The organism is Luteibacter sp. NPDC031894, assembly GCF_050273135.1.
GTDB lineage: Bacteria > Pseudomonadota > Gammaproteobacteria > Xanthomonadales > Rhodanobacteraceae > Luteibacter.
The window spans coordinates 1-114327 of the sequence record NZ_JBNNMV010000005.1; the positions used below are offsets into that span (position 1 = coordinate 1).

97 protein-coding genes, 1 tRNA gene, 1 other RNA gene and 1 riboswitch (1 of these 100 only partly in view) are annotated in these 114327 nt (G+C 67.1%); of the genes, 40 read left to right on the forward strand and 59 right to left on the reverse strand.

Annotation, left to right across the window (positions count from 1 at the left end; all coding sequences use genetic code 11):
• Positions 1-118: 118 nt before the first annotated feature.
• An RNA gene (rnpB, locus tag ACQKIE_RS13675) (RNase P RNA component class A) lies at positions 119-484 on the reverse strand.
• Positions 485-585: 101 nt separating this feature from the next.
• Here rnpB and rsmI point away from each other — a divergent pair.
• The 3 genes from rsmI to ACQKIE_RS13690 all read left to right on the forward strand — a co-directional run bounded on the left by rsmI (position 586) and on the right by ACQKIE_RS13690 (position 3756).
• Entirely contained in the window at positions 586-1413 is an 828-nt protein-coding gene (gene rsmI, locus ACQKIE_RS13680; RefSeq protein ID WP_427459974.1) for a 16S rRNA (cytidine(1402)-2'-O)-methyltransferase, read from the forward strand.
• 144 nt (positions 1414-1557) lie between these two features.
• Positions 1558-3357 carry a penicillin-binding protein activator gene (locus ACQKIE_RS13685; protein WP_427459976.1) on the forward strand — a complete coding sequence of 600 codons (1800 nt, stop codon included), beginning with the start codon at positions 1558-1560 and terminating at the stop codon, positions 3355-3357.
• A gap of 27 nt (positions 3358-3384) precedes the next feature.
• Positions 3385-3756, forward strand: coding sequence for a YraN family protein (locus ACQKIE_RS13690; protein ID WP_427459978.1), 372 nt, complete (start codon positions 3385-3387; stop codon positions 3754-3756).
• A 16-nt stretch (positions 3757-3772) separates the two neighbouring features.
• On the opposite strand, the gene ACQKIE_RS13695 is transcribed toward ACQKIE_RS13690, so the two are convergent.
• From ACQKIE_RS13695 to ACQKIE_RS13705, 3 genes are all read right to left on the reverse strand, one after another.
• Positions 3773-4447 carry an HAD family hydrolase gene (locus ACQKIE_RS13695; protein WP_427459980.1) on the reverse strand — a complete coding sequence of 225 codons (675 nt, stop codon included), beginning with the start codon at positions 4445-4447 and terminating at the stop codon, positions 3773-3775.
• A 103-nt stretch (positions 4448-4550) separates the two neighbouring features.
• A complete protein-coding gene (locus ACQKIE_RS13700; protein ID WP_427459982.1) occupies positions 4551-7286 on the reverse strand; it encodes a putative bifunctional diguanylate cyclase/phosphodiesterase in 2736 nt (911 codons plus the stop codon).
• Positions 7287-7345: 59 nt separating this feature from the next.
• The gene (locus ACQKIE_RS13705) at positions 7346-8122 is read right to left on the reverse strand and encodes a TenA family transcriptional regulator (protein ID WP_427459984.1); all 777 of its coding nucleotides are present in this window, start codon (positions 8120-8122) and stop codon (positions 7346-7348) included.
• A gap of 219 nt (positions 8123-8341) precedes the next feature.
• On the opposite strand from ACQKIE_RS13705, the gene ACQKIE_RS13710 reads away from it, so the two are divergent.
• The gene (locus tag ACQKIE_RS13710) at positions 8342-10393 is read left to right on the forward strand and encodes a M13 family metallopeptidase (protein WP_427459986.1); all 2052 of its coding nucleotides are present in this window, start codon (positions 8342-8344) and stop codon (positions 10391-10393) included.
• Positions 10394-10458: 65 nt separating this feature from the next.
• On the opposite strand, the gene ACQKIE_RS13715 is transcribed toward ACQKIE_RS13710, so the two are convergent.
• The 9 genes from ACQKIE_RS13715 to ACQKIE_RS13755 all read right to left on the reverse strand — a co-directional run bounded on the left by ACQKIE_RS13715 (position 10459) and on the right by ACQKIE_RS13755 (position 21073).
• Positions 10459-11172 (reverse strand): ABC transporter permease, encoded by a 714-nt coding sequence (locus ACQKIE_RS13715; RefSeq protein ID WP_427459988.1) that lies wholly within the window; start codon positions 11170-11172, stop codon positions 10459-10461.
• Positions 11169-12098, reverse strand: a complete 930-nt coding sequence (locus tag ACQKIE_RS13720; RefSeq protein ID WP_427459990.1) for an ABC transporter ATP-binding protein — start codon at positions 12096-12098, stop codon at positions 11169-11171. The genes ACQKIE_RS13715 and ACQKIE_RS13720 overlap by 4 nt, the downstream gene beginning before the upstream one ends.
• Positions 12095-13282: an ABC transporter permease gene (locus ACQKIE_RS13725; RefSeq protein ID WP_427459992.1), complete on the reverse strand. Its 1188-nt coding sequence runs from the start codon at positions 13280-13282 to the stop codon at positions 12095-12097. Before ACQKIE_RS13725 ends, ACQKIE_RS13720 begins: the two co-directional genes overlap by 4 nt.
• Positions 13279-14184, reverse strand: coding sequence for a glycine betaine ABC transporter substrate-binding protein (locus tag ACQKIE_RS13730; protein ID WP_427459994.1), 906 nt, complete (start codon positions 14182-14184; stop codon positions 13279-13281). The genes ACQKIE_RS13725 and ACQKIE_RS13730 overlap by 4 nt, the downstream gene beginning before the upstream one ends.
• Positions 14181-16781: a TIM-barrel domain-containing protein gene (locus ACQKIE_RS13735; RefSeq protein ID WP_427459996.1), complete on the reverse strand. Its 2601-nt coding sequence runs from the start codon at positions 16779-16781 to the stop codon at positions 14181-14183. Before ACQKIE_RS13735 ends, ACQKIE_RS13730 begins: the two co-directional genes overlap by 4 nt.
• Before the next feature lie 45 nt (positions 16782-16826).
• Positions 16827-17990, reverse strand: coding sequence for a diguanylate cyclase domain-containing protein (locus ACQKIE_RS13740; protein WP_427459998.1), 1164 nt, complete (start codon positions 17988-17990; stop codon positions 16827-16829).
• 50 nt (positions 17991-18040) lie between these two features.
• Entirely contained in the window at positions 18041-18241 is a 201-nt protein-coding gene (locus ACQKIE_RS13745; protein ID WP_427460000.1) for a hypothetical protein, read from the reverse strand.
• An 86-nt stretch (positions 18242-18327) separates the two neighbouring features.
• A complete protein-coding gene (locus ACQKIE_RS13750; RefSeq protein WP_427460002.1) occupies positions 18328-20028 on the reverse strand; it encodes an ATP-binding cassette domain-containing protein in 1701 nt (566 codons plus the stop codon).
• Position 20029: 1 nt separating this feature from the next.
• Positions 20030-21073, reverse strand: a complete 1044-nt coding sequence (locus ACQKIE_RS13755) for a serine kinase (protein ID WP_427460004.1) — start codon at positions 21071-21073, stop codon at positions 20030-20032.
• 113 nt (positions 21074-21186) lie between these two features.
• Here ACQKIE_RS13755 and ACQKIE_RS13760 point away from each other — a divergent pair, with 113 nt between their 5' ends.
• Complete coding sequence (locus tag ACQKIE_RS13760; protein ID WP_427460006.1) at positions 21187-22713, forward strand: B12-binding domain-containing radical SAM protein; 1527 nt, start codon at positions 21187-21189, stop codon at positions 22711-22713.
• Positions 22714-22722: 9 nt separating this feature from the next.
• On the forward strand, positions 22723-23928 hold the full coding sequence (locus tag ACQKIE_RS13765) for a nucleotidyltransferase family protein (RefSeq protein WP_427460008.1): 1206 nt from the start codon (positions 22723-22725) through the stop codon (positions 23926-23928).
• 47 nt (positions 23929-23975) lie between these two features.
• On the opposite strand, the gene ACQKIE_RS13770 is transcribed toward ACQKIE_RS13765, so the two are convergent.
• Genes ACQKIE_RS13770 through ACQKIE_RS13825 form a run of 12 tightly spaced genes read right to left on the reverse strand, consistent with a single transcriptional unit; the run spans position 23976 to position 36247 of the window.
• The gene (locus tag ACQKIE_RS13770; protein WP_427460010.1) at positions 23976-25070 is read right to left on the reverse strand and encodes a glycosyltransferase family 4 protein; all 1095 of its coding nucleotides are present in this window, start codon (positions 25068-25070) and stop codon (positions 23976-23978) included.
• A complete protein-coding gene (locus tag ACQKIE_RS13775) occupies positions 25067-26179 on the reverse strand; it encodes a glycosyltransferase family 4 protein (RefSeq protein WP_427460012.1) in 1113 nt (370 codons plus the stop codon). Before ACQKIE_RS13775 ends, ACQKIE_RS13770 begins: the two co-directional genes overlap by 4 nt.
• Positions 26180-26198: 19 nt before the next feature.
• Complete coding sequence (locus tag ACQKIE_RS13780) at positions 26199-27710, reverse strand: B12-binding domain-containing radical SAM protein (protein WP_427460014.1); 1512 nt, start codon at positions 27708-27710, stop codon at positions 26199-26201.
• Complete coding sequence (locus tag ACQKIE_RS13785; protein WP_427460016.1) at positions 27707-28429, reverse strand: class I SAM-dependent methyltransferase; 723 nt, start codon at positions 28427-28429, stop codon at positions 27707-27709. Before ACQKIE_RS13785 ends, ACQKIE_RS13780 begins: the two co-directional genes overlap by 4 nt.
• Positions 28426-29640, reverse strand: coding sequence for an amidohydrolase family protein (locus ACQKIE_RS13790; protein WP_427460018.1), 1215 nt, complete (start codon positions 29638-29640; stop codon positions 28426-28428). The genes ACQKIE_RS13785 and ACQKIE_RS13790 overlap by 4 nt, the downstream gene beginning before the upstream one ends.
• Before the next feature lie 2 nt (positions 29641-29642).
• Positions 29643-30488: a class I SAM-dependent methyltransferase gene (locus ACQKIE_RS13795; protein WP_427460020.1), complete on the reverse strand. Its 846-nt coding sequence runs from the start codon at positions 30486-30488 to the stop codon at positions 29643-29645.
• Positions 30489-30523: 35 nt separating this feature from the next.
• A complete protein-coding gene (locus ACQKIE_RS13800) occupies positions 30524-31363 on the reverse strand; it encodes a Wzz/FepE/Etk N-terminal domain-containing protein (RefSeq protein ID WP_427460022.1) in 840 nt (279 codons plus the stop codon).
• Positions 31336-32517, reverse strand: a complete 1182-nt coding sequence (locus tag ACQKIE_RS13805) for a hypothetical protein (RefSeq protein ID WP_427460024.1) — start codon at positions 32515-32517, stop codon at positions 31336-31338. Before ACQKIE_RS13805 ends, ACQKIE_RS13800 begins: the two co-directional genes overlap by 28 nt.
• Positions 32514-33452, reverse strand: coding sequence for a glycosyltransferase family 2 protein (locus ACQKIE_RS13810; protein ID WP_427460026.1), 939 nt, complete (start codon positions 33450-33452; stop codon positions 32514-32516). Before ACQKIE_RS13810 ends, ACQKIE_RS13805 begins: the two co-directional genes overlap by 4 nt.
• Position 33453: 1 nt before the next feature.
• Complete coding sequence (locus ACQKIE_RS13815; RefSeq protein WP_427460028.1) at positions 33454-34704, reverse strand: O-antigen translocase; 1251 nt, start codon at positions 34702-34704, stop codon at positions 33454-33456.
• Positions 34701-35828 (reverse strand): DegT/DnrJ/EryC1/StrS family aminotransferase, encoded by a 1128-nt coding sequence (locus tag ACQKIE_RS13820; RefSeq protein WP_427460030.1) that lies wholly within the window; start codon positions 35826-35828, stop codon positions 34701-34703. The genes ACQKIE_RS13815 and ACQKIE_RS13820 overlap by 4 nt, the downstream gene beginning before the upstream one ends.
• Positions 35822-36247 (reverse strand): sugar 3,4-ketoisomerase, encoded by a 426-nt coding sequence (locus ACQKIE_RS13825; RefSeq protein WP_427460032.1) that lies wholly within the window; start codon positions 36245-36247, stop codon positions 35822-35824. Before ACQKIE_RS13825 ends, ACQKIE_RS13820 begins: the two co-directional genes overlap by 7 nt.
• A 138-nt stretch (positions 36248-36385) precedes the next feature.
• On the opposite strand from ACQKIE_RS13825, the gene ACQKIE_RS13830 reads away from it, so the two are divergent.
• The 8 genes from ACQKIE_RS13830 (at position 36386) to dusB (ending at position 43195) form a co-directional block, all read left to right on the forward strand.
• Positions 36386-36934, forward strand: coding sequence for a cytochrome b (locus ACQKIE_RS13830; RefSeq protein WP_427460034.1), 549 nt, complete (start codon positions 36386-36388; stop codon positions 36932-36934).
• A gap of 56 nt (positions 36935-36990) precedes the next feature.
• A complete protein-coding gene (locus tag ACQKIE_RS13835) occupies positions 36991-38331 on the forward strand; it encodes a cytochrome C (RefSeq protein WP_427460036.1) in 1341 nt (446 codons plus the stop codon).
• Positions 38332-38351: 20 nt separating this feature from the next.
• Positions 38352-38753 carry a c-type cytochrome gene (locus ACQKIE_RS13840; protein WP_427460038.1) on the forward strand — a complete coding sequence of 134 codons (402 nt, stop codon included), beginning with the start codon at positions 38352-38354 and terminating at the stop codon, positions 38751-38753.
• Between the two features lie 38 nt (positions 38754-38791).
• The gene (locus tag ACQKIE_RS13845) at positions 38792-39577 is read left to right on the forward strand and encodes a TorF family putative porin (RefSeq protein WP_427460040.1); all 786 of its coding nucleotides are present in this window, start codon (positions 38792-38794) and stop codon (positions 39575-39577) included.
• Between the two features lie 62 nt (positions 39578-39639).
• Positions 39640-40236, forward strand: a complete 597-nt coding sequence (locus ACQKIE_RS13850) for an RNA polymerase sigma factor (protein WP_427460042.1) — start codon at positions 39640-39642, stop codon at positions 40234-40236.
• Entirely contained in the window at positions 40233-40871 is a 639-nt protein-coding gene (locus ACQKIE_RS13855; RefSeq protein WP_427460044.1) for a zf-HC2 domain-containing protein, read from the forward strand. The genes ACQKIE_RS13850 and ACQKIE_RS13855 overlap by 4 nt, the downstream gene beginning before the upstream one ends.
• On the forward strand, positions 40868-42190 hold the full coding sequence (locus ACQKIE_RS13860) for a S8 family serine peptidase (RefSeq protein WP_427460046.1): 1323 nt from the start codon (positions 40868-40870) through the stop codon (positions 42188-42190). The genes ACQKIE_RS13855 and ACQKIE_RS13860 overlap by 4 nt, the downstream gene beginning before the upstream one ends.
• An 18-nt stretch (positions 42191-42208) precedes the next feature.
• A complete protein-coding gene (gene dusB / locus ACQKIE_RS13865) occupies positions 42209-43195 on the forward strand; it encodes a tRNA dihydrouridine synthase DusB (protein ID WP_427460048.1) in 987 nt (328 codons plus the stop codon).
• 14 nt (positions 43196-43209) lie between these two features.
• On the opposite strand, the gene dctA is transcribed toward dusB, so the two are convergent.
• The 7 genes from dctA to ACQKIE_RS13900 form a co-directional block, all read right to left on the reverse strand.
• Positions 43210-44502 (reverse strand): C4-dicarboxylate transporter DctA, encoded by a 1293-nt coding sequence (gene dctA / locus ACQKIE_RS13870; RefSeq protein ID WP_427460050.1) that lies wholly within the window; start codon positions 44500-44502, stop codon positions 43210-43212.
• Positions 44503-44525: 23 nt separating this feature from the next.
• The gene (locus tag ACQKIE_RS13875; protein WP_427460052.1) at positions 44526-45398 is read right to left on the reverse strand and encodes an amidohydrolase family protein; all 873 of its coding nucleotides are present in this window, start codon (positions 45396-45398) and stop codon (positions 44526-44528) included.
• Between the two features lie 4 nt (positions 45399-45402).
• Positions 45403-46092, reverse strand: a complete 690-nt coding sequence (locus ACQKIE_RS13880; protein WP_427460495.1) for a 4-carboxy-4-hydroxy-2-oxoadipate aldolase/oxaloacetate decarboxylase — start codon at positions 46090-46092, stop codon at positions 45403-45405.
• Complete coding sequence (locus ACQKIE_RS13885) at positions 46092-46814, reverse strand: PIG-L deacetylase family protein (protein ID WP_427460054.1); 723 nt, start codon at positions 46812-46814, stop codon at positions 46092-46094. Before ACQKIE_RS13885 ends, ACQKIE_RS13880 begins: the two co-directional genes overlap by 1 nt.
• A 20-nt stretch (positions 46815-46834) precedes the next feature.
• The gene (locus ACQKIE_RS13890; RefSeq protein WP_427460056.1) at positions 46835-47917 is read right to left on the reverse strand and encodes a 4-oxalomesaconate tautomerase; all 1083 of its coding nucleotides are present in this window, start codon (positions 47915-47917) and stop codon (positions 46835-46837) included.
• A gap of 138 nt (positions 47918-48055) precedes the next feature.
• Positions 48056-48964, reverse strand: a complete 909-nt coding sequence (locus ACQKIE_RS13895; RefSeq protein ID WP_427460058.1) for a LysR substrate-binding domain-containing protein — start codon at positions 48962-48964, stop codon at positions 48056-48058.
• Positions 48965-49028: 64 nt separating this feature from the next.
• A complete protein-coding gene (locus ACQKIE_RS13900; protein ID WP_427460060.1) occupies positions 49029-50351 on the reverse strand; it encodes a carbohydrate porin in 1323 nt (440 codons plus the stop codon).
• Between the two features lie 297 nt (positions 50352-50648).
• On the opposite strand from ACQKIE_RS13900, the gene ACQKIE_RS13905 reads away from it, so the two are divergent.
• Together ACQKIE_RS13905 and fdhD are read left to right on the forward strand one after the other, a co-directional pair.
• Entirely contained in the window at positions 50649-52985 is a 2337-nt protein-coding gene (locus ACQKIE_RS13905; RefSeq protein WP_427460062.1) for an FdhF/YdeP family oxidoreductase, read from the forward strand.
• Complete coding sequence (gene fdhD, locus ACQKIE_RS13910; protein WP_427460064.1) at positions 52975-53790, forward strand: formate dehydrogenase accessory sulfurtransferase FdhD; 816 nt, start codon at positions 52975-52977, stop codon at positions 53788-53790. Before ACQKIE_RS13905 ends, fdhD begins: the two co-directional genes overlap by 11 nt.
• A gap of 12 nt (positions 53791-53802) precedes the next feature.
• Here fdhD and ACQKIE_RS13915 read toward each other — a convergent pair whose 3' ends face one another.
• From ACQKIE_RS13915 to ACQKIE_RS13930, 4 genes are all read right to left on the reverse strand, one after another.
• Positions 53803-54138: a DUF7009 family protein gene (locus ACQKIE_RS13915; RefSeq protein WP_427460066.1), complete on the reverse strand. Its 336-nt coding sequence runs from the start codon at positions 54136-54138 to the stop codon at positions 53803-53805.
• Complete coding sequence (mobA, locus tag ACQKIE_RS13920; RefSeq protein ID WP_427460068.1) at positions 54135-54692, reverse strand: molybdenum cofactor guanylyltransferase; 558 nt, start codon at positions 54690-54692, stop codon at positions 54135-54137. Before mobA ends, ACQKIE_RS13915 begins: the two co-directional genes overlap by 4 nt.
• Positions 54693-54738: 46 nt before the next feature.
• Positions 54739-56808, reverse strand: coding sequence for an elongation factor G (fusA, locus tag ACQKIE_RS13925; RefSeq protein WP_427460070.1), 2070 nt, complete (start codon positions 56806-56808; stop codon positions 54739-54741).
• 243 nt (positions 56809-57051) lie between these two features.
• Positions 57052-59439: a membrane-bound PQQ-dependent dehydrogenase, glucose/quinate/shikimate family gene (locus ACQKIE_RS13930; protein ID WP_427460072.1), complete on the reverse strand. Its 2388-nt coding sequence runs from the start codon at positions 59437-59439 to the stop codon at positions 57052-57054.
• Positions 59440-59539: 100 nt separating this feature from the next.
• On the opposite strand from ACQKIE_RS13930, the gene ACQKIE_RS13935 reads away from it, so the two are divergent.
• From ACQKIE_RS13935 to ACQKIE_RS13945, 3 genes are all read left to right on the forward strand, one after another.
• On the forward strand, positions 59540-60517 hold the full coding sequence (locus ACQKIE_RS13935; protein WP_427460074.1) for an aldo/keto reductase: 978 nt from the start codon (positions 59540-59542) through the stop codon (positions 60515-60517).
• Positions 60518-60666: 149 nt separating this feature from the next.
• Positions 60667-61884 carry a methionine adenosyltransferase gene (gene metK, locus ACQKIE_RS13940; RefSeq protein WP_427460076.1) on the forward strand — a complete coding sequence of 406 codons (1218 nt, stop codon included), beginning with the start codon at positions 60667-60669 and terminating at the stop codon, positions 61882-61884.
• Positions 61885-62007: 123 nt separating this feature from the next.
• Positions 62008-62520 (forward strand): DUF4142 domain-containing protein, encoded by a 513-nt coding sequence (locus ACQKIE_RS13945; protein ID WP_427460078.1) that lies wholly within the window; start codon positions 62008-62010, stop codon positions 62518-62520.
• A 31-nt stretch (positions 62521-62551) separates the two neighbouring features.
• Here the strand turns inward: ACQKIE_RS13945 and ACQKIE_RS13950 are convergent, their stop codons facing one another.
• From ACQKIE_RS13950 to xylA, 5 genes are read right to left on the reverse strand one after another with little or no spacing between them, the layout of a single operon-like run.
• A complete protein-coding gene (locus ACQKIE_RS13950) occupies positions 62552-63697 on the reverse strand; it encodes a sugar ABC transporter permease (RefSeq protein ID WP_427460080.1) in 1146 nt (381 codons plus the stop codon).
• Between the two features lie 40 nt (positions 63698-63737).
• Positions 63738-65285: a xylose ABC transporter ATP-binding protein gene (locus ACQKIE_RS13955; RefSeq protein WP_427460082.1), complete on the reverse strand. Its 1548-nt coding sequence runs from the start codon at positions 65283-65285 to the stop codon at positions 63738-63740.
• A 10-nt stretch (positions 65286-65295) separates the two neighbouring features.
• Positions 65296-66309, reverse strand: a complete 1014-nt coding sequence (gene xylF, locus ACQKIE_RS13960; protein ID WP_427460084.1) for a D-xylose ABC transporter substrate-binding protein — start codon at positions 66307-66309, stop codon at positions 65296-65298.
• A 16-nt stretch (positions 66310-66325) separates the two neighbouring features.
• Positions 66326-67846 carry a xylulokinase gene (gene xylB / locus ACQKIE_RS13965; RefSeq protein WP_427460086.1) on the reverse strand — a complete coding sequence of 507 codons (1521 nt, stop codon included), beginning with the start codon at positions 67844-67846 and terminating at the stop codon, positions 66326-66328.
• 12 nt (positions 67847-67858) lie between these two features.
• The gene (gene xylA, locus ACQKIE_RS13970) at positions 67859-69175 is read right to left on the reverse strand and encodes a xylose isomerase (RefSeq protein WP_427460088.1); all 1317 of its coding nucleotides are present in this window, start codon (positions 69173-69175) and stop codon (positions 67859-67861) included.
• Between the two features lie 172 nt (positions 69176-69347).
• On the opposite strand from xylA, the gene ACQKIE_RS13975 reads away from it, so the two are divergent.
• The 3 genes from ACQKIE_RS13975 to ACQKIE_RS13985 all read left to right on the forward strand — a co-directional run bounded on the left by ACQKIE_RS13975 (position 69348) and on the right by ACQKIE_RS13985 (position 73532).
• Positions 69348-70526, forward strand: a complete 1179-nt coding sequence (locus ACQKIE_RS13975) for a XylR family transcriptional regulator (RefSeq protein ID WP_427460090.1) — start codon at positions 69348-69350, stop codon at positions 70524-70526.
• Between the two features lie 23 nt (positions 70527-70549).
• The gene (locus tag ACQKIE_RS13980; protein ID WP_427460092.1) at positions 70550-71593 is read left to right on the forward strand and encodes an aldose epimerase family protein; all 1044 of its coding nucleotides are present in this window, start codon (positions 70550-70552) and stop codon (positions 71591-71593) included.
• Between the two features lie 70 nt (positions 71594-71663).
• On the forward strand, positions 71664-73532 hold the full coding sequence (locus ACQKIE_RS13985; protein WP_427460094.1) for an ATP-binding cassette domain-containing protein: 1869 nt from the start codon (positions 71664-71666) through the stop codon (positions 73530-73532).
• A 35-nt stretch (positions 73533-73567) separates the two neighbouring features.
• On the opposite strand, the gene ppc is transcribed toward ACQKIE_RS13985, so the two are convergent.
• Complete coding sequence (gene ppc, locus ACQKIE_RS13990) at positions 73568-76273, reverse strand: phosphoenolpyruvate carboxylase (protein WP_427460096.1); 2706 nt, start codon at positions 76271-76273, stop codon at positions 73568-73570.
• Positions 76274-76368: 95 nt separating this feature from the next.
• Positions 76369-76449, forward strand: a riboswitch (S-adenosyl-L-homocysteine riboswitch).
• Between the two features lie 18 nt (positions 76450-76467).
• Here ppc and ahcY point away from each other — a divergent pair.
• The 4 genes from ahcY (at position 76468) to ACQKIE_RS14010 (ending at position 80418) form a co-directional block, all read left to right on the forward strand.
• Positions 76468-77898 carry an adenosylhomocysteinase gene (gene ahcY / locus ACQKIE_RS13995; protein ID WP_427460098.1) on the forward strand — a complete coding sequence of 477 codons (1431 nt, stop codon included), beginning with the start codon at positions 76468-76470 and terminating at the stop codon, positions 77896-77898.
• 120 nt (positions 77899-78018) lie between these two features.
• A complete protein-coding gene (metF, locus tag ACQKIE_RS14000) occupies positions 78019-78849 on the forward strand; it encodes a methylenetetrahydrofolate reductase [NAD(P)H] (RefSeq protein WP_427460100.1) in 831 nt (276 codons plus the stop codon).
• Positions 78850-78912: 63 nt separating this feature from the next.
• The gene (locus ACQKIE_RS14005; protein WP_427460102.1) at positions 78913-79407 is read left to right on the forward strand and encodes a DUF4124 domain-containing protein; all 495 of its coding nucleotides are present in this window, start codon (positions 78913-78915) and stop codon (positions 79405-79407) included.
• A gap of 93 nt (positions 79408-79500) precedes the next feature.
• Positions 79501-80418 (forward strand): branched-chain amino acid transaminase, encoded by a 918-nt coding sequence (locus ACQKIE_RS14010; protein ID WP_427460104.1) that lies wholly within the window; start codon positions 79501-79503, stop codon positions 80416-80418.
• Between the two features lie 41 nt (positions 80419-80459).
• Here the strand turns inward: ACQKIE_RS14010 and ACQKIE_RS14015 are convergent, their stop codons facing one another.
• From ACQKIE_RS14015 to ACQKIE_RS14050, 8 genes are all read right to left on the reverse strand, one after another.
• Positions 80460-81335: a hypothetical protein gene (locus ACQKIE_RS14015; protein WP_427460106.1), complete on the reverse strand. Its 876-nt coding sequence runs from the start codon at positions 81333-81335 to the stop codon at positions 80460-80462.
• A 12-nt stretch (positions 81336-81347) separates the two neighbouring features.
• Complete coding sequence (locus ACQKIE_RS14020) at positions 81348-82862, reverse strand: esterase-like activity of phytase family protein (protein ID WP_427460108.1); 1515 nt, start codon at positions 82860-82862, stop codon at positions 81348-81350.
• Positions 82862-85171, reverse strand: coding sequence for a TonB-dependent receptor (locus tag ACQKIE_RS14025; RefSeq protein WP_427460497.1), 2310 nt, complete (start codon positions 85169-85171; stop codon positions 82862-82864). The genes ACQKIE_RS14020 and ACQKIE_RS14025 overlap by 1 nt, the downstream gene beginning before the upstream one ends.
• Before the next feature lie 211 nt (positions 85172-85382).
• Positions 85383-86666: a sensor histidine kinase gene (locus tag ACQKIE_RS14030; RefSeq protein WP_427460110.1), complete on the reverse strand. Its 1284-nt coding sequence runs from the start codon at positions 86664-86666 to the stop codon at positions 85383-85385.
• The gene (locus ACQKIE_RS14035; protein ID WP_427460112.1) at positions 86650-87336 is read right to left on the reverse strand and encodes a response regulator transcription factor; all 687 of its coding nucleotides are present in this window, start codon (positions 87334-87336) and stop codon (positions 86650-86652) included. Before ACQKIE_RS14035 ends, ACQKIE_RS14030 begins: the two co-directional genes overlap by 17 nt.
• A gap of 194 nt (positions 87337-87530) precedes the next feature.
• Positions 87531-88466, reverse strand: a complete 936-nt coding sequence (gene rimK / locus ACQKIE_RS14040; protein ID WP_427460114.1) for a 30S ribosomal protein S6--L-glutamate ligase — start codon at positions 88464-88466, stop codon at positions 87531-87533.
• Positions 88463-88912 carry an ATP-dependent zinc protease family protein gene (locus tag ACQKIE_RS14045; RefSeq protein WP_427460116.1) on the reverse strand — a complete coding sequence of 150 codons (450 nt, stop codon included), beginning with the start codon at positions 88910-88912 and terminating at the stop codon, positions 88463-88465. The genes rimK and ACQKIE_RS14045 overlap by 4 nt, the downstream gene beginning before the upstream one ends.
• A 209-nt stretch (positions 88913-89121) precedes the next feature.
• Positions 89122-90420: an MFS transporter gene (locus ACQKIE_RS14050; RefSeq protein ID WP_427460118.1), complete on the reverse strand. Its 1299-nt coding sequence runs from the start codon at positions 90418-90420 to the stop codon at positions 89122-89124.
• 368 nt (positions 90421-90788) lie between these two features.
• On the opposite strand from ACQKIE_RS14050, the gene katG reads away from it, so the two are divergent.
• Positions 90789-93074: a catalase/peroxidase HPI gene (katG, locus tag ACQKIE_RS14055; RefSeq protein WP_427460120.1), complete on the forward strand. Its 2286-nt coding sequence runs from the start codon at positions 90789-90791 to the stop codon at positions 93072-93074.
• A gap of 57 nt (positions 93075-93131) precedes the next feature.
• Here katG and ACQKIE_RS14060 read toward each other — a convergent pair whose 3' ends face one another.
• Positions 93132-94019, reverse strand: coding sequence for a LysR family transcriptional regulator (locus ACQKIE_RS14060; RefSeq protein WP_427460122.1), 888 nt, complete (start codon positions 94017-94019; stop codon positions 93132-93134).
• A 66-nt stretch (positions 94020-94085) separates the two neighbouring features.
• On the opposite strand from ACQKIE_RS14060, the gene ACQKIE_RS14065 reads away from it, so the two are divergent.
• Positions 94086-94538, forward strand: coding sequence for a DOPA 4,5-dioxygenase family protein (locus tag ACQKIE_RS14065; RefSeq protein ID WP_427460124.1), 453 nt, complete (start codon positions 94086-94088; stop codon positions 94536-94538).
• Here ACQKIE_RS14065 and ACQKIE_RS14070 read toward each other — a convergent pair.
• The gene (locus tag ACQKIE_RS14070) at positions 94535-95866 is read right to left on the reverse strand and encodes an acetamidase/formamidase family protein (RefSeq protein WP_427460126.1); all 1332 of its coding nucleotides are present in this window, start codon (positions 95864-95866) and stop codon (positions 94535-94537) included. The two genes, ACQKIE_RS14065 and ACQKIE_RS14070, sit on opposite strands and share 4 nt — an antisense overlap.
• Before the next feature lie 200 nt (positions 95867-96066).
• On the opposite strand from ACQKIE_RS14070, the gene ACQKIE_RS14075 reads away from it, so the two are divergent.
• On the forward strand, positions 96067-96573 hold the full coding sequence (locus ACQKIE_RS14075) for a winged helix-turn-helix transcriptional regulator (protein WP_427460128.1): 507 nt from the start codon (positions 96067-96069) through the stop codon (positions 96571-96573).
• A gap of 17 nt (positions 96574-96590) precedes the next feature.
• Here the strand turns inward: ACQKIE_RS14075 and ACQKIE_RS14080 are convergent, their stop codons facing one another.
• On the reverse strand, positions 96591-97772 hold the full coding sequence (locus ACQKIE_RS14080; RefSeq protein WP_427460131.1) for an MFS transporter: 1182 nt from the start codon (positions 97770-97772) through the stop codon (positions 96591-96593).
• 178 nt (positions 97773-97950) lie between these two features.
• Here ACQKIE_RS14080 and ACQKIE_RS14085 point away from each other — a divergent pair, with 178 nt between their 5' ends.
• Positions 97951-98889 (forward strand): alpha/beta fold hydrolase, encoded by a 939-nt coding sequence (locus ACQKIE_RS14085; protein ID WP_427460133.1) that lies wholly within the window; start codon positions 97951-97953, stop codon positions 98887-98889.
• Positions 98890-99238: 349 nt separating this feature from the next.
• The gene (locus ACQKIE_RS14090) at positions 99239-102055 is read left to right on the forward strand and encodes a TonB-dependent receptor plug domain-containing protein (protein ID WP_427460135.1); all 2817 of its coding nucleotides are present in this window, start codon (positions 99239-99241) and stop codon (positions 102053-102055) included.
• 539 nt (positions 102056-102594) lie between these two features.
• On the opposite strand, the gene ACQKIE_RS14095 is transcribed toward ACQKIE_RS14090, so the two are convergent.
• Positions 102595-103323, reverse strand: a complete 729-nt coding sequence (locus ACQKIE_RS14095) for a DUF6624 domain-containing protein (protein WP_427460138.1) — start codon at positions 103321-103323, stop codon at positions 102595-102597.
• 80 nt (positions 103324-103403) lie between these two features.
• Positions 103404-103477: transfer RNA gene (locus tag ACQKIE_RS14100), tRNA-Gly, on the reverse strand.
• A 134-nt stretch (positions 103478-103611) separates the two neighbouring features.
• Between ACQKIE_RS14100 and ACQKIE_RS14105 the strand changes: the two genes are divergently transcribed.
• The 3 genes from ACQKIE_RS14105 (at position 103612) to ACQKIE_RS14115 (ending at position 107167) form a co-directional block, all read left to right on the forward strand.
• A complete protein-coding gene (locus ACQKIE_RS14105) occupies positions 103612-104307 on the forward strand; it encodes a hypothetical protein (protein WP_427460140.1) in 696 nt (231 codons plus the stop codon).
• A 170-nt stretch (positions 104308-104477) separates the two neighbouring features.
• Entirely contained in the window at positions 104478-105188 is a 711-nt protein-coding gene (trmB, locus tag ACQKIE_RS14110) for a tRNA (guanosine(46)-N7)-methyltransferase TrmB (protein WP_427460142.1), read from the forward strand.
• Between the two features lie 161 nt (positions 105189-105349).
• Entirely contained in the window at positions 105350-107167 is a 1818-nt protein-coding gene (locus ACQKIE_RS14115) for an SLC13 family permease (protein WP_427460499.1), read from the forward strand.
• Between the two features lie 71 nt (positions 107168-107238).
• Here the strand turns inward: ACQKIE_RS14115 and ACQKIE_RS14120 are convergent, their stop codons facing one another.
• Positions 107239-107580, reverse strand: a complete 342-nt coding sequence (locus tag ACQKIE_RS14120; RefSeq protein WP_427460144.1) for a Rieske (2Fe-2S) protein — start codon at positions 107578-107580, stop codon at positions 107239-107241.
• An 81-nt stretch (positions 107581-107661) separates the two neighbouring features.
• Between ACQKIE_RS14120 and ACQKIE_RS14125 the strand changes: the two genes are divergently transcribed.
• The 4 genes from ACQKIE_RS14125 to ACQKIE_RS14140 all read left to right on the forward strand — a co-directional run bounded on the left by ACQKIE_RS14125 (position 107662) and on the right by ACQKIE_RS14140 (position 110263).
• Positions 107662-107937, forward strand: a complete 276-nt coding sequence (locus ACQKIE_RS14125; protein ID WP_427460146.1) for a hypothetical protein — start codon at positions 107662-107664, stop codon at positions 107935-107937.
• A 69-nt stretch (positions 107938-108006) separates the two neighbouring features.
• Positions 108007-108885, forward strand: a complete 879-nt coding sequence (locus ACQKIE_RS14130) for a methylated-DNA--[protein]-cysteine S-methyltransferase (protein ID WP_427460148.1) — start codon at positions 108007-108009, stop codon at positions 108883-108885.
• Positions 108886-108953: 68 nt separating this feature from the next.
• A complete protein-coding gene (gene yedA, locus ACQKIE_RS14135; RefSeq protein WP_427460150.1) occupies positions 108954-109868 on the forward strand; it encodes a drug/metabolite exporter YedA in 915 nt (304 codons plus the stop codon).
• Between the two features lie 188 nt (positions 109869-110056).
• Positions 110057-110263: a hypothetical protein gene (locus ACQKIE_RS14140; protein WP_427460152.1), complete on the forward strand. Its 207-nt coding sequence runs from the start codon at positions 110057-110059 to the stop codon at positions 110261-110263.
• Between the two features lie 21 nt (positions 110264-110284).
• Here the strand turns inward: ACQKIE_RS14140 and ACQKIE_RS14145 are convergent, their stop codons facing one another.
• Positions 110285-111055 (reverse strand): SDR family NAD(P)-dependent oxidoreductase, encoded by a 771-nt coding sequence (locus ACQKIE_RS14145; protein ID WP_427460154.1) that lies wholly within the window; start codon positions 111053-111055, stop codon positions 110285-110287.
• A gap of 158 nt (positions 111056-111213) precedes the next feature.
• Between ACQKIE_RS14145 and ACQKIE_RS14150 the strand changes: the two genes are divergently transcribed.
• Complete coding sequence (locus ACQKIE_RS14150; RefSeq protein ID WP_427460156.1) at positions 111214-111888, forward strand: AraC family transcriptional regulator N-terminal domain-containing protein; 675 nt, start codon at positions 111214-111216, stop codon at positions 111886-111888.
• A 15-nt stretch (positions 111889-111903) separates the two neighbouring features.
• Complete coding sequence (locus ACQKIE_RS14155; RefSeq protein WP_427460158.1) at positions 111904-112176, forward strand: helix-turn-helix domain-containing protein; 273 nt, start codon at positions 111904-111906, stop codon at positions 112174-112176.
• On the opposite strand, the gene ACQKIE_RS14160 is transcribed toward ACQKIE_RS14155, so the two are convergent.
• Positions 112106-113428: an ABC transporter permease gene (locus tag ACQKIE_RS14160; RefSeq protein ID WP_427460160.1), complete on the reverse strand. Its 1323-nt coding sequence runs from the start codon at positions 113426-113428 to the stop codon at positions 112106-112108. The two genes, ACQKIE_RS14155 and ACQKIE_RS14160, sit on opposite strands and share 71 nt — an antisense overlap.
• Before the next feature lie 11 nt (positions 113429-113439).
• On the reverse strand, positions 113440-114327 hold the 3' portion of the coding sequence (locus ACQKIE_RS14165; RefSeq protein ID WP_427460161.1) for an ABC transporter permease. Its footprint extends 279 nt past the window's final position; the window shows 888 of its 1167 coding nt (coding positions 280-1167); its start codon lies off the right edge, out of view; the stop codon is at positions 113440-113442.

The window sequence follows — 114327 nt, forward strand, 5'->3', positions numbered from 1 at the left end:
CTTGCGCAGGTTGTTGGGCATCACCTGCTGGACGAAGTCGCGGGCGTCGTTGAACAGCGATTCCTCATCGATGAGGATCTCGCCGATATCGTTGTCCCACAAAAGCACACGAAAGAAGAAAAGGAGTCGGCCTGTAAGCCGGGTTCTGTGCGTCTTGCGACGTGACAGTCATTCTTCTCGGCCTGGCGTCGCCGCCAGGCTCTAGCAACCTACCCGGGAACGACGCGGGCCGCGTCATGGTTCCCTTATTTGGTCTTGCTCCGGGTGGGGTTTACCGTGCCGTGCGACGTTAGCCCCGCACGCGGTGCGCTCTTACCGCACCCTTTCACCCTTACCTGATCCCCTTGCGGGGCCATCGGCGGTCTGCTCTCTGTTGCACTGGCCGTCAGCTCACGCTGCCCAGGCGTTACCTGGCACCCTGCCCTGTGGAGCCCGGACTTTCCTCGATGCGCACGAGGCGCAACGCGACTGTCTGGCCGACTCCATCGCGGAGTATAGCGCAAGCGCTCACCGAGCCCCTGTAGGAGCCGCTATAGCGGCTCCTACGTAGTTAGAATCACCTGTTTCCTCGCCTCGGCCTCTCCCATGTCGTCATCACGCCCCGGCATCCTCCATGTCGTCGCCACGCCGATCGGCCACCGCGACGACATCGGCGCGCGCGCCGTCGAGACGCTGCGGCGGGTGAAGGTGATCGCTGCCGAAGACACCCGACACACGCGCCCGCTCCTGCAACACCTGGGGATCGATACCCCGCTGGTGGCACTGCACGACCATAACGAGCGCCATGCCGTCGACGGTCTCGTCGAGCGGCTGCGCGGCGGCGAGGACATCGCGCTGGTCTCCGACGCCGGCACCCCGCTGATCAGCGATCCCGGCTTCCGCCTCGTCCGCGCGGCGCGCGCCGCCGGGCTCAGGGTGAGTCCCGTGCCCGGCCCCAGCGCGGTGGTCGCGGCGCTGTCCGTCGCCGGGCTGCCGAGCGACCGCTTCGTGTTCGAAGGTTTCCTCCCCGCGAAGGCGGGGGCTCGCCGCTCGCGCCTAGCTGAACTCGCCGGGGAGACTCGGACGCTGATCTTCTACGAGTCCTCGCATCGCATCCTGGAATCGCTGGAAGACATGCGCGACGCCTTCGGTGCCGACCGCGAAGCCGTGGTGGCCCGCGAGCTGACCAAGATGTTCGAGACCGTGCTGGACGGCACGCTCACGGCCCTCGTCACCCAGGTGGCGAGCGATCCGAACCAGCAGAAAGGCGAGTTCGTCGTCATGGTCGCCGGTCGCGAGGCGGGGGAGGACGAGCGGCTCGCGGAAGGCCTGCGCGTGTTCGCGATCCTCAAGGACGAACTACCGCCCGCGAAGGCGGCGAAGCTCGCCGCCGCGATCACGGGCGCGCCGCGCAAGGCGCTTTACGGCGCGTGAGTGTGCGGATCGTTCGCGAGCACCCATCGCAGGCACATCCGGCTCCGCGAGCGACCCACCTCACGCCGGCCTCGCGAAACGATGGGCTATGATCCGGACGTTTCGGCGCCCGAGGGCGCCTGTGCAGCCAAGGACCACCTTCCGATGCGATCGATTCGTGCGACTACCCTCGGCCTCCTGCTGTCCGCCGGCCTTGCCGGCTGCGTGACCCAGGGCGGCGTGCAGCATGCCCCCGCTCCTTCGGGCGCGGCGACGCAGGCGGCGCAGGCGCTGTACACCAAGGGTCAGTTCGACCAGGCCGCACAGGCCTATCTCGCCCTGGCGGACCAGGACAGCAGCCACCGCGACTACTACCGGCTGCTGGCGGCGGAGGCGTATCGCCAGGAGGGCGCCCTCGATCGCGCGGCCCCGGTGGTCGCCGACATCCGCCGCTCCCGACTGGAAGGCGAGGACGCACTGCGTTTCGATGCGCTCCGCGCCGAGATCGCCCTGAAGAACAACGATGCACAAACGGCACTGTCGCTGACCGGCAAGCCGTCGGCTCGCGTTTCGCCGCAGATCGACCAGCGCCTCGCCGAGCTCAGGGCGCGGGCCCAGGCCGCCGCGGGCGACCCGTGGAGCGCGGCACAGACGCGCATCGAACTCGACGGCCAGTTGCGGGGCATCGATCGCGAACAGAACCGGCGGGAAATCCTCGCCCTGCTGACCGGTCTCGGCGCGCAGCCGCTTGCCGAACGCGGCGCTGCCTTGCCCGCCAATGATCCGATGAAGCCCTGGGTGGTCGAGGCGCAGGCCCAGCTCGGCAGCATCACTCGCTCGCCGGCCGTGCTCGACCAGGCTGTCGGCACGGTGACGGGCGACAAGGGCGTACGCGAGGGCTACAAGGTACCGACGAAGGTCGCCCTGCTGCTTCCGCTCTCCGGCCCGCTCGCCGGTGCCGGCGCCGCCATCCGCGACGGTTTCTTCGCCAATTACCTCGAGGCCGCGCACAACGGCGCGCCCCGCCCCGAGGTCGCGGTGTACGACTCCGGCAATGACGCACAGCACGTGGTCGCCGCTTACGACAAGGCCGTGGCCGAAGGCGCGCGATTCGTCGTCGGCCCGCTGAACCGCGACGGCGTCTCCGCCATCTTCGCCAAGGGCGCCCTTCCGGCGCCGATGCTCACGCTGAACTATCCCAACGACAACAAGAACCTGCCGCCGGCGGGCGCCAACGAGTTCGGCCTCCTCCCGGAGACCGAGGGCGCGCAGGTGGCCGACCACATGGCCGATCGCGGCATGCGGCAAGCCACGGTGATCGTCTCCACCGACGATTTCGCCCGCCGCGCCGGCAACGCGTTCAAGGCCGAGTGGCAGGCACGCGGCGGCACGCTCGCGGGCCAGATCACGCTCGATTCCGGCAGCATCGACTTCGCGTCGCAGCTTTCCGAGCCCGTCGGCCAGGATCCGGCGACGAGCGGCGTCTTCATCAGCATGAAGCCACAACAGGCCCGCCTGCTCCTTCCGCAGTTGCGCCTGGCGAAGAACACCTTGCCCGTGTTCGCCACCTCGCATGTCTATGCGGGCGGCGACGATCCGACGGCCGATCGCGACCTCGAAGGCGTGGAATTCTGCGATGCCCCCTGGTTGTTCGATGCGCAGTCGGGGCTGCCTCGCCGCGCCGCGCTCGCCGACGCGTTGCCGGCGACCAAGGGCGTGGCGGCGCGGCTGTTCGCCTTCGGCATGGATGCGTGGGGCCTCGTGCCCTACATCGACTGGATGCGCGGCCATCCGGGCAGCTACCTTCCCGGCGCCACCGGCCAGCTCGTGGCGGACGAATTCGGCCGCGTGCGCCGCGTACTCATCTGGGCGCGCTTCGCCGACGGCGTGGCTCGCCCGGTGGCGGGTAGCCTGGAACTCGAAGCGCCCGCGACGGCCCCGAACGTGGAAAGCGGCGGCGGCTGATCCCGCGAGCGCGAACGGAGAGTTCGCGTGACCCGCACCACGACCAAGACCACCCCGCTCCGCGCCACCGGCAATCGCTTCGAGGAAGCGGCGCGCGACTTCCTCGAAGCGCGCGGCCTGCGCCTCGTCCGCGCCAACTTCCTGTGCCGGCACGGCGAGATCGACCTCGTCATGCGTGATGGCGACGTCCTCGTCTTCGTCGAGGTCCGCTATCGTCGCAACGGCGCCTTCGGTGGCGCGCTCGGCTCGGTCACGATGGCGAAGCGGCGCAAGCTGGTGAGCGCCGCGCACCTCTGGATGGCATGGCACCCCAACGACGCCCGCCGGCCCAGCCGCTTCGACGTGATCGCTTTCGAAGGCGACGACGTGGAATGGGTACGTAGCGCCTTCGACGCCTGAGCGCCGATATCGAGGGTCAGGCCGTAACGAGGAAGTCCTCGCGGCGCATCCGCGCCAGCTCGGCCACCGTATCGACCGTGATATCGGGCGGCGTCTCCTCCAGCTCCTTGCCCGCCGCGGCGGCGTAGTGACCCTGCTTCACGAAGACCGTGGTGACCTTGTCGCCGAGCAGTTTCTTCATCGCGACCAGGATGCGCGGCTTGTCGTCGACCATCACGTAGTGGTCCGCGGGGTAGCGCGCACGTACATCGTCGAGCATCTCTTCCTTGTGGATGTAGATCAGCACGTCTTCCTGGAAGATGTCCCAGAGGCCAGCGCGGCGGACCTTGCGCGGCTGGAAGACGGTGTCGCCGTCGGACAGGATGACCGGGCGGCCCATCGTGCGCAGGTGCGCCACCGTTTCCGGCACGCCGGGGAAGCGGCGCTCGTCGAAGGGGTAGTCGAGCAGGAAGAACGACAGGTGCATATACGCCGGGTCGCCGCCCTTGCCGCGCAACCGCTGCAGCACGCCGAGGTAATCGGCGTAACCCACTTCCGCACGGAGGTCCTTGTCGATGGCGGCATAGCGCGCCGGCCCGTCCGGACCCAGCTCGCGCTCGAGTCGCGCGGCGAGATCCGCGCCGAAGCGGTCGTTGTCGATGAGCGTGTTGTCGACGTCGAAAAGGAAAACGATGGGGTCGCGGGTTGGCACGGGGAGTCCTTGCACGGTAGACGATGAGCGTCACATGGGGGCGGTCAGTCTGATGTGTAGGGGACGCAGTCTCTTGGTCCAACCTACCTTCCGGGCGACGTCGTCAGGCTCGTTTCGGCGGCACCAGCGACAGGCGCTTGCCGCCGGTCGTCTTGGGCGCCAGCAGGCGGGCGATCTCGTCGGGCGGCATGGGGCGGGAATACAGGAAACCCTGGCCTTCCTGGCAACCCGCGCGGAGCAGGAACTCGTGCTGCGCCTCGGTCTCGATGCCTTCGGCGATCGTGTGCAGGTCCAGGCTGCGGGCGATCGCGACCATCGCTTCGGTGATCGCCACATCGTTCGCGTTTGCCGGCAGCCCGGTCACGAAGGAACGATCGATCTTCAGGTAGGCCACCGCGGGCAGCTTCAGGTAGGCGAGCGACGAGTACCCCGTGCCGAAGTCGTCGATGGCCACGGCGATGCCGAGGTTGTGCAGGGACTGCATGGCGCGATGCGTGTCCTCGCCCAGGCGCAGGATGGCGCTCTCGGTCAGTTCGACGAGCAGGCGATTCGGAGACACCCCACTGTCGCGCAGCGCCTGGCTGACCCCGTGCAGGAAATCCGGATGCCCGAACGAGCCCGCGGACACGTTCACCGCCATGCGCAGCGCCGGCAGGCGCGCCTCATCCCACGCCACGAGCTGTCGGGATGCGGTCTCGAGCACCCACTGGTCGATCTGGCGGATGAGGCCGAGGCTTTCGGCGATGGGGATGAATTCGTCCGGCGCGATCTGCCCGCGCTCCGGGTGGCGCCAGCGGATCAGCGCCTCGACGGCGACGATGCGCCCGCTCTTCATTTCCACGCTGGGCTGGTAGACGAGCTCGAATTCGCTCCGCACGAGCGCCTGGCGCAGTTCCGACGCAAGCTTCAGGCGCCGCCGCGCGTCCGCGTGCATCTTCGGCGTGTAGAAGCGAAGCGCGTTGCGTTCCTCGGTTTTTGCCACGTACATCGCGGCATCGGCATTGGCAATCAGGGTCACCGCGTCGTTGCCGTCCAACGGATAACCGGCGATGCCGATGCTGGCGCTGACGAAGAGCTCGTAATCGCCGAGGTCGAACGGGCGTGCCAGCGCGGCGAGCATCGCCTCCGCCACCAGTAACGCCTCTTCGCGCGAGCGCAGGTCCGCGAGCAGCACGGTGAACTCGTCCCCGCCGATGCGCCCGGCCACGTCGTGCGGGGCGAGCTGGCCACGGATGCGCTCGGCCACGCGCATGAGAAGCGCGTCGCCGATCGCGTGGCTGTAGCTGTCGTTGACGACCTTGAACGCGTCGAGGTCCACGAACAGCACCGCCACGGCGCCGCGCTCGTGCGCCGCGCGGGTGATCGCCTCGGCGCAGCGGCGTTCGAACTCGGAGCGTGTCACCAGGCCCGTCAGCGGATCGTGCGTGGCGAGGTGCTGCAGGCGCTGGCGGTCCGCCTTGCGCGCGGTGATGTCCGACACCACGGCCACGTAATGCTGCGGGCGACCGTCGCGGTCGCGGATCGTGCTGATGCTCATCAGTTCGGGATAGGTCGTGCCATCGGCGCGGCGGCTTTCCACTTCGCCCAACCAGTTGTCGCCCGCCGCGATATCGTCCCAGAGGCTTTGCGGCAGCGGGCGGCCGTCGGGTAACGTCCGAGTGGCGTCGAAGCGGCTGCGTCGCAGTGCCTGCGCGGGGAACCCGGTGAGCTTGGCGTGCGCGGCGTTGGCCGTCGTCACGCGCCGATCCGCATCGGCGATGATCACGCCCTCGGCGATGCTCGCGAGCGCCTCGGCGGCGATCTTGCGTTCCTGCTCCATGGCCACGCGGTCGGAGACGTCGCGGACGATGGCCTGCGAAACCTGGCGCGCCCCCCATGCGACGAGGCTGCTCTGCGTTTCCACCGGACGGGTCCCCCCGTCCGCGTCGCGGAGCAGGCCCTCGCCCGAATCCGGCGATCCCTCGGCGAACAGGCTGGCCAATTCCACGCCGGTCAGCTCGGCGCGCGAACAGCCTAGCCAGGTGGCCGCGCGGTCGTTGGCGTCGAGGATGCGGCCGCTCTCGCGATCCACCATGAAGATCGCGTCCGCCGCACTGTCGAAGAGGAGGCTGTAGCGCTCCTCGGTGCCGCGTATTCCGGCGAGGATGCGCTGGGCCATGCGCATCCAGAGCATCGAGGCCAGCGCGGCGACGCCCAGCACGGTGAAGAAGAGCACGCGCCCCAGCCAGGAAGCCCCATTGGCGATGTTGAGCGAGAAGGCCTTGGCGCGCGGCTCGATATAGTCGTTCAGCGTCGCGATGCGATTCCGCTCGGCCGCCGAGGCAGCGTCGTCCAGTGTCCCGGAGCGATAGCCCTGTTCGAGGCGGTCGGCTATGCCCGCCAGTTCCGCGATGCTGGTGTCGACGGAACGCCACTCGGCCACGGCTTCGCGCACGTAGGGCATGCCGGAAAAATACTGGAAGATGAAGACCATGCCTGGGATGGCCTCCCGGATCACTCCACCCCGGGCGAAGGCGTCCTCGACCTCGGTATGGGAAAACTTGCCGCTGGCGATGGCGTCACGGGCCTGGCGGTCGGCCATCAGTACCGCGTAGTTCCGGCGGAAGCTGTCGAGGTCCCCGGGCCGACCGTGGGCGGCGTACATGTCCAGGTCGATGACCGCCTGCTTCTGCGCCTTGGACCAGAGACTCTCGCCGTTGAGGAAACCGGCGAGGGTCACCTGGGTCTGCAACGCGACCCACGTCAGGGCAAGGACCAGTCCCACGACTGCGACGAGCGCATAGGCCAAGGGCCTGAGGCGCCGCGACAGGAGTTGTTGGTGGCTGGCCTCGGCGCGCATCGGATCCTCTTGTTCCAGAACCTGACGGATAGTGCGCTACTTGGCGCCCAACTTGCGAGTTACGCGGCCGCCTCGTTCCACTTGTGGACCTGGCCCACCGCGTCCATGCAGCGGTCGAGGGTGATGCTCATGCTCACGTAGCTCCGGCGTACACACTCCCTGACGTGCTCCACCTGGTCCGCCGGCGGGTTGCTTCCGAGCAAGGTGCACACGATTTCCAGTGCTTCCCATGGATGGGTATCGTCATAGGCGGCATGCAGCTGGAGCCAGCGAAGGCCGGCTTTTCTGCCGGAAATCGGCAGGCTTTCCGCATAGGTCGTGCTTTCATAGACGATTTGCGACCAGTCCCCGGTCGCGCCCTCCACCGCGTAGTTGGTCGCGGCGATGCCGGCGGCCAGCGAGTCGTTGCGGCTCACCTCCTCGCACCAGTCGGCCAGGGCCTGGCTACCCTTCGGCGGCTCGGCGGCCAGCACCTCCGCCCGCGATACACCCGCGCTTTCGGCCCAATTGAGCCAGTACTCGGCATGGTTCTGCTCCACCCGGATGTTGCGGACCAGCCAGCGCCGGGCGAGGTCGTCGCCCGGGCTGCGGCCAAACCGGGTCTTCAACAGGCTGTGCGACATGTAGCCCGGGAACCGTTCGATGACGGGCCACACCCCCACCATGAAGTTGCGGGTTGTCTGACGGTCGAGTGTGGCGGCGCACATGGCGGCCCACATCTCATGGCTCACGATACCGCGGCGTGCATCCTCACAGGACGCGACCATGTCCTGTGCCCAGGCGGGATAGCTGGCGATATCGGTCTGCGGACCGGTCAGTTCGAAACGTGCGTTCATATAGATCTCCCTAAAGATCTGCCAAGGATGGTCGGGCGAGCCCGGGCGACCCGCGGCCCGCCCAAATCGGCCCCATTGCGGGACCGGCGGCCATTAGGGCACATCGACCGTGCGGCTTTGTTGTGATCTCGGGTGGCCTTGCGCCTAGTCCATCGGTCATGGACACAAGTCCAACGGCGACGACTATCGTGGGCGAACCAACCAGACAGGGCTCCCTCCATGGCCACCATCCACCGGCTCCTCGCCGTCTCGATCGCCTGCGGCCTCGCGTCCACCGCCGCGCACGCCGCCCAGCCGTCGGGCATCGATCTCAAGGGCATCGACCACGGCGTCCAGCCGGGCGACGATTTCAACGGCTACGCCAACGGCGCCTGGGAGAAGACGGCCGAGATTCCCGCCGACCGGGCAAGCACCGGCGTATTCCTCGAGGTGTTCCAGAAGGCCGAGAAGCGCAATGCGGCGCTGATCAAGGCAGCGGCGGAGGGCCAACCGGCCGCGGGCAGCAACGAGCGCCTGATCGCCGACTATTACAAGGCGTACATGGACGAGGCCGCCATCGAGAAGGCCGGCCTCAAACCGCTGGAGCCGGCGCTGTCGACGGTCGATGCCATCAAGGACAAGCGGCAACTCTCCACCGCCCTGGGCGCCCAGTTGCGCGCCGACGTGGATCCGATCAACGCGACCAACCTCGACACCGAGCACCTGCTCGGCCTGTTCGTGGCACAGGGCCTGGAGGATCCGTCGAAGAACGTGCCTTACCTGCTGCAAGGCGGCCTGGGCATGCCCAACCGCGATTACTACCTGAAGAACGACAAGGACATGGTGGAGGCGCGTACCAAGTACGAGGCCTATGTACAGGCCATCCTTGCCCAGGCCGGCACGCCCGATGCGGCGGCGAAGGCCAAGGCCGTCGTGGCGCTGGAAACGAAGCTGGCCCAGGCGCAGCAGTCGATCGTGGAGAGCGAAGACATCCACAAGGCGAACAACCCGTGGCCGCGGACCAGCTTCGCCACGAAGGCGCCGGGCATCGACTGGGATGCCTATTTCAAGGCGGCCGGCCTGGACGACCAGCCGACCTTCATCGTCTGGCAGCCCGCGACGGTCACGAAGTTCGCCGCGCTCGTCGCCAGCGAACCGCTGAATACCTGGAAGGCGTGGCTACGCTTCCACACCATCAACGAAAACGCAGCGGGCCTGCTGCCCAAGGCCTACGACGACCTCGCCTTCGGCTTCTACGGCAAGACCCTCACCGGCACGCCGAAGCAGCGTGATCGATGGAAGCGCGGTTTGGGCCGGGTCAACGTCGACCTCGGCGACGCCGTGGGCCAGATCTACGTGAAGAAGTACTTCCCGGCCTCATCGCGCGCGGAAGTGCAGGACATGGTGAAGAACATCCTGAAGGCGTTCGACGAGCGAGTGGACACGCTGGACTGGATGTCAGCCGCCACGAAGCAGAAGGCGAAGGCGAAGATCGCCACGATCAAGGTGGGCGTCGGGTATCCCGATACCTGGCGCGACTATTCGAAGCTCGAGGTCCGCCCGGACGATCCGCTCGGCAACCACCAGCGCGCAGAACTGGCGGAGTACCGGCACCAGGTCGCCAAGCTCGGCAAGCCGGTGGACCGCAACGAGTGGTGGATGACCCCACAGACGGTGAACGCGGTGAACCTGCCCCTGCAGAACGCGCTGAACTTCCCGGCCGCGATCCTCGAGGCGCCGTTCTTCGATCCGAAGGCCGACCCCGCCTCGAACTACGGTTCCATCGGCGCCGTGATCGGCCACGAAATCAGTCACAGCTTCGACAACACCGGCGCGGAATTCGATGCCCAGGGTCGCCTGGCGAACTGGTGGACGCCGGCCGACGAGAAGCATTTCAAGGAAGCCGGCCAGCGGCTGGTCGAGCAGTTCAACCAGTACGAAGCACTGCCCGGCCTACACATCAATGGTCAGCAGACACTGGGCGAAAACATCGCCGACGTATCGGGCCTCGCCATCGCCCACGCGGCTTATAAGGAGAGCCTGGGCGGCAAGCCGGCCCCGGTGATCGACGGCCTGACCGGCGACCAGCGCTTCTTCCTGGCCTTCGCTCAGTCGTGGCGCACGAAGACCCGCGATGCCGCGCTGCGCCAGCAGGTGATCGGCGACGGCCACGCGCCCGGCCAGTTCCGCGCGCAGACCGTGCGCAACCTCGACCCGTGGTACGACGCGTTCCAGCCAAAGCCGGGGCAGAAGCTGTACCTCGATCCGAAGCAGCGCGTGCGGATCTGGTAAATAACCGAGACTCGGCAGGATTGGCTCGGTGGGAGCCGACAGGGTCGGCTCCCACCGGGCAAGCATCACCGCTGGCGGCGCACCCGTCGTTCGACGGTCCCAAGCATGGCGTCCACGCTCAGCGCCAACGCGCCGACCAGCAGCGCGCCCTGCACCACATACGCGGGGTTATTTCCCACCAGCCCTTCCACGATCGGTGAGCCGAGCGTCGTCGCGCCAACCGCCGAGCCGATAGTCGCCGTGCCGACGCCGACGATGGCCGACAGGCGCACGCCGGCCATGATGGGCCCGGCGGCCAGGGGTAGTTCCACGTCGAGCAGGCGGCGCCAACGACCGTAGCCCATGCCGTCCGCGGCATGGAGCGCGGCAGGCGGCACCTGGTCGAGACCTGCCACGGTCTGGCCCAGCACCGGCAGCACGCCATAGAGCACCAGCGCCAGCAAGGTAGGCGCGGCACCGAATCCCAACAGCGGGACCGCGATGGCGAGTACCGCCACGGGCGGAATCGTCTGGCCGATCACCGCCACCGCGCGGACCGTGGGCAACAGTGAACGTCCCGCGGGACGCGTGGCGAGTATGCCCAGCCCGAGGCCGATCACGACGGCAATGAGCGTGGCCACCACGACGAGGCCGAGGTGGGCCAGGGTCAATATCGGGAACGACGTCCGCGTGTACAGCGGATGCGACAGGTCGGGTTGCCAGGCATGGAACCACGCACCCGCGTGCGGCAGTCCGAGCAGCAGCAGGACCAAGATCGCAACGGGAACGAGGATCCTCATGCGTCGCGAGCCACGAGGTCGACGAGGGCGATCGCCCCCACCGGCTGCCCGTCCTGGAACACCGGCAAGCGATCGCGCCGCTGCGTCAGCATCGCCCCCAGCGCATCCTGCAACGAGGCGTCGGCATCGACCGGTTCGCCTTCCGCCCGCTCGCCGCGACGCATGGACTGCCCGACCGTCCGCACCGCGAGTTCACGCAGGCGCGCACGCGCACCGCCGACGAAGTCGCGCACCCGTTCGTCGACAGGATCATGCAGCAGTTGCAGCGGCGTGCCCACCTGCGCGAGGCCGCCATCCAGCATCAGTCCGACGCGATCGCCCAGGCCGAACGCTTCGTCCATGTCGTGCGTGACGAAGAGGATTGTCGTACCCATGTCGCGCTGGATCGTCTTCAGGCTCACCTGCAGCGATTCGCGGGTGAGGGGATCGAGCGCGCCGAACGGTTCGTCCATCAGGACGATGCGGGGGCGGGCCGCAAGGGCGCGTGCAACACCGACACGCTGCTGCTGGCCACCCGAAAGCGTCTCCGGGTAGCGTGCGGCGATGCCGGGTTCGTCAAGGCGAAGCAACGCGAGGAGTTCGTCGACGCGCGCGCGGATGTCGGCCTCGGGCCAGTGCAGCAAGCGCGGCACCGTGGCGATGTTCTCCGCCACGGTGCGATGCGGGAACAGGCCGACCGACTGGATGGCATAGCCGATGCCGCGACGCAGGGTCTCGACATCGAGCGTCGCGATGTCCTCGCCGTCCACGCGAACGGCGCCTGCGTCGACGGGGACCAGTCGGTTCACCGTGCGCAGCAGCGTCGACTTGCCCGATCCCGAGGGGCCGACCAGAACGAAGAACTCGCCGTCCTCGATGCGCAGGGACAAGTCGTCGATCACCACACGGTCGCCGAAGCGCTTGTGGACGTGGTCGAACTCGATCATGCGCGGCGCTCCGTGAGGGCCAGCAGCCCCTGGAAAAGAAGATCGCTCGCCAGGGCGAGGACGATGATGGCGAGCGTACCCAGCAGCACCATGTCCATGGCGCCCTGCCCGATTCCGAGGAAGACGAAGCGCCCCAGTCCGCCTGCGCCGATAAGCGCCGCGACGGCCGCGAGACCGATGGTCTGCACGGCGACGATGCGCAAGCCGGCGAGCAAGACCGGCCATCCCAGCGGCAGCTGCACACGCCACAGGAGTTGCCCACGGCTCATGCCGAGGCCGCGTGCCGCTTCGCGCGCATCCGCGGGCACGGCGTCGAGTCCGGCGATCGTGTAACGCACGACGGGAAGCAAGGCGTACAAGAGCAATGCGAACACGGCAGGCGCCGCCCCGGTACCGCCGAAGCCCAGGCCACCCAGTGCCGGCCACGCGTGCGCGAGCCAGGCGAAGGGGGCGATCAGCAAAGCGAACAGGGCCAGCGACGGAACCGTCTGCAGGAAGGCAAGGACGCCGACGAGCACACCGTCGCCGCGACGGGTGCGCCAGACCCACCAGCCCAAGGGTGCTCCGACGAGCAGGGCCAGCAGGAGCGTCACGGCCGCCAGTCGCAGGTGTTCCACGGTCGCCGTGGCGAACGGTGCCCGCTGCGCCTGCCACTCGCGTACCAGCGCAAGACCGTCGAATTGGCCTGCCATTGCGGCGGCGACAAGGAGTGACGCGATCGCGAGCCACACGCCGGCCTGCACGGCCTTGGACATGGCGCGCAAGCGATCGAGGAGGAGCAGCGCGCCCGCGAGCCACGCGAGCCAGAAGCCGGCGCCGAGCTGCACGCGCGTATACGGGCTGGCCCGCGCGAGGATCTGGCGCGCCTCGGCACCCGCAAGCAGTGGCAAGCCGATCACGGCGAGACATGCGAGCGCGACGAGGAACCATCGACGACCGGGTAGCGGAAGGATCGCTGTGGCCATGACCAGCAGCCATCCGCCCGCGAGCGGCCACATGTGAGGGTTGAATGCCTCGCCCGTCAGCAGGCGGTTCGGCGCGATGCGCAGGAACGTCGGCAGGACGGCGGCGACCAAGCCAATGAGGGACAGCACGATGACGGGCAAGGCCGTGCCGTTCGCGGCCAGGGCCGCTGCTACCCCGCGGTAGGACGCGCCGGATCGCGAACGGTATCCCGGCATCATCGAACGAGCCCTTCGGCCCGCAGGTAATCCGCGGCCACTTTCGCCGCATCCTCCCCGTCGATCTGCGTCCGCGCGTTGAGCCGGCGCAACATGTCCACGGTCAACGGCCGGAACGCCGCCTCGAGCGGCGCGCGCACGGCCGGATAGCGCTGCAACGCCTCTTCGCGGAACACCGCCGCCGGCTGGTAAGCCAGCTCGACATGCGCCGGGTCGTCGAGCACCACCAGACCGGTAATCGCGATCGCGCCGTCGGTGGAATAGACCATGCTCGCGTTCACGCCGGAAATGCCCTCCGCCGCCGCCTTGATCGTCGCCGACGTGTCGCCACCCGCCAGCACCAGCAACTGGTCGCCGCGCAGGTTGAAGCCATACGCCGACTGGAAGGCCGGTAGCGCCGCGTCGCTCTCCACGAATTCCGCCGAACCGGCGAGCAGCACGTTTCCGCCGCGATTCACCCAGCGCGCGAAGTCGCGCAAGGTACGCAAGCTTTCGCGCGTGGCCACGTCGCCGCGCACGCCGATCGCCCAATGGTTGTCCGCGGGCGCCGGTGCGAGCCACACGAGGTGGTTCGCCGAGTGGTCCAGCGAGGCGGCCAGCGCATACGCCTTGGCAGCGTCACGGAATGCCGGATCGCTCTCGCGGTGGAAGAAGAACGCGGCATTCCCCGTGTACTCCGGGTAGACGTCGAGGTCGCCGTTGAGAAGGGCACGACGGACGATCGAGGTCGGGCCCAGCTGGGTGCGGTCGACCACCGGCACACCGTGATGGCGGAGCACCTGCAAGACCACCTGCCCGAGGAGTGCGCCTTCGTTATCCGCCTTCGAACCTACCCGCAGGGGCTCCTGCGCGTGCACCGTGCAAACGATGAGAGCGAGCAGGACCGCGGCGAGACGACGCCTCATCGTCCCAGCCGGTCGATGAAGCCGCGCTTGAACGACTCGTCGATGGGCGTCGCGCCGACGCTCGCGGGGAGCGCGGCGAAGCGCGCCTCGAACGTCTTTACCGCCGCCGTGAAGCGTTCCGCCCTGCCCTCGTCGTCGCCTTCGTCCACGGCATAGGCAAGCACGCGCGCGGCCTGGCCGGCCAGGTCGATATCGTCGGGCAAGGCCGAGATGTCGCCCCATACCTGCTTCAGGTAGGTCACGGCGTCGGCGGCGCGGCGCATGCGGTGCAGCAGGCCGTCACGGGGCGCATGCTCGGGCGCGAAGCGCGCAACGACGTCCTGCGCCTCCTCCACCGGCACCGGGCCCAGGTCGACGCGGATGCAAAGCCACGCCGGGTCGAACAACCAGGTGCGCGGCTGCGGTTCCGCGCTGTATGGCAGCGCCTCGCCATTGACCTCCACGCTCTCGGGAATGCCTGCATCGAGGAACTCCACGACGTAGGCGCGTCGATCGGGACGGCCCTCGTAGCGACCGTCCATGCCGCCGATGCGGACGCAGTGCATGCGCTCGTCGCGGCGGCTGAGGACCTGGGTACGCGCGAAGTCACCGCGCTGGTAGCCCTGGCTCGTACCGTCGTCGTCGTAGAGCGCCGTTGCGCCTTCGGCACCGGGGAACACCTGCAGGATCAGCGCATCCGGCACGCCGGCGAGGTCGCGCAACCCCTCCGGGTACAACGGCACGACACTGCCCGGGCGGACGAAGATCGGTATTTCGCCCAGCGTATACGAGCGTTCGAGGACGGCGCCGCCCTTGAATGACTCCGCGCCGTCGCGGCTGTACCAGAGCCCCGGCGGAAGCCAGACGGGAAACAGCGCGCTACCGTCCGCACCCACCGGCACCGTCACCGGCGCGACGAGGACGTCGTTGCCGAACATGTACTGGCCCGGATACGCATACGCTTCCTCGTGTTCCGGCCAGTCGTAGTACATGGGCCGCACGATCGAGATGCCCGTGTCGTAGGCGTGGCGTGCCGCGGCATAGATGTACGGCGCCAGCTGGTAGCGCAGGCGGATCGCCGCGAAGATCGCGTCGCCATACGGCGGGGCGAAATGCCACGGCTCCTTGTGCAGGCTCGCCTCCTTCGCCGAATGCGTTCGCAGCACCGGGCTGAACACGCCGAGCTGCATCCATCGGGCGTAGAGCTCCGGGTCGAGGTGGCGCTCGGGGCGCGGGATGCGCTTGTCGAAGGTGTGCCCACCGATGTCGTGGCTCCAATACCCGTAGAGCACGTTGGAGGCCATCGACGTGAAGTGCGGCTGGTAAGCCAGCGACGTCCAGGATATGACGCTGTCGCCGGAGAAGCCGATGGGGTAACGGTGGTTACCCAGGCCGCCCCAGCGGTGGTAGATGAGTCCGCGGCGATCGCGGTCGCGCTCCATCTCGGTGAAGAACACATGGTTGAGCCACCAGGTGTTGGAAAGGCCGGGGTGCGCTTTCGACTCCGGCCATTGCTGCCAGTCCAGCCACCAGAAATCGACGCCCTGCGCTTCCAACGGGCGGAGCACGCTGTCGAACAAGGCGCGCATGTACGGCTGCGAGGCGCCTTCAAACGGTATCGGCGCCTGCGTGGACGTATCCCATGACAGTGCGGCGGCCATGGCTTCGTACCGTTCCTCGTGCGGCATCATGCCGGAGGCGGGATGGAGATTGAGAGTGATGCGCAGGTTCTGTCCGTGCGCCCAGCGCATGAAGGCCTTCGGGTCGGGAAAGAGACTGCGGTTGAAGGTGTAACCGGTCCAGCCCGAGGCTTCGCCGAAGACATCCTTTTGCTCGTGTCCGGGGCGCAGCGACAAGCCCGGCGTCGTGTGCCAGTCCATGTCCAGCACCAGGACGTCGAGCGGAATGCGCTCCTTCACGAAGCGCGCGCCGAGCGTGCGCAGTTCGTCGTCGGAATAGTTCCAGTAACGCGACCACCAGTACCCGAACACGAAGCGCGGCGGGATCGGCTGCGGTCCGGCAATGGCCGCGAAGTCGGCGAGCGCCGCCCGGTAGTCGCGTCCATAGCCAAAGAAATAAAGGTCCTGGCGCTCGCCCTGCGGCCTCTCGACGACCCAGCCCTCGTCGTCGATGCCGAAACCGTCGGTGTCGTCGATCACATGCCAGCCGTCGCGAGCGATGAGGCCGTCTTCCAGCGGAAGCTTGCTGCCGTCCTGCCAGGTGTCGCCGTCGTAGCGGTCGAGCGTGCGATACGTGCCGCCGAGGTTCGCCTTCTGCGCGTCGCCGGGATTCCACGTCACCGGGTCGCCGTCGCGGCGCACGAGGATCGCGAGGTTGGCGGCGCCGAACCGGCCGGTGTCCTTTTCATAACGAACGCGCAGCGGGCCCGTGTCGATCTCGATGAAGCGCTCGTCCTCCACGAAAGTGAACGGCGGCACGTCCAATGACCGCTGCACGACGATCTGGGTGCGGCCATCGCGAAATTCGGCGTTGGCGCTCCATTCCAGGCGGACGAGGCGTGGCGTGAGCACGGTGAAGCGGACCGGGCCGCGCTCGACGGTCGCCTCGGGCCGGGCTGCCGCGCCGGCACCGGTGCGACTTTCTTTCGTGGCTTTCATGGGCTGGCGTCACCTCTTTGCGAAACGGAGGTGGGCCATTATGACTCAGAGGAGCACGCAGCGATTCCGGCCCGCCCTTTTCGCCGCGTAGAGCGCGCGATCCGCGCGGTCGAACGCATCCGCCGCTTCTTCGTGCGCCGCGAAGCGCGTGACGCCGCCGGACATCGTGACGGTGACCGGCCGGGAACTGGCGTGGAAGGCCAGCTTCTCCACGGTGTCACAGAGGCGCTGTGCCAGCGACTCCGCCTCGGCAGGCGACAGGTGGCGAAACACCACGACGAACTCTTCGCCGCCATAGCGGGCGACGAAGGCACGGCCTTCGAGTTCGCGCGCCAGTGTCTGGCCGACAATGCGCAGCACGGCGTCGCCGGCCGCGTGGCCATAGGTGTCGTTGATCGACTTGAAGTGATCGATATCGAAGGCGCCGACACAGGTCATGCCACCGTTGCGTACCTCGGGCGCCACCTCGGCCATGTGCCGTTCGTACGCCAGCCGGTTCGGCAGGCCGGTGAGGCCGTCCGTCAAGGCGAGTTCATGTTCACGGCGCAACGAATCCTGCAGGGTGCTGGCCTGGCTTTCCAGTTCCTCGACGCGATCGCGCATGCGTTCCGCGCGGTCGCGATAGGCGGCGAGCCTGGCATCCTCGCGTTCGCGATAGTCGCTGAAGTGCCGGTCGATGAGGGACAGCCTCGCATTCACTTCGGTCTGGAGGCTGGCGAGATCGACCGCCGCCAGCGTCTTCTCGCCGAGCTCGCGCATCGCCTCGCGGACCCGGGCATCGAGTTCGCGACTCCCCGCCGCTTCCGTTCCGGCCTGTTCCAACTCGCCCGCCAGGTAACGCGTCATGTCGCCAAGGCGCGCGCCCACCACGGACAGCAGTTCCTGGAGGCGCGCGATATCCGCGCGCAGGGCATCGACGGTGGCCGCGTCCGCCACGGGATCCGGGGCGGGCGCATCGTCGATGCGGGTGACGGCTTCGGCCAGTGCGTCGAGCAGCGGTTCGATCACCGCCGGCGACGGCGTGCCCCGCAGTTCCGCGGTCAGGCGTTCGAGCAGGCTTTCCACCGGGCCGCCGGACGGCCTCGCCAGGGCGACGAGACGCAGCGCAAGGCGGCGCAACATCTCTTCGACGGCGCGAAACGCGCGCTCGTCGCTTTCCATCCGTTCCAGCGCAAGATGGTATTTGCGCTCCCAGACATCGCGTTCCAAGCAATTCCCCGATCCCGTGGCCCTGGCGGCATCGTACGACGAAGCAGGCCTCAGCCGTTCACCGGGCGGAGCATCCGGCAGATGCCGGTGATCGGTCGGTGCGGTCCGCACGGGTCCATCCGCCAGGGATCGCTCGTCCGGTGCCCGGCCAACGCGTCGAAGGACGGACGAGCGGCGCCTCCCGCCGCGCCGCAGGCAAGCGACAGCATGATGCCCATGACGAGTGCGACGGTCCGGATCCCGATGCGCATGGCCTTCTCCCCTGGTTGCCATGCCGACGTTAGGGCCCGCGGCCGCGGCAGACAATAGACCGAACGTCCGGTGCCACCCGGCCGGCTCAGGCCGTCACTGGGGTGACGTGCCGCCGGACGACGGCCTGCTCGGCATCGATGGCGACGGACTGCTCCGCCAGCGCCGCGACGCCGGGTCGATGCGACACCACGAGGAGGATGGTGTCCGGCAAGCGACGCTTCAGGGCCGCCAGCACGTTCAGTTCGGAGGCCGCGTCCAGGGCGCTGGTCGCCTCGTCCAACACGGCCAGGCGCGGCTGGCGAAGGATGACCTGGGCCAACAGGAGGCGCTGCAGTTCACCGCCGGAAAGGCGGCTCGACGCGTCCGCCAGCGCGGTGTCGAGACCCGTCGCAGTGTCGTCCAGGCGGCGGTCCAGCCCGACATCGGCGAGCGCCCGACGCAACGTCGCGTCGTCGGCCTCCGGGGCTGCCCACGCCAGGCATTCGCGCACCGAATGCTGCCACAAGCGAACCCCCTGGCTGACGTAGGCACCCTTGCGGACCAGGAGGCGGTACGCCGCGACATCGAGCGGCCCGTCGACGGTATGCGCCGAGAACGTTTCCGGCGGCGCCATGCCGGCGAGGACGTCCACGACGCTTGTCTTTCCGATGCCGGAGTCGCCGCAGACGAGGGTCAGCTCTCCGGGCACCAGCGTCAGGCCCGCGACTTCGATCCCTCGCATGGGCGGTCGCACGAGCACGCGGTCGATGATGATGGTGACGGCAAGGGAGGGCGTTTCCGCGGCCGCAAGCACCGACGCGGCGGGGAGTGCCATGTACCGCTGCCATAGATCGAGGGCAGGCACCGCCGCGCGCAGTTGTTGAAAGCTCTGCCGCGTGGTCGCGACATAGGGCAGCAGGCGTCCGAGCAGGAGGCATACGGCAACCAGCGAGGCGCCGTCGATGCCGTGCCAGCGCCGCGCCAGCAAGAACAGGCCGGCGATGCCGGCGGCGGACACCAGTTCGAGTACCAGCCTGCCGGAGGCGATCAGTTCGAATTGCCGCGCATAGCCGTGCGCAAGTCCCGCGGCCACGTCTCCGTAGCTCGCCTTCTCCGCCCCTTCGCGCCCGAAGGAACGGACGTGGCGCAGTCGGCGAGGGAGGTCTTCGCTATGCCAGAACAGACGGGTCATGCCGGCGACATACGCCCTCGCCACCTCGGTCTGTTCGTGACCGAACGCACGCGCCGCCAGCAGCCCCGCCGCGGCGAACAGCGGCACCGCGAGCATCAGCGGGGGCGACACCCAGAAGGCGAAAGCGAGGTTGACGGCCGCGGTCGTGCCCGCCACGAGCAGCTGTTGCAACGCACTGAAGCCCTGCACGGCGACCTCGGTGTTGTGCGTGAGCACGTTTGCGATCTCGGCCGAGGTGGCATCCGCGAGCGCTGGCAGAGGGGCATCGACGAGGCGTGCCTGCACGCGGCGCCGCAGCACCATGCCATAACGCGCCGTGAGTCGCGCGCCCCGGCGCGAGGCTTGCCAGCGCAGGAGCGCGAAGCAAGCGATCGCCACGGCGAAGAGGACCGCCGGCGCGTCGCCGTCGCGCGCCGGAAGCAGGAAACGCGGCAAAGAAAGGTCGTGCGCGGGTTGCACCAGCGGCACCAGCAGCAACGCGGCGACGCTTCCCGCGAGCGCCGAGCCGAGCGAGAGCGCGACGTAGATGGCGACCTTTCCGCCATCGCCGCGCGGCAAGGTTTCCAGCAAGGCGCGCAGTGGAGAACGATGTCGCGTGGGCAGCGTGTCGGCCATGTCAGCCGGGCTTGTCGCAGCGGTCGAGGAGCCGGTCGAGTGCACGTATCCCATCGCGAGGGTGCTCGCCGCGGCGCAGTTCGTGGATACCTGCACGCGTGATCCGCGACACGAAGCGATCCCATCCCGCGTGTCCCGCCGCGTAGCGCTGGTCGGCGGCAAGCATCGGCGCGGCAAGTTCCCATGGCACGGGCTGGAGCAGCTCTGCCCGATCGCCCGCGGGCTTGTTCGAGACGAACACCGCGCCCGCGAGCCGCAGCGGGGCGGACGCGGCCGACGCGGGCCGCGCACGCAGGTCGGCTTCGTACTTGGCGACGCCGCTGCGCCTGCGGATGACGGTCGAACCGCCGATCCATCCTCGCGCCGTGGTGTCGTCGACGAAACGCAACGTGTCGTCCTTGACGTGCAGGAAATTCGCCACGCCTGTCGCAAGGAGGGTTTCGGCGTGCACGAAAACGCTGTCTTCCGCCAGCAGCTCCATGCCGTCGAGCACGCCTTGCAGCGCCAGGGTCGACTTGCCCGCGCCGCTGGCGCCGAGGAGCAACACGCCCACGCCGTCCCTGCCGATGCACGCACCGTGCAAGGGCACGAGGTCCAGCACGCGCGATGCCAGGAGGAACACGGCGAATTCGATCAACTCGTAACGCACGTGGTACGGGAAGGCGAGCATGTCCTCCGAGACGACGATGAGCGCACGCCGCTGCGCAGGCGACAGCACGAGGTAGTTCGCCGCGTCGACGACGCCACAAAGCAAACCCTTGCCTCCTTGCATGCGGACCGGCGCCGGCTCCTCCGGAACATCGCCCGGCGCGCGTGCCACCACGCGTAACTCGATGTGGAATTCGGGCGAGACTCCGGGCAAGCGATGCGCGGGGAGACCGCCGTACGCCGCTTCGACCATCTCGAGCAAGGCGATGCTGTCGCTCTCGAAGCGAAAGCGGCCGCCGAGGACGTGCCGGCTCATGCAGATCGCCGGACGCACCCTCTCGCCGAAAGGATCGGACAAGGGATCGTCGCGCAGGGAGACAGGGCTGGGGAACATCATTGCCGGTCGATCATCTTCTGGTCGCAACACTGGACCGTGGGTGCCACGCGTCCCTGGAATGGTTGTCCCTCCCGACAACGCAACCTCCCGCCGGGGGCCCGGCACTTACGACCATGGCAGCGTCGCCCACGCGGCGTCCCGATGGTTTCGTCCAAGGCTTCCAACCGATGCTGAAGATCCAGGTAGGCCACTCCTATTTCCTCCGCTACGACAGGAAACAGTGGGAGCGCGGCAAGCCCTATCCGCCCCTGGCGACGATCCAGGTGGCCGCGCTGCTGCGGCGCATGGGCCATTCGCTGTCGTTGTTCGACGCCATGCTTTCCGACGGTGTCGAGGCGTACATGCCGGCATTCCGCGCGGCGGGCCCCGACCTCGTCGTCTTCTACGAGGACAATTTCAACTTCCTCACCAAGATGTGCCTGGGACGGATGCGCGAAGCGGCGTGCCGCATGATCGCGGAGGCCCGCGCCGCCGGCGCCCGCGTCATCGTCGCGGGCTCCGATGCCTCCGACCAGCCCGAACCATTCCTTGCCGCGGGAGCGGACGCGGTCCTCGTCGGCGAAGGCATCGGGGCATTATCCGCGCTCGTCGAGCGGCTGGAACGACATCCGGATATCGACGACGAGGCATGGACCGCCGGCCTGTCCGGCGTCGCCACCCTCGTCGACGGCGCCGTGCGGACTGGTCGTATCGGACCACAACCACCGGACCCGCGCGTGGTGGGCCAGCCGGCCTGGGATTTGCTCGACATCGAGCAATACCGCGATTTCTGGCGTGACCGGCACGGCTACTTCAGCCTCAACATGGCCGCCTCGCGAGGGTGCCCCTTCCGTTGCAACTGGTGTGCGAAACCCATCTGGGGCAATCACTACAACCAGCGACCCGCGCAGGAAGTGGCGGCGGAAATGACCTGGCTGAAGCAAACGTACGCTCCGGACCATATCTGGATGGCCGACGATATCTTCGGCTTTCGCGCCGACTGGGTAAGCGAGTTCGCCGAACACCTGCAGCAGGAGGACGGATCGATCCCGTTCACCATCCAGACGCGCGCCGACCTCGCCAGCGAGCGCATGTGCGCCGCCCTCGCGAAGGCCGGTTGCTCCGAAGCCTGGATCGGCGCGGAGAGCGGAAGCCAGCGCGTGCTCGACCGCATGACGAAAGGCACCCGCGTGCCTGAGCTCATCGGGGCCCGGCATCGCCTCGGCGACCACGGCATCCGCGTGGGCTTCTTCATCCAGCTCGGCTACATCGGCGAGCAGCTCGACGACCTGCTCGCCACACGCGAACTCGTGGCGGAGGCCGCGCCGGACGACATCGGCGTCAGCGTGTCCTATCCCTTGCCCGGCACGAAGTTCTTCGAGGAAGTGAAGGCCCAGCTCGGCCGCAAGACGCACTGGGAAGACAGCGCCGACCTGGCCATGATGTTCCGCGGCGCGTACGACTCCGACTTCTATCGCGCCTTCCGCGACCTCCTGCACGACCAGGTCACGCTGCGACAGAACGGCCCCGACCAGATCGCCGAGGCGTCGCTACGCCAGCGCTGGAACGCGTTGATCGCGAGCGAACGATCGCACCGCAGCGACGAGCCCACGTTGCCGTCGTCCACGGCATGGCAGAGCGTCGCCCTGCCTATCGTCTGAGGCCACACCATGTCACCTCCGCTCAAGCTCGTACGTCGCGGCCTCCAGGACACCACCGAGGTGCTCGCCATGGAACTGGCGCTGGCGCTGCCCGGCACCGAGATGCCGCGCTGGAACGAACTCGAGTGGCGGCTCGCGACCGCGGCGGCGGTAGCCCATGGCATCTCGCCGCTGCTGTGCCGCTTCTCCACATGGCAGCGGCCGGCCTGGCGGCGTTTCCTCGTCGAGCAGCGCGGACACGTCGCGCAGCGGCACGAACGGATCGCCGCGTTGCTTCGCCGCATCGACGACGATGCCCGCGTCGCCGGAGTGCCTCTCATGGCATTGAAGGGCGCCGCGCTGCATGCGCTCGGCCTGTATGCACCGGGCGACCGGCCGATGGCGGACATCGACCTTCTCGTCGACGATGCCAACGTCGACGCGGCTACCGCACTGCTCACCGCCCTGGGTTACGAAGCGTCCTTCGTACAGTGGAAGCACCGCGTGTTCAAGCCGGCCGGCCTGCCGCCGGTAACTGGCCTGGGCGAACACCGTGACACGCCGATCAACATCGAGCTGCACACGCGCATCCACGAACGCCTGCCGGTCGCAACGGTCGACATCACCGCGCAGGTTCGTCCGCACGCCGCGCAGCCGGGTCTCAACGCCTATCCCTCCGCGGGAGCGCTGATGAACCATCTCCTCCTGCATGCCGCGGGAAATATCTGCGGACGCAGCCTGCGCCTCATCCACCTCAACGACATCGCGCTGCTGGCCACGCGCATGGCCCCTGGTGACTGGGCACCGCTTTGGGCCGACAGCGCACCGTGGTGGGCGTTACCTCCGCTGCGACTGGTCGCGCGTTATTACCGGGACGCGGTGCCCAAGGCCGTGTTGTCCCGACTCGAACGCGCTTGCCCACCGCTGCTCCGGCTCTTCGCGAGGCGACAGACGCTGACCCGTCTTTCCTGCTCGAACCTTTGGTTGAACGCCCTGCCCGGCCTGGAGTGGTCGCGCTCGCCCGCCGACGCCGCGCGTTACCTGAAGAATCGCCTTCGCCCCACGCAGGAAAGCATCGAGGAGCGTGCGGACATGGTCCGCACACAGGCGTGGTTGCAGGGCCAGGACTGGGTCACGCTCGGCCATCGCCGGCGCCTCCTGACCTGGCTCACGCGGCCGGTGCCGCGCATGGACACCTTGTACGTCGTGGGCAAGGCGCTGGAATACGGAACCTGATCGTCGACCTGACGCGAGGTACGCTTCCCTCGCCGCCATGGCGGCTCCTACACCAGGTTCGCGTAGAGCGCCTGGAAGGATGCCGCCGTGTGATCGGCGTCTTCCGCCAACGCCCGGCGCTGTGCTTCCGCCGCGATGCGCATGCGCAGGCCGTCATCGTCGGTGAGCTGGGAAATGGCGTTCGCGAGGGCGTCGGCATCGCCCACCGGGACGGCGAGCGCCGCGTCCGGTGCCCACTCGACGAAATGGCCGACCGCGGTTCCCACCGAGGGCACGCCGGCCACCGCCGCCTCGAGGAGCGCCAGCGGCCCCGCTTCGTGCAGTGACGACATGACGAGGAGGTCGGCCGATGCCATCAGCGGACGCAATTCGCGCTGGGTTCGAAAGCCGAGGAAATGGATGCGCTGCTCGAGACCGAGGTCGCGCGCCAGATGGTGGATGTCGCCGTCCAGCGTGTCGACGCCGACGATGCGGAGTTCGAAGTCCACGCCGGCCTTCGCCAGTTTCGCCAGCGCCCGCAGCAAGGTCGGCTGGTCCTTCACGCGATTGAGGCTGGCGACGTGGACGAACCGGATGGGGCCCGACCCGCGAGCTCTCGGCGCAAGCGTCTCCCAGTCCGCCGTGTCGACGCCCAGCGGTACGCGTTGTGCCCGGATTCCCAGTCCCGACAAGGCGGCGAGGATCGGTGCGCTGGCGGCCGTGACGACATCCGCCGCGCGCAACACCAGGGCTTCCCGTAAACGGCCGCGCCACTTTCGGCGCCCGCCGTAGTCGATGGACGCGAGGGCTACGAGCTCGCCTCCTGCGATGTGCACCAGGCTGGGACGGCCTAGCAGCTTAGCCGCGGCGACCGCGATGAGACCGCAATGACCGGAGAAGATCGCCTGCACCACGTCGAACGGCCCGAGGTGGTGCTCCGCCCGGATGGCCTGGATGGCGCGCCAGACGGTGCGTCCCGCGCCGATGTTATGGATCGTCGCCCCGACCAGCGACCACGACGCCGGCAACGGCTCCTGGTGCAGGGCGAAGACATGCACCGAGTGCCGACGCGCCAGTCGCGCGATCAGCGCGACGAACGCGGGGATGATCCGCTCTTCGCCGCTTCGATCCACCCCGCCGGGAAGGACGATCGCGATCTTCATCGCGCCTCCTTGGCCGCGATCAGCGCCGCATAGGCCGAGGCCCAGCGCGCGCCCAGCGCGTCGAACGAAAGGGCGCGGTCGAAGTGCCCGCGCACGGCGCGTCGATCGACCGGCGCTTCCACGGCGGCAACCAGTGCCTTCGCCAGTGCCGCCCCGTCACCGCATGGCCAGAGCTTCCCGATACGTCCATCCGCCGTCATGGCCCTGAACGACGGGATATCCGTCACGACCGGGACAGCGCCGCAGGCGATCGCTTCCAGCAAGGCGTAACCGGCGCTCTCGGAGAGGCTGGCCGAAACAAAAAGATCGGTCGCGCGCATGAGCGCTTCGATGCGCGCATGTGGCACGTCGCCGAGGAGATGGACGCGCCCCGCCAGGCGAGGATCGGCCTCGATCCGCCGCCGCACGTCGTCGAGCAGGGGCGCGGTGCCGTACGCGCAATACAGCTGGAGATCGGGCAGGCGCTCGACGGCGCGGGCGACGCCGTCGAGCATCGTCATGGGGTCCTTGCCGGGAGCGAGGTGGCCCACGGAGAGGACGCAAGGGTCGCCACGCAATCCCGTCGCCGCGCGGGCTTCCATGCGATCGCCAGGCGTGAACCGGTTACTGCTTTCCGGAATCGCGAAGAGCTGCGTCGTGCTGGAAAAGAGGCGCTGTCGCAGGAAAGGGTCCGCCTGGCCCGGCGACGTGAACGCGATGCCCGATGCCGATCCGTACCAGCGGCGCCACGCGAAGCGGCGCAAGCCCGCGGGCACGCCGTCCGCATGGTCCTGGAGCAGGACGGGCGTTGCCGGTTGGGCGCGCGACTGGGCCGATGCGCAACGCGCATAGGCCAGGCTGTGCACGTGCACGACGTCCGGGCCGAGCGTGGCGGCGACCCGCGCGGCATGACGACCGAGTCTCCTGGCGTGGCGCGCATCGTCCGCGTCGACGAAACGGTAGTCGACGCCGTCGCGAGCCACCTGCGCATCGAAAGACGCCATCTGCACGACGGTCACGCGCGTGCCACCGCGAGCGACGATCTCGGCGATATCCACGAGCGAACGCCAGCGCGCGAGGACGTCGTCGACGGCAAGCCCTCGCGGCGCACAGCGAAAGTTGACCATCATGGCGTGCAACGCGGCCGCCTCAGAGTCCGGAAACCTGCGGGAGGCGCAGGCGCACCAGGCGATTGGCGAGGTTCAGTTCCCACGGCTTGTCGTAGCTTCGCCGGCGATACCGCCACGCCGCCATCGCGCTCAGGCCGCGCTTCGCCCACGTGGGAGAGCGCAGGTCCTGCACGGTCGGGAAGCGGCAGCGCAACACCGTCACGAAGTCCTGGATATGCCGACGAAGGTCGTCGGTCAGCCAAGGGGCATCCGCATGACAGGCGTAGTCGACCCAGCGCTTCTCCGTCCATTCTTCCGGCGTCGCGGGAAAAATGACCGGCTCGCCGTGCAGGTCGAGCAACGGCATCGACGCGCGCTTGCCGCGATCCTTCTCGTGCTTGCTGCCCTCCGGCAGGGGCGTGTAGATGTAGACGATGATTTCAGAGTGCGGATTGATCTTCTTCAGTTCGCGAATGAACTCGAACGTATGGATGGTCTCCTCTTCCGTATTCACCGGGGGCGCCACCATGAACGATAGTTCCGGGATCACGCCGTGCCGGCGGCAGAGCTCCGCCACCTCCAGCGTCTGGTCCGGGCGCGTGCCCTTGCGGATCTCCTTGAGCATTGCGCCGCTCGGTGATTCCGCGCCGATGTACGCCATGCGCAGGCGACTCTTGCGAACCAGCTTCCATGTCGACTCGGAGAGATTGAGCAGTGCATCGGAGCGGGCGTAACACCACCACGGAAGCTCCAGCTTCGCCATGATCTCCAGCAGGGGGATCATGTCGGCTTCCCTGTCGAAGAAGTTGTGGTCGAAGAACTGGATCGAATCGGCGCCCAGGTCATGCTTGAGGTAGCGGAGGTCCCGTTCGAGGCGTGCCGTCGTGGGCAACGTCGTGGCACCACCGAACATCGCCGCCACGCCACAGAAGGTGCAACGGAAGCGGCAACCGATGGCGGCCTGGTGGGCTGCCGTGCGGCGACCGAGGAAGGTGCGCGCGAGGTAGCGTCGCGGATCCCCGAGCTTGTCGTACGGAAGCACGATGCCGCTGTCGCCCAGCGAGAAGCGGCGGTTCGGGTTATGCACGACAGCGCCATCGTGCTTCCACGACAACCCCGCGATGCGGGACACGTCGCGATCCGGGCGACGCAGCGCCGCCAGCAGTTCCGGCAGGCTCTCCTCGCCCTGGCCGCGGATCGCGTAATCGACGTAGGAGGCGGACAGCGCCGTGTCGGTGTAAAGCGTCGGGAAGTAGCCGCCCCAGACGATCGGCAGGTCGGGACGGCGCTCGCGTATCGCCTTCGAGAGGGCGATCGACGGCGCCATCTGTGGGCCGCCCATCACGCTGATGCCCACGGCGTCGAAGTGCTCCTCCCCGATCGCCTGGAGCGTGGCGGCGACCACGTCGCGATCGACGTTGCCGTCCACGATGCGACTCGTCCCATGCACGTCGAGCGCGGCGGACAAGTGCAGCAGCGACAAGGGGAACCGGGCGCTCGCGCGCGAGGTAATGGTCGGGTTGACCAGCAGCGTGTTCGCGGACGGTGTCATGGCAACGGCCCGGGCAAGGGAATGGGGAGCCGGCGCAACTGGAAAACCAGGGCGACAGGCAGGTCGAGCGCCCGACGATCGAAGTGCGCACCGTCAGGGATGTCGATCGGGTCGAGCATCGGCTCGAGCACACGCTCGATCGCCAGCCCAAGCCGGAGGCACGCCGCATGCCAATCGCTATAGAGGTGCGGCGTGTGGCGCGCCGCAAAACGCTGGCCCCCCGCCTTGAAATCACGCAGCCATCCGAGGGCATGCCCTGTCGGGTGCACGTCGCTGCAGAGGATGCGTCCTCCGGGTTGGGTAACACGCCGCAACTCGCCCAGGGCCGGCTCGAGTTCATCGAGGTGGCCCACGGAGAGCCCGCACAAGGTCATGGCCGCCATGTCGTCCGGCAAGGGCAAGGCTTCGAGGTCGCCCTGGACGAGATCGACACGGGAGGCCGTGTCCACGCCGGCGAGCGCTTTGGCGGCACGCGCTAGCATTTCCGGGGAAATGTCCACGCCGTGCACGCGAGCGGCACCGCGCGCGAGCGCGTGTCGCACGTAGCGCCCGCTGCCGCAGCCGGCATCGACCACGGTGATGCCACGCAGATCAGAAGGTAGCAAGCCGAGCATGGCGCGCTCTTCGGCACGCATGACCGGATTGTGCGCCTGCGCCGGATACGTCTCGGCCCAGAGTGCATAGGCCTCCACGGGGTCGAGTATCGGGATTCCGCTCACGCCCGCTCTCCCACGCGCCGCGAGCTGCGGCCGGTCGACGCCGCCGGCTCGAGCCCGGGCTCCATCGCCAGCAGATCGGGATCGGCGAAGGCTCGCGCGAGCAGCTTCGGCTTGCCATCCAGCGTGACCGCGATGGTGTCGACGTTCGCCGCCGCGAACCAGTCGGCGAAGTCGGGATCGGCCAGGCATGGCAGGCCGTCGCGCACCACGGCGCGAAGCTCCGCACGCGTGCGGCCGACGAGGTTGTCCGCACCGGCGGCGCCGCGATCCTCGACGATGACGAGGTCCGCCACGCAGCCGGCATCGAGGTGCCCGCGGGCGGGCAATCGGAGCAGGCGCGCCGCGTCGGCGGTCGCCAGCCCGAGCAGGTCCTCGCTCGAGAGTTCGCCGCGCAAGGCTTCCTCGCGCAACTCCTCGAGCAGGTCGCGCTCGCCGCTCACGCGCGAATCGCTGCCGAGTGCCAGCCGGCCGGCGGCCTGCAACGATCGCGGATCGAGCGTGCGACCGAGGAGACGCCGGTTGCTGCCCGGGCACCAGACGACACCGGCGCCCGCGGCGATCACGCGCTCGATGTCGCGCGTGCCCATGCCGACACCGTGGACGAGCACGGTGTTGGCGGCGAGGCAGCCCATGCGATCGAGCTCGTCCAGCTCGCCCGCGGCCACGGCGTCCGTGCCTTCGGCAAGGTGGATCATCCAGGGCCTGCCGAAGGGCGTCGCCGCGAAGCTGGCCTGCACCGGTGGGCCGTACGCCGGACCATGCAGCGCATAGCTCCAGCCGTGGTCACGCAGGACGCTCACGGGAAAGTCGGGCCCGTCGAGCACCGGATGCCACGGATCGTGCTGGGCGACGCAAGTGACCCCGGCGAGGAGGTTCTTGAGTCCGCCGTGGCGCATGCGCCTTGCCTTCGGTACCGCGAGCGCGGCTACCGTCGCGGGATCCGCGAAGTGCGCCTGGAAGGCATCGATCCAGTCGTACGCATTGCGGAACACCGCGTCGCCTGGCAGAGGCGGCACGGTGTTCACCTGGAGGTGTTCGTGCGCGTTCACCAGACCGGGAAAGACGATGTGGTCGCGAAGGTCGAGCGGAAAGGCACGCGTCCCCGCCCGCGCGGCGATGCGGCCGGCACGAAGCTGGAGCGGCCCTCGTGCGCCGCCGGCCAAGGACACGCCGGTGAGGGTGAAGCCGGGAATGGAGGCCACGCCACGCATGCTCAACGCCGCTGCATCACGATCAGGAAGTGGTCGCCCATGTCCCGTAGCACAGGGAGGTGGCCGAGGCGGTCGTCCATGCGACCGAGCCGCTCGTACCAGCCCGGATGGCGCCGGTAGCGGTCGACCATGTACGGCGGCGGCAGGAACACGCTCAACCCGCGGTAGCTGGTGAGCGTGAAATGCTCCGCGAACGCCGCGTGGAACTCTCGCGGCATGTAGTACCAGGTCCAGATGGTGTGGCCGTTCATGCCCACGGCGCGCACGCCCTTCCCGAAGCGCACGCCCGCGCGGCGGAAACGACGGCGCAGCGCGTAATGTCCCAGTTCCCAGGGGCAGATGCGCCCCATGACGGAGAAGACGAGGCTGCCACCGGGACGCACCAGTCGCGCGCATTCGTGGGCGACGGCATGCAAGTCCGGCGCGCAGTTCAGCGGACCGAAGTTCGAATAGACGCCATCGAACCGGCCACCCAGCAGGTGCAATTGCTGTATGCCCAGGTGGACGGCGCTCAACCGCGATTCCACGCCGGCCTCGACGGCACGGGCGCGCGTCCGCTCGATCATCTCCGGCGACCAGTCGCTTGCGACGACGTGGTACCCGTGCCGGGCGAATTCCACGGCATCCAGGCCCGTGCCGCAACCCAGGTCGAGCAAGCGCGAGCCGGCAGGCAGTTCCGCACCGACGGTGTTCCACATCGTCGTGCGCATCCGCTGGATCAGTTCGTTATTGCCGCGCGGGCCGTCGTAGTCGGGCGCGACGCTGTCGAACGCCCGCTGCGTATCGAGCAGGCGCGTCTCGTCGAAGGGTTCGGGTACGGCCTGCGAGGCCTCTGCGTGTCGGTTCATGCCCGTATGTGCCGACGCGCGGGAATTCGGTTGAATCAGGCGGCGTGGACGGACACGCCGGCGCGCACCGGCCGCACCCGCAACGCATGCCGCGCCACGGCCGCCAGGCTCGCGAGGAACGCCGCGGCGAGCAGACCTATGCCAGCCGTGAGCAGCGTGTTGGGGAACACCCGGTCCTTCGGCGCGTAAACCGGCCATGCCGTCGACGTCTCGTACGTGTAATTGGCGAGCAGGCGGCTCGCGAGGTCGGCGCGCGCGTGCTCAAGGCCCCGGATCTCCGCATTGTTCGTTGCGAGGGCGATCGCGGCGAGTGCCGCGGTGTCACCCTTGCCCGTCGCCTCGGTCGCCAGGTGGCGGCGATTGGCCTCTGCCTCCTTCAATTCCGACTCCAGTGCGTCGAGTCGATCCCTGGCGAGCGCCAACGGCATGGCTCCGAGTCGCGAGTGGACGTCCTGGAGAACGGTCGCTGTCGCGGTAGCCAGTTGCTTCGCATCTTCCGGCGAGTAGCCGCGTACGCGCAACTTGATGATGTTGGCGTACGCCAGCTGCTCGATCTTCATGCTGCCGCGGTAGAGGCGGCCGGCGGGCCCGTCGACCGGCACGCCGACGCTGTCCAGCACGGCATCCTGGAAGTTCCTCGTCTCCAGCCGTTCGACGGTGCGCGAGAAGGCCTCGACGTGCGGATCCTGCCCCACGGGCGCCGATCCCACCTGGCCGATCTGTATCCAGGCGGTGGCTTCCCACTGGCTGCGGGCGTGGTGGAGATAGGCGAATGTCGCGGCGACGACGATGAGGCCGACACCGATAAACCAGCGCCATTCACGGACGACGATGCGCCACATGTCGATCAGGTAGATTTCGTCGTCGTTTGCCATGCCGGGAACTCGTGGTGTGGTTCGGGAGGGAGAGAGCGGGCCGCGCGCCGGTCCGGCAGCAGGGCCGCGAGAAGTTGCAACAGGAGACAGAGCGCCAGGAACCCGCCGTTCATCCAGATGAAGATCTGCGGTGCGAAGGGCGCCATCACGGAAACGTAGGCGATGCGCAGGAACATCAGCAGGCCGAACAAGGAGACGCCCTCTCCGAGCCGGCGCACGCACCAGAGGAGCAACGCATAGGCCGCGACCATGGAAGCGACCGCGCCGGCCGCACCCCATGCCAGCAGGAACGGGAGGTATTCGGTACCGACATTGATGTTCGCCGCATCGAACGGGATATCGGTGTCGGCGGTCAGCAACGGGCCGCTGCCGGGCACCAGCTGGTGGACGAGGAAGTCCGCGTTGGCGTAGTGCTTGGCGAGCATCGACGCGAAGTTGTACGGGCCCGCGCTGATGTACAGGAGCAACCATTTCACGCCTTGTGGCGCCGCCTGGTAGAGGTCGCCGAAAGGCAGGGTCACGTGCTCGATGGAGCCGGAACGCAGCGCGCCGAGCACAGAGAAAACCACGCAGCCGGTGAGCGACAGCGCGCCGATCGCCTTCCACGGCAGCGGGCGGGACGCGTCGCGGCGAAACGCCAGTACGAAGGCGATCGAAAACAGTCCCGCGAAGATGCGGTTGCGATCGATGACAAGGATCGGGAACACGAGGCCCACGGTGAGCAGGCCGTAGCGGAGCGCCCGGTGCCGCGCGCATAACAAGCCGATGACCGGCAGTGTCCAGCACATGTCGGAGATGTGCCGCAGGTGCTCACGGCCGGGCTCGAGCGTGGCGTACGACGACGGGTCGTCGATCAGCGGCACCGGGTACAGCGCCACGTCCAGCAGGCAGAAGACGACGACGACTCCCGCGAACGCGAGGGCCACGAACGCCTCCCGTGTACCCTCGTAGCGCCGCTGCCGAAAGCGTTCCGCGATGGGCAGCCTCGGTCCGAACAGCATGTCCGCGAGCATGATGCCCATGGCGGCGAGCACCAGCAGCAGGATGCCCTGCCCATAGCCCGCGGGCAGGTCGTACGTGAGGCAGGTCATGCCGCAGGCCAGGAGCATCGGCAGGCACAGGTAGGCCGAAGGCATGCGTAGGAGCGCTTTCATGCCGCGCCTATGCGGTGACGTCCGTGGCCGACGCGCAGCCTCGACATGGCCAGCAGCGAGAGGTACGCGGCCATGTGCACGGCGACGGGCCAGATCCTGCCCTGGAGGAAGGCGATCTTGGCGCCGATCCGGCAGGCCTCCGCCCGCAGTCGCGTGCGATCGGGCTCGGCGAACATGCACACCCGCCGCAAGGCGACCTCGCGCGCCTCGGTCAGGTTCACGATGCGCGTGGCGGTGTGCCGGGTCTTGCTGAAGTTCGCGCCGTGCAGGCGGTACGCGCACACCTTGACGTCGATGAACCCGATCGCGTCCCGCGCGGCAAGACGCAGGAACAAGTCCCAGTCATCGATGCGCAGGCCTTCCGTCCAACGCGCCACGGTCTCGAGAGCGCCCTTCCGCAGCATGGTGACCGGCCCGCCGATCGCCCAGTGACTGATCACCGCGCGTCGGATGCCCTCGTCGGAGCGGTACAGCCGCTTGTCGGCACCGTGCAGGTCCGACATGCCGCTATCGAGGATCTTCGTGCCCTCGCGATCGACGACCACGCAATCGCCGATGGCCGCGCCCTTCCCCGGGTGTGCCATGAGGTAGCGCACCAGCGCCTCGCAACCGCCCGGGAGGAGGAGGTCGTCGCTGGCACCGATGCGCAGGAATTCGCCGTGGGCGCGGGCGGCGAGTTCATTGAGGGTGGCGGCGATGCCCTTGTTCTCGCAGCGCACGTATTCCACCGGGATGTGGTCGCGGTGCAGCGCCAGCCATGCCTCGATCCGTGCCGCGGTGCCGTCGGTCGAACCGTCGTCGATGATGACGATCTCTTTGGCCGGATACGGGTCGGCGAGGATGCTGTCCAGGCAGTGCTGCACGAAGGCTTCGTGGTTGTATGCCGGCACCAGCACCGACACGAGCGGCATCGCGGGGAGCGTCGGCGTGGTCATGTCACAGGGTCCCCAGGTAGCGTCGCGCCACGACGAGGTTGAAGAGCAGGTACACCGCATAGTTAGCGGCGAACGCGTACATCGCGCCGATGAGCCCGAACTGCGCGGTGAACGCATGCACCAGAAGGAAATACGTGGCGGCGAAGACCAGCTCGGACACGATGAACAGTCGGGTCATGGCCTTTGCCAGCATCAGGTACGCCAGCACGAAGGACGCGACCTTCAGTACATCGCCGACCAGCTGCGGCGCGTACAGCGCATTGGCCGCGACGAAGTCGCCGCTGAAGAGCACCCGGGTGACGACGTCGCGCATCAGGTAGATGACAGCGGCCACGAGGGCTACCGCAGGCAACAGGTAGCGCCACGCCTCACGAAGCGCCGCAACCAGCGGCGCCCTCGCCTTGGCCGCCGCGAGCCGTGGCAGGTAGTGGATGTTGATCGCGGTGACGATGAACAAGAGGTACGCATCGGAAACACGCGTGACCGCCTGCCAATAGCCGACCTGCTCCCAGCCGAAGCGGGCCGCGAGGTCGTCGCGGACGGCGATGTTGACCAGGGGAGGCACCAGGGCCGAGGTGAGGGTCATCGTCGAGAAAGCGGCAAGGCGCCCGGTCATCTCGCGGTCGAAGCGCATGCGCAGCATGCCGCGGCTGAAGTAGGGACTGCGCCACCAGGCGGGAAGACCGATCACAAGCCACAGCACCTGGCCGAGCACGAGGGACAGCAGCGCGCCGTACAGGTGCAGCCAGCGTGAGAGCACGAGGGCGACCAGCATCGCCAGGATCGACCCGACGACCTGGATGAGCGCCAGCCGGCGCACGTCCATGAATCCGTTGACGACGGCGAGGATGTAGTTGACGACGGCGACGCCGAGCTGGGCAACGGCAAGCACGCGAACGAGCCCCGCGTAACCCGCGTCGCCGAGCAGCCAGGTGGCGATCCTCGCACTGAACGACCAGGTCACCAGGCCCATCGCGCAGGACGCGATGAGGGCGTACCACAGCGCGGCGGCCAACAGTCGTGACAGGCGGGCATCGTCGTCGCGGTACTCGGCCACGTACTTCACGACGGCGGAACCGATGCCGCCGCCGGCGAAGACAGCCAGAAGGGACATGAGGCTGATGAACTGCCCGAGGCGGCCGACGCCGGCGGGACCGGCGAACGAGGCGACCAGCTTCACCACCAGCAGCGCCGCGAGCAGGCGTGCGGCCGTACCGGCCGCCGCGTAGACGCCGGAGCGAAGGACATTCATGGCGCGGGGAACGCCAGGCAGGCGTCGACCACCCGTTCGACCTGTTCGTCGTCGAGGCGGGGCGACATCGGCAGGCTCAGCACCTCGTCGTGCATGCGCTCGGCAAGCGGCAGCGACAGGTGCCGCAGGCGCGGGTAAGCGTCCTGCCGGTGCGGGGGGATCGGGTAATGCACGAGCGTCTGTACGCCCGCCTCGGCAAGGTGCATGCGCAATGCCTCGCGCCATGCGCTGCGCACCACGAAGAGGTGCCAGACGTGCGCGCCGGGCGTGCCCTCCTCCGGCAGCCGGATGGCCGGGTGGGCGATTGCTTCGCGATAGGCGGAGGCGATGCGCCGGCGGGCCGCGTTCTCGCCATCGAGGTAGCGCAGCTTCACGCGCAACAGCGCCGCTTGCAGCTCATCCAGGCGCGAATTCACGCCTTCCCGCGCGTGCCGGTACTTTTCGAAGGACCCGTAGTTGCGCAGCGAGCGCACGGTGTCCGCTAACGTGTCGTCGTCGGTGACCACGGCGCCGGCATCGCCGAGCGCACCGAGGTTCTTGCCGGGATAGAAGCTGAAGGCGGCCGCGTCCCCGAACGAGCCCGCCTTGCGGTCGCGCATCGTGGCACCGTGCGCCTGGGCCGCGTCCTCGATCAGCAGCAGGTCATGGCGCCGCGCGATCGTGGCGAGCGCCTGCATGTCGGCAAGGCGTCCGTAAAGGTGCACGGCCACGATCGCCCGCGTGCGACGGCCACTAGCGGCCTCGATGCGTGCAGGGTCGATATTGAACGTGGCGTCGTCGGGCTCCACGGGCACCGGCACCAGGCGGTTGCCGCTCACCGCGAGGAAGGTCGCGATGAAGGTGTTGGCAGGAACGATGACTTCGTCGCCCTCGCCCAGTGCACCGAGCTCGACGTAAGCACGGAGGATCAGCGACAGCGCATCGAGCCCGTTGCCCACGCCGACGGCGTGACCGACGCCGCACCACGCCGCGAATTCGTCCTCGAATGCCGCCAGTTCGTCGCCGAGGATGTAGCGGCCGGAGTCGACGACGCGCGCGACCGCCTCTTTCAGCTCCTCCGCGTGCGCCGCGTTGACGGCGCGCAGGTCGAGGAAGGGTACGTGCTGCGAAGCAACGGCTACCACGCGGTGCCCCCCAGCCTTGCCTCGCCGCGCACTTCGTCGAGGAACTCGTCGTAATCGGTGATGTAGTCGGCCGGGTCGTAGGGCTGGTCGGCCAACACCATCAGCACGCAGTCATCGCTGAAGTCGTAGAGGTCGCGCCACACCATGCTTCCCAGGAGCAAGCCCTGCGTGGGGTCCTCGAGCGTCACCTCCGCGGGACCGGTGCCATCGTCGAGCAGGAACGTGACGCGGCCGCGGACGGCGATCGCCATCTGGTTCAGCCGTCTGTGCGCGTGCATGCCGCGATGCACATGGGCGGTCGTCGCGAAGAGGTAGTACACGCGCCGGATCGGAAAGGGAACGTTCCTTTCCTGCTCGAGCGCGACGAGCATCCCTCGGCTGTCGCCATGCGTCTGCAGGAGGATCGGTTGGATGTCCATGTTCGGGCGACCTGCTGTGCTGGCGGCGGACTCGAGCTTGAGTGCCGCGGGGCATGGCAAAAGGTTGCCCCGCCATGGCGCAACCTTCTGCGGGTCGACGGGCACTCAACCGGACATGGCTCACGAGGATGGCTGGCGATGGCGACACACGAACCGGTACCGGCGCGCCCACGAAAGCTGGTGGCGCTCCACTGGCTGACGGTCCTGTGTGTCGTTGCGGCCGCGACCCTGATCCTGCTCTGGAACGAACTGGACGGACGCGCCCTGCGCCAGTGGCTGCTCGAAGGCCATCGCCATGCGGGATTGCTGGTGCTCCTCCTCTTCTTCGCCCGCGTCGGTCTCCGCATGCGCTACGGAAAGCTGCAGCCCGGTGGCGACCATCCGCGCATCGTGCGCATCTGCGCCGGGCTGACGCATGTCGCGCTTTACGCGCTGCTCCTTGCCCTCCCGCTGCTCGGCTGGGCCATGTCCAGCGCCGCCGGGACCCCGGTGCATTTCTTCGGCCTTACCCTGCCGCCGCTCGTCGGGGAAGACGAAGACCTCGCCGATGCCTTGCAGGCCTGGCACGTGGACGCCGCATGGGCCTTGCTGGTGCTCGTCACCCTGCACCTCGGCGCCGCGCTCTGGCACCACTTCGTGCTGCGCGACCACACGCTTCGCATGATGCTACCCGGGCGCCGCCGCTGATGGGCGCGGCTCCCTGCTCGTTGCGACCCATCGACAACAGGAAGAAGGACCAGACCATGCTGCCGTTACCCAGCCGACGCCCGAAGCGCAGGATCGACACATTGCTATTCGGCGGCCTCGTGGCCGTCTTGTTGCTGTTCGCCACGACGACGGCCCAGGCGATTCCCGCCTACGCACGACAGACCGGTGCCGCCTGCGCGGACTGCCACGCGGGTGCATATGGTCCGGCGCTGACACCCTATGGCATGCGCTTCAAACTCGGCGGTTATACCGACACCGACGGCAAGGGCACCAAGATCCCGCTGGCCTTGCAGTTGACCGAGACGCACAACAATCCGGCCCGGGGGGATAGCAGCACGTCCCTGACGGAGGGCGACCTTTACCTTGCGGGCCGCCTTACCGACCAGGTCGGCGGCTTCGTGAAGGTCGAGGCCGATCACACCGGCCACAACACATACAACACCAAGCTCAGCAGCGTGGACCTGCGCTTCGTCGCCAAGGAACTGAAGATCGGCGGCAAGGACGCGCTGTTCGGCGTGAGCGTCAACAACAGTCCCGGCTTCAACGATCCGATCGCCGCCCTGCCCTCCGCGAGTTTCCTCGGACCCGCCGGCGTCACCGGCTCCCTGCTCAATCCGTCGAGCCCGAACTCGCTGGCCAACCGCGTGATCGGCGCGACCGCGTACGCGCTATTCGACGACAACTGGTATGGCGAGGTGGGTAGCTATCGCTCCTTGCCAACCTCACAGCAGGACCATCTCGGCTACAACATCGGCGGCGACCCGGGACGGCTCCGCGATACGGGGTATGCCCGCTTCGCCTATATGAAGGACATGAAGCGGCAGTTCTTCTCGGCGGGTGTCGTGGGCCTGACGACGAAGCGGCAACTGCCGCGCTCCGGACCCAGCGACGACATCACCGACCTCGGCTACGACCTGACCTACCAGTACCTTGGTAACCGCGAGCACATCGTCCAGCTCGCCTACGTCAACATCCTGGAGAAGCGCGACTACGGCAGTACCCCGATCATCGGCGGCGTGCTCGCGCGCGATCGCGGCATCGTGCACGACCAGACGATGACCGTGACCTACACCTTCAAGCAGACGTATGGCGTGACCTTCACGCACTTCAAGAGCACGGGCTCCACGGACCTCGCGCGCTTCGGACCCTCTGGCGATCCGGACACGACGACCAACCTCATCAGCGTCTATTGGGCACCGTTCGGCAAGGACGATTCGTATACCTCCATCGCCAACCTGAAGCTCGCCGCGACCTGGTTCCGCTTCACCCGCTTCGCCGGCAGGGAAGACGACATCTTCTTCGCGCCACCGGGAACGCAGCGCACCGACGCGCGTGACCTGAACGCGTTCTCCCTCTCCGCCAGCATCGCCTTCTGACCATGACGGGAACCCATCGCGTGTCGACACACAACTCGCGGCATCCTTTTCGATTCGCCCTCCTCGCCCTGCTCGTTGCCGGCTGGGCATCGACATCACCGCCCTCCAGGGCCGGCGATGCCGATGCCGGCAAGGACGTCTTCAAATCGGAATGCGCCGAATGCCACGCGGTGAAGGAGGGCCGCAACAAGAAAGGGCCCAGCCTCTTCGGCATCGTGGGCAGGAAGGCGGGCAGCGTGGCGGACTACGACTATTCCGACGCGCTGAAGCACAGCCCGTGGACATGGACGGCGGAGCAGTTGCACACCTACCTGTCGCAGCCGGCGAAGAAGGCCAACCCCGGCACGAAGATGAAATACGACGGGCTGGACAACGCGAAGGACCTCGACGACCTGATTTCCTATCTCGACACGCTGCACTAGAGTGTGATCCGCGTGCTCACGGCACCCGGATCGGCCGGATGCCGCCGATGGAGGATGGTCCCGCGTTCCTGCCTGCCCCGCACCGCCGACAGGTCACCGTTCCCCGGGCGCGCCGTTGTGCACGCTCGGCCGGCGTCGTCGTGACCGCTGCGGTGGCGATGGCGTGCCAGACGGTCCATGCGCAGGCCTCGCCCTTGACCGGCACCATCGCCCTGAACTCACAACTGGTCGACCGCGGGGTCGCGGTCACGCGGCCCGGGCCCGTCCTGCAGGGCGCACTTGCCTGGACGTCGCCCTCGGGATGGTCCGCCGGCGTCTCGGCCAGCGCCCAGCTCCGCACACCGCGCGGCTTCGCCAGCTTCGTCGCGCAGGTGGCGCACTCCTGGTCGCTTTCCGCCGACTGGCAGATGCAGGCGAACCTGCTCGGCTACCGTTATCCGAGCCACGGGCGGGCGCGAACGTACGACCGCACGGAGCTTGGCGTCAGCTGGATCTATCGCGACGTGCTGACGGTGGGTCTCTCGGCCTCGCACATGAACCATTACGGCGGCCAGCGTCCGCGCGGCGCCGCCGACATCGGCGTGCGGTGGCCATTGGCCGGCGGCTTCTCCCTGGCGGCCAGCGCCGGGGTCGCCCAGGAGCTGGTACCGCCCCGGCGTGCCGGCTATGAACGCCGCAACCACTACTATTACGGGCACGCCGGCCTCACATGGGATAACGGGCCATGGCGGGTCGAGGTCGCCCACATCGCCAGCAACCGCGATCGTCCGGCCTACCAGCCCAGGGTCTCACCCTGGACAGCGACGATTTCGCGGGCCTTCTGAGGGCCGGCGCGGTCTGCGCAACCTTTGGGCTCCCGCCGGGAACTCACGGGTCATTCGAACCAATGGGCCAGCCCATGAGCGACGCCGACAACGAGTCCGACGCGACCGACCGCCAGCTGCTGAAGCGCATGGCGGACGGCGACCGGAGTGCGCTCGCGACGATGTATCGCGGCTATCACGGTCGGCTCTGCCGGTTCCTGTCGCGCCTCACCCGGCGGCCGGACATCGTCGAGGAGGCCATCAACGACAGTTTCCTGGTCGCCTGGCAGAAGGCCGGCACGTTCCAGGGCGACTCCCGGGTCTCCACCTGGATCATGGGCATCGCCTACCGCTGCTGCCTCAAGGCCCTGCGCCAGCACGGCAGCGAGCCGGTGGACGAGGACAACCTGCCCGAGGACCGCACGCCATCGCACGACCCGGATGACGACCGTGTGCTGCGCGACTGGCTGGGCAAGGGCCTCGACAGGCTTTCCGCCGACCAGCGGGTCGTGGTCGAGCTGGTGTACGGCGTCGGCCACACGCTCGACGACGTCGCTTCGATCATGCAGTGCCCGGTGGGCACCGTGAAGGCCCGACTTTTCCACGCGCGGGTGAAGCTGCGCAACGTGCTTCCCGGCCTCGGCGGGGAGCGGAACATCACCAGAGAGAGCGCGCCATGACCCTCCATAAGGATGCCGGCAGGGACTGCACACGAGCCTGGGACGCCATGCCCTGGGTCCTCCGGGGCGACGCTCCGGCCGCCCAGGACGAGTGGCTGAAGTCTCACCTCGCCGGCTGCCCGGCCTGCCGTCAGGAATTTGCCCAGCAGGAACGCCTGCGCAGGGCGCTGTCCCTCCCGACCGATCTGCCGGTGGACGCGGAGGCGGGCCTGGCCCGCTTGATGGCTCGCATCGACGAGTCCGAAGCGCGACCGCCCGTCGCACGCCGGTTCGCGTCGGGTTGGGTCGTTCGCGGCCTCGTCGCCGCGGTGCTGGTCCAGGCGATCGGCATCGGCGTGCTCGGGATGAAACTGCGCGGCGAGGAGTCGCCCGCGCCGGCCTACCGCACATTGAGCCAGCCGGAAGCCCCGGTGCTCCCCGGCTCGTTGCGCGTCGTTCCGCAGTCCGCGATGAAGGTCGCCGAATGGAACAAGCTGCTGCAGGACCTGCACCTCCGTGTCACCGGCGGTCCCAATGACGTGGGCGCCTATACGCTCGTCCCGGACGACGGCAAGGCCGCCTCGAAGGAGACGCTGGAGCGCCTGCGCGCCACGCAAGGCATCCGCTTCGCGGAGCCCGTCAGCGGAGCGCCATGAAGCAGCTGCTTGTCGCGGTCGCCACGTTGCTCCTGCTCCCGGCACTCGGCGGGTGCGCATCCGTGCGCGCGAACGATGGAACATCGGTGGGCGCGCGCGCTTCCGGTAGCGACGTCGGCGCCATGGACAGCCAGCGCGACATCGTCCTGGCCGTCGCCAATCCGCTGGAGCCCGCGGCGACCCATGCCGGCTCCAACCTCCTCGGCTACACGCCCGCCGCGGGTTACAGTGCCGGCCAGCGCGCCGCCTCGGCGCTGGCCGACATCGAGAAAGCGTATGGCGTCCGCACGATCACCGGCTGGCCGATCAAGGCGCTGGGTCTCTACTGCGTCGTGCTGCAGCCGCCGCCCGGGGCGGATCGCGACGCGCTGATCGCGCGGCTGGCGGCGGACAAGCGCGTGCAACTGGCACAGCCGCTCCAGGAATACGCCGTCTACAGCGACGCCGACGCCACACCGCCGGCGGCACCGCCAGACGGCCGACAGTACAACGACCCCTATACCGATCTGCAGCGCGGGTTCGTGGAAACCCGGGCGGCTGTGGCGCATACCACGACCCAGGGCGACGGCGTGCATATCGCGGTCGTGGACACGGGCGCGGACATGGGCCACCCCGATCTGAAGGATCATGTCCGTGACGGCGGCGATGCCGTCGACGACGACGCGCATGCGTTCAACAGTGACCGCCATGGCACGGAAGTGGTGGGGATCATCGCCGCGGAGGGCGACAACCACCAGGGCATGGTCGGCATCGCGCCGAAATCCCGCATCAGCGTCTACAAGGCCTGCTGGTACCCCGATCCGGCCAAAGGTGCGCGCTGCAACTCGTTTACGCTGGCCAAGGCGCTCGCCGCCATCGACGATACCGACGCACGGATCATCAACATGAGCCTGGGCGGTCCGGCCGACCCACTCCTCGGCAAGTTGCTCGGCCAGTTGCTCGGCCAAGGGCGCATCGTCGTCGCCGCGCTCCCGCCCGAAGGCGGGACCGGCGGTTTCCCCGACAACGCCCCCGGCGTCATCGTGGTCCGCTCGAGCGCCGCCGGGCCGGCGGCCGCGGGCGTGCTGAGCGCGCCGGGCAAGGACATCCTCACCACCCAGCCCGACGGCGGTTACGACTTCACCTCGGGCTCGTCGATGGCCGCGGCGCACGTCAGCGGCATCCTCGCCCTGCTCCTCTCGATGTCGCCCCGCCTGGATGCGACCACCGCACGCGACATCCTGCTGCGGACGAGCCGGGTCACCCAGGGAATGCGCGAGGTGGACGCGGCCGCCGCGGTCGCCGCGCTGGCCGCCGAGCGGGGAACCCGCGCCCGCTGATCGTGTAAAATCAAGGCCATGCGCATCGGCCCCTACACCATTGCGCCCGCCGTGGTGCTCGCGCCCATGGCCGGCGTCACCGACAAGCCGTTCCGGCTCCTGTGCAAGCGCATGGGCGCCGGTCTTGCCGTGTCTGAAATGACCACGGCCGATCCGCGCCTGTGGAACACGCGCAAGTCGCTGCGGCGGATGGACCACGACGGCGAGCCCGAACCGGTAAGCGTGCAGATCGCCGGCTACGACCCCGGCATGCTCGCCGAGGCGGCGAAGTACAACGCCGACAACGGCGCGCAGATCGTCGATATCAACATGGGCTGTCCCGCGAAGAAGGTCTGCAACGTCTGGTCAGGGTCCGCCCTGCTCCAGGACGAACCGCTCGTGGCGCGCATCCTCCACGCCGTGGTGAAGGCGGTCGACGTGCCGGTCACGCTGAAGATCCGCACGGGATGGGATCGCGAGCACCGCAATGCCCTGACGATCGCGCGCATCGCGCAGGACGCCGGCGTCGCCGCGCTGTCCGTGCACGGCCGCACCCGCGCGGACAAGTACGAAGGCGAAGCCGAGTACGCGACCATCGCCGCGGTGAAAGCCAGCGTCTCGATCCCGGTCCTCGCCAACGGCGACATCGTCGATCCGTTAAAGGCACGCGACGTGCTCCGCCTGACGGGCGCCGACGCCGTGATGATTGGCCGCGGCGCCCAGGGGCGCCCGTGGATTTTCCGCGAGATCGCCCACCACCTCGATACCGGCGGCTTCCTCCCGGAACCCACGCCCGGCGAAGTGCGCGACATCCTCGCGGGCCACCTCGAACACCTCTACGCCTTCTACGGCGAGAAGATGGGCGTGCGCATCGCCCGCAAGCACCTGGGCTGGTACGCAAAGGATCGCCCCGAGAACGCCGCGTTCCGCCATGTCGTGAACAAGGCGGAAGACGCGGCGACACAACTACGGCTGACGCGCAACTACTTCGACGCGCTGGAAGCGGGCGTCTCCCTCGCCGCCTGATATCTGTTGTGGGCTTATGCCGCCTTCAACACCGCTGCCATTCTCGGACGATCCAGTTCGCGCTCCCATGCGCATACCACGATCGCCGCGACGCCGTTCCCCACGAGGTTCGTCATGGCGAGGCCCGTGCCGAGGAAGCGGTGGATGCCGAGGATGAGGACCATGCCTGCGACCGGGACGACAGGCACCACGCTCAGCGTCGAGGCGAGCATCACCAGCGCAGCTCCCGCGACGCCGCTGGCACCCTTCGACGTGAGCATCCCCACGATCGCCACCGTGATCTGTTGCTGCAGTGTCAGGTCGATGTTCAGGGCCTGGGCGATGAACAGGATCGCCATGGTCAGGTAGATGTTGGTGCCGTCGAGGTTGAACGAGTAGCCGGTCGGCACCACCAGGCCCACCGTCTCCTTCGGGCAGCCAAGGTCTTCCATCTTGCGCATGAGCGGAGCGAGCACGACCTCCGAGGAACTGGTGCCGAGCACGATCAGCAGCTCGTCCTTGATGTAAGCGCAGAAGCGCAGGATGCTGAACCCCGCGAGGCGGGTCACGGCACCGAGCACCAGGACGACGAAGAGCACGCAGACGAGGTAGAAGCTGCCAATCAGCTCCATCAACGGCACCAGGGAGACCACGCCGTACTTGCCGATGGTGAAGGCCATGGCGCCGAAAGCACCGATCGACGAGACCGCCGTGATGTAGTGGACGATCTTGAAGAAGACCTGCGCGCCCGCCTCGATCACGTCGTACACCGGCTTGCCACGCTCGCCCACGGATGCCAACGCGCAGCCGAACAACACCGAGATCAGGAGGATCGAAAGCACGTCGCCTTTCGCGAAGGCGCTGACGAAGGTCGAGGGAATGATCGACAACAGGAAGCCGATGGACTCGATGTTGTGGCCTTGCGCGACGAGGTTGCCGACCTCGCCCGCTTTCAGCGTGCCGGGATCGACGTTGAAGCCCGTGCCCGGGTGGAAGACGTGCGCCGCGACGAGGCCGAAGAACAGCGCGAACGTCGAGATCATCTCGAAATACAGCAACGCCTTGCCGCCCACCCGTCCGACCTTGCGCATGTCGCGCATACCCGCGATGCCGGTAACGACGGTGCAGAAGATGATCGGGCCGATCACCATCTTGATGAGGGCGATGAAGCCGTCGCCCAGTGGCTTCATCGCCACGGCGTACTTCGGCGACAGGTAGCCGAGGATGACGCCGATGATCACCGCCACCAGCACCTGCACGTAGAGCTGCCGGTAGAACGGCTTGCGCGGCTTCTGCGACGAGGGAACGGTGGCGGCGATATCGGGCATGGGATTCTCGGGGCGTGGATCGATCAGGCGAAGTCGTAAAGGCGGGCGGGGTTGTCCACGAGCAGGCGCCTGCGCATCGCCTCGTCCGGACAGAAACGGAACATCAGGTCGACCAGACCGCCGTCGTTCGGCATGTCCTTCGAGATGTTCGGATGCGGGAAATCCGTACCCCACAGCACACGGTCGGGCGCGGCCTCGATCAAGGCGCTGGCGAAGGGAATGGCATCGTCGAACGGACGCTTGCCCACGGAGACACGTTCGGCCCCGCAGACCTTCACCCACGCCAGCGGATTGGTCCTCATGAGTTCCAGCAGCAGCCGGAACGGTTCCTGGTCCAGGCCTTTCGCGGCCTGCACGCGACCCATGTGGTCGATGACGAAGGGCACGCGGATCTTCGCGAGTACATCGTCGTTCAGTTCGACGATGTCGTTGGCATCGAGGTGGAGTACGACGTGCCAGCCCATCTCCGCAACCTTGTCGAGCACGCGCCAGAACACCTTCATGTCCGGCCGGCCGCCCAGGTGCTGTACGAAGTTGAAGCGGACACCGCGCACGCCGCCGTGGTCGAGTGCCTCGAGTCCCTTGTCGTCGATGCCATCGTCGACGATGGCCACGCCACGATAACGGCCTTCGCCACGCGCGATCGCGTCGAGCATCGCCGTGTTGTCGGTCCCGTGGCAGCTGGCCTGGACGATCACGCCACGGGCGAGCCCGAGGAAGTCGTGGAGCGCGACGAGGTGTTCGTAAGGCGCGTCGGGCGGCGTGTAACTGCGGTCGGGGGCATAAGGGAAGCGGTCGGCGGGGCCGAACACATGGCAATGCGCGTCGCAGGCCAGCGGGGGAAGCGCGTGCTGCGGCTTGGTGGGATGGGGATCGGGGGGAAGACAGGACTTCATGGGATCACTCGTTCGGAAGGTCGTCGACGTAACGGAGGCCGGCGGCGGCGAGCTTCGGGCGCATCTCGTAGATATCGAGGCCGAGTTCTCCCGCCGCAAGGCGCTTGCGCTTCTCTTCTTCGTTCAGCATGCGCTTCCGCGACGCGGCGATCGCGGCATCCACGGTCGGGTACCGCACGACGACCACGCCGTCGTCGTCGGCAACGATGGCATCGCCAGCCCTCACCCGTTGGCCGCCGATGACCACGGGCACGTTGACCGAACCCAGCGTGGCCTTGACGGTGCCGCGCGCGTGCACCGCGCGCGCCCAGACCGGGAAGCCCATGCGACGCAGTTCCGCGCTGTCGCGGACGCCGGCGTCGATGACCAGGCCGGCGACGCCGCGCGCCATCAGCGACGTGGCGAGGAGATCGCCAAACATGCCGTCCGTGTTCTCGGTGGTGCAGGCGACCACCAGCACGTCGCCCGGGCGGCACTGCTCCACGGCCACGTGCAGCATCCAGTTGTCGCCCGGCTGCGCCAGCACGGTCACCGCGGAACCGGCGATCGAGCGGTCGCGCTGGATCGGGGTGATCGGCGGCTGGAACAAGCCGACGCGGCCCTGGGCTTCGTGCACGGTGGCCACGCCGAGGGCGGCGAGCGTGCTGGCCTGCTCGGCGCCGATCGCCGGGCGGTTGCGGACGACGACGCCGATCACGCGAGGGTCCCCTGCGTCACGTGCGGGAACACGCGCTGGAACGCTTCCGCATAGGTGATCTTGGCGTCCGAATTGCGTGTCGCCTGGGCGCCGCGCTGCAACCCGACCCGCGTGTAGTACTCCCAGAGGTGCTCCTGGGCGCGCATGGTCTCGAAGGCCGCCCGCTTCTTCTCCCACACCGGCGTGATGTCGAGGAACAACTCCGGCTTCCACTCGCACTGCTCCGGCTGGTGCGGCTCGAAGAGGAAGACCGGCGGCGCGCCGATCACCGGAACCTGCGGCTCGTGGCCGTGTGCCTGGGCGACGACGCGCGCCTCCTGGGCGACGTGCGTGGCGAGCGGGTGGTCGAAGTTGTACGGGTCTTTCAGCGAATGGCTGAGCACGAAGGACGGGCGCAACTCGCGGTACACCTTGGCGAGGTGGAACACCACGTCGAGGTCGGCGCGCATCGGGTAGTCGCCGATGTCGAGGAACTCCACGCTGGCGCCGAGGATGTCCGCGGCTTCCTGCGCTTCGGCGCGGCGATCCGTCTTCACCTTCTCCATCGTCATGCCGGGTTGGCGCCACAGCTTCGCGGATTCGCCCCGCTCGCCGAAGGACAGGCAGACGATATGCACGCGCCAGCCCTTGGCCACGTGCAGCGCGATGGCGCCGCCGGCGCGCCAGACGAAATCGGCGGAGTGTGCGCTCACGACGAGCGCGGTCTTCTGTTCGGACATGGCGATTTCCAGGTGATGGATCAGGCGGCGGGGCCGCGCCAGATCGAGGGGGAGACGGGAACGGTGCCGCGCATCAGCAAGCGAGCGGTGCGCAGGAGGGCCGCGCGGACCACGCGCGTGCCTTCCATGCCGACCTCGACGCTGAATTCGCCGGTGGGATGCTCGATCGACAGCGTGCGTACCTCCCTCTCGCCCGGCGTCGCGACGTCGAACGCCACGGAGCCCGGCAAGACCGCCGCGGTCGCAACGGTGACGGCACCGAGGACGCCGATCGAGGTGTGCACGTCGTGGGGAATGAAGGTGCGCGTGGCGAGGGTTCCGCCGGCGCGCGCAGGCGAGACGAGGGTGATCTTGGGCACCGGCTTGTGGGTGACGTCGCCGAGGTTCATGAGTGGCGCCGCCTGCAGGCGCAGGGCCTCGATGCGGGCCTTGAGCGCGACGTTGGCCTCGAGCTCCTCGGGCCGCTCGTCACCGCGCACGCCGAGCGCGGCGGCCGCGATGATCATCACCGGCATGCCGTTGTCGATCAGCGTCATCTCGACACCGTCGACGGTGTCGCGTGCGTTGCCGGTGGGAAGCAGGCTGCCGGTGAGCGAACCTTCGGTGTCGAGGAAGCCGCAGGTCACGGGCGCTGCCGGACGCGGCACGCCATCGATGCGCGCGTCGCCGTCGTAGACGGGCCGACCCGATGGCGTTTCGATCGTGATCTCCGCCACGACGCCGGTATTCACCGTGCGCACCCGGCGTGTCGTGCTGCCGTCGTCACCCGTGAGGAGCCCGGCCTCGATCGCCGCGGGCAACGCGGCCGCCAGCATGTTCCCGCAGTTCGGCGTCGTGTCCACGCTGGCGTTGTCGATACCGACCTGACCGAACAGGAAATCGAGGTCGGCCGCGCCGTCGTCGGGAATCGAGAGGATGCCGACCTTGCTGGTGAGCGTTTTGGCGCCGCCAAGGCCGTCGATCTGTCGGGGGTCGGGAGAGCCCATCACCGAGAGGATCACGGCGTCACGGACGGCTTGGTCCGCCGGTAGGTCGCGGGCCAGGAAGAAGGGCCCCTTGGAGGTGCCGCCTCGCATGTACCAGCAGGAAATCTCGTGTGCCATGGCGCTCGACCGGAAGATCAATGCAAAGATGGTCTTCCCGCCGAGAAGCGCGAACAACGCGATCGGACGCCTATCTGATATGCACGATAGTCATAACCAGTCGTGAGAATTGCGTTTGGTGCAATGCACAACGCCCGGCTACTCGGCCGGGTCGAGCTTGCCTTCGGCGATCAGCTCGTCCACCAGCGCCAGCGCTCGCTCGGTAATCGCGCTCATCGGACGCTGCGTCGGCGTGGCCACCACGAGCCGGGTCACGATATTCGGCATCACGATCGGCACGGCGCGAAGGTGCTGCGAGCCGCGCCGGGCCAGCACCGCATTGCGTGAGAGCACGCCGTAGCCGACGCCCCGCTCCACCAGGTCGAGCAACGAACGGACCGAGTCGATTTCCAGGCGGATGTCGAGCGACACGCCGTAACGCGCGGCGTCCGCTTCGATGAGTTGCCGCACGGAATGCAGCGGCGACGGAATGATCAGCGGGTATTGCCCGAGCGTCGCCAGCGGCACGCTGTCCGGTAGCTCGCTGCCGTCCTTGACGCTGCCGATGAGGTACAGCTGCTCGGAGTGCACGTGGCGGAAACGCATATTGGCGTTGACCGCCGGGTTGTACAGCAGCGCGCAGTCGAGGCGGCCAAGTTGCAACCATTCGAGCAGGCTGGCGCTGAGCGCCTCCACCACGCTGATCTGGGCGGCCGGGTACCGCTCCCGGAAGCGCATGACCAGGTCGACGGTGAGGAGACCGCCCACGCTGGGCGGCAAACCGATGGCCAGCTTGCCCCCGACGACGCCGCGCGCCTGGCCGAGTTGCATGCGCGCCACTTCCACCTGGCGCAGGATGCCGCGGCCATGCTCCACCAGTTCGCGTCCCGCCTCGGTGGCGACGACGCCACGACCATTGCGCTCCAGCAGGTGGGTGCCGAGTTCCATCTCGAGCTGGCGCACCTGCCGGCTCAGCAACGATTGCGACACGTCGAGCGTGGCGGCCGCCCGCGTGAGGCTGCCGAACTCGACGATGCGAATGAAGCTCTGGAGGTGTTTCAGGTCCACGGAAGGGTCACGCGCCGGGCGGCCAGGATAGCCCGATTATGTGCCGATCCGGGCCGCGCGCGTTTCACTGGCTGCCTGGCCCGCCCATGTTCACCATGACGCGGAGGCCCACGACGATGGCATTGGCCGGCACGCGCCTTGCGCCCGCCGTATTGCCGAGGACGTCCGGGTGCACGATGTACTGCAGGTTGGGGACGAGGCTCACCGCGGGGAGCAGCTTATAGCTGTAGTTCAGTTCGGTCATCCACTCATTGCGATCAAAATGGTCGTTCGAGCCGCCGTTCTTGTGGATGACGTCGTCTTCGAAGCCGACGGCCTTGCGGCTGAAGCGGAACAACGTGGCCTGGAAACCGAGTGAGTCCGTCGGACGGGCGGCGAACGGGCCGGTCCAGAGCATGCCGACCGTCGATTGCAGGGTGTAGTTCTCCGCGTTGTCCAGCGGGCCGGTGACCGAACCGAACAGCGCGAGGTTGCGCGTATTGCGGGTCGGATCGGGCTTCCAGACGACCTGGTCGGCAAGGAGGTAAAGACCGTAACGGCCTCCCTCGTAATCGCGTGCCGCGCCGCCGACGAGCCCACGGTGCAGGCCGCGCGTGTTGAGTTCGGGATCGGTGAACCGGGCCGAGTTGTACCAGCCGCCGATCATGAGGTGCCTCGGATAGGGGTCGGTGGCGAACGTCGTGCCGTAGCCCACTTCCACGGGAATCAACACGCCCGTCGCGTTGTTGAGGCCCCAGTCCAGGCCGTTGTTGTTGCGTCGCTCCGGATTGATCTCGAACGCGCCGATCGACACGTAGCGCGCATCGGGCTGGTACTTCACGCGCGCGCCCCAGTTCACATACGGAAAGCCCGTGAAGCCGCCGGACGTATTGGTGAGCTGGTAGGGGCAATCGGGTGCGCTGACGAAACGGCATCCATACGTCGACCGCGCGAACTGCCACGTGGCATTGATGCGCCCGGCCAGCACATTGATGTGGCTGCTCGAGAACTGCTGCTCCCAACTCAGCTGGGCCAGCTCCCACTGCCGCTTCGGATACCAATAGCCCTGGATCTTCTGGACGACGCCGATATCGTCCGCCGCGACGCTGTGGCCGTAATAACGCGCGAACGTGATGTGCATCTTGCCGCCGTCGATGCCGGCAAGCTTGCCCATGTCGAGATCCGCGCCGCCCACGGCGCCACCGCCATTTGTCGCACCGAGGCGTTCGCCGCCGCGTACGCTGCCGGCCCAGTCGTTGGCCCAGACGAAGCGCAGCGACACACCCTCATCGCGCAAACGATCCACGGGACCCTTGTCGTCGCCGGAGGCGACCGCATCGGTCTGCGCGATGGCAGCGGAGGCGGCGAGCGTGGCGAAGACGGCGATGGCGAAACGACGGAACATCATGGCGGAACCCCCGAACCCGCCGAACTGCCGACGGAGCGGCCCCGATGCTCGGCGCGACGCACGCCCGGAACAACGCGATCGAGAAACTATCAGGTATGCATTCCACGCATACCTGCGCTCGCGCCATGACTATTGTGCATTGCACAATTCCGGCATGCGCCGAACCAGCGCCGATCGCGGTCGCCGCTGCGGCACCGCCGCACGGACGCGGGCGCACCGTACCTTCGTGCAATTGCCCCCGCGCACCACCGCGTAGAATGATCGGACGGTGGGCACCTTCACTATCGAGCGACGACCATGAGCGACAAACCCGTTCCAGGCTTCGAACCCTACGATGGCCCGGCGGGAGGCTGGGGTGCCCTGGGCGCCGTGGCCAAGGCCATCAGCGGCCAGATGGCCATCGCACGCGAATCCATGGCCCTGCACAAGGTCAACCAGCCGAAGGGTTTCGACTGCCCTGGCTGCGCCTGGCCGGACCCGAAGGAGACCTCCTCGTTCGAGTTCTGCGAGAACGGCGCGAAGGCGGTTTCCTGGGAAGCGACCGCGAAGCGTGTACGCCCCGAGTTCTTCGCCAGCAACACCGTCACCGATCTCTGGAACCTCACCGACTACGCGCTCGAAGGGTTGGGCCGGCTGACCCATCCCATGGCGTACGACCGCGCGACGGACACCTATCGCGCGATCGCGTGGGACGAGGCGTTCCAGCGCATCGGCGCGGCGCTGCGCGCCCTGCCCGACCCGAACATGGCCGAGTTCTATACCTCCGGCCGTGCGTCGAACGAAGCGGCCTTCCTCTACCAGTTGTTCGTCCGCGAGTACGGCACGAACAACTTCCCCGACTGCTCCAACATGTGCCACGAGGCCACCAGCGTCGGCCTGCCGCAGTCGGTCGGCTCGGGCAAGGGCACCGTGACGCTGGACGACTTCGACCATTGCGACGCGATTTTCTGCATCGGGCACAATCCGGGGACCAACCACCCACGCATGCTGTCGACGCTTCGCGAGGCGTCCTTGCGCGGCGTGCCCATCGTGGTGCTTAACCCGCTGCCGGAACGGGGCCTGGAACGCTTCACGTCACCGCAGCACCCCGTCGAGATGCTTACGGGCAAGTCGGTGCGCATCGCCTCCACCTACTACAAGCTGAAGATCGGCGGCGACGTCGCCGTGATGAAGGGCATGATGAAGTCGCTGCTGGCCGCGGACGAACGCGCGGTGGCCGCCGGCATGCCCGGCGTGCTCGATCGCGCGTTCATCGCCGCCAACACAACGGGATTCGAAGGCCTTGCCGACGACCTCGCGCGCACCTCATGGGACGCCATCGAACGCCATTCGGGACTGACTCGCGCCGAGATCGAGGACGCGGCGGACATCTATGCGAAGGCGAAGAACGTCATCGTCTGTTACGGCATGGGGATCACCCAGCACGCGCACGGCACCGAGAACGTCCAGCAGATCGCCAACCTGCTCCTCCTCCGCGGCAACATCGGCCGCCAGGGCGCGGGTATTTGCCCCTTGCGCGGCCACAGCAACGTGCAAGGCGACCGCACGGTGGGCATCACCGAAAAGCCGAACGACGAGCTCAACGAGGGCATCCGCCGCACTTACGGCTTCGCGCCGCCGGCCGAGCACGGGCATGACGCCGTCGCCGCGGTGATCGCCATACGCGAGGGCCGCTCGAAAGCGTTGGTCGCCCTGGGCGGCAACCTCGCCGTGGCCATGCCCGACACCGCGGAAACGTTCGACGCGATGCGCAAGCTGGACCTGGCGGTGCACGTCGCGACGAAGCTCAACCGCTCGCACCTGATCCTGGCGAAGGAGTCGATCATCCTCCCCTGCCTCGGCCGCACCGAACTGGACGTGCAGGCCACCGGCCCGCAGGCGGTGACGGTGGAGGACTCGATGTCCATGGTGCACGCCTCGGCCGGAACGCTCTCGCCGGCGTCGGAGCACCTGCGCTCGGAGCCCTGGATCGTCGCCGGCATCGCGAAGGCGACCCTGCCGCACACGCGCGTCGACTGGGACCGCCTCGTCGGCGACTACAACCTCATCCGCGACGATATCGAGAAGGTCTTCCCGATCTTCCGCGACTTCAACCGTCGCGTCAGCGTCCCGGGTGGTTTCCGGCTGCGCGTCGCCGCCAGCGAACGCGACTGGGCCACGCCGGACAAGCGCGCGCACTTCCTCCTCGCAAGCGGGCTCGACGAAGATGCGCCGCTGGATCGCGACGGGTTGATCCTCACGACGATCCGCTCGCACGACCAGTACAACACCACGATCTATGGCCTCAACGATCGCTATCGTGGCGTGAGCGGACGGCGCGATGTGATCTTCATGCACGCGAAGGACCTCGCCGCGCGAGGGCTCGCGCATGGCGACCGCATCGACGTGTTCGCCACCGGCGTGAACGCCGCCGATGGCAAGGAACGCGCGGTACGCAATTTCATCGCCGTCGCCTACGACATCGCGGAAGGATCGGTGGCGATGTACTACCCCGAGGGCAACGCGCTCATCGCATTGGAAAGCCACGACCGGCGTTCCGGGACACCGGCGTACAAGTCGGTGCCGGTCCGCATCGAAGCCGCGGCCGCGCCAACCTCCCGTCCCGCCGCGCCGAAGGCGGAACATGCCGCCTGAGCGGCAGCCCCCACCGGGCTGCGCCACGCGCCCGGTGATCCGTTACGAACGCGGGCGCCGCATCGAGGCCGACGACCGGCTGGCGGAGGAAGTGCCGGTCGCGATGCATTTCGACGGCGAGCCGTTCGCCGTGATGATGGCGACGCCTGCCGACCTCGCCGATTTCTCGCGCGGCTTCGCGCTCACCGAAGGCAAGGTCGCCACGGTGGAAGACATCGTCGCCATCGACGTGCGCGAGGTGCTGGAAGGCATCGTCGTCGACGTACGCACGGCCGCCGGACTATCGTCGCAGCGCACGAGTACGCGCGAGCTCCCTGGCCGCAGCGGCTGTGGCATATGCGGCAGTCGTGAGCTGGAGGACGTCGTGCGCCATCCCGCGCCGGTGGCGGCCGGTCCGGCGGTGGGCGCGGATGCCATCGAGCGGGCCCTCGAAGCCTTGCGCTCGAGGCAGCCCATCAACGCCTTTACCGGCTCGGTGCATGCCGCGGGCTGGGCGTTGCCGGATGGAACGATCGTCGACGTGCGCGAAGACGTCGGCCGGCACAATGCCCTCGACAAGCTCATCGGCGCGATGCTGCTCGCGGGCACCGACCCTCGCAACGGCTTCCTCGTCATCACCAGCCGCGCCAGCTATGAAATGGTGACCAAGGCCGCCGTGGCGGGCATGACCATCGTCGTCGCCATCTCGGCGCCAACGGCGCTCGCCGTGCACCTCGCCGCGGATTGCGGCGTCACCCTCCTGGGCTTCGCCCGCCCCGGCCGATTCAACCTCTACAGCCGGCCCGAGCGCATACGCGATCCCTAGGGCCGAGCCACATCAACCGCGGCGGCGGCGCAGGCTGTCCTTGACGTCCACGTCGAAGCGGACGGTCGTCGCCACGATGTCATAACCGGGAATGTCGAACACGAGGCCGTCCTTGCTCGGCAGGCGCGATTGCAGGTCGCGTAGCGCCTCGCGCGGCACTTCCATGCGCCACTCGTGCGCCGTGCCGGACAAGGTGCAACCGTTGTCGGTGGCGTCGATCGCGTAGCGCATGGTGAAAGCCGTGCCGAACGCCGTGGAACCCAGCAAGGCGATATCCTGGAGCAACTCGTCCAGCTCGTCCTCGTCGATCCGCACGCGGATCGTGTCGTCTTCCAGCTGCACCCTCATGCGTTCGCCTCGCGCCATTCATCGGGAGTATTGCAGTTGACCAGCCGGCGCGTGTCGAGACCGTCTAGCGGTAGCGCGGTGGCACCAAGCCGTTCCTGCAATGCCGCGATCGAACACGCGCGACCAGGGCGGGTCATGAGTTCGGCCAGCGCTTCGCGCGCGGCACGGCCCATGGTCAGGCGCATGGGCAAGGGATGGCCCTGCCAGTGCGCCGTCGCCGCCCGACGCTCCGCCAGCAGCGGCGCCAGCACGTCGACGCCGAGGCGCGGCATATCCACGGGTACCACCAGCCATTCGCCGTCGGGCAACACGTGCATGGCACTGGCGATACCGCCGACCGGGCCGGTGCCCGGCCAGCGATCCGCGATGCCGCCGGCGCGGTCGCCGCTGATCGCCACCTGTTCCGCCCCGACGTCCCGCAGGGCGCGAACCGAAAGGTCGAGCAGGCTCTGTCCGGCGATCCGCAACGTGGCCTTGTCTTCGCCCATGCGCGAGGAGCGGCCACCGGCGAGGACGAGGCCCACGATGAGGGGCATGTCGGCACGCAACGTCATGGCCGCAGCGTAACGTGCCGACACACCGCCGGATAGCGCCTTCACCTCATGCCGAACGGCGCGACGGCTCCTGCACCACCGGACGATAGGCATGGAAGGCCACCGTCGCCGAAGCGCGGCCCTGGCTCAGGGAACGCAAGGCCGTGCTGTAGCCGTCCAGTTGGGCCAGGGGAACGTCGGCGTCGATCTCCGTCCGCTCCTGCCGGTCGACGAGGTTCACGATCTGCCCGCCACGCCGCTGGAGGTCGCCAAGCACGTCGCCGACCGCCGTACCCGGCGCACTGACCGACACGCGCATCACCGGCTCGAGCAGCACCGTGCCCGTCGCCTCGAGCGCGGCCTTCACGGCCATCTGCGCCGCGCGATGGAAAGCCGCTTCGTTCGAGTCGACGGCATGCGCCTGCCCGTCCAGCACGACCACCGAGGCACCGACCACCGGATAACCACGCGGCCCTTCCAGCAGCGCCGAGTGCGCGCCCTTCTCCACGGCCCCTTGGAAGGCCTTGGGGATCACGCCCCCGGTGGTGCGGTCCTCGAACGTGTTGCCATCGCCACCGGTCGGGGTGACCGACAGCACGACGCGCGCGAACTGTCCGCTGCCGCCGGTTTGCTTGGCGAGCTTCCCTTCCACCGCGCCGGACGGCGACGCCGGGGTTTCCTGGTAGGCCACGCGCGGGGAACCCGTACGCACCTGCACACCCCATTCGCGGCGCAGGCGTTCCACCATCACCTCGAGGTGCAGTTCGCCCATGCCCCAGACCAGGGTCTCGCCGGTGTCCGGATCGGTGCCGACGCGGAAGGACGGATCCTCCTGCGCGAGGCGCGCCAGGCCGTTGCCGAGCTTGAGCAGGTCAGCCGAGCGCTCGGGCGACAGCCGCCAGGACAACACGGCGGGCTGCGCCTGGATCGTCTCCAGCCGGACGTGACGGTGGGCGTCGGCAAGGGTCTCGCCCGTCGCGACGTCCTTCCAGCCGGCGATGGCGACGATGTCGCCCGCCTCCGCCGATTCCACCGCCTCGGTGTCTTCCGCGCGGACGACGGCGAGGCGGCCGACGCGCTGCACACGGTCGGTGCCGCTGCGCCACACGGCGTCGCCGACATTCAAGCGGCCGGCGTACAGGCGCACGAAGGCCAGGGGGCCATGCGCCTGGTTCACCACCTTGAAGACGAGCGCGGCCAGCGGTGCCTCCGCGTCGGGTGCCAGCATCGTGTCGCCGTCCTCCGTGTGCGCAACGACGGCCGGTCGATCGAGCGGCGACGGCAGGTACGCCACGAAGGCGTCGAGCAACGGCTCGATGCCGACGTTGCGGAACGCCGAACCGGGCAGCACCGGCGAACCGAGGCCCGCGAGCGTGCCGCGGCGCAGCGCCGCCGTGAGCGTCGCCGCGTCGATGGGCTGGTCATTGAGCCACAGGTCCGCCAGCGCCTCGTCGCGATCCGCGACGGCGGCCACGAGTTCGGCCCGTGCGCCGGCATACGTCGCCCGCTCGGTCTCGTCCCATGCATGCGACTCGGGCGTGCCGGCGTCGTCATAGCGCCAAGTGCGCCCGGCGACGAGGTCGACGAGACCGGTCATGTGTTCGCCCTCGATGACAGGTCGCGCGACCACCCACGGGTTCGCACCGAGCTTCTCGCGCATCTGCGCGACCACGGCGTCGAAATCGGCGCCCGGTCGGTCCATCTTGTTGACGAACGCCATGAGCGGCACGCCGTGGCGGCGCGCCTGGTGCCAAACCGTTTCCGATTGCGGCTGCACGCCCGCGACGCCGGAGAAGACCGTCACGGCGCCATCGAGCACGCGCAGCGAACGCTCGACCTCGATCGCGAAGTCGATGTGGCCCGGCGTGTCGATGAGGGTCAGGCGGTGCGCCTGGCCGCCTTCCGGCGTCCAGTTCGCACGCACGGCGGCGGCGCCGATCGTGATGCCACGCTCGCGCTCGAGTTCCATGTGGTCCGTCGTCGTCGCGCCATCGTGCACCTCACCGGTGCGATGGATCGTGCCGGTCTTGTAGAGGAGGCGCTCGGTGAGCGTGGTCTTGCCGGCATCGACATGGGCGATGATGCCGAGGTTGCGCCAACGGTCGACGGGGATGCGGGAGGCTCGGTCGGTACTCATGGTTGTCACTCCTGAAGGCAAAAAAAAAGCACCCTTGCGGGTGCTTGAGGTTCCAGTAGACGGGCGGATCGCCTTAAGGCGAACCACCTCCACGCACGGCGCGCGCGCACCCGCGACGCGCCCGTGGGGCCATCGTTGGGAGGTGCGTCAAATCGTGCTTGCAGCGGAACATGCGTGGGGTCTCGTGGGTGTTGGGAGGCATCTGTAGGCGGCGGTGCCGCCTTTCAAGAGGCATGTCGACGGTCACGGCAATGCGTAAGCCATCACGTAATCGCCGGACCGCGTGCCGAGACCGCTGTGACCGCCCGCGGCGATGACCACGTACTGCTTGCCGTTCACCGCGTAAGACATTGGATTGGCTTGCCCGCCGGCCGGCAGCCGGGCCTTCCACAGTTCCTTGCCCGTGCGCTCGTCGATCGCGCGCAGGTAATCGTCCGCGGTCGCCCCGATGAAGACGAGTCCGCCACGCGTGGTCATGTTGCCGCCGATATTGAAGATGCCTGTCGGCAGCGGCGCATTGAAGTGGGTGCCGAAAGGCCCGGTATCGCGGGTGGTGCCCAGTGGCCGCTCCCAGACCAGCTTGTGCGTCACCAGGTCGATGGCCGCGAGCGTGCCCCACGGCGGCGCGTTGCAGGGCACGTCGATCGGATTCAGCCACGGGTGCACCTTGCCCACGTACGGCGTGCCGTACTGCGGGGCGAGGCCGCCGCCGACCGGCGGCTCATTGCCGGACCCGTCCCACGGTTTCACCAGCCCCTTGGCCTCGGCCTGCTCGCGCGGCGCGAGGCTGATGATGAACGGGATGTAGTTGGCGTTCGCGATAAGCAGCTTGTTGTACGGATCGATGGAGGCGCCATGCCAGTCGATCACGCCGTCGAAGGCCGGATACACGATGGTGTCCTTCAGCTGCGGTGGCGTGAACTGCCCCTTGTAAACGGCCCTGCGGAACTCGATGCGGCACATCAACTGGTCGAACGGCGTCGCGCCCCACATGGATTGCTCGGTCAGGTCCTTCGGCGCCAGCGAGGGCATGCCCACCGAGTACGGCTGCGTGGGCGAGGTGAAGTCGCCAGGGACGGCGCCTTGGGGCACCGGCTTTTCGCGCACTTCCGTCAGCGGTTTTCCCGTGCGCCGATCGAGCACGAAGAGTTCGCCGCGCTTCGTCGTCTGCACGAGCGCGGGGACGCTGCCGCCCTGCCCGTCCGGCAGGTCGACGAGCGACGGTCCGGTCGGCACGTCCATGTCCCAGACGTCGTGATGCGTGTTCTGGAAGACCCATTTCGGTGCGCCGGTCTCGATATCGAGCGCCACGGTGGAGCTCGACACCTTCTCGTCGATCGCACGGCGGTGTCCGCCGAAGTAATCGGGCGTGGCATTGCCCATGGGCAGGTAGACCATGCCCAGGTCGGGATCGGCGGTATACACGCCCCACGCGTTCGGTGTGCCGCGTGTCAGCTGTTCGCCCGGTCCCGGCGTCCAGTTCTCGGGGTCGTGCCCCACATCCCACGCCCAGACGAGTTTTCCCGACATCGGATCGAAGGCGCGCACGGCGCCCGAGGGTTCGCCCTCCGCCTGGTTGTCATAGACCCAGCCGCCGAGCATCACGCGGTCCTTGATCACGAGCGGCGGTGACGTGACGAAGTGGAACCCCGCCGGCACGTGGCCGAGGTACTGCGTGAGCGACACGAAGCCGTGCTCGCCGAAGTCCTCGCAGGGTTTGCCGGTGTCGGCGTTCAACGCCATGAGCCGCGCGTCCAGCACGGGCGCGATGATGCGGCGCGGACAGTCCGTCCGGGTTCCCTGCGGCGCTTCGTAATAGGCGACGCCGCGACAGGCGAGGTAGACGTCCGGCTCCGTGTTCGCCTTGGGATCGAACGTCCATTTCTTCTGGCCCGTGGCGGCATCGAAGGCCACCACCCAGCTATGGCCCGTGCACACGTAAAGCGTGTCGCCCACCTTGATGGGGGTGTTCTCGAAGTTGAACTCGTGGCCGGCGTCGGTGCCGCCCTTGTCTTCGCCGGGACGCATGGTGTCGCCGGTGCGCGCGCTCCATGCCAGCTTGAGGTCTTTCACGTTGCGGGTGTCGATCTGGTCCAGCGGGGAGAAGCGGTCGCCGCGGGGCGTGCGCCCGTAGAACAGCCAGTCGTCGTCCGGCACCGATGCATCGTGGCCGCCGGCGTCGTTGCGCACGACCATGTCGCCGCGCGTGCCGACGGGCTGCATGAACCCCGCGACGCCCACGCCGATGCCGAGCAAGGCCGCCACCAGCAGCGCGACGACGCCACCCCGCGCAGGCGGCAGGCGCCGCGTGACCCAGGGCATCGCCAGGTAGATGGCGAGCAGCACGGGCAGCAGAAGCCGCGGTTCGAGCTGCCACCCGATGAAGCCCACTTCGGCCACGGCCCACGCGACGGTGCCGAGCAGCACGATCGCGTAGAGCCACAGCGCGGCGGATGAGCCGCGGGCGAGGAGGACACCCGTGACCAAGACAGCGACCCCGGCCACGAGGTAGTAGAAACTGCCGCCGAGGATCGCAAGCCAGGCGCCCCCGAAAGCGAGGGCCAGCCCGAGTATGGCGATGACAATGCCGGTGATGCGTGGCGGCCGCAGGAATGCGCGGGTGGACGACATGGTGCTACTCCGCAGGTGCGAGACCATTGAAGATAGCCCTGGCAGGTATATGTAACGTCTACGCCATTCCGCCAAGCGTGCACTTCCAACGGAGTTCCCCATGCGCTACGTGAAATTGGGCCGCACCGGCCTCGACATCTCCCCCCTCGTCCTAGGTTGCATGACGTACGGCGTGCCCGGCCGTGGCAACCACGCCTGGACGCTCGACGAGGAGCAAAGCCGGCCCTTCATCCGCAAGGCGCTGGATCTCGGCATCAACTTCTTCGACACGGCCAACGCCTATTCCGACGGCACGTCGGAAGAAATCGTGGGCCGGGCCCTGAAAGATTTTACGAGGCGCGACGAGGTCGTGCTGGCGACGAAGACCTTCTACCGCTGGCGCGACGCACCGAACACCGGTGGCCTCTCACGCAAGGCCATCTTCCATTCCGTGGACGACAGCCTGCGGCGCCTCGGCACCGACTACATCGACCTGCTGCAGATCCACCGCTTCGATACGACGACGCCCGTCGAGGAAACGATGGAGGCGCTGCATGACGTGGTGAAGGCGGGCAAGGCGCGCTACATCGGTGCATCGTCGATGTACGCCTGGCAGTTCGCGAAGATGGTGTACACCTCGCGCCTGCACGGCTGGACCGAATTCGTGAGCATGCAGGACCACTACAACCTGCTCCAGCGCGAGGAAGAGCGCGAGATGATCCCGTTCTGCATCGACCAGGGCATCGCCGTCCTTCCGTGGAGCCCGCTCGCGCGAGGCCGTCTCACACGAGACTGGGAAGAACGCAGCGCGCGGCAGGACAACGACCTGTTCGGCGGCACGCTGTACAACGCGACCGAGGAATCGGACCGGGCGATCGTGGCCGCGGTGAAGAAGGTCGCGGAGGGTCGCGGTGTGCCGCGGGCGCAGGTGGCCCTGTCGTGGGTGGCGCACCGCCAGGGCGTCACGGCGCCGATCGTCGGGGCCTCGAAGCCCCAGCACCTCGACGACGCGGTGGCCGCGATCGACCTCGTGTTGAGCGAGGCGGAGACGGCCGAGCTCGAGGCGGCCTACGGCCCGCATCCCATCGCGGGCTTCTGACCGCGGGTCCCGCGAGGGCCCAGGCCCCTGAACCACCATGCAATCGTCACCCCTGGCGGGTACCCTTTCCGCTGCAAAACGGACCGGGGGCGTGTATTATGGCGCGCCCCATTTATCTCTTTATCCGTAAAGAAGGATATATCGCCCCGATGAGCAACTACCTCTTCACCTCCGAGTCGGTCTCCGAAGGCCATCCGGACAAAATCGCCGACCAGATCTCGGACGCCGTTCTGGACGCCATCCTGGCCCAGGACCCGCGCGCTCGCGTGGCCTGCGAGACGCTGGTGAAGACCGGCGTCGCCATCGTCGCGGGCGAGATCACCACCAGCGCGTGGATCGACCTCGAGGCCCTGACGCGCAAGGTCATCCTGGACATCGGCTACGACTCGTCCGAGGTCGGCTTCGACGGCGAGACCTGCGGCGTGCTGAACCTCATCGGCAAGCAGTCTCCGGACATCAACCAGGGCGTGGACCGCAAGAAGCCGGAAGAACAGGGCGCGGGCGACCAGGGCCTCATGTTCGGCTATGCCACGAACGAGACCAGCGAGTACATGCCGGCGGCGATCCACTACGCCCATCGCCTCGTCGAGCAGCAGACCAAGGTCCGCAAGAAGAAGAACTCGCCGCTGCCGTGGCTGCGCCCCGACGCGAAGAGCCAGGTCACCCTGCGCTACGAGAACGGCGAGGCCGTGGCCATCGACGCCGTCGTGCTCTCCACCCAGCACGATCCGGACGTGAAGCAGAAGGACCTCGTCGAAGGCGTGCGCGAGCTGATCCTCAAGCCCGTGCTGCCGGCCAAGCTCCTGCACAAGGGCACCAAGTTCCACATCAATCCGACCGGCAAGTTCGTCATCGGCGGCCCGGTGGGCGACTGCGGCCTGACCGGCCGCAAGATCATCGTCGACACGTACGGCGGCTGGGCCCGTCACGGCGGTGGTGCGTTCTCGGGCAAGGATCCGTCGAAGGTCGACCGCTCGGCAGCCTATGCCGCGCGCTACGTCGCCAAGAACATCGTCGCGGCCGGCCTGGCCGACCGTTGCGAGATCCAGGTCAGCTACGCCATCGGCGTGGCCGAGCCCACCTCGATCTCGGTGACGACCTTCGGCACCGGCAAGATCTCCGACGAGAAGATCGAGAAGCTGATCCGCAAGCATTTCGACCTGCGCCCGTACGGCATCATCAAGATGCTCGACCTGGTCCACCCGATGTACCAGCCGACCGCCTCCAACGGTCACTTCGGCCGCAAGCCCTACGAGATCACCGACAAGAACGGCAACACGTTCACGGCGTTCTCCTGGGAGAAGACCGACAAGGCCGAGATCCTGCGCGATGCCGCGGGCCTTGGTGCGAAGATCGGCCGCAAGTAAGCCGGGCACCATCGCGAATCGAACGGGCACCTTCGGGTGCCCGTTTTTTTTGAATCGCATGCTGTCACGAGCACTTCATCGTCGTGGTGCGACACCTAGGGCTTCCACACTGGAGACCGCGCCATGACCCGCCGCCCTGCCCTCGCCTTCGCCTTCCTCGCCGCCACGCTGGGCCTCGCCGCGCAGGCCCAGGAAAAGGACAGCCAGGGAGGCACCGCCACCGATTCGGGGTTTTTCAAGAACGCGGGCGCGTCAGGACTCGCCGAGGTCAAGGCCGGTCAGTTGGCGATGGAACAAGCATCGTCGGCGAAGGTGAAGAAATTCGCGCAGCAGATGGTCCAGGACCACACGCGCGTGAATGAAGAACTCGAGACGCTGAAATCCGGCGACAAAGGCTACGCCCTCGTGCGCTCGGCGAAGCCCGACGACGAGAAGATCATCGACGCGCTGTCGCGCATGAAGGGTGCCGAGTTCGACAAGGCCTACGCGAAGATGATGGTCGCCAACCATGAAGAAGCGGTGGCGATCTTCGAAACGGAGATCGAGAAGGGGTCCAGCCCCGCGTTGAAGGCCTTCGCGAAGAAGACCCTGCCGACGTTGAAGCATCATCTGGAGATGGCAAGGAAACTGCCCTAGGCGCCGGCTCCCACGGAGCCGCTTCCTGTCCTCACGCGTTGCGGTTCGAGCCCGATAGCACATCCACCCAAACGGCCAGGACCAGGATCACGCCCTTGATGATCATCTGCCAGGAGTTGTCCACGTCCATCAGCTGCATGCCGCTGTCCAGGCTGGCCATGACCAGGGCGCCGATGAGCGCGCCGTAGACGGTGCCGGAACCGCCGCGCATGGAGGTGCCGCCGATGAAGCAGGCCGAGATGGCGTCGAGCTCGCCGCCCGTGCCCGCCGACGGCGATCCCGAGCCGGTGCGTGCCACGGTGATGATGCCCGCGAACGCGCACATCAGGCCCATCAGGGCAAACACCACGAGTTTCACCCGCGCCACGTTCACGCCCGAAAGGCGCGTGGCTTCCATGTTGCCGCCCACGGCGTAGATGTGCCGGCCGAACACGGTCTGCGTCGACACATACGTGAAGGCAGCCAACAGTCCGAGCAGGATCATCACCGGGATCGGGATGCCGTTGGCGTCGTTGAGCATGCGGATGAAGCCCGCGATGAACGCGCCGATCGCCGCCAGTCGCGCGATATCGATCCACAATGCGCCCTGCTGCAAACCGAGCTTCGAACGGCGCACGCGACGGCGCACGGTGAGGCCGACCATCACCAGGAAGATGACGGCGCCGATCCAGCGCGACAGCGCCACGGGAACGAAACCCTGGCCGAGCGCGATGAGGTCGTCGGGTGCGGGAGCGATCGTCGAGCTGCCGGTGACGTAGAGCACGATGCCGCGGAACGCGAGCATGCCGCCCAGGCCGACGATGAACGACGGCACGCGCATCTTCGTGACGATGAAGCCGTTGAAGGCGCCGAGCAGGAGGCCGAGGACGAGCACGGCGCCGATGGCGGGCCAGGTGCCCCAGCCTTCGTTCACGGTGAGGATCGCGACGACGCCACCCAGGAGGCCGAGCAACGATCCAATGGAAAGGTCGATCTCGCCGGCGATGATGACGAACACCATCCCGCACGCGAGCATGCCGGTGATCGCCATCTGCCGGAACAGGTTCGACAGGTTGCCCGGCGTGATGAAGGCCGCGTCGGTCTTCACATGGAAGAACACCCAGATGATCGCGACCGCGATGAGCAGCGCGAGGATCTTGTAGCGGACGAACAGTTGCTGGACTTTCTGGGCCTGCATAGGTGCCTTTCCTGATGGCGCGATAACGGATGGAACGGGGTCAGGCCGCGTGCGCGGGCCCTTCGGCGGCATGCGAGATGGCGGCGGCGAGCACCTGCTCCTGGGTGAGGCCGAGGCTGGGGAAGTCGCCACGCAGCTTGCCCTCGCCGACGACGAGCACGCGGTCGCTCACGCCGAGTACCTCGGGCATCTCCGAGGAAACCATGATGATCGCCACGCCCCTCGCGGCCAGTTCGAACATCAGCTTGTAGATGTCGTACTTGGAACCGACGTCCACGCCGCGGGTCGGCTCATCGAGGATGAGCACCTTCGGGTCGGGCAGCAGCATCTTCGTCAGGACGGCTTTCTGCTGGTTGCCGCCGGACAGTCCGACGATGGGCAGCTCGGGACTCGCCGTCTTGACGCGCAGGCGCCGGATTTCGGCTTCCACTGTCTGCAGCTCCGCCTGCCGGTCGATCTGTCCCGCGTGCGAGTAATGCCACAGCGTCGCGAGCGTGATGTTGTCGCCGACGCCAAGCAGCGGCACGATGCCCTGGCGCTTGCGGTCCTCGGGGACGAGCGACAACCCGGCCTTGATCGCCTGCTCGGGCGAGCGCACCTTGATCGGCCTGCCCTCGAGCAGCAGCTCGGCCTGGTAGCGCCCGGGGTATGCGCCGAAGATGACCGAGACGAGCTCGGTGCGGCCCGCGCCGACAAGACCGGCGATCCCGAGGATCTCGCCGCGGCGCACCTGGAAGGAGATGTCGTCCACCCGCTTGCGATTGGGATTGGCGACGTCCCAACAGGTGACGTGCCGCGCCTCGAACACCACCTCGCCGATGGCATGCTCCACCTTCGGGAAGAGGTTCTCGATGTCGCGGCCGACCATGGCGGTGATGATCGCGTGCGTCGTCATCTCGGCCATGGGCTTCGTGAGGATGTGCTTGCCGTCGCGGATGACGGTGACCGTGTCGCAGACGCGCGCCACCTCGTCGAGCTTGTGCGAAATGTAGACGCAGGCCACGCCATCGCGCTTCAGGTCCTCGATGATCGACAGCAACGTGTCCGTTTCCGACGAGGTAAGCGACGAGGACGGTTCGTCGAGGATGAGCAGGCGCGCGTTCTTCGCCAGCGCCTTCGCAATCTCGAACAACTGCTGGTAGCCGCCACCGTAGTTCATCACCGGGGCGGCCACGTTGACGTCCTTCAGCTTCAGGCGGGCAAGCAGCGCTTCCGCCTTCGCATACATCGCGTCGTAGTCCATCAGACCGCCGAAGCGGCGGATCTCGTTGCCGAGGAAGATGTTCTCCGCGACCGACAACTGCGGTACGAGCATCAGTTCCTGATGGATGATGACGATGCCGGCGTCTTCGCTGTCGCGCACCGAGGCCGCCTTCAGCGGCTTGCCGTCGAACAGGATCTCGCCCTCCCAGGTGCCGTACGGGTACACGCCCGACAGCACCTTCATGAGGGTGGATTTCCCCGCGCCGTTCTCACCGCAGAGGCCGACGCACTCGCCTGGCCGCACGGCCAGGTCGATGCCATTGAGCGCCCGCACGCCGGAAAACTCCTTGACGATGCGGCGCATCTCGAACAGGTAATCGCTCATGGCCGTGGAATCAGGGGCCGACCTGCGCCTGCGTGTAGAAGCCGTCCTTCACCACGAGGTCGACGTTTTTCTTGGTCAGCACCGTCGGCTGCAGAAGGATGGTGTCCACGTCCTTCTTCCCGTTGTTCATCTTCGAGGTGAACGACGGCGTGCCGCCCTTGGCCATCGTCACGGCGAGGTTGGCGGCGTCGGTGGCGATCGTCTTGATCGGCTTGTACACCGTCATTGTCTGCGTGCCGGCCTTGATGCGCTTGATGGCGGCGAGGTCGGCGTCCTGCCCCGACACCGCGACCTTGCCGGCCAGCTTCTGGCCGTTCAGCGCAGCGACGGCGCCGCCGGCGGTGCCGTCGTTGGAGGCCACGATGCCCTGGATGTTGTTCTTGTTCGCGGTGAGCGCGTTCTCGATGATCGACTGCGCGTTCGACGCCAGCCACTCGTTCGTCCATTGCTGGCCGACGATCTTGACGTCGCCCTTGTCGACCAGCGGCTTCAGGACCTTCATCTGGCCCTCGCGCAGGATCTTCGCGTTGTTGTCGGTCGGCGCGCCGCCGAGCAGGAAGTAGTTGCCCTTGGGCGCGGCATCCACGACGCCCTGCGCCTGCATCTGCCCGACCTTGTCGTTGTCGAAGGAGATGTACGCGTCCACGTCGGCGTTGAGGATCAGGCGATCGTACGAGATCACCTTGATGCCGGCGCGCTTGGCTTCCGCGACGACCGTGGTCAACGTCTTCGCGTTGAACGGCACGATGACGATGACGTCGACCTTGCGCGAGATCAGGTTCTCGATCTGCTGGATCTGCTTTTGCTCGTTGGCATCCGCGGACTGCACCGAGACAGTGGCCCCCTTGGCTTCGGCGGCGGCCTTGAAGTAGTCGCGGTCGCGCGTCCAGCGCTCGACGCGAAGGTCGTCGATGGAGAAGCCGATCACCGGTTTCTCCTTGCTCGCATGCGCCTGCGGTATCGCGAAGACGCCGGCGGCCAGCATGGCGACGGTAAGAACGGTGTGCAGGGGCTTCTGTTTCATGTGCTTCTCCATACGGTCATGGCACGGCCCTCAAGGACGGGCCGAGAGCGTCGCCGGCGACGGCGTCGGCATACAGGGGCTTCAGTTGTTCGTACGAGCGGCGGAACAGAGGGTGGCGCGTTTGCAGGAAATAAGCATGACGCGCCGCATCGGGCTCGAAGGCGGCCGTGACCGGCGGCATCGGGCAGACCTCCGCCAGCGTCGCGCCCGGATCGGCGGCGAGGCGCCCCAGACGGGCCGCGCCCAGCGCCGGGCCCACGTCGCCGCCGCTGCGCAGCACGAGCCGCTTCCCGAGGATGTCGGCGAGCATCTGCGTCCAGTAGGCGCTGCGCGAGCCGCCGCCGATGACGGTGATTTCGTCGGCGACGAGCCCCGTGGATTCCACGGCGAGCAAGCCGTCCAGGAGACCCAGGCCCACGCCTTCCAGCGTCGCGTTGGCGAGGTCGGCGCGATCGGTGTCGGGCCCCAACTGCGTGAAGGAGCCACGGGCGTGGGGGTCGTTATGCGGCGTGCGCTCGCCCGTGAGATAGGGGAGGAAAAGAGGGCCGTGCGTCTCCAGCCCCCGGGACTCCGCTTCCGTGAGCAGCGCGGGGACGTCCGCCTGCCCGGTAAGCCTTGCGGTGAAATCCAGGCAGCTGGCGGCATTGAGCATCACCGACATCAGGTGCCACGTGTCCGGCACGGCGTGGCAGAACGCATGCACGGCCTGCTCGGGACTCGCGCGAAAACCGTCGGAGACGGCGAAATAGACGCCCGACGTACCGAGGGAGAGCATGGCCTGCCCGCCGCGCACGATGCCCACGCCAACCGCGCCCGCCGCGTTGTCGCCGCCTCCGGCCGCCACGGGCACGGTGTCCATGCCCCAGCGCTCGGCAAGCTCACGACGCAGGCGTCCGGCAGGCTGCGTGCCTTCGCAGACGAGGGGCATGTGCGAACGGTCGAGACCGGTGGCCGCCAGCATGGCGTCGCTCCACTCGCGCTTTTGCACATCCAGCCACAAGGTGCCCGCGGCATCCGAGGCATCGGTCATGTACTCGCCCGTCAGCCGCAGCCGCAGGTAATCCTTCGGTAGCAGTACTTTCGCGACGCGAGCGAAAACCTCCGGCTCGTGCCGTCGCACCCAGGCGAGCTTCGGTGCCGTGAAACCGGGCATGGCGAGGTTGCCCGTGATGGCCCGGAAGCCGGGGACGCGTTCCAGTTCGGCGCATTCGACATCCGAGCGGCCGTCGTTCCAGAGGATGGCGGGACGGAGGACGGTGTCAGATGCGTCGAGCAGCGTGGCGCCGTGCATCTGCCCCGAAAGACCCGTCGCCACGATGCGGCGAGGGTCCACGTCCTTGAGGACTTTCGCCACGGCCGACTCCGTCGCGGCCCACCAGTGCGCCGGGTCCTGCTCCGACCAGCGAGGCCTTGGGTGGGACACGGTGAGCCCGCTCGACGCACTGGCGCGCACCGTGCCGGCCTCGTCCATGACGACCGCCTTCACCGAAGATGTGCCCAGGTCGATGCCCAGGTACAGGCGCGCCGATGCATCCATGTCGTATCTCATTCACCCGTAGATATAGCGGTTGACGATGTTCTCGAGCAACTCCTGGCTGCCGGAAACGTGATCGGGATGGATATCCTGCGCGAGCGCTTCGTCGGAAAGCGAGGCGAGAGTGAAGCCGCCTTGCAGGATCTTGCTTCCGAAACCGCCATCCCACCCTGCATAACGCTTCGCCTTGAAGTCGGCCAGAGCATCCCGTTCGATCATCTTGGCGGCGCGCTCGAGGCTGAGCGCCAGCGCGTCGATCGCGCCGATATGGCCATGGAAGAGATCTTCCGGCGCGCTGCTCTGCCGGCGCACCTTGGTGTCGAAGTTGAATCCGCCGGTCGTGAAGCCGCCCGCTTTCAGGATCTCGTAGGTGACCAGGGTCAGCTCTTCCACGCTGTTCGGAAACTGGTCGGTGTCCCACCCGTTCTGGGGATCGCCGCGGTTGGCGTCGATCGAACCGAACAGTCCCAGCGAGATCGAGGTCGCCACCTCGTGGTGGAAGGAATGCCCGGCGAGCGTGGCGTGGTTGGCCTCGAGGTTCGTCTTCACCTCGTTCTCCAGGCCGAATTCCTTGAGGAAGCCATAGACGGTGGCAGCGTCGTAGTCGTACTGGTGCTTGGTGGGTTCCTGCGGCTTCGGCTCGATGAGTAGGGTGCCCTTGAACCCGATGGCGTGCTTGTGCTCGACCACCATCTGGAAGAAGCGGCCCAGCTGGTCGCGCTCGCGCTTGAGGTCGGTGTTGAGCAGGGTGTCGTAGCCTTCCCTGCCACCCCAGAGCACGTAGTTGGCACCGCCGAGGCGATGCGTCGCCTCCATGGCGTGGCGCACCTGCGTCGCCGCATAGGCGAACACCTCCGGCTGCGGATTGGTCGCCGCGCCGGCGGCGTAACGCGGATGGCTGAACAGGTTGGCTGTACCCCATAGCAGTCGCATGCCGGTGTCCGCCTGCTTCTGCTCGAGGACGTCCACCATCGTCGCGAAATTCTTCTGGTAATCCGCGAGACCGGCACCCTCCGGCGCCACGTCGGTGTCGTGGAAGGTGTAGAACGGCGTGCCAAGCCGCGAGAAGAAGTCGAAGGCCGCGTCCGTTTTCTCGCGCGCACGGACCATCGGGTCCCCCGGCTGCTGCCAAGGCCGTCCGAACGTGCCGGCACCGAACACATCGGAGCCCGGCCAGACGAACGTATGCCAGTAGCAGGTCGCCAGGCGCAGATGGTCGGCCATGCGCTTGCCCAGGACGACCTTGTCGGGGTCGTAGTGACGGAACGCGAGCGGGTTGTCGCTGCCGGGACCTTCGTGACGGATTTTGGGAATATCGGAAAAGTACGACATAGGGCTTTCCTCAACGACGGTGGCGGCGGAATCCAATGATCGTGACCAGCCGGACCGGTTCCGCGCAATTGCGATTTCCAGCGGGCGCCGGGTCTTTTTCGATGCCGCGCTGCGTCATTGACGTCGTGGCGATCCCTGCTAGCTTGAAGCGGCCCGTCGTCCCCGGAAGACCATGACTCCGCACCGTATCGCCCTGCTGTTCAACGCCAACAAGGTGTATGACCGCCAGGTGATCGCCGGCATCGGTCACTACCTGAACAGCACGCGCGTGGAATGGGACCTCTTCATGGAAGAGGATTTCCGCAGCCGCATGCGCGACATCCGCCAGTTCAAGGGCGATGGCGTCATCGCCGACTTCGACGATCCGGAAGCGCCCGACGCGTTGCGCGACCTGCACATACCGGTGGTCGCGGTGGGTGGCTCGTACCATGACTCGTCGGCGTACCCGGCCGGCATCCCGTATATCGCCACCGACAACGCGCGCCTCGTCCGTCTCGCCTACGACCACCTCATCGAGCAGGGCCTGGGCCGCTTCGCCTTCTACGGCCTCCCGGCACATCCCGGGAGCCGGTGGGCACAGGAGCGCGAGCAGGCCTTCCTTGCCATCGTCGAAGAAGAAGCGGTGGAAGCCACGGTCTACCAAGGCTCGCCCACCAGCGCCGGCGGATGGGGCGAGGCGGTGGAGGAGCTCGTCGCGTGGCTGACCGCCCTGCCCAAGCCCGTCGGCATCATCGCCACGACCGACGCCCGCGCGCGCCAGCTCCTGCAAGCCTGCGTGATCGGCGACCTCGCCGTGCCCGAGCAGATCGCCATCGTCGGCATCGACAACGATCCCATGGCCCAGCTGCTCAGCCGCATTCCCCTCACCTCGGTGATCCAGGGCGCGGAAGAAATGGGACGCACGGCGGCGCACGTCTTGCACCAGATGCTTCGCGGCGTGGATTGTTCGGGCACGCGCGTGCTGGTGCCACCGGTGGGCATCAACGTGCAGGTGTCGAGTCGCTACCAGCCGATGCGCAGCCCGCATGTGATGCGTGCCAGCCATTACATCCGCCAGTACGGCTGCCTCGGCATCAAGACGGAACAGGTCGCGGACTACGTGGGCGTGTCGCGCACCGTGCTGGAGGAACACTTCAAGCGGGAGCTGAAGCAGACCGTGCACCAGGTGATCCTCAAGCACAAGCTCGACACCGCATGCGACCTGATCGTGCATACGGATACGCCGCTCGCCGACATTGCACTGCGCTGCGGTTTCACCTCCTTGCAATACATGTATGCGGTATTCCGGCGCGAGTACGATTGCACCCCACGCCAGTACCTCGACAACCATCGGACGACGGGGGCGACGTGATCGCCATCCGTCCGGAACGCTCCATGCCCGTATCCCAAGCCACTGCCTGGGGCCATATGCCCGACGGCCGCCCGTTGCATCGTTGGACGTTGCGCAATGCGAGTGGCGCGCAGGTCGAGATCAGCGACCTCGGCGGCACCCTGCTCTCCTGGCAGACACCCGACCGCCAGGGCCGCCTGGGCGAGGTCCTGCTGGGCCATGCGGACGCACGGCAGTACCTGGACTCCAACGCATACATGGGCGGCATCGTCGGTCGTTGGGCCAATCGCATCCGCGGCGGCCGGTTCCGTCTCGACGGCATCGATTACAAGGTCGATCGCAACGACGGTGGCAATCACCTGCACGGTGGCAACGACGGTTTCCACCGGCAGCGCTGGGACGTTGAACCGGAGGGCGACCACCTCCTCCTCTGGCTCGTCTCGCCGGAGGGCGACGGGGGCTTCCCCGGCGAGGTGCGCGTCGAACTTCAACTGCGGCTCGAAGACGACGGCACGCTGGACCTCCGGTATGCCGCCACGAGCGACGCCCCGACGCCGCTGAGCCTCACCGCGCATCCGTACTTCAACCTCAACGACCGGCGGCCGGACATCCGCGACCACCTGATCCGGATCGAGGCCGAGGCCTTCCTCGCCATCGACGCGGGCGCGATACCCATCGGGCGGCAGCACGTGGCGGGCACCGCCTTCGACTTCCGCGAGGCGGCACCGATCGGCTCGCGCCTGCATTGGCCGGATCCGCAACTCCGGCTCGTCGGCGGTTTCGATCACTGTTATGTCCCCCTAGGGGAAGCGGGCGCCGAGCCGCGGGTGGTCGCCGTCGTCACCGAGCCCTCCAGCGGCCGCCGTCTCACTGTCGAGAGCGATCGTCCGGGCCTGCAGTTCTACAGCGGCCAGAAACTCACCGGTCAGCCGGGACGGCACGGAGACGTTTATGGCCCGTTTGCGGGGTTCGCCCTGGAAACCCAGGCGTTCCCGGACCAGGTGAACGGACCGGACGCGGCGTCGGCGATCCTGCGGCCCGGCACGGTCTGGCGCCAGCACACGCGCTATCGGGTCGACACGGCATAGCACCCCCTGTACGAGCCGCTATAGCGGCTCCTACAGGAAGCGGCATCCGGCAAGCAGGTACAATGGGCGGATGTCGCTTATCCAACTGCTCAACGTCGACTTCAGCGTCGGCGGCCCGCTCCTGCTCGAACAGGTCGACCTCTCCCTCGATACCGGCGAGCGCGTGTGCATCGTCGGGCGCAACGGTGCCGGCAAGTCCACGCTGCTGAAGCTCATCGCGGGCGAACTGCACCCTGACGACGGCGAGATCCGCCTGCAGGGCGGCACCCGTATCGCGCGGCTGACCCAGGAAGTCCCACAGGACACGGCAGGCAGCGTCTTCGACGTCGTCGCCGACGGCCTCGGCGAACTCGGGCACCTGCTCGCGCGCTACCACCACCTGCTCGACGAAGGCGACATGGATGGCCTGGGCGACGTGCAGGCGCAGATCGAGGCGCAGAACGCGTGGGACCTCGACTCCCGTGTGCAGCAGGTGATCGAACGCCTGGAACTGCCCGCACACACGGATTTCTCCGAACTGTCCGGGGGCATGAAGCGCCGCGTGTTGCTCGGCCAGGCCCTGGTGCGCGACCCGAACCTGCTCTTGCTCGACGAACCGACCAACCACCTCGACATCGAGGCGATCGCCTGGCTGGAAGGCTTCCTCAAGGGCTTCGCCGGCAGCATCGTCTTCATCACCCATGACCGCAGCTTCCTGCGCGCACTGGCGACGCGGATCGTCGAGATCGACCGCGGCGCGGTCACCAGCTGGCCAGGCGATTACGACAACTACCTGCGCCGCCGCGAGGAACGCCTGCATGCCGAGGCCCAGGCGAACGCGCATTTCGACCGCAAGCTCGCCCAGGAAGAAGTGTGGATTCGCCAGGGCATCAAGGCGCGGCGGACGCGCAACGAGGGCCGTGTGCGCGCGCTGAAGGCGATGCGACGCGAGCGGTCGGAGCGTCGCGAGCAATCCGGCAACGCACGCATCACCCTGGCCACGGCGCAGTCGTCGGGGCGCAAGGTGATCGAGGCGAAGCACGTCACCCAGGCGTATGGCGGTCGTACGCTGCTGCACGACTTGTCGACCACCATCATGCGCGGCGACCGGGTCGGCATCATGGGACCCAATGGCGCCGGCAAGTCGACCCTGCTGAAGATCCTGCTCGGCGAACTGAAGCCGCAGGAAGGCGAGGTCACGCTGGGCACCGGGCTCGAGGTCGCGTATTTCGACCAGCACCGTTCCGTGCTCGACGACCGGCTGAACGCGTTGGACAACGTGGCCGAAGGCCGCGAGTACATCGAACTGAACGGCCAGCGGAAGCACATCATCGGCTACCTGCAGGATTTCCTGTTCTCGCCCGAGCGCGCCCGCGCGCCGATCACGCGCCTCTCCGGCGGCGAGCGCAATCGCCTGCTGCTGGCGAAGCTGTTCGCCCAACCGTCCAACCTGCTCGTCATGGACGAGCCGACCAACGACCTCGACGTCGAGACGCTGGAGCTCCTCGAGGAGCTGCTCAACGAGTACACCGGCACGCTGCTGCTGGTCTCGCACGATCGCGACTTCATCGATAACGTCGTGACCAGCACCCTGGTGCTGGAAGGCGACGGCGTCGTGGGCGAATACATCGGCGGCTACAGCGACTGGCTGAGACAGAAGCCCGTGGCGCAGCCCGCGAAGCAGGCACCAGCGAAAAATGCCTCCGCCTCGGCCCCCGTGGCGTCCGCGCCCGCCGCGCCGAAGAAGAAGCTTTCCTTCAAGGAACAGCGCGAACTCGAACTGCTACCCGCCAAACTGGAACAGCTGGAAGCCGAGATCGCCAGGCGCACCGAAGCGATGAACGCACCGGGCTATTTCCAGCAGGACGCCGCGACGATCACACGCGGCAACGAGGAACTGGCGAAGGTGCAGGCGGAACTGGAAACGGCATTCGCGCGCTGGGAAGAGCTGGAAGGCTGATCGCGAGCACCCTTCGCCGCTGAAGCGGCGAAACGCTAGCCGGTATTCTGCAACCCCTGCGACACGCCATTCACGCAAGCGACCAACGCAGCGAGCAGGGCATCGTCCTTGCCGCCGGTCGCGCGCCAGCGGCGCAGCAAATCGACCTGCAGCAGGCTCATCGGATCGACGTACGGATTCCGCAGGCGAATCGACGTCGCCAGCCGCGGATCGCCCGCCAGCAGTTCCCTCGCCCCCTTCAACTTCAACACCCAACGCACCGTCCGCTCGAACTCGTCACGCAGCATCGGGAAGAAGCGGTCGTGCAACGGCCCGGCGAGCCGGGAGAAGGCCTCGGCGATATCGATGTCGGCCTTGGCAAGCACCATCTCGACATCGTCGAGCATCGTGGAGAAGAACGGCCAGTCCCGCGCCATGTTCACGAGTGTCTGCTCCCCGCAATCCTTGGCGACGGCATCCAGCGCCGCGCCTAGCCCATACCAACCGGTAAGGACCGCGCGGCACTGCGTCCACGAGAAGACCCACGGAATCGCACGAAGGTCTTCGACCCCCTTCATGCTGCGCCGACGTGCGGGTCGTGAGCCGAGCGTCATACGTTCGATGACGTCGATGGGCGTCGCCCCACGGAAGTAGTCGACGAAGCCCTCGGTATCGACGAAAGCGCGATACGCCTTGCGGCTCTCGTCCGAGAGCCGCGCCATCGTCTCTTTCCATGCCTGCTCGCGTGCCTCGCTGTCGCGCGGCCGCAGCGAAGCACGCATCACCGCGCCCAGCGTCTGTTCGAGGTTGCGCACCGCGAGCGCACGGATACCGTACTTCCGGTGGATGACCTCGCCCTGTTCCGTCACGCGCAGCACGCCGCCGACGGATCCGCGCGGCGACGCCATCAAGGCCGGCGTGATGCGGGAACCGCCTCGACTGGCCGAGCCGCCGCGGCCGTGGAAGAACGCCACGCGGATGCCTGCTTCCGCGGCCACCTCGAGCAGTTCCACCTGGGCTCGCTGCAAGCTCCACTTCGACGCGACCGTGCCGCCGTCCTTGCCGCTGTCGGAATAGCCGAGCATCACCCACTGACGGTCGCCGCGCGCCTTTAGGTGAGCTCGATAGACGGGATCGTCGAGCAGCGTGCGCAGGGTTTCCGCGCCGCCCGCGAGGTCGTCGATTGTCTCGAAAAGCGGAGCGACATCCAGGGGGACGCCACCGTCGTGCAACAGGCCGCCGTGGCGAGCGAGCGCCAGCACGGCAAGCACATCCGCCGCCGATTCCGCCATGCTGATGATGTAGAGGCCCGTTGCCTCGTGCCCGTAGCGCTTGCGCGAATCGGCGAGCGTGGCGAACACGTCGCGCAGCATCGTCGCGGCCTCGTTGCCGGTGCCCGCGTCGAAGCTGCGCTCCCCGGACGCGTAGGGGCGAAGGGTGCCGGCCCGCGACGCGGCATCGCGGTTCGCCCACTCGCCATCGTCGAGCAGCGCACCCAGCGCTTCGTCGTGGACGCGTGCGTCCTGGCGAACATCCAGGCGCGCGAGGTGGAAACCAAACGTACGCGCGCGCCAGAGCAACCGCCCCACGGCGTACGCACCCGCGTGCCGCCCGCCATGCGCCAGCAGGCTGTCCTCGACGAGGACGATATCGTCGATGAATTCATCGGCGCAGGCGTAGCGGCCATCATGATCGCGAAGGGTGGCGTCCAGGCGTTCGGCGACGAGGGTGAGGAAACCGCGATAAGGCATGTCCGCATGCCGCGGCCGGATGCGCGCCACGGCCTCGGGAAAACGTTCGCGGTACGCGACGATGCGCTGGCGCAGCGCATCGTCGAGCTCCACGCGATCCTCCGTCTGGCTGAGCAGGCGACCCAGCGCGCCCACGTCCTCCATGTATCGCTCCAGGACGAGCGAACGCTGGGCGGAGAGGGTCGCCGCGATGGTCTCGGCGTTGACGTTGGGATTGCCGTCCATGTCGCCGCCCACCCAGGTGGCGAAACGAAGGAGGCGCGGAATCGCGATGCCTTCGCCGAAGGTGTCGGCGAGCGCCTGCTGCAGCGCTTCGTACAACGCGGGCAACACGCGGTAGATCGGTTGCGCGATGTAGAAACCCACGTGGTCGAACTCGTCCTGCACGCTCGGACGCACCGGCGACGCCTCGGCGGTCTGCCAGCCGGCCGACAACGCCATGAGGATGCGCGCGTCGTCGTCGCGGCGCTCCTGCGGCGTGCGGCTCGGGTCGAACTCGTCGACCAGCGCGCGGACGATCTCCTGCTCCTTTTCGAGCAGCGAACGGCGCACGGCTTCGGTCGGGTGGGCGGTGAACACGGGTTCCACGTCGAGCTGCCCGAGCAGGCGACCCAGCTCGTCCCGGTCCACGCCTTCCTCCTTCAGCCGGGCGAGCACGGCGGCCAGGGATTCCGGCTGCGGCGCCCCGCCCTCGCGCTGGTAATCGCGGCGGCGGCGGATCCGGTGCACGCGCTCGGCGGTGTTCACCGCCTGGAAGTACGTGGCGAAGGCGCGCGCCAGCGCCTCGGCGTCGGCCGCGTCCAGGCCGGTCAGGGAATCCGCCAGGGCATCCACCGACGCGCCGCTGCGGCGCCGATGGATCGCCGCGGTACGCACGTGCTCCACCCGCTCGAAGAAGCCCTGGCCGCCCTGCTCCGCCAGCATCTGGCCGACCAGCGCCCCAAGGCGGCGCACGTCCTCGCGCAGGGGACCGTCGTGGGGCAGGAATTCGGGGTCTCGTGCGGCTTCCATCGGGTTCTCTCGGCGAGGGGGAGCCACGAGAGTACCGCACGAGGGTGATTCATCCGTGCATCCGGATTCCGCGATATAATGATCGGACCGTTTTGCCCGCCGAGGGGCGCTGCGACCATGGGATCACCCATAGGCCAGGCTCGGCGCGGCGTCCCACCGAACGGCGCCCCCGTGAATTTCCGGAGCTACGCCAGATGAACGCCGTCACCAAAGACACATCTTTCACTGATTTCAAGGTCCGCGATATCTCGCAGGCCGACCTCGGCCGCCGCCGCATCCGCATGGCGGAAGAGGAAATGCCGGGCCTCATGCAGATCCGCGCGCGCTACGCCAAGGAGCAGCCGCTCAAGGGCGTGCGCCTCTCCGGCTCGCTGCACGTCACCAAGGAAACCGCCGTGCTCGCGGAGACCCTCCGCGAACTGGGCGCTTCCGTGCGCTGGGCTTCGTGCAACATCTTCTCGACCCAGGACGACGTCGCCGCCGCACTGGCCGCCGGCGGCCTGCCGGTGTTCGCCTGGAAGGGCGAGTCGCTGGAGGAATACTGGGAGTGCACCCTGGACATGCTCACCCACCCGGGCGAGCTCGGTCCGCAGCTGATCGTCGACGACGGCGGCGACGCCACGCTCTTCATCCATAAGGGCGTCGAGCTCGAAGACGGCAGCGACTGGGTCAACACCCCGAGCGGCAATCACGAAGAGCAGGTCATCAAGGACCTGGTCAAGAAGACCGCCGCCGCGCGTCCGGGCTGGTTCAAGAAGATCGCCGCGGAATGGAAGGGCGTGTCCGAGGAAACCACCACCGGCGTGCATCGTCTCTACCAGCTCGCCGAAGCCGGCAAGCTGCTGGTGCCGGCCATCAACGTCAACGACTCGGTCACCAAGAGCAAGTTCGACAACCTCTACGGTTGCCGCGAGTCGCTGGCCGACGGCATCAAGCGCGCGACCGACCTGATGGTCGCCGGCAAGGTCGCCGTGGTCTGCGGTTACGGCGACGTGGGCAAGGGTTGCGCGCACTCGCTGAAGGGCTTCGGCGCGCGCGTCATCGTGACCGAAATCGATCCGATCAACGCCCTGCAGGCCGCGATGGAAGGCTTCCAGGTCACCACGATTGAGGAAACCCTCGGCACTGGCGACATCTACGTCACCACCACGGGCAACAAGGACATCATCACGCTCGAGCACATGGCGGCGATGAAGAACAACGCCCTGGTCTGCAACATCGGCCACTTCGACAACGAGATCCAGATCGACCGCCTCAACGCGGCGAAGGACGTCACCCGCGAGACCATCAAGCCGCAGGTCGACCGCTACACCTTCGCTTCGGGCCGCAGCATCTACATGCTCGCGGAAGGGCGCCTGGTGAACCTCGGCTGCGCCCATGGCCATCCGAGCTTCGTGATGTCGAACAGCTTCTCGAACCAGACGCTTGCGCAGATCGACCTGTGGACGAACAAGGACACGTACGAGAAGACGGTCTACCGTCTGCCGAAGAAGCTCGACGAGGAAGTCGCCCGCCTGCACCTCGAGCAGATCGGCGTGAAGCTCACCGTGCTGACCAAGGAACAGGCGGACTACATCGGCGTGCCGGTGGAAGGTCCGTACAAGGCTGACCACTACCGTTATTGATCGCTGGTCCGCGAACGAAAAAGGCGCCCTGGTGGCGCCTTTTTCATGTCGGGATGCACAGCCATCTTTCCATCTGGATGGAAAGATATCTATACTGCGGGCGTCCAGACGAGAGCGCCCATGCCCGCCATCAGCTTCGAGTTCTTCCCGCCCAAGACCGACGAGCAGCGCGAACAGCTCGATGCCGCCGTCGGCCGGCTCAAGGGTCACGCACCGGAGTACGTGTCCGTCACCTTCGGCGCGGGCGGCTCCACGCTCAGCTATACCGACGAAACCGTGCGGCGCCTGCGGGCCGACCACGGCCTTTCCGTGGCGCCGCACCTGTCGTGCATGGGTGGCACGCGCGCCGAGATCGCCGCCCTCCTCGATACCTACAAGGACTCCGGCTGCCGGCGCATCGTCGCCCTTCGCGGCGACCTCCCCTCGGGCATGGCCACGCCGGGCGACTTCCGTTACGCGTCGGAACTGGTCGCCTTCATTCGCGAGCACAGTGGCGACCACTTCCATATCGAGGTCGCCGCGTACCCCGAGACGCATCCGCAGGCGGAGAACGCGCTCGTCGACCTGCGCCACTTCAAGGCCAAGGTGGACGCGGGCGCCAATGGCGCCATCACGCAATACTTCTTCAACCCGGACGCCTACTTCCGCTTCGTCGACGATGTGGCGAAGCTCGGGGTCCGCGTGCCGATCGTCCCCGGCATCATGCCGATCGCCAATTTCAGCCAGTTGCGACGCTTCTCCGAACAGTGCGGTGCGGAGATCCCGCGCTGGATCGTGAAGCGCATGCAGGCGCACGGGGACGACGCTGCCGCCGTGCGCGAACTCGGTGCCGACGTGGTGGCGGACCTGTGCCGCCGCCTGTTGGACGGCGGTGCGCCCGGCCTGCACTTCTATACGATCAACCGTGCCCGGGCGACGACGTCGGTGCTGGAGCGCCTCGCCGCGCGGTAACGTGCGCGCCGTCACCCCTCGGAGATGGGGCGACGGGGATGATGGCGCACCGCCAGCCACCGCGTGCCATCCGTGATCCGCGCCATCGTCCTGCTGCTCCTCCTGTTCGTCGCCTTGCCCGCCGCCGCGCAGACGGCGATCTATCGCTGCGTCGGTGCCGACGGAAGCCCGGTCTTCAGCGACCAGCCGTGCGCGAACCTGGGCGCGACCTCGCTGCTGCCGGTGGCAGCGAGGTCGGCCGCCGGACCGACCGCGGGCCTGCTTTGCGCGAAGGACATGGCGGAGCTACGCGACGGACTGGCCCAGGCCTTCGCCGCGCGCAGCGCCAACCGTGTCGGCGGCCTGATCTTGTGGAACGGTTACGGAAGCGCGAGTGCCGTGGACAACCTGCGGGCGATGGAAGCGCTGGTTCGCCGGCCGCTGGTATCCCTCGAAGGCAATGAGGGCGCCGGGATCGACGCCGTGACCTCCATGCCGGGCGCAGACGGCGCCACCCGCCGCGCCCATTTCGCCGTCGTCCGCGACTCCGGCTGCCTATGGCTGAGGCCACCGGGCTAAGGCGGCGAGCCATCCGCAGGCGCACTGACGCAACGCGCCATGTGGCCCGGGGCGGCACCCGTTATCATGGGCGGTCCCCTCCGGAGCGCTCCCATGTCGCAGAACTACCCCGAATGGATCTGGCAGAACGGCCAGATCAAGCCGTGGCGCGAAGCCACCGTCCACGTGATGGCGCATGCGCTGCACTACGGTTCGTCGGTGTTCGAAGGCATTCGCAGCTATGAAACGCCTGATGGCGCCGCGATCTTCCGCCTGACCGACCACCTGAAGCGGCTCTACCTCTCCGCCAAGATCTACGACATCGAGATTCCGTACTCGGTGGACGAACTGGCCGACGCCTGCCGCGAGGTGATCAAGAAGAACGACCTCCGGGCCGCTTACCTTCGGCCGGTGGCCTTCCGCGGCCTGGGTGGTTTCGGCCTCTCCGCCGATTGCCCCACCGACACGGCCGTGGCGACCTGGCCCATGGGGCCGTACCTCGGACCCGAGGCACTGGAGAACGGCATCGACGCCTGCGTTTCCAGCTGGCAGCGCTTCGCGCCGAACACGATTCCGGCGGGCGCGAAGGCCGGCGGCAATTACCTCTCTGGCCAGCTGATCGCACGCGAGGCACGCCGCCTCGGCTTTGGCGAGGGCATCGCCCTGGCATCCACGGGCCTGCTTAGCGAAGGCGCGGGCGAGAACCTGTTCCTGGTCTTCGACGGCGCACTGCACACCACGCCCGCCAGTGCCTCCATCCTCACCGGCATCACGCGGCACACGTTGATGTGCCTCGCGCGCGAGGAAGGCATCGAGGTGGTCGAGCGCGACCTGCCGCGCGAATACCTCTACCTCGCCGACGAGATCCTGATGTGCGGCACCGCGGCGGAAGTCACCCCGATCCGCTCGGTGGACGGCAAGAAGATTGGCACCGGAAAGGCGGGCCCCATCACCCGCCGCCTGCAGGAGCTGTACTTCGGCCTGTTCAACGGCAAGACGGCCGACCGCTGGGGCTGGCTCGAGCCGCTCTGACACCGTTGCAGGAGCCGCCATGGCGGCTCCTGCAGTCGGGTTTAGTTGCAGAAGCCGTTCGGATAGGCCGTCGAACGATAGGCGTACAGCCAGCTCGTCTTGCCGCCGTCGTTCGCGATGTTCCAGCCATTGCCGATGGAGCCGATGGCTTTGTTGAGCACCTGCGAGCGATTGAGCACCGGCGTCGTGAAGTAGTTGTCCTCGTCGGCTTCGACGCGGAACGAGAGTTCGGCCAGCGCGGGCGCGGCGGCACCATTGACGTACCACAGCGTGAGGGTGAACTCGGCCACCGATTCGCCGATGTCCGATTCGGGGCCGTCGTATTCCTGCTGCGTGACCGTGACACCCGCCACCGGAGACAGCCCGGCGCTGGAGATGTCCGAGAGTGCCGATGCTCCCGGGAACTGCTTGATCAGCGCCGCGACCGTCGTGGGCGTGGTGGTCGCATCCTGCTTGGTTGAGTGCGCGAGCACGAGGTTGCCGGGCGTCACGTCCGTTTCGAGCTTCGTTTCCTTGTTCTTGCCCGCACCGCTGACGTCGGTCCAATACGACAGTTCCTCGTCCGGATGGCGGAACTTGAACTGGATGTCCGCGTGGTCGCCGGCACGCGTGCGAACCGAGTAACCGCGATTCATCAGCGTGCAGCTGTGCGGCGTGTCGTAATAGGCAAGCGTGTCGCGATCGCCCGCGCTGAAGTTGCCGGTGACGGTCTTGTCGAAGCCGAGCGTCGACAAGCGCGCGGATACGTCGTGCAGGAGCGTGGCGGCGGCGCTGGAGGGGTTGCTGGCAAAGCGCGTGGCGTCCAGCAGCACCTTGTACTCCTTGCTGTCGACATAGGCCGGCGAATTGGCGTGGCTGGCCGTCGCACCCAGAAGCAGGGTGGCGGACAGCAGGGAGAGAACCGTACGTTTCAGCATGCGCATGACCCTTCAGTGGTGGTGGGAAGCGGTGGTGGAACGCGCGACCGGCAGGCTCAGCCGGTACACGAGGATGCGGTTGTCGTTGTCGAAGGCCGAATCGCAGCGCTTGCCGTCCATGACGCAATGCCTTGCGATGAAATCGTTGTCGTTGCCGACGAGCAGGAACCAATCGTCGGGGTGGCCGGGGTCGAGCGCCGGCACGAGGTCCATGGCCTCCCATTTCTCCGAGAGAAGCGCCTTCCCCTTGGCGTGCGGGTCGAGCGACAGGCCGACGCGGGCGAGGTCCGCCGGGTCGAGCAGGTTGACCAAGGGGACCCAGGTCGCCGTGACGATGCCGGAGCGCAGCTCGCCACCATCCCCCCGTAGCGACGCCGTGCCATGCTCGTACGCCGTGCCCGCGAGATTCGTCGCACCGGAGGTGTCGACCAGCAGCACGCTCTTGAACACGATCGGCTTGCCGCCTTCCGCGCCCAGTCCGGCGCCATCGCGCGCCAGCATGAGGAACCTCCGATCGTCGAGGACACGGATCTCGCTCTGCGCCGCTGTTCGGTTCGCCGCGCTGCGCACGCCGTCGGCATCATACGCGGGGAGGCGAACCACGTAGTGCGCCATCGGCCGCCGGGGTGTCGCGTCGCGGCTCACGTCGTAGACGAGCACGCGCGTCAGCGTGCGGCCCGCGGCGTCGCCGGGTTTCGTGTCCTGTATGAGCGCACTCTGGAGCACGACGAAGAGCCGCGTTCCATCGGGCGACAAGGCCATGCCCTCCACGCCCTGGTTGTTGCGACGCCCGCTCGCCGGAGGGCGCAGCGACGTGAAATCCGGCTTGCCGCCGGCATCCAGCGGACGCACCGCGCGCGGCGGCACGATCACCCCGGTCAACCCGCCGTCCTTGTCGAACCGATAGACGTTGGCGGCGTACTCGTCCCCGACATAGAAGGCGCCATCGCGGGTGAACTGCAGCGACTCGGCATCGAGCGATATCTTCCCCGCACCGGCACCTCCCACCGGCGACGGAAGGACGATGCCCCGCTCGCTGCGCGTCCCGGTGCCCGGGTCCGCGCCCGTGAATGGCCTTCCACGGAAGTCGCGAAGCTCGCGGCCACCGTCCGGCGTAAGAACGACCCGCGCCGCCTCACCCGCTTCGTCAGCCATCGTCATCCGGAAACGGAACCGGTGCAGTCGCCCTTTGTAGTCGAAGAACAGCCCGTGCTCCGGATCGTTGCGACCGCGATCCGGCAGCGTCCAAAGCACACCGGTATACGTATCGCCGTCCCGCCTCCACGTTCCTGGCTCGATCATCAGCGAGGAGAACGAGCCCAGCGTGTCGCCAAGGAAATCGATCGTGCCGGCCGGCAGCGAGCCGGCTGCGACCAGTCCCTTGTCCACATAGGTGGCGCCGCCCGCCTCCACCGCCCGCGGCAGCGGCGTGGCGGTGATGTCCGGCACGAGCACCACGCCATGCTGCGCGGCGGCCGTGCTCCCGAACAGGAAGAGGACGGCGAGGCCGGCAAGCGGACGCAGCATCAGAAGCGCACGTCGAGCGTGGCGAAGTACTGGCGCGGCGCGGACGCGTGGAACACGTACGCGGTGCCGGCCGGATCGCTGGGTACGAAGGCGCTGGAATCGAAGTTGCTGGCGTAGCGTTTGTCGCCGAGGTTCGTCACGTTGAGCGAAAGGCGGACGTCCTTGGCCACCGACACCGGACCGAAGTCGTAGCCGCCGGAGAGGCCCCACACCGTGAAGCCACCGAAACCCTGGTCGTTCGTGTAGGTGTAGAAGCGCTTGCCCGTGTACTTGCCACGCAGCGACGCGAACCACGGACCTTCGGACCAATCGATCTGCGTGGCGAACAGCTTGGTGGGCGTATCCGTCTGGATCTTGCCCTTCGTGTGCTGGACCGTGCCGGCTTGCACGTAGTCGCTGGCATAGGTGGAGCGGTTGTACGACGCCGAGTTGTACCAGCGCAGGTGGTCCGTCGGCGTCCACACGAAGGTGAGCTCGACACCGTGACTGTCGACGCCGCCGACGTTGTAGAAGCGGTTACCGCAAGCGGGGCCCACCGGCTGGCGGGAGTCGCAGGGGTTGTACTGCAGGAGGCGGTTGTCGAAGCGAACCTTGTACACCGCGAGCGACGCGGCGACCGGGCCGGTCTCAATGCGATAGCCGGCTTCGAGGCTGCGCGACTTCTCCGGCTTCAGGTCGCCCTGCGTATCCCAGGTCGCCTGGCTGACCGCCTGCGGACCGAGCTTGAAACCGCCCTGGAACATGGCGATGTTCTTCGCGAAGCTCGCGAACGCCTCTTGGCCGTCCGCGATGCGATAGCGCACGCCGAACTGCGGAAGGATGGCTTTGCTCGCGCTGAGCTTGCCGCTGGCGAACTGGTTGTTCGACGTCGGCTTGATCGGCTGTACGGCGTCACCCGGAAGCGCGGTGGCCTGCGACGTCACGTGCGGGCTCTTCACTCCCACGTCGACAGTAAGGGCGTCGTCAAGGAAGCGGATGGTGTCCTGCAGGAAAGCCTGACGCGTGTTCCATACGGTGCGCTGGTCGAAAACACCGAGGTCCGGCGTGGTATCGATGGGTCCGCTGAGGTCGCGAGGCCCGGTGACGTAACTGCTGTAGCGAGCGGCACTGGACACGTTGTGCTCGTACCACACGCCGCTTTCGACGTGCTGGTTACCCACGTCCCACGAGGCCGACAGGATCGCGCCGGACCGGTTGATCGTATACAGCGTGTTACGGAAGATGATCGGCAACTGCCGCGTCGTGCCCGGATAGGAGTACGTGCCGCTGTTCCAGTTATGGCCCTCGCCCGCATCCTCGTGGTGGTACACCTGCGCGTGGATCGTCACCGCATCGCTGGGAAAGAAGTCGCCAGCGAGGTAGTAGAGGTCGTCGCTGCGGAGGATCTGTCCGGCGGTGAACGCGCCATCCGCGTCCTTGTCGGCACCACTGCTGTCGCAAAGCTTCGCGTTGAACGTACCCGCGTTGCAGTACGCCTTGCCGACCGCGCGCTGCCAGTTCGGTGCATAGCCGCCCCAGTCCCAACCGAGGCCACGGGCGAGTTCGCTCTTCGAGAGGTAGAAGTAATCGGCCTGTGACGTCCTCGACGTGTCGGCGAATCCGGTGATGCGGCCACCGTCGAAGTCCCACACGGCCTTGCCATTGAACTGCTTCGTGGTCGAGCCGCTGTAAGCGTCCTGGTGGTTGAACAGGTCGGACGTGGTGCGAGCGCCCGACAGGTACATCGAGAAGCCATGGTATTCGCCCGTATCGAATCGGGCGAAGGTGCGCCGGTTGTTGTCGCTACCGAAGCTCTGTACGACGCGACCGCCCATGGTCTTCGCCGGATCGTTCGACGCGTAGGCGATGGTGCCGCCCAGGTTGCTGGTGGACGGTGTACCGAGGTTCCCGATGCCTTCCGAAAGCTCTGCGCCAGCGAAGTTCTCGGAAATCAACGCGCGGTTGATCGTGAGGCCGTTGTAATTGTTGTAGGCACTGTCACCCAGCGGCATGCCGTCGAGCGTATAGCCGAGGCGCGTGCCGCTGAAGCCGCGCAGGCTTAGCGTCATCGACTGCTCGTTGCTGCCCAGCGCGTCCACCGACTGTGCGTTCACACCCGGCAAGGTGTTGAGGGCCTTTTGCAGGCTGGTTCCCGGCGGCAGCACCTTCTGGTCGGCGGGACGCAAGCGCTGCACCTGCCGCGTTTCGCCGCTGCCGATGACCGAGACGGCATCGAGGTCTTGCGCCTTCGCGCGGTTGGCCGCGGCGGGATCGGTGTCGGACGTGGGAACGGTGTTATCGGTCGCCCACGCGACGGACGCGAAGGCCATGCCGAGGGCGGCGGCCAGAACGGTCTGCTTGAACAAGAGGCGATGTCCTTCCTTGCGCTGACACGCCGCAGCCAGCCTCCCCTGAGGCAGCCCGGTACGCGCCGTGGAAGCGCCGCATGTTCGGACGTCCGAATGAAGATCTGATGACAGTTGAGATGACGGCGGTAACATTCGCGTTTTCCTGCGAATGGCGGTTCCTACAACGGACCGGTCAGCGGAAGTCGATCGTGGAGATGGCGCCGGCCATCTCGGGCCGCGGGCGCAGGGAGACGTCCCAGCCGTAGAGTTCGCACAGGCGGCGCACGATCGCCAGGCCGAGGCCGGCGCCACCACCGGTGGCGCTCTCGCCGCGGATGCCGCGCTGGAACAACTTTTCCGCATCCTCGGGCTTGATGCCGGGACCGGTGTCGATGACGTCGATGCGGCCGTCGAGCACGCGCACCGTGACCATGCCTTCCATCGTGTACTTGATCGCGTTGCCGATCAGGTTGGTCAGGGCGACCGATACCACCGAGGCCGGCGCGTTGACCGTGACAGAGCCGTCCGACACCAGTTCGATCTCGATCGGCTTACCGCCCATCTGCGGACGCTGGCTCTCGATGACGTCGGCGGCGACCTTGGCCACATCCGTCGTCTCGCCGCGCGTGGGGCCACGGCGTTCGGCGCGCGACAGCAGCAACAAGGCTTCGATCAATTCGGTGGCCTGGCGCGACGCGCGCTCGATGCGCTTGAGGCGCTCGCGCAGCTTGTCGGTCAGGTCGGGCGAGCCTTGCAGCAATTCCGTCGTGCTCGCGATGACCGCGAGGGGCGTGCGCAATTCGTGGCTGACGTCGGAGTTGAATTCCCGATCGCGCTCGACCACCGAGGTAAGGCGCATCGCGTACTCGTCGAGCGCCACGGCGAGTTCACCCACTTCGTCATCCGCAAAGTGCGGTGCCAGTGCCTCGGCCTTGCCGACACGGCGGAAGTCGCGCAGGCGGCGCGCAAGGTCGGTGACCGGACGCAGCACGCGGGACGACAGCCACACGCCGATGACGAGCGACATGAGGCCGAACAGGAACACCGCGGCGATGACGCTGGTGACGAGCTGGCGCTTGCCGAGTTCGTCGCGCGACACGTCGAACTGCAGGAAGCTGATGATCCCGCCCTCGCGACGCACGGCCACCTTGTAGTGGTGGCTCTTCTCGTCCTTGTCGGTCTCGTAAAGGTCGTGCACGCCCGTGGCGAGCGACTGCCAGTTCAGCGGCGCCTTGTAGATGGTCCGGTCGCTGAAGGTGGCACCCTTCACGATCTCGAATGGCGGGGGCTCGTTCGGGTTCGCCCGCACCTTCGCGTTGAGCGAATCGACCTCGTCCTGCAAGGCGGAATTGATCAGCTGTTCTTCGACGCGTTCGCGAATGTTGAGGGCGGCGAACGCGAACAACGCGCTCAGCCCGAATCCGAACAGCGTGAAGGTGACGATCAGTCGGAAACGGAGCTTACGCCTGGACCGCATCCGGATCGACCATGCGGTATCCGATACCGTGACGCGTGTGGATCAGGGGTTTGTCGAAGGGCTTGTCGATCGCCGCGCGCAATCCGTGGATGTGCACGCGCAGCGAATCGGAATCGGGAAGCTCCTCGCCCCAGACGCGCTGCTCCAGGTCCTGGCGGGTGACGACCGACGGGCTGGCCTCCATCAGCGCCTGCAGGAGCTTGAGGCCGATGGGGTTCAGCTGGATCGACTTGCCTTCGCGGGTCACGGTCAGGGTATCGAGGTTGTAGGTGAGACCACCCACCTTCAGCACCCGGCTCTGCGGGCCCTTGCCACGACGCGCCAGGACTTCGAGCCGCGCGGCCAGTTCCTGCAGCGCGAAAGGCTTGGTCATGTAGTCGTCGGCGCCGGATTCGAAACCGGTGAGCTTGTGCTCCAGCGAGTCGCGGGCCGTGAGCATCAGCACCGGCGTCTGCTTGTGCGCCTCGTGGCGGAGCTTCTTCGCGACATCCAGGCCGTCCATGCCCGGCAGGGTGAGGTCGAGGACGATGACGTCGAAGTCGTGCACCACGGCCAGGTGCAGCCCGGTGACGCCGTCGCCGGCGAAGTCCACGACGTGGCCGCGGTCCTCGAGGTAGTCCCCGATGTTGGTCGCGATGTCGGTATTGTCTTCGATGACCAGAACGCGCATGCGGCACTCCGTTGTGCGGTCGCTTTGAGTCTTATAAGTATTGCGACTGCAAGCTTAACGGGGAATTCGTGAAGCGGACAGCGGCAAAAGAGAGGCCCGGGCGGGAGAACCCGCCCGGGCCGAAAGAACTACTGCCCCGATACCGTCACCCCGCGTCGCGGAATCACAGTGGGACCTTTATAGGGGAGCGTCCTTTAAAACGCCGTTAACCCCTTGGCGGACCGGGCCTTGCGGGGCTTGGGAACGACCGGACGGCCGGCCAGGCGCGCTTCGCAATGGGCGACGATGGCATCGGCGACGTCCACGCCGGTGCTCCCCTCGATCCCTTCCAGCCCCGGGGAGGCGTTGACCTCGAGGAGGAGCGGCCCGCGCGAGGAACGCAGCAGATCGACGCCGGCCACCTCGAGTCCCAGGGCCGTGGCGGCCTCGACGGCCACCCGGCGCTCGTCTTCGGACAGCTGGACGGCGGCGGCCGAGCCGCCGCGGTGCAGGTTGGCGCGGAACTCACCCGGCGCCGAGGACCGTTGCATGGACGCCACCACCTGGTCGCCCACGACGAAGCAACGCAGGTCCTGGCCATTCGCCTCGCGGATGAACTCCTGGACGAGGAAGTTGGCATAGAGGCCGCGGAAGGCCTCGATGACGCTCTGCGAGGCCGACCGCTTCTCCGCCAGGACCACGCCGGCGCCCTGCGTCCCCTCGTTCAGCTTGATGACGTGCGGCGGGTCGCCAAGCATCGCCATCAGGTCGGACGTGTCGTCCGGGTTGTCGCCGAAGGCGGTCACCGGCATGTCCACACCACGGGCCGCGAGCAACTGCAGGCAGCGCAGCTTGTCGCGCGCGCGGAGCACGGCGTCGGAAGGGTTGGGGGTGTACACGCCCATCAATTCCAGCTGACGGAGTACCGCCGTGCCGTAGAACGTGCTCGACGCACCGATGCGCGGGATCACGCAATCGATGGGCCCCAGGGGCTTGCCCTTGAAGTGGATGGCGAACGATTGCGGCGCGATGCACATGTAGCAACGCAGAGGATCGATGACGCGCACCGTGTGCTTGCGCTTGCGCGCCGCTTCCACCAGGCGCTGGGTGGAATACAGCCGCGCGTTGCGCGACAGGATGGCGATTTTCATGAAGGGTCCCGGACGGCGCGGCGCGGCGTCTGCGAGTAGGAAAGCGAGGGATCGACCACGAAACGCCCCTCGAGGGCGGTGCGGCCGAGCAGGAGGGGAAACAGCATGTGCCGCCGGTCGGTCAGGTTCACCTCCGCGGTAAACCGGCGCCCGGCCAGCTCCACTTCGGTCTGGATGAACCAGCGCGTCGTCGTATGCCCGCCCGAATCGGTCACGGAACGGCGTCCGGTCGCCCGCGCCTCACAGGGCGCGGACAAGCCACCCTTGCGCGACGTGCGGACCTGGAATCGCAGCCAGGTGCCGTCGGCTCGCTCTTCCACGTCGAGCCACTCGACGTGCAGCGACGACGAGCGCGCGCCCGTATCGAGCTTGGCTTTCAGGACAGGAACGCCGAACGACGGAAGAGCGAGCCGTTCGCGCCAGCCTAGGGTGATGACGTCAGTCATGGGTCTGGAGCGACGGTGGGAGGACGACGGTGGGCCGCGGGGAACGACCCGGTGTGCGCGACGGCATCGCCGCGATGGGAAAAGGATGCCCAACGCGCAGGGCCGGCGCAACTAGGACGAAGCGGCGACCCTGCCGGCCCGTCACAGCCATGAAAAAGTCGTGAAGCGATCAGGTCATGAAGGCGACGGCGTCATGCCCTGCAGGCGGTTCATCCGCGAGAACGTGCACGCATCATGTAAACGGCGCTGCCGACACCGATCAACGCCACCAGGCCCACATAATGGGCCGGACCGAGTCCGCCCGCCGTCTTCGCCAGGTAACCCACGAGCACCGGCGTGGCGGCACCACAGATGGCGTAGGCGATGTTGTACGAGAGCGAGATGCCGGAGAACCGGATAGCGGGCGGAAACGCCGCGACGAGCACGGCGGGCACGATGCCCGCCACGCCGGCGAACAAGCCCGCGAGCGCGTAAAGGACGAACAGGTTCGTACCGCCCGCCTTGAGGTCCATGTACAGCGCGTAGGTGCTCACGGCCAGTCCGACCGACGCGAGGAGCATCGCACGCGCCTTGCCTTGCCAGTCCACGAGCAGACCCCCGAGCACGCAGCCGATGCAGAGCGCCAGCGCAGCGAGGCTGCCCGCGGTGAAAGCGCGGGACGGCGCCACGTGGAATGCGGTCTGCATGAGCGTCGGCGTCATCAGGATCACGACGACGATGGCCGCGGTGAGCACCCACGTCACCACCATCGACAGCAACACCGATGGCAAGTGGTCGCGCAACACCACCCACGCCGGCAATTCGGTCGTCAGCTCCTTCCGTTCGCGCATGCGCGCGAACACCGGTGTTTCGCTGAGCCAGCGGCGCAGGTAGACGGCGAAGAAGCCGAACACGCCGCCAAGGAGGAACGCGATACGCCACCCATGGTCGAGCATCTCCGCCGGCGACATCCTCGCATTCATGCCCGCGGCCACGAGCGAACCGATGAGGATGCCCACGGTGAGGCCCGCACTGAGGCTGGCGCATGCCAGGCCGACGCGGTGCCGCGGCACGTGTTCCGCCACGAATACCCAGGCGCCGGGCACCTCGCCGCCGATGGCGATGCCCTGTACCACGCGCAGCATCGTGAGCAGCACGGGGGCGAGCACGCCGATGCTCGCGTAAGTGGGAAGCACGCCGATGATGAGGGTGGGGACCGCCATCAGGAACACGCTGAGCGTGAACATGCGCTTGCGTCCGACCCGGTCGCCGAAGTGCGCCATGACGAGACCGCCGAGCGGCCGCGCGAGGTAGCCGACCGCGAAGATGCTGAAAGCCTGCAGCTGCGCCACCCAGTCCGACGTCCCTGGCGGAAAGAACAAGTGACCAAGGGTCTTCGCGAAGTACGCGAAGATGACGAAGTCGTAGAACTCGAGCGCGCCGCCAAGCGCGGAAAGGATCAGCGTCTTTGCGTCACTGCGATTGAGCGGTCGGGTGTCGGTGAGGTCGGTATCGGCGATGGCGCTCATGGGTACGCTTGGCAAAAGGGAGACGGACCAAACGGGTATTAGCTGCTCCGGACCACGGGCGGTCAAGTCAGACGCCGGTCTTTGGACGAAACTGCCGACACCACTCGCCCTGCGTCGTGCCGATGGGGTGGGTGAAAACGCGCCGCAACGCGGCAACGGACTGGTATCCCACCGATCCGGCCACCGACCCGGTCGACTGGCGGGAATGCTTCAAGACATTCGCCGCCACGATAGGCCCAGCCTCTCGCCGTCATCGGATCAATCAATTTTCGCAATGGGATTGCGAGGCCTAAGATCCGGCGAGGAGTTTGATTTCACGAATCGCCCACGAGGCCATTCGTCCGTGGCAGCACAGAGGAGAGGCGCCCATGTCGACCGAAGCAAAATGTCCCTTTAAACATACCGCCGGGGGCGGCACGACCAACAAGGACTGGTGGCCGAAGCGCTTGCGCGTCGACCTGCTCAACCAGCATTCCTCGCGATCCAACCCGCTCACGCCCGACTTCGATTATGCCGAGGCGTTCGCGACACTCGACCTGGCGGCAGTGAAGAAAGACCTGGCCGCCCTCATGACCGACTCGCAGGACTGGTGGCCTGCCGACTTCGGTCATTACGGCCCCCTCTTCGTCCGCATGGCATGGCATAGCGCCGGCACCTATCGCATCGGCGACGGACGCGGCGGTGGCGGGCGCGGGCAGCAGCGCTTCGCTCCGCTAAACAGCTGGCCCGACAACGTCAGCCTCGACAAGGCACGCCGCCTGCTCTGGCCGATCAAGCAAAAATACGGAAGCAGCCTTTCCTGGGCGGACCTCTTGATCCTCACCGGCAATGTCGCGCTCGAGAGCATGGGCTTCAAGACATTCGGATTCGCCGGCGGGCGCGAGGACACCTGGGAGCCTGACGAAGACGTCTACTGGGGCAAGGAAGCGGAATGGCTGGGCGGCGACCATCGCTACGGCAAGGTCCAGCCCGATGACGAGGGCGTCCTCGTCGCCGATCCCCACCTGCATGGCACGGAGGAAGACCGCACCGAGGACGGACGCGACCTCGAGAATCCGCTCGCCGCCGTGCAAATGGGTTTGATCTACGTCAATCCGGAAGGCCCGGAAGGCAATCCCGATCCGCTGGCCGCGGCCCGCGACATCCGCGAAACCTTCGCGCGCATGGCCATGAATGACGAAGAGACCGTCGCGTTGATCGCGGGTGGTCATACGTTCGGCAAGACGCACGGCGCGGCCGATGCCGCGAACGTCGCCGTGGAGCCGGAAGCCGGCGATCTCGAGCAGCAGGGCCTCGGCTGGAAGAATGCCCATGGCAGCGGCGTCGGCGCCGACACCATCACCAGCGGCCTCGAGGTGACCTGGACGCAGACGCCCGCCCAGTGGAGCCATCACTTCTTCGAGAACCTCTTCCGTTACGAGTGGGAACTCACGAAGAGTCCCGCCGGCGCCAACCAGTGGGTGGCGAAGGACAGCGACGCGGTCATCCCGGATGCCCATGGCGGTGCGAGCCGCCGGCCCACCATGCTCACCACCGATCTGTCCCTGCGCGTCGATCCGGCGTACGAAAAGATCTCTCGTCACTTCCTCGACCACCCCGAGGCGTTCGCCGACGCGTTCGCGCGGGCCTGGTTCAAGCTGACCCATCGCGACATGGGACCGCGCTCGCGATACCTGGGCCCGGATGTGCCGGACGAAGAACTCATCTGGCAGGATCCGCTGCCCAAGGTCGATCATCCGCTGGTCGGCGAGCACGAGGTCCAGGCCCTGAAGGACAAGTTGCTCGCCTCGGGACTCAGCGTCTCCGAACTGGTATCCACCGCGTGGGCCTCCGCAGCCACGTTCCGCGGCGGCGACAAGCGCGGCGGTGCCAATGGCGCACGGATTCGCCTCGCGCCGCAGAAAGACTGGCCGTCGAACCAGCCGGAGCGCCTGGCAAGGGTGCTCGATCGGCTGGAAGAGATCCGCGCCGAATTCAATCGGGTGCAGGCGGGAGGCACGAAGGTTTCGCTCGCGGACCTGATCGTGCTCGCCGGCAACGCGGGTGTCGAAATGGCGGCGAGGGAAGCCGGTCATCCTGTGTCACTCCCCTTCGCCCCAGGGCGCACCGATGCGTCGCAGGAACAGACGGACGTCGATTCGTTCGTCCCTCTCGAGCCGGTCGCCGACGGCTTCCGCAATTATCTCAAGGGCGCGTACAGCGTGCCGGCCGAAGCGTTGCTGATCGACAAGGCACAACAGCTGACCCTCACCGCGCCGGAGATGACCGTGCTCGTGGGCGGCCTGCGTGTCCTCGGTGCGAACGTGGGCGACAGCAAGCAAGGCGTGTTCACCCAGCGGCCCGGCAAGCTGACCAACGATTTCTTCCGTAACCTGCTCGACATGGGCATCGCGTGGAAGCCGACGTCACCGGCGAGGGAATCGTTCGAAGGCAGCGACCGTCGCACCGGCGACCTGAGGTGGATCGCCAGCCGCGTGGATCTCGTCTTCGGATCCAACTCGGTGCTGCGAGCCCTGGCCGAGGTATACGGCAGCGCCGATGCGGAGGAGAAGTTCGTCAAAGATTTCGTCGCCGCGTGGACCAAGGTGATGAACCTCGATCGTTACGACCTCAAGCGGCGAAAGGAGCCAGCCACGGAGTTGGAGGCCGCGTAAGTCGGTTCGTCTCTTGCAGTCCTGGCGATCGCCGGGACTGCAAGCACGGCGGGCTACTCAGATGCCGAAGCGCGCCATGAGGAAATCCACGGCGCTGCGCAGCTTCGCACTGGGCCGTGCGTCTTGCGCGTAGATCAGGTACATGGGCGATGGCTTCAGCGACCAGTCCGCCAGCACGGGCATCAGCCGGCCCGATGCGAGGTCATCGGCGAGGACTGCCTCGGGTTGCAGGACGATGCCCATGCCGTGCAGCGCAGCCATGCGCAATGCCTCTCCTTGCGTCGCGGCGAAGCGACCCGTCACGGTCACGCTGGTCGTCCGTCCGTCCGTCGCGACCAGTTGCCACTGGTTATGCCTGCGCCAGTACGACGGTCCCAGACACAGGTGCCCGGCCAGCTCCTCAGGTTCCGTCGGCGCCTTGTGCCGCCGCAGATACTCCGGCGATGCCGCGAGGATGCGCCGGTAAGGCCTCAGCGGACGCGCGACGATACCCGGCTCGCTAGCCTCTCCGATGTAGATGCCCAGTTCGAAGTCGCCCTCGACAAGACTCGGACGGCGGTTGTCCAGGACGAGATCGACGGTGACGTCAGGGTGCAACGCCATGTACTCGCCCAGTGCAGGCACCATGCAATGGCTTCCGAAGCCGACCGGCGCGACCAGCCTCAGGTTGCCGCGAGGGCTCTCCTGCAATTCGAGCGCACTCGCCTCGGCGCGCTCCACTTCAGCCAGCGCGCGTTTGCAGCGTTCGTAGTACACCCGTCCGACGTCGGACAGTTGCTGGCGCCGGGTCGTACGGTGGAGCAGGCGAACGCCAAGCCGCTGTTCGATGTCCGAGACATGCCTCGCGACCATGGTGGGCGAGACACGGGACAACTCCGCGGCTGCCGCGAAACTGCCGGCCTCCACGACGCGGACGAACATCTCCATGCCGGCCAGCTTGTTCAAATTCGCAACCTATAGGTTCGGAATGCCCGGCATATTCCCATATTTATCGGGCGACGGGCGGCGCGCATGATGCTGAGGGATCGCAACCTCGCCTCCCCCTGGATGACCAAGCGCATGAGCCACGAGCACCTTCCCAACCAGCCGTACCATGCCCATGTCTACTTCGACGGCGACAGCCGCGACGTCGCGGAGGCCCTGAATGCCGCCCTCCGCACGCGCATGAAAAGCGGGAACCTGCCAGGCCTGCTCTTCGTGGGAAGCCTGAAAGAAGGGAAGGCGGGTCCGCATCCCAAGCCGCAGTTCGAAGTGCACTTCATGGCGAACACCGTGGCCGCCATCCGCGAAGCCATTGTGGCGAGCGGCCTGACCGCCCTCGTCCATCCGTTGACGGACGATGACCTGGCCGATCACACGCGACTCGCCGATTGGATCGGTGAGCCACTGGCCCTGGACCTGACGACGCTCGACCCGCCCGGGCACAACAAAGGCGTGGCGCGGTTCGGCACGTCGGATTTCTAGCGTGCCGGCGGTGCGCCGACCTGGTCGAAAGCCGTGGGAGACGCGCGCGCAGGAAGCAAGGACTTGTCGATCTTCGCGGCGACGCCGACGCTTCGTCCCGCCAGGTTCGGCACCGAGTAATGCACGGCGGTGCCCATCACCTGCGCGGCCTCCGACAGCGTCAGGGCGTAGTCCTGCTGCAGCCATTGGATCATGCCGGTGCTTGCTGCCTTCAGTGCTTCGTCCAATGACCCCGCCTGCCCCAGCACCATGATCTGGGCAGGGGATTCCACACGCGGCATCGAGACGGCGCGGCCGTGGATGAGGTCGACGGTGAGGGTGACATCCATGGACGTCTCGAGCGCGTACTGCGTGGTTTCACCGTCGCCCTGGAGGGCGTGGGCGTCCCCGATGTAAAGGAGCGCACCGGGCTGCTGCACGGGCAGGTAGACGGTATTTCCCTCGACCACTTCGTTGAAATCCATGTTGCCACCGAAGCGTCCGGTATCGCCCGTGGAGATGGGCGGCGTGCCGAATCCCGGCGCGACGGCCATCCCGCCGAGCATCGGCTTCACCGGAACCGCGTAATGGGCAAGCGGACCCGACGCCCCTTCGGGTCGCGCCAATCCCCGTGCGCGATCGAGGATCCAGCGCACGGGCTTGCCGAGGTCTCGTGCCTCGGGAACCAACGGTGAGCCCAGCGCACGACCCACGATGGCATCGAGGCTGTCGGCATAGTCACGATTGAGTCGCAACCGACGGATGTGCACGACCAGCGTGTCGCCTGCCTGCGCCCCGACGATGAAGAACGGCCCTGTCTGGGGGTTGCCGAACAATGCGCGCGTCACACCGTGCTCGTCCACGCCGCCGGAATCCACCGTGCTCGTGTGGATGGAGTCGCCCGGCCAGACGACGAGTGCCGGGTGGCGGTCGGCGTCCCAGGTGTTGGAATAGGTCGTTGGCCGGTACTCCCATGTGCGCGTGCCGCCGTCCCGCGCGGGCACTTTCCAGCCCGTGACGGCATGCGTGACCCGACGGGCGGGATTGTTCGGGTCCGGCAAGTCCGCCTCGCCAGTCATCGCCTGCTTTCCCAAGCGCAATCGGTAGCGTGAGGTTCGCCCCTGGGCATCGGTGCTCTCGAACGTCCACGCTTTTCCGTCCACCGTGCCCCGGATGGCATCGCCGTCCAGTTCACCCTGCAAGGCCATCGCGTCCAGGGTCACGCTCAAGGTGGAGAACGCAGGCGACTGCCAGAGGTCCGTGCGCAGGATCCATGTGTCCGCCGCATGGGTGTCCATGGCGGCGCCCGCCAGGAAAAAAGCCACGATGTGCCCGATACGGAGATTCACGCTGCGCCCCTTTGACTACACGTGTCGTCAGACTACACATGTAGTCAATGCGTGGCTACCCCTCGTAACCCTTAGGGGCCGCCGGGGCAGCATCCGCGTGGCACTCGTCGATGCTGATGGTCCGACCGCTCGCCAGGCAATCCGGACCTCCTGGTGACAGTGGTATGATGCAACTCATGTGAACCACCGGAGGTGCACCCATGCGAAAGAAACGCTTCGACGGCATGAACTGCACGATTGCGCGCGCGCTCGACCAGGTCGGCGACTGGTGGACGCTGCTCATCATCCGGGAAGCCACGCAGGGCGCCACTCGCTTCGACGAGTTCCAGAACGGATTGGGCATCGCCCGCAACATCCTGACGTCCCGCCTGGAGCGCCTCATCGAGCTCGAGATCATGGAGCGGTTCCCCCTGGAGTGCCGCGCGAACACGGACGGCTACCGGCTGACTCGCAAGGGCGAGGAGCTCTACCCTGTCCTGGTCACGCTCAAGCAATGGGGCGATCGCTGGGTGGCACCGAACGGCAAGCCGACGACGCGGCTGGTCACGGCGGACTCGGGCCACAGCATCCAGAAAATCACGGTGCACGGCCCCGATGGCAAGCCGCTGTCGTATCGCGATGTGCGATTCGTCCCAGGACCCGGCGCCACCGCGAGCACGCGGGAAGTGATCGAGAACCGTAACCTCAGGGTCCTTGGCGAACCCTGAGGGCCGCCAGTCGGCGATCAGGCAGCCGCGACGGCTTGTGCGGAGGTACGGCGGTCGATGGCGTGGATGCGGCGGTGTGCCAGTTCCGAGACGACCAGCGCCAACACCATGAAGCCGGAAGACACCAGGCCGAGGTTGTGCGCGCCCACCGTGGCGAGACCCGCTGCGCCCAGCACCCCGGCCGTGGATACACCGAAATAGGTGCCTGCCGTGTTCAGTCCGAGCACGACCGGCGCGGTCGCCGGCGCGAGGTGCACGAGGCGGTGTTGCTGCGGCACCTGGAATCCCCAACCGCATGCGCCGAACACGACGATCACCAGCACGCCCGTCACCAGCCATGCGCTCGCCCACGGGATGAGGGCCATGTTGACGATGAGGATCGTGAACATGAAAACGAGCACCTTGCGCGAACCGATCCGGTCGATGTAACGCCCTGCGACGAGGTTCATTGCCGTGCCCGCCGAGCCCCACAGGACAAGGAGCAGAGTGAGGACCGCCGTGCTGCCGCCGATGACGCGATCGAAGATCACGGCGAAGTACGTATAGACGATGAAGTTACCTGTCTGCCCCAGCAGCGTCGTGACCAAGGTCAGGGCCACACGGCTGTCGTGTAGCGGCGCGACGCGATCGCGGAGGCTGATCTGCGGCGGCAAAGGCACGTCGTGCAGAAGCGTCGCCACGCCCACGCCGGCAGCGGTCGCCAGGGCGGCGACGAAGACCATCGTGTACCGCCAGTCACCAAGGCCGCCGATCACGGTGCCGATCGGTGACCCCAAGGCGGTGGCGAAGGTGAGTCCGGCGATGATGACGGACAGCGCGAACCCGCGCCGCTCGGGCGCGACGATCATCGTCGCCGTACCGGTGGCGGTCGGAGCGAACATGGCCGCGCCGAGACCTGCCAGCACCCGCGTCGCAAGGGCGAACCAGAAGGTGGGCGCGACAGCGGTGAGCAGGTTGGCCACCACGAAGATGGACAGACTGCCTAACAGGAGCCGCTTGCGAGGCACATGTGCCGCGACGGCGGCGATCAACGGCGCGAGGATGGCGTAAGACAGCGCATAGGCCGTGGTCATCTGTCCCGCGGCACCGACGCCGACATTGAAATGCCGTGCAAGCTCCGGCAGCACCCCAGCGACCACGAAGCTGTCGGTGCCAAGTGCGAACATGCCGAGGGCGAGCATTAGCAGCCGGCGGTCCATGGAGTCTCCGGGTAATAGTTTCTTGATGCAACTCTATTCCAATAAGTAGCATCATGCAACTATCTTCGGACACGTTGCGTCCGGCGCGGGCAGTAACCCGACCTATACGGCCAGCGAATTGAGGCATATACGGGACAAGGCCGCCCGCACGGACCGGCCGACCCATGAGGCTACCGACATGAAAACCATCGCTATCCTCGCCACGGCCATGCTGCTTGGCACAGGCATCCGGGCGACTCCCTTACCCGCCACCCATGCCACGACGACCTATCGCTATGCGAACGTGGACGGCGTTCGCGTGTTCTATCGCGAGGCGGGTCCCAAGGACGCGCCGACCCTCGTACTCCTGCATGGATTTCCATCGTCGTCGCGCCAGTTCGACAGCCTGATTCCGCTGCTGGCGACCCGCTACCACCTCGTGGCGCCGGACTATCCCGGCTTCGGGCAAAGCGATTCGCCCGATCCGTCCAAGTACCCGTACACCTTCGACAACCTCGCGAAGACGACCAACGGCTTGCTCGAGCAACTCGGCCTCAAGCACTACGCGCTCTACCTCCACGACTACGGTGGCCCGGTCGGCTTCCGCATCATGCTGGCGCACCCCGAGCGCGTGGACGCGCTCATTGTGTCCAACGCCAACGCGTACCAGGAAGGCCTGGGCAAGAAGTGGGCGCTGATCGCCGGGTACTGGAAAGATCCCAAGGCGCATCCCGACGTCTTCGAGAGTTTCGTGTCGCGCGACGCGGCGGAGAAACGCCATACGCTCGGCACGTCGCATCCCGAGCGGTACCACCCCGATACGTGGGCTGACGAATTCGCGCATCTTTCGCAACCCGGACAGCGTGCCATCCAGTCGTCCCTTCTCTTCGACTACCGCAACAACGTGGCTGCTTATCCCGAGTGGCAGGCGTGGCTGCGGAAGCACAAGCCGCCCACCCTGGTGGTCTGGGGGAACAACGATCCGTCGTTCATTGGCGCCGGCGGTGAAGCGTACAAGCGCGATGTACCCGATGCGGAAGTGCACCTGCTCGACGCGGGGCATTTTCCATGGGATGAGCAGGTCGATGCCATCGCCTCGCTCGTGCTCGCGTTCCTCGACAGGCGGCCCCGGCGCTGATCCTTCCGCGTAAACGCGACGACTCCATCCGACCCATGCATACAAGGCCATGACTGTCGCAGCTAGTTGTTCGTGAAATATTGCGAATTAAACCTTCCAGATAGGGCTCTTGGCGTTTTGTTCAAAGCCATTACTGCCCTGTTTATATTTAGTTACAGACATTGCTATTCTCCCCAGCAAGTTCGGCGCGACACCGTCGCCCAACTCGATGCTGTCTCGGGCGCTTAGGGGGCCCCGAGGCAGATTCAACACTCAGGGGGGGACCTGACATGCACGATCCATGATTACCAGTCTTCCTGGAGTACCGCCCTTGCCTTAAACAAAATCGATCCTGCTCAAGGAATACACGTTGAACACACCAAAGAACCTCCGCCGCTCGATCCTGGGCATCGCCATCGCATCGTCGCTCATGAGCTTCAGTGCTTTCGCGCAGGACGCCACGTCCACCGATACCGGGACGGACGGCAAAGCCGCCCAGAAGCTGGAAGCCGTCACGGTCACCGGCTCGCTCATCCCGATCTCGCAGATCGAAACGGCGACCCCGACGATCACCGTCACAGCGGAACAGATCAAGGCCAAAGGCTTTTCCACCATCGCGGAAGTGCTGCAGTCGTCCTCGTTCGCCACCGGCTCCGTGCAGGGCGCGCAGTTCACCCAGGGCTTCACGCCGGGCGCGCAGTCGCTCTCCATGTTCGGCCTGCCGGTGGGCTTCACCAAGTACCTGATCGACGGTCGACCGATGGGCAACTTCCCCGCCCTCTACAACGGCAGCGACTCTTTCAACTCGATCTCGGGCATTCCGGCGGACCTGGTCGACCACATCGACATCCTCCCCGGCGGCCAGTCGTCGCTGTACGGTTCGGACGCCATCGCGGGCGTCATCAACATCGTGCTCAAGAAGAAGGTGGACCGTCCCACGCTCGACTACCGCTATGGCTGGACGTCGGAAGGCGGTGGGCAGTCGCATCGCCTGTCGTTCGCGGACAGCTTCCAGTGGGACAAGTTGAACGTGCTCGTGGGCGCGCAGCTCGAGAAGGTCGATCCGATCTGGGCGTCGCAGCGCAACCTGTCCAAGCAGTACTTCACGGGCAATCCGGACAGTCCGGCTGCCGCGGGTCGCGACTTCCTCGTCAACTCGCTGACCACCAGCAGGAACAGCTACATCTTCGCGGACCCGAACGACTGCGCCAACACCGTGGGTTTGAATCACGGCGGCGAAGGCAAGCAGTACCGCTCCAACCAGGTGAACCCGTACTGCGGCTCGTACAACAGCCCGGGCTACCGCACGATGCAGAACGAGTCGAAGAATGCGGACTTCTACACGCATGCGACGTTCGATGTCACGTCCAACACGCAGCTGTACGGCGACTTCCTGTACCACCACGGCGAACAGAAGTGGACCTCGGGACCGAGCTACATGTGGTGGGGTTCGCAGACCGACTTCGGTCCGATCTATGACCCGAACCTCGACGATTACGTCGCGCTGCAGCGTGGCTTTACCGACGAGGAAGTCGGTGGCTACAAGAACATCATGAACAAGCAGACGGAAAACAGTCTGATGGTCACGCTCGGCGGCAACGGCGTGTGGGACCAGAAGTGGAACTGGGACCTCGGCTTCACGCACAGCGAAGACCATCTGAACACGTCGACGGTGGACCGTCTGTCCGAGCCGATGGATAACTTCTTCATTAACAAGTTCATGGGACCGGAACTGGGCCTCGACCCGGACTACCCCTCGTACGCGATCAACTACGACCAGTTCTATCGCCCGATCACGCCCTCGGAATTCGCCAGCTTCACGACGCGCGACCACACCAAGGCGAAGACATGGGACAACATGCTCCGCTTCCAGGTGACGAACGGTGAGCTGTTCTCGCTCCCGGGCGGCGACGCGGGTATCGCCATGGTCGCCGAAGGCGGCAACCAGGGCTGGGAGTACACCCCGTCGTACAACATGCTGAATGACAAGGTTTGGGGATCGTCGGACGTACAGGGTGCGGGTCACCGCAGCCGTTACGCGCTGACCTCGGAGTTCCGCGCACCGGTCCTTTCGTGGTTGACGCTCGATGTTTCCGGCCGCTACGACGGCTACCGGGTCGCTGAGCAGACCATCGCCCACGGCACCTACAACTTCGGCATCGAGGTGCGTCCGTTCGACACGCTCCTCCTCCGTGGCAAGTACGGCACCGCGTTCAAGGCACCGAACATCTCCGACCAGTTCATGGGCGAATCCGGCTACTACAGCAGCGTGACCGACTATTCGAACTGCGCGCGCCTCGGCTTCGACCCGAATCAGTCGGACAAGTGCGATCCGAACTACAGCAATGCCCAGTTCAGCGGCAAGCAGTCGGGCAATCCGGGCCTGCAGCCGATCACCGCCAAGGTGTGGAGCTATGGCTTCGTCTGGTCGCCGATCGCGCGCATGAAGTTCTCGGTCGACTACCTGCACTGGGACATCGCGAACGAGGTGGCCCAGGAGTCGGCGGACAAGCTCATGCTTGACGAGTACCACTGCAACATCGGCGACTACGATCCGAACAGCCCGACGTGCCTCAACGCGTACTCGAAGATCGTGCGCAACCCGGCGACCATCGACGGCCTCCTGGGTACGCTCGCTTCGATCAGCACGCCGAAGGTAAACGTGTCCAACGAAAAGGTGAATGCGCTCAATGCCGAGTTCAGCTACATGCTGCCGACCTCGCACTTCGGTACGTTCATGTTCGACACCAGCTACAGCGACCTGCTGAAGCACACCTATCAGCCGCTGCCGGGCGACGACTACATCGACCTGCTGCGCCGGCCGGACTGGTCGACCGACTTCAAGACGAAGGTCAATGGTTCGATCACGTGGATCAGCCCGGCCGACCAGTGGAGTGCCACCGCTTACTTCAACCGCTACGGTTCGACCCCGAACTACGCGGCCACGCAGTCGGGTGACTACGTGAGCGAAGGCGCCGGCAAGCTCAAGCCTTGGGTAACGTACAACGCGTCGGTCAGCTACAAGGGCTTCAAGGACCTGGAGCTCTCGTTCCTCATGAACAACGTGTTCAACAAGATGCCGCCGAAGGACCACTCCTACCTCGGCACCGAGACGAGCCCGTGGAACGAGCTGAACTACAACATCTACGGCCGCACGATGTACGTGGAAGCGAACTACAAGTTCTAAGGTTCGCGGTGTAAGGACGATTGGATGCCAAGGGACAAGGACGTCCCACCATCACCGATGACCTGGAAGGCTTTATGCGAGCGATGACGTTCGCCGCCGCCTGTGCTGTGTTATTGACAGGCTGCGCCACCCTGTTCCCTAAGCCGCACCCGGATGCCACTGGGCTCGTGCGCGTCTCATGCAGTGCCTATGCGCGCGCTGGGCACTTCGAAGAATGCGACCAAAGTGCGGTTGAGGCCTGCGATGGGCCTGCCGCCATGCTCGACTCGACTTATAGTTCTGCTCCGGCGGCGTCGAACACAGCGTCCCGTGATCCGGACCGGGTCGACGTGGTCGCGGAGTATCAGTGCACGTCACGTTGAAGCGGAACAGCTTTCGAAAGATGACCTCGACAGAGCGCGTCAAGAGGCTGAGTCCAAGTAGCAGTGCGGATCGGGCTCCGCTCCGCCCTCGACGTTGATCAAATTGGCAACCGCGATCGCTTCTTCTCGATAGCCATACCCTGCGGCTTCAACGTTGCACTTGTGCCAATCAATACGTTATTCGGCGTACGTCGCCTGGAGCAGGCACTCATAGTCGCTCATCGGCATCAAGTCCATCTCGTTCCGTCGCTCCGCCAGCGACTCCGGCTCCCGGTTCGTATCGGGAACGAATTTTCCGCCTTCGCGATGAAACTGGGTGCCGTAGGTTTGCGGCTCACCTCGGTTGACCTGCACCCTGTCCGTCAGAAGGGCTATCTCGCTCAGAGGTAATCCTCGTCGATCCGTGGTCAGTGCCTGCAGGACCCGCTGCTGAAGAAGGGGATCGGGGCTCGCATGTTGCACGAGTATCCAGAATGACCTCATGCCCTTGTCGCCCACGAGGCTCGGGGTCGGGATGCCATGCGTCTTGACGATCTGCTGCAAGCGATGGAGGTTTTCCGCATCGACCTTGTTCACCTCGCCTAGGGCGGCGGCGTCTTCGGTGGCAACCTTTGTGGCTGAAAGGTCGCGTGCCGCCTGGTCCTTGTCGGCCATGCGGTTCAGCTCATCACGGAGGGTCGGATCGGATGGTGTCGCTACCCGCTGATCCCGCGGCGCTGCATGCGCTCGCGTACTCTCCCACGCGGCGACTCCCGGACATGCTATGCGGACGCGGTCTTTCCGAGGGTCATGTTCCTGCGCCATCAAGACGCTAGAAGAAGCGATGCTGCCCAGCGCAAGCAGAAAACGGAATGTCGCCCTCATGTGCATCGTCCTTGCCTCCTCATTAGCTCCCGACGCGAGCATGAACCTCGGCGTGGCAACTGTGAAGGAGGGGTCTTCGCACCTGGCAGGCCGGACGGCCCTGCCGCAATTCCGACGGTCGATGGAGCGGGTGAAGGGAATCGAACCCTCGTCAGTAGCTTGGGAAGCTACAGCTCTACCATTGAGCTACACCCGCGTCGGGCCTGGATGGTAATACGAGAGCGGCGACCGGGCAAAGGTGGCGGGCATCTGAACGCGTGCGGGGGCAGCTGCGCCGCCTGACCGGGGGCGGCGCATAATCGAGCCAGGGAATCCCTAGAGGGCCGGCTCATGCGTCGCATGCTTTCGCTTTCCATCGCCATCGGGCTGGTGCTGACCGCCGGTGCCGTCGCGGCGCAGTCGCGGACCGTGTCCACGGCCGACATGCCCAAACCCGGGGTCAGCTACATCTCCGGACCTGCGGTCGCCGTCCGCAAGGAGACGGTGAGCACGGGCACCCTGCCCCAACCGGCTCGCCTTTACGTCGGCGGCCAAGTGGCTGTCGGTGGGAGCGACTACCAGGGCCACGGCGACGATGGCTCGTACGCCGGGAGCGGCTACTACGGCGGGGGTTATCCGCCAGGGTACGGCTGGAACGATCGTGACGGCCGCGGTGGTCGCGACCACGATCACGGGCGACCGGGACATGACCACGATCACGACGGACCGGGCGATGGCCATGGTGGCTGGCACGATCGCGACGACAGGCGGGACGGCTCGCTGAGCCTCGCCGCCGGGAGTGGCGGCAATCCCTCGGCGGGCGGTGCCGCCGGCGTGCGACTGGCCCCCGAGCGGCAGCCGGACCGGAACGACCGCCGTCGGGACTGGAACCGGGGCTACTACCAGAACCCCCCGATGCAGCCAGGCACGGGCTTCACGAACAATCGCGCGCCGCAGCCGGGAACGGGGATGGGTTCGGGCAATCAGCCGGGGACCGGCATTCCGATGCGCGGGAATGATGGCGGCTGGCGGGGACACGGGCGCTGACGCGGGACTCGCGCGAGCACCCGTTCGCGGCCGAGGTCACTCCTACCCGAAGGTAGGTAGGGTCGGTAGAATCGGCGGATGCTGATTACGTTCAATGGTCACGCGCGTGTAAGCGCGCCCGCCGTCGCGCCGCGCGCGACGCTGGTCCATGCCGGTCGAGGCGGGTAACGATGACGAGTGACGACGATATGCCGGGCGAAGCCCCCTTCCACCGTCGCATCCGCAGCTTCGTGTTGCGCGAAGGCCGGATGACGCCGGCGCAGCAACGCGCGTTCGACGAGCATTGGGAGCGTTTCGGGCTCGATTACGCCGGCAACGAGCGTGACCTCGACGCCACTTTCGGCCGTCATGCGCCTCGCGTCCTGGAGATCGGCTTCGGCAATGGTGAGGCGCTGGCATGGGCCAGCGAGCACGACCTCGCTCGCGACTATATCGGTGTCGAAGTCCACGGTCCGGGCGTCGGCCGACTGATGAACGCCCTGGCGGCGCGGGAGGCGACCAACGTACGCCTCTACAAGCACGACGCGGTGGAAGTCCTCGAGAACGACATCCCACCCGGCAGCCTCTCCGAAGTGCGCATCTGGTTCCCCGATCCATGGCACAAGAAGCGCCACAACAAGCGCCGGCTGGTGCAGCCCGCCTTCGCGGAACTGCTGGCCTCGCGCATGGCACCGGGTGGCCTGCTCCACCTCGCGACGGACTGGGAGGCCTACGCCGAGCACATGCGCGAGACCATGGAGTCGGCGCCGGGCTGGCGAAATCGCGTGGGCCCGGACGAAGTCGCGGAGCGTCCGGCGTGGCGCATCGAAACCCACTTCGAACGCCGCGGCACGCGCCTCGGGCACGGGGTGTGGGACTTCCTCTACGAGCGGAGCGAATAGCCCTTTACTCGTGGGATCATCTCTTCGCTGCTTCAGCCCTTGTCCACGCCCAGCGCGTATACTCCGGCGGCAACACCACAGCCTGGCAAGACCATGCCACCGCACGCTCCAACCGACCGGACCCGGATAGCCGGCTAGTGGCACTGACCCTCACTCCCGAAATGATCCTCGTGCTGGGCCTGGTGGGCTTCACCATGCTCATGCTCGTTCTGGAGTGGATCCGGCCCGACATGGTCGCCCTGCTCGTGGTGGTCACCATCGGCCTGACCGGCCTGATCCCCGGCGACCAGGTGTTCAACGGCTTCGCCGGTAACGCCGTCATCGCGATCATCGCCATCATGATCATGGGCGCTGGCCTGGATCGCGCCGGCGTGCTCAACCTCACCGCCGCCTTCGTCATGCGCATGGCTCGCGGCGTGGAATCCCGCCTCGGCGTCGTGGTCAACAGCGTGACCAGCCTGTTCAGCGCGGTGATCCCCAGCCAGGCGCTGGCCGCGTTGATGATCCCCGTCACCAGCCGCCTGTCCGCCCGCACCGGCGTGCCGATGTCGCGCCTGCTGCTGCCGATGGCCTTCTGCATCCTCACGGCGACCAACACGACGCTCATCGCGAATTCGCCGCTGATCGTCCTCAACGACCTGATCGCCAGCGCCAACAGCAACCTCCCCCCGGGCGCGCATACGATCCCGAAGTTCGGCCTTTTCAGCGTCACGCCGGTGGGCCTCGTGCTGGCCGTGGCCGGCGTGCTCTTCTTCTACCTGTTCACGCGCAAACTGCTGCCCGAGCGTGAGGACGACCGCCTCAAGGTCACGCCCGGCCGTACCGAGAGCTACTTCGCCGACACCTACGGCATCGCCGGCGAAACGGCCGAGCTGACGGTCACCGCGGAAAGCCCGCTGGTAGGCATGAGCATCGGCGAGGTGGAGCAGTTGCACGGCGCGCCCCTGATCCTGGCCATCAAGAACGGTAACGAGAGCCGCGTGGCCCCACCGTCGGACCAGATGATCTGGGTCGGCACGGTGCTCGGCGTGCTGGCCCCGAAGGACGCGATCATGTCCTTCGCCAACAACCAGCTCTGCCGCGTGTCGATGCGCATGCGCCAGCTGGGCGAGCAGTTCAACACCACGCGCGCGGGTATCTCCGAGGCGGTGGTGCCACCGAGTTCGCGCTTCATCAAGCAGAGCGTGGGCGAGCTGCGCCTGCGCAAGCGTTTCGGTATCTCCGTGTTGGCGGTGAACCGCGGCGACGAAGTGTTCCGCGAAGATGTCCGCGCCGTGACGCTGCGGGCCGGCGACACCCTGGTGCTGCACAGCAAGTGGCGCGACCTCATGCTGGCCGAGGAAGACCGCGACATCGTCGTCGTCACCGACATTCCCAAGGAAGAACAGCGTCCCGGCAAGATCTGGCAGGCCGTGGGCTTCTTCGTGCTCGCGAAGTGCCTCGCCCTGTTCACCCACCTCGACCTCTCGGTGGCGATGATGACCGGCGCCGTGGGCATGCTGCTCACCGGCGTGCTGAACATGGACGAGGCCTATAAGGCCATCAACTGGAAGACGATCTTCGTTACGGCGTGCCTCATTCCGCTGGGCTGGTCGATGGATTCCACCGGCACCGCCTCGTGGATCGCGCAGGAAGTCCTGCAGATCCTGGGGCACGCCCCCCAATGGACACTGCAGCTGTCCATCGCCGTGCTCACGTTGATGTTCTCGCAGGTGATGTCGAACGTGGGCGCCACGGTCATGATGGTGCCCATTGCGATCAGCGTCGCCGTCACCACCGGGGGCAATCCGTCGGCCTATGCGCTGATCGTGGCGGTGTCGTCGTCGAACACCTTCCTGCTGCCTTCGGGCCATCCAGCCTTGATGATGGTGGCCGGCCCCGGCGGCTACCGATCGCGGGATTTCCTGCGCGTCGGCCTTCCGCTCACGATCCTGATCCTGACCCTGACCCTCGTCACGATCAACTTCATGTACCGCTGAGCCTTTGGGGTGACGTGGGAAGCGCGCTGGCGCGCGAATGGGTGCTCGCCCCAACCCCGCAGCCTCGTTCGTCAGGCAAGGTGGACGGCGCCGTCCCTCACCGTGACCGCCACCGGTCGCAAGCGGTCGCCCCGGCAGGGCCCGGCCGTGCAATCGCCGCTCTCCGCCGTGAAGGTCGCCCCGTGGGCGGCGCAGATGATCTGCCCCGAACGAACGAGGAACTTGCCCGGAACGTAGTCCAGGCGTCGCCCCGCGTGCGGGCAGACGTTGAAGTAGGCCCGCGCCTCGTCACCGTGCCGATAGACCATCAACGACTCCACCTCCCCGGCGACGAGGGCTTCGACTTCGATGGCGTTGCCATCGGGGATGTCCGCCAGGAGGCAGAGGGGCTCGGATTCAATGGCGGGTGTCATGGCACTTGTCTATGGGGGTGGGATGCCCCAAGGTACAGGGCTCGCATGCATGTCATTGTGCCATATACGGATTTTTAACCAATGCGCCTCGTCTTCCCGCCCATCCGCCGCTCGCGTAACCCTCTCGTCCGCGCCCTGTCGCTGGTGCTGGGCCTTGCCGTGGTGGGCGTGCTGCTCGTGTTCGGCGTGGTCGTGCTCGGCGTACTGTTCGTCGGCGGCCTGGTCTTCTTCGCGGTACGCCAGTGGAAGCTCTCGCGCGGCCGCGTCGCGGGCGGTGCCAAGCCCGCAGCCAAGGAGCCGGACGTGCTGGAAGGCGAATTCGTGGTCATTCGGCAGAGCCGGCCGGTCCACCACTGATACCCGCAAGAAGCGGATGGTGACGGGCCCCGGCCCGTCCTACGCTGGTCTCCCATGAAGGAGGCCACCATGAATCTCCAGGCTTGCACCATGCGTCCCGCCGCCGACGATGCCCTCGAACGTGTCCGCGCCGCCCTCGAGCGCGACGACGGCGCGACCGACCTCACTAGCCTCGCCGTCGTCGCGGGACTGAGCCCGACCCACCTGCAACGGGCGTTTCGCCGCCGCTATGGCGTCAGCCCGGCTGAATACGCCCGCGCCCGTCGCTTCGGCCAATTGCGCGAAGCCTTGCGCGAAGGCGCCGCCGTGACCGACGCCGTCTACGAGGCGGGCTTCGGTTCCGGCAGCCGGGTGTACGAAGAAAGCGATCGCCGCCTCGGCATGACGCCGGCCAGCTACCGCGCCGGTGGCGCGGGGGCGTCCATCCGCTACACGACCACCAACACGCCGCTCGGCCAGTTGCTGGTCGCCACGACGGCGAAAGGAATCTGCTCGGTCACCCTGGGCGAGGACGATGCGGAACTCGAAGCCCGCCTTGCCGCGGAGTTCCCCCTCGCGCAGCGGGAACGGGTGGACGAGGGCCGCGAGGAGTGGCTCGATGCCGTGATCGGCCGGGTCGCCAACGAACTTGGCTGGAGCGACCGCGAGTCGCCGGCGATGCCGCCGCTCGACATCGCCGCCACGGCGTTCCAGTGGCGGGTCTGGGACGCGCTGACGCGCATCCCTCGGGGTGAGACGCTCAGCTACGGCGAACTGGCCGCGAAGCTCGGCGTGCCCAAGGCGGCACGCGCCATCGGCCGTGCCTGCGGAAGCAACAAGCTGGCCTTGCTGGTGCCGTGCCACCGGATCATCCGGGAGGACGGAAGCCTTGGCGGCTGGCGTTGGGGCTTGGATATCAAGCAACAACTGCTTGCCACCGAACGTGCCATGAAAGCCACTCAAGGCTGACCCCGAAACGTTTCGCTACCGCGGTCCACGCGGCAACGATATCTTGCGGCATTCCGCCGGATCCCCGTATGTCAGACGCCGCCTGTACGAACCAAGCCCCCGCTTCCGTCGCCACCGATCCGCGCTGGATGGTGCCGTTGTCCCTGTTCGCCCTGTACGTGATCTGGGGCTCCACCTACCTGGCCATCCGCTACGCGCTGGTGAGCTACCCGCCCTTCACGCTGGCCGCGATCCGCTTCGCCGTCGCGGGCGTGCTGCTCTTCGCCGTGCTACGGGTGCGTGGCGAAGCCCTGCCCACGGCGCGGCAGTGGAAGAACGCGGCGATCGTGGGCACGCTGCTCCTCGCCGGCGGTAACGGGCTCGTCTGTTTCGCCGAGCAATCGGTCGGCTCGGGCATCGCCGCCGTGGCGGTGGCGAGCATGCCTTTGTTCGCCGCCGTCTTCGGCGGCATCTATGGCGAGTGGCCCACGCGCCGGGAAACATCCGGCCTCCTGCTCGGCTTCGTCGGCGTGATCGTGCTCAATCTCGGCACGGGCCTGTCGGGGGCTCCGCTGGGCGCCATCGCGCTGATCGTCGCGGCGATGTCGTGGGCCTTCGGCTCCGTGTGGTCCAAGCGGCAAGACATGCCCAAGGGGCCGATGAACACCGCCGCGCAGATGCTCTGCGCCAGCGTCTCGCTGGCGATCATCGCCCTGCTGCACGGCGAGCGCATCCCCGCCCATCCGGAAGTGGGTGCCACCATGGCGCTCGCCTACCTCGTGGTCTTCGGCTCGATCATCGCGTTCAGCGCGTACCTCTACGTGTTGAAGACGGTGCGACCCGCCCTCGCCACCAGCTACGCGTACGTCAACCCGCCGGTGGCCGTGCTGTTCGGCGTGGCGCTCGCGGGGGAGCATGTCGGCGCCTTCGACCTCGCCGGCATGGCGATCATCCTCCTCGGCGTCGGGATCATCACGATGATGCGGGTGCGCAAGGCGCACTGAGTCGGTACGGCGGATATGTGACGGGCGTCGCAACCTCCAACCGTGCCGACGCTTTTTCAGAATTATTCGATGTCCGTCATTCTCACGACTCCCTAGGCTGGCCTGCCTCGTTACGGAGTGAGGCCTTGGCTCGGACCGGATCGATACCTTTCGGCTGCTCGCAAAGCCGTCGCTGGTGGATGGCGCGCATGACCACGGTCTTCGGCGTGGCGATCGCCGCGATCGCATCCTGCCAGCGGTTCCATCCCCACGCGCCGGATCCGCGGGGCCTCGCGCAGGAACTCGCCGATGCGGATGCGTGCCTCGACGGCGGCGGGTCGTGGTCGCTGGATGCCCGCCGATGCGTGCGTCGCGCGGACACCCTCGAAGGCGCGGCGCCATCCTGGCGCGATTGATCCGGCGAACGAACGCGCTCGCTAAAGCAGCATGCCACCCGACACTTCAATGCGCTGGCCATTGACCCATCGGTTCTCGTCCGACAGAAGCGACGCGATCATGGGACCGATGTCGTCCGGCACACCGGCTCGTCCGAGCGCGGTGAAGTCGGCCACCCTCCTGTTCACGTCGGGATTGTCCCGCACCATGCCGCCGCTGAAGTCCGTCTCCACGGCACCCGGCGCGACGCAGTTCGCCGTGATGCCGCGCGATCCCAGCTCCTTGGCCAGGTAGCGCGTGAGCACCTCCACGGCACCCTTCATGGCCGCGTAGGGAGCACTGCCAGGCATCGATACACGGGTAAGGCCACTGGACACCGTCACGATGCGGCCGCCATCGCGCAGCAAGGGAAGCAGCGCCTGGGTCAGGAAGAACACTCCCTTGAAGTGCACCTGGTAGAGCGCGTCCACCTGCGCCTCGGAGGTCTCCGCGATCAGCGCGTGGTGCGAAGTGCCCGCGTTGTGCACGAGGTAATCGAAGCGGTCGGTTCCGAGCTGTTGCAGGGCTTCCTGCAGGCGCTGGGTAAAGCCGGCGAACGCGGCGGTGTCGCCGGTGTCCAGCTGGAGGGCCACGGCCTGCGCACCCTCCGCGGCGGCCATCGCGACGACCGCGTCGGCCTCCGTGCGATTGGTGTGATAAGTGAAGATGCTGGACACGCCACGGCGAGCCAGGTGCTGCACCGTATTGCGGCCCAACCCGCGGCTGCCGCCCGTGATCACCGCGATTCGGCCTTTGGCTTCGGAAGCTTGCATGACGTACTCCTGCTGGATGAGCGTGCAGGTTATGCCTCCGCCTAACCCGGCCGAATGCCGGAAGTGGTCGTCTTCTTGCCTGATCCTGTCGCCCCGCGGCCGCGACCAGCCCGGCAGGATAGGATGCGCACCATCAGCCCCACCTTCGGATGCCCGCCATGTCCCGCCAGCTGCTCGAGGCCATCAAGCGCTACACGGACACCCGCGGAGGCGCTTCGCCGTGGTTCACTGCGATCGACGACGTGGTGATCATGCGGGCCGACTTGCCGCATCGTTCGCAGGTCCTGTTCCGCCCGTCGCTTTGCGTGGTGGCCCAGGGTGCCAAGTGGAGTGCCTTCGGCGACCGGCGCTACGAGTACGGTGCGGGGCAGGCGCTGGTGGTCAGCGTCGAGATGCCCGCGTTCAGCCGTGTGGTGCAGGCCAGTCCCGACGAGCCCTTCCTGGGAGTCGCCATCGGACTGGACCCGAAAGTGCTGGGCCAGTTGATGGAGGAATTGCCGTCACCGGTGCGACCGTCGCCAGGCGTGGCGCGCGGCGTCTTCGTAACCCACTACGACGGGCCGCTTTCGGACTGCGTGCTGCGCCTGGTCCGGCTGCTCGACACGCCGGATGCCATCCCCCATGTGGCACCGCTGATCAAGCGCGAGATCGCCTATTGGCTATTGACGGGGCCGCACGCCGCCGATGTGGCCAAGGTGACGCTCGGCGACCCGGGCACGCGGCGCGTGGTCAGCGCCGTACAGGCGCTTCGCGCCAACTTCGCGGGGCCCATGCGCATCGACGAACTGGCAAGCATCGCGCAGCTGAGCCCATCGTCGTTTCACCGGCACTAGAAGGCGCTCACGTCGATGACGCCACTGCAGTACCAGAAACGGTTGCGGCTGCTGGAAGCGCGGCATCTGCTCGTGGCGGGGCAAGCCAATGCTGAAACCGCGGCCTACCGCGTCGGATACGAAAGCCCTTCCCAGTTCAGCCGCGAGTATGCGCGCATGTTCGGGTCGCCACCGCGCCGGGATGCGGTGGCGATCCGGAGCGGTGACGACCCTGCGATCACAACTCCCGCAGTGCCGTCGTCACCGGCACCCGCGCCGCACGCAGTGCGGGGAACAATCCGCCGATGAAACCGATGGCGAGCGCCCACTTGATGCCGGTCCATAGCAACGCTGCGCTCACGTGGAAGCGGAAGACCACCTGACTGAAGTTCGCGCCCAGTGTGGAAGCGGTGTAGCCGTTGAAGACGATCCACACGATGCCTGCGCCTATGATGCCTCCCAATAGCGCAAGCAACATCGTCTCGAGCATCACCGACACCACCACGGGCACGCCGCGGAAGCCGATCGCGCGCAACGTGGCGATCTCGCGCGCACGGGCCTGGATGGCTGCGAACATCGTGTTGAGCGCACCGAACACGGCACCGATCGCCATGATGATGCCGACGGTGATGCCCACCGCGCGCAGCACCTTGGTCAGCCCTTCGGACTGCTTGCCGAAGTATTCGCGCGTGGTCGTCACGTCCACCTTCAGGCGCGGGTCCGCGGCGAGGCTGGCCTTGAACGTGTCGAATGCCTTGGGCGAATCGAGCAGTACCGTCACCGACTGCACGCTGCTGCCGCGACGATAGGCCGAGGCGACGCTTTGCGTGTCGCCCCACAGTTCCGACTCGAGCGCGTCGTTCGAGGCGAACGCGCCGACCACCGTCCACGTCTGGCCCGCCAGGCGGATGCTCTTGCCGACGTCGAGGCCCTCGAACTGCGCTTTCGCACCCGTGCCGACGATCAGCTCGCGCAAGCCAGGCTTGAACCTGCGTCCCTCGACGATCTTCACCTGGTCGCGCAGCGACCATACGTCCTCGCTCACACCACGGATAGGCACGTTCGAATCGCTGTTCGGATCGCCCTTGCGCGGCAGGTTGGCCACGACCACCAGTTCGCCCGACGCGATCGGCTTGCCCTGTGCATCCTTCTTCACGCCCGGCGCCTGGATCACGACGTTGGCACTGTCGCGGTCGAGGATGGAATTGAGCTCCGCCTGCGAGCCGCCGCGCAGCACGATGGCCGTGTGATCGTTGCCGGTGGATCGCAGCGTGTCGGCGAAGCCTTCACTCATGGCGAGCATCGCCACCAGCACGCCCACGACGCCGGCGATGCCGACGACGACCACCGATGAGGACCCCAGCCGTTGCGTGACCGTCGCGAGGCCGACCTTCGTGACCTCCCATGTTTGCCGCCCACGCCGCGTGAACGCCATCCAGAGGGCCAGCACGACGGCGAGGGCGACGATGCCGGGCCACGGCAACACGATCCAGATGGCCAGGAAGATCGCCACGATCAGCAGGGTGAGCAGACGGGCGCCGAACTTCTTCGCGAATTTCATCGTATGTCTCCTCAGCGACCGGCGAGCGCGTCGACGATGTTCAGGCGCATGGCGCGGATGGCGGGCAACGCACCGACGAGCGCACCGATGACCAGCATCAGCACGATGCCCAGGATCCAGGTCTGCATGCCGATGGGTGGCAGGTTGAGCATGCCGCCACTGCCCTTGGCGACGATCGGCACGATAACGCCCGCGAGCGCCAGCCCGAGCACGCCACCCAGCAGGAGCAGGAGCACGCCTTCCGCGAGCACCATCCCGAGGACGCTGCGACTGGAAAAGCCGATGGTTTTCAGCACGGCCAGTTCGCTGGTTCGCTCGCGCACCGCCTGCGCCATGGTGTTTCCCGTGAGCAGGATCAGGGTGAAGAACACGGCACCCATGATGGCCGAGACGATGAGGCCGATATTGCCCAGCTGCTTCGCAAAGGAGGCGTTGAACGCCTGCTCGGTCTGCGTCTTGGTCTCGTGGTCGGAGTTGGCCGACAGCGCGTCGATCGCCTTCGCCACCGCGTCCGCCTTGTCGGCGGAGGTCAGCTGCACGACATACCAGCCCACGGTGGTGCCCACGCTTTGAAAGGCGTTGGCGTCCTCGAAATACTTGTGGTGGAAGAAGAACTGCTGGTCGGTGCCGTTCGCCGCGCCCTTCGCCGGCGTGTAGATGCCGACGAGGTCGAAGGGCCAGGTCTTGTCGCCATTGCGCTGCGGGAAGATCGTCGACTGCAGCGGAATCTTGTCGCCAACCTTCCAGCCGAAGCGCTTCGCCAACGCCTCGCCCACGATCGCGCCCGTGCGGGTGTTCTCGAACGCCTTGCGTTGCTCGGGCGGCAGGATGATCTCGTGGTAGATGTCGAGGTAGTTGTCGCTTACCGCGAAGCTGAGCACGAAGTTCTTCGGATCCTG

What these genes read in the sequence shown, in the direction of transcription:
- ACQKIE_RS13765 (WP_427460008.1), top strand. Translation starts at nt 22,723, where the DNA reads ATGTCACCTCCGCTCAAGCTCGTACGTCGCGGCCTCCAGGACACCACC.
- ACQKIE_RS14075 (WP_427460128.1), top strand. Translation starts at nt 96,067, where the DNA reads ATGCGAAAGAAACGCTTCGACGGCATGAACTGCACGATTGCGCGCGCG.
- mobA (WP_427460068.1), bottom strand. Translation starts at nt 54,692, where the DNA reads ATGACGTTGCGTGCCGACATGCCCCTCATCGTGGGCCTCGTCCTCGCC.
- ACQKIE_RS13830 (WP_427460034.1), top strand. Translation starts at nt 36,386, where the DNA reads ATGGCGACACACGAACCGGTACCGGCGCGCCCACGAAAGCTGGTGGCG.
- metK (WP_427460076.1), top strand. Translation starts at nt 60,667, where the DNA reads ATGAGCAACTACCTCTTCACCTCCGAGTCGGTCTCCGAAGGCCATCCG.
- ACQKIE_RS13835 (WP_427460036.1), top strand. Translation starts at nt 36,991, where the DNA reads ATGCTGCCGTTACCCAGCCGACGCCCGAAGCGCAGGATCGACACATTG.
- ACQKIE_RS14030 (WP_427460110.1), bottom strand. Translation starts at nt 86,666, where the DNA reads ATGCGGTCCAGGCGTAAGCTCCGTTTCCGACTGATCGTCACCTTCACG.
- xylB (WP_427460086.1), bottom strand. Translation starts at nt 67,846, where the DNA reads ATGGATGCATCGGCGCGCCTGTACCTGGGCATCGACCTGGGCACATCT.
- ACQKIE_RS13915 (WP_427460066.1), bottom strand. Translation starts at nt 54,138, where the DNA reads ATGAGGGTGCAGCTGGAAGACGACACGATCCGCGTGCGGATCGACGAG.
- ACQKIE_RS13735 (WP_427459996.1), bottom strand. Translation starts at nt 16,781, where the DNA reads ATGAAAGCCACGAAAGAAAGTCGCACCGGTGCCGGCGCGGCAGCCCGG.
- ACQKIE_RS13780 (WP_427460014.1), bottom strand. Translation starts at nt 27,710, where the DNA reads ATGACACCGTCCGCGAACACGCTGCTGGTCAACCCGACCATTACCTCG.
- ACQKIE_RS13805 (WP_427460024.1), bottom strand. Translation starts at nt 32,517, where the DNA reads ATGAAAGCGCTCCTACGCATGCCTTCGGCCTACCTGTGCCTGCCGATG.
- ACQKIE_RS13730 (WP_427459994.1), bottom strand. Translation starts at nt 14,184, where the DNA reads ATGAGGCGTCGTCTCGCCGCGGTCCTGCTCGCTCTCATCGTTTGCACG.
- ACQKIE_RS13930 (WP_427460072.1), bottom strand. Translation starts at nt 59,439, where the DNA reads ATGTCGTCCACCCGCGCATTCCTGCGGCCGCCACGCATCACCGGCATT.
- ACQKIE_RS14130 (WP_427460148.1), top strand. Translation starts at nt 108,007, where the DNA reads ATGAATCTCCAGGCTTGCACCATGCGTCCCGCCGCCGACGATGCCCTC.
- ACQKIE_RS13790 (WP_427460018.1), bottom strand. Translation starts at nt 29,640, where the DNA reads ATGCGTGGCGTGGCCTCCATTCCCGGCTTCACCCTCACCGGCGTGTCC.
- ACQKIE_RS13795 (WP_427460020.1), bottom strand. Translation starts at nt 30,488, where the DNA reads ATGAACCGACACGCAGAGGCCTCGCAGGCCGTACCCGAACCCTTCGAC.
- ACQKIE_RS13710 (WP_427459986.1), top strand. Translation starts at nt 8,342, where the DNA reads ATGGCCACCATCCACCGGCTCCTCGCCGTCTCGATCGCCTGCGGCCTC.
- ACQKIE_RS13875 (WP_427460052.1), bottom strand. Translation starts at nt 45,398, where the DNA reads ATGAAGTCCTGTCTTCCCCCCGATCCCCATCCCACCAAGCCGCAGCAC.
- ahcY (WP_427460098.1), top strand. Translation starts at nt 76,468, where the DNA reads ATGAACGCCGTCACCAAAGACACATCTTTCACTGATTTCAAGGTCCGC.
- ACQKIE_RS13810 (WP_427460026.1), bottom strand. Translation starts at nt 33,452, where the DNA reads ATGACCACGCCGACGCTCCCCGCGATGCCGCTCGTGTCGGTGCTGGTG.
- dusB (WP_427460048.1), top strand. Translation starts at nt 42,209, where the DNA reads ATGCGCATCGGCCCCTACACCATTGCGCCCGCCGTGGTGCTCGCGCCC.
- ACQKIE_RS14140 (WP_427460152.1), top strand. Translation starts at nt 110,057, where the DNA reads ATGACCACGGTCTTCGGCGTGGCGATCGCCGCGATCGCATCCTGCCAG.
- xylA (WP_427460088.1), bottom strand. Translation starts at nt 69,175, where the DNA reads ATGTCGTACTTTTCCGATATTCCCAAAATCCGTCACGAAGGTCCCGGC.
- ACQKIE_RS13885 (WP_427460054.1), bottom strand. Translation starts at nt 46,814, where the DNA reads ATGTCCGAACAGAAGACCGCGCTCGTCGTGAGCGCACACTCCGCCGAT.
- ACQKIE_RS14150 (WP_427460156.1), top strand. Translation starts at nt 111,214, where the DNA reads ATGTCCCGCCAGCTGCTCGAGGCCATCAAGCGCTACACGGACACCCGC.
- ACQKIE_RS13825 (WP_427460032.1), bottom strand. Translation starts at nt 36,247, where the DNA reads ATGGACATCCAACCGATCCTCCTGCAGACGCATGGCGACAGCCGAGGG.
- ACQKIE_RS13745 (WP_427460000.1), bottom strand. Translation starts at nt 18,241, where the DNA reads ATGCGCATCGGGATCCGGACCGTCGCACTCGTCATGGGCATCATGCTG.
- ACQKIE_RS14065 (WP_427460124.1), top strand. Translation starts at nt 94,086, where the DNA reads ATGATGCTGAGGGATCGCAACCTCGCCTCCCCCTGGATGACCAAGCGC.
- ACQKIE_RS13905 (WP_427460062.1), top strand. Translation starts at nt 50,649, where the DNA reads ATGAGCGACAAACCCGTTCCAGGCTTCGAACCCTACGATGGCCCGGCG.
- ACQKIE_RS13860 (WP_427460046.1), top strand. Translation starts at nt 40,868, where the DNA reads ATGAAGCAGCTGCTTGTCGCGGTCGCCACGTTGCTCCTGCTCCCGGCA.
- dctA (WP_427460050.1), bottom strand. Translation starts at nt 44,502, where the DNA reads ATGCCCGATATCGCCGCCACCGTTCCCTCGTCGCAGAAGCCGCGCAAG.
- ACQKIE_RS13850 (WP_427460042.1), top strand. Translation starts at nt 39,640, where the DNA reads ATGGGCCAGCCCATGAGCGACGCCGACAACGAGTCCGACGCGACCGAC.
- ACQKIE_RS14155 (WP_427460158.1), top strand. Translation starts at nt 111,904, where the DNA reads ATGACGCCACTGCAGTACCAGAAACGGTTGCGGCTGCTGGAAGCGCGG.
- rsmI (WP_427459974.1), top strand. Translation starts at nt 586, where the DNA reads ATGTCGTCATCACGCCCCGGCATCCTCCATGTCGTCGCCACGCCGATC.
- ACQKIE_RS14050 (WP_427460118.1), bottom strand. Translation starts at nt 90,420, where the DNA reads ATGAGCGCCATCGCCGATACCGACCTCACCGACACCCGACCGCTCAAT.
- ACQKIE_RS13685 (WP_427459976.1), top strand. Translation starts at nt 1,558, where the DNA reads ATGCGATCGATTCGTGCGACTACCCTCGGCCTCCTGCTGTCCGCCGGC.
- ACQKIE_RS13715 (WP_427459988.1), bottom strand. Translation starts at nt 11,172, where the DNA reads ATGAGGATCCTCGTTCCCGTTGCGATCTTGGTCCTGCTGCTGCTCGGA.
- fusA (WP_427460070.1), bottom strand. Translation starts at nt 56,808, where the DNA reads ATGAGTACCGACCGAGCCTCCCGCATCCCCGTCGACCGTTGGCGCAAC.
- ACQKIE_RS14095 (WP_427460138.1), bottom strand. Translation starts at nt 103,323, where the DNA reads ATGCTCGCGTCGGGAGCTAATGAGGAGGCAAGGACGATGCACATGAGG.
- ACQKIE_RS14160 (WP_427460160.1), bottom strand. Translation starts at nt 113,428, where the DNA reads ATGAAATTCGCGAAGAAGTTCGGCGCCCGTCTGCTCACCCTGCTGATC.
- ACQKIE_RS14120 (WP_427460144.1), bottom strand. Translation starts at nt 107,580, where the DNA reads ATGACACCCGCCATTGAATCCGAGCCCCTCTGCCTCCTGGCGGACATC.
- ACQKIE_RS14010 (WP_427460104.1), top strand. Translation starts at nt 79,501, where the DNA reads ATGTCGCAGAACTACCCCGAATGGATCTGGCAGAACGGCCAGATCAAG.
- ACQKIE_RS13760 (WP_427460006.1), top strand. Translation starts at nt 21,187, where the DNA reads ATGGCAGCGTCGCCCACGCGGCGTCCCGATGGTTTCGTCCAAGGCTTC.
- ACQKIE_RS13705 (WP_427459984.1), bottom strand. Translation starts at nt 8,122, where the DNA reads ATGAACGCACGTTTCGAACTGACCGGTCCGCAGACCGATATCGCCAGC.
- ACQKIE_RS14020 (WP_427460108.1), bottom strand. Translation starts at nt 82,862, where the DNA reads ATGCTGCGTCCGCTTGCCGGCCTCGCCGTCCTCTTCCTGTTCGGGAGC.
- yedA (WP_427460150.1), top strand. Translation starts at nt 108,954, where the DNA reads ATGTCAGACGCCGCCTGTACGAACCAAGCCCCCGCTTCCGTCGCCACC.
- ACQKIE_RS13855 (WP_427460044.1), top strand. Translation starts at nt 40,233, where the DNA reads ATGACCCTCCATAAGGATGCCGGCAGGGACTGCACACGAGCCTGGGAC.
- ACQKIE_RS13845 (WP_427460040.1), top strand. Translation starts at nt 38,792, where the DNA reads ATGCCGCCGATGGAGGATGGTCCCGCGTTCCTGCCTGCCCCGCACCGC.
- katG (WP_427460120.1), top strand. Translation starts at nt 90,789, where the DNA reads ATGTCGACCGAAGCAAAATGTCCCTTTAAACATACCGCCGGGGGCGGC.
- ACQKIE_RS14080 (WP_427460131.1), bottom strand. Translation starts at nt 97,772, where the DNA reads ATGGACCGCCGGCTGCTAATGCTCGCCCTCGGCATGTTCGCACTTGGC.
- ACQKIE_RS14035 (WP_427460112.1), bottom strand. Translation starts at nt 87,336, where the DNA reads ATGCGCGTTCTGGTCATCGAAGACAATACCGACATCGCGACCAACATC.
- ACQKIE_RS13755 (WP_427460004.1), bottom strand. Translation starts at nt 21,073, where the DNA reads ATGATGTTCCCCAGCCCTGTCTCCCTGCGCGACGATCCCTTGTCCGAT.
- ACQKIE_RS13890 (WP_427460056.1), bottom strand. Translation starts at nt 47,917, where the DNA reads ATGGCACACGAGATTTCCTGCTGGTACATGCGAGGCGGCACCTCCAAG.
- ACQKIE_RS13720 (WP_427459990.1), bottom strand. Translation starts at nt 12,098, where the DNA reads ATGATCGAGTTCGACCACGTCCACAAGCGCTTCGGCGACCGTGTGGTG.
- ACQKIE_RS13775 (WP_427460012.1), bottom strand. Translation starts at nt 26,179, where the DNA reads ATGATGGTCAACTTTCGCTGTGCGCCGCGAGGGCTTGCCGTCGACGAC.
- ACQKIE_RS13770 (WP_427460010.1), bottom strand. Translation starts at nt 25,070, where the DNA reads ATGAAGATCGCGATCGTCCTTCCCGGCGGGGTGGATCGAAGCGGCGAA.
- ACQKIE_RS14045 (WP_427460116.1), bottom strand. Translation starts at nt 88,912, where the DNA reads ATGACTGACGTCATCACCCTAGGCTGGCGCGAACGGCTCGCTCTTCCG.
- ACQKIE_RS13935 (WP_427460074.1), top strand. Translation starts at nt 59,540, where the DNA reads ATGCGCTACGTGAAATTGGGCCGCACCGGCCTCGACATCTCCCCCCTC.
- ACQKIE_RS13945 (WP_427460078.1), top strand. Translation starts at nt 62,008, where the DNA reads ATGACCCGCCGCCCTGCCCTCGCCTTCGCCTTCCTCGCCGCCACGCTG.
- ACQKIE_RS13980 (WP_427460092.1), top strand. Translation starts at nt 70,550, where the DNA reads ATGCCCGTATCCCAAGCCACTGCCTGGGGCCATATGCCCGACGGCCGC.
- ACQKIE_RS13700 (WP_427459982.1), bottom strand. Translation starts at nt 7,286, where the DNA reads ATGCGCGCCGAGGCCAGCCACCAACAACTCCTGTCGCGGCGCCTCAGG.
- rimK (WP_427460114.1), bottom strand. Translation starts at nt 88,466, where the DNA reads ATGAAAATCGCCATCCTGTCGCGCAACGCGCGGCTGTATTCCACCCAG.
- xylF (WP_427460084.1), bottom strand. Translation starts at nt 66,309, where the DNA reads ATGAAACAGAAGCCCCTGCACACCGTTCTTACCGTCGCCATGCTGGCC.
- ACQKIE_RS13815 (WP_427460028.1), bottom strand. Translation starts at nt 34,704, where the DNA reads ATGAATGTCCTTCGCTCCGGCGTCTACGCGGCGGCCGGTACGGCCGCA.
- ACQKIE_RS14105 (WP_427460140.1), top strand. Translation starts at nt 103,612, where the DNA reads ATGCGTCGCATGCTTTCGCTTTCCATCGCCATCGGGCTGGTGCTGACC.
- ACQKIE_RS14145 (WP_427460154.1), bottom strand. Translation starts at nt 111,055, where the DNA reads ATGCAAGCTTCCGAAGCCAAAGGCCGAATCGCGGTGATCACGGGCGGC.
- ppc (WP_427460096.1), bottom strand. Translation starts at nt 76,273, where the DNA reads ATGGAAGCCGCACGAGACCCCGAATTCCTGCCCCACGACGGTCCCCTG.
- ACQKIE_RS13950 (WP_427460080.1), bottom strand. Translation starts at nt 63,697, where the DNA reads ATGCAGGCCCAGAAAGTCCAGCAACTGTTCGTCCGCTACAAGATCCTC.
- ACQKIE_RS13750 (WP_427460002.1), bottom strand. Translation starts at nt 20,028, where the DNA reads ATGGCCGACACGCTGCCCACGCGACATCGTTCTCCACTGCGCGCCTTG.
- metF (WP_427460100.1), top strand. Translation starts at nt 78,019, where the DNA reads ATGCCCGCCATCAGCTTCGAGTTCTTCCCGCCCAAGACCGACGAGCAG.
- ACQKIE_RS14015 (WP_427460106.1), bottom strand. Translation starts at nt 81,335, where the DNA reads ATGCTGAAACGTACGGTTCTCTCCCTGCTGTCCGCCACCCTGCTTCTG.
- ACQKIE_RS14125 (WP_427460146.1), top strand. Translation starts at nt 107,662, where the DNA reads ATGCGCCTCGTCTTCCCGCCCATCCGCCGCTCGCGTAACCCTCTCGTC.
- ACQKIE_RS14085 (WP_427460133.1), top strand. Translation starts at nt 97,951, where the DNA reads ATGAAAACCATCGCTATCCTCGCCACGGCCATGCTGCTTGGCACAGGC.
- ACQKIE_RS13800 (WP_427460022.1), bottom strand. Translation starts at nt 31,363, where the DNA reads ATGGCAAACGACGACGAAATCTACCTGATCGACATGTGGCGCATCGTC.
- ACQKIE_RS14025 (WP_427460497.1), bottom strand. Translation starts at nt 85,171, where the DNA reads ATGGCCTTCGCGTCCGTCGCGTGGGCGACCGATAACACCGTTCCCACG.
- fdhD (WP_427460064.1), top strand. Translation starts at nt 52,975, where the DNA reads ATGCCGCCTGAGCGGCAGCCCCCACCGGGCTGCGCCACGCGCCCGGTG.
- ACQKIE_RS13985 (WP_427460094.1), top strand. Translation starts at nt 71,664, where the DNA reads ATGTCGCTTATCCAACTGCTCAACGTCGACTTCAGCGTCGGCGGCCCG.
- ACQKIE_RS13955 (WP_427460082.1), bottom strand. Translation starts at nt 65,285, where the DNA reads ATGAGCGATTACCTGTTCGAGATGCGCCGCATCGTCAAGGAGTTTTCC.
- trmB (WP_427460142.1), top strand. Translation starts at nt 104,478, where the DNA reads ATGACGAGTGACGACGATATGCCGGGCGAAGCCCCCTTCCACCGTCGC.
- ACQKIE_RS13975 (WP_427460090.1), top strand. Translation starts at nt 69,348, where the DNA reads ATGACTCCGCACCGTATCGCCCTGCTGTTCAACGCCAACAAGGTGTAT.
- ACQKIE_RS13725 (WP_427459992.1), bottom strand. Translation starts at nt 13,282, where the DNA reads ATGATGCCGGGATACCGTTCGCGATCCGGCGCGTCCTACCGCGGGGTA.
- ACQKIE_RS13900 (WP_427460060.1), bottom strand. Translation starts at nt 50,351, where the DNA reads ATGATGTTCCGTCGTTTCGCCATCGCCGTCTTCGCCACGCTCGCCGCC.
- ACQKIE_RS14115 (WP_427460499.1), top strand. Translation starts at nt 105,350, where the DNA reads ATGATCCTCGTGCTGGGCCTGGTGGGCTTCACCATGCTCATGCTCGTT.